The organism is Cryomorpha ignava (assembly GCF_010686655.1).
GTDB lineage: Bacteria > Bacteroidota > Bacteroidia > Flavobacteriales_D > Cryomorphaceae > Cryomorpha > Cryomorpha ignava.
Map to the genome: position 1 here is coordinate 1 of NZ_JAAGVY010000002.1, position 115,343 is coordinate 115,343.

93 protein-coding genes are annotated in these 115,343 nt (G+C 39.6%); 45 read left to right on the forward strand and 48 right to left on the reverse strand.

Features of this window, described 5'->3' with window-relative positions:
- Positions 1 to 335: 335 nt before the first annotated feature.
- Together G3O08_RS01325 and G3O08_RS01330 are read left to right on the forward strand one after the other, a co-directional pair.
- On the forward strand, positions 336 to 935 hold the full coding sequence (locus G3O08_RS01325) for a hypothetical protein (protein WP_163282871.1): 600 nt from the start codon (positions 336 to 338) through the stop codon (positions 933 to 935).
- Positions 936 to 1,311: 376 nt separating this feature from the next.
- Entirely contained in the window at positions 1,312 to 2,235 is a 924-nt protein-coding gene (locus G3O08_RS01330; protein ID WP_163282872.1) for a mechanosensitive ion channel family protein, read from the forward strand.
- A gap of 175 nt (positions 2,236 to 2,410) precedes the next feature.
- Here the strand turns inward: G3O08_RS01330 and G3O08_RS01335 are convergent, their stop codons facing one another.
- The 8 genes from G3O08_RS01335 to G3O08_RS01370 form a co-directional block, all read right to left on the reverse strand.
- Positions 2,411 to 3,547 carry a T9SS type A sorting domain-containing protein gene (locus G3O08_RS01335; RefSeq protein WP_163282873.1) on the reverse strand — a complete coding sequence of 379 codons (1,137 nt, stop codon included), beginning with the start codon at positions 3,545 to 3,547 and terminating at the stop codon, positions 2,411 to 2,413.
- 65 nt (positions 3,548 to 3,612) lie between these two features.
- Entirely contained in the window at positions 3,613 to 5,547 is a 1,935-nt protein-coding gene (locus G3O08_RS01340) for a S9 family peptidase (RefSeq protein ID WP_163282874.1), read from the reverse strand.
- 445 nt (positions 5,548 to 5,992) lie between these two features.
- The gene (locus G3O08_RS01345) at positions 5,993 to 6,379 is read right to left on the reverse strand and encodes a response regulator (protein ID WP_163282875.1); all 387 of its coding nucleotides are present in this window, start codon (positions 6,377 to 6,379) and stop codon (positions 5,993 to 5,995) included.
- An 8-nt stretch (positions 6,380 to 6,387) separates the two neighbouring features.
- Positions 6,388 to 7,401, reverse strand: a complete 1,014-nt coding sequence (locus G3O08_RS01350) for a response regulator (protein ID WP_163282876.1) — start codon at positions 7,399 to 7,401, stop codon at positions 6,388 to 6,390.
- A gap of 4 nt (positions 7,402 to 7,405) precedes the next feature.
- A complete protein-coding gene (locus G3O08_RS01355; protein ID WP_204336734.1) occupies positions 7,406 to 7,846 on the reverse strand; it encodes a response regulator in 441 nt (146 codons plus the stop codon).
- 1 nt (position 7,847) lies between these two features.
- Positions 7,848 to 12,740: a PAS domain S-box protein gene (locus G3O08_RS01360; protein WP_204336735.1), complete on the reverse strand. Its 4,893-nt coding sequence runs from the start codon at positions 12,738 to 12,740 to the stop codon at positions 7,848 to 7,850.
- A gap of 838 nt (positions 12,741 to 13,578) precedes the next feature.
- Positions 13,579 to 14,400: an SDR family oxidoreductase gene (locus tag G3O08_RS01365; RefSeq protein ID WP_163282878.1), complete on the reverse strand. Its 822-nt coding sequence runs from the start codon at positions 14,398 to 14,400 to the stop codon at positions 13,579 to 13,581.
- Positions 14,401 to 15,027: 627 nt separating this feature from the next.
- A complete protein-coding gene (locus G3O08_RS01370; RefSeq protein WP_163282879.1) occupies positions 15,028 to 15,246 on the reverse strand; it encodes a hypothetical protein in 219 nt (72 codons plus the stop codon).
- A 212-nt stretch (positions 15,247 to 15,458) separates the two neighbouring features.
- Here G3O08_RS01370 and G3O08_RS01375 point away from each other — a divergent pair, with 212 nt between their 5' ends.
- Entirely contained in the window at positions 15,459 to 15,962 is a 504-nt protein-coding gene (locus G3O08_RS01375) for a YkgJ family cysteine cluster protein (RefSeq protein ID WP_317163992.1), read from the forward strand.
- A gap of 207 nt (positions 15,963 to 16,169) precedes the next feature.
- Here the strand turns inward: G3O08_RS01375 and G3O08_RS01380 are convergent, their stop codons facing one another.
- On the reverse strand, positions 16,170 to 16,583 hold the full coding sequence (locus tag G3O08_RS01380; protein ID WP_163282880.1) for a hypothetical protein: 414 nt from the start codon (positions 16,581 to 16,583) through the stop codon (positions 16,170 to 16,172).
- A 574-nt stretch (positions 16,584 to 17,157) separates the two neighbouring features.
- Here G3O08_RS01380 and G3O08_RS01385 point away from each other — a divergent pair.
- The 4 genes from G3O08_RS01385 to G3O08_RS01400 all read left to right on the forward strand — a co-directional run bounded on the left by G3O08_RS01385 (position 17,158) and on the right by G3O08_RS01400 (position 24,915).
- On the forward strand, positions 17,158 to 19,059 hold the full coding sequence (locus G3O08_RS01385; protein WP_163282881.1) for a T9SS type A sorting domain-containing protein: 1,902 nt from the start codon (positions 17,158 to 17,160) through the stop codon (positions 19,057 to 19,059).
- A gap of 170 nt (positions 19,060 to 19,229) precedes the next feature.
- Entirely contained in the window at positions 19,230 to 20,951 is a 1,722-nt protein-coding gene (locus tag G3O08_RS01390) for a hypothetical protein (protein WP_163282882.1), read from the forward strand.
- Positions 20,952 to 21,370: 419 nt separating this feature from the next.
- Positions 21,371 to 24,178, forward strand: a complete 2,808-nt coding sequence (locus tag G3O08_RS01395; protein WP_163282883.1) for a sensor histidine kinase — start codon at positions 21,371 to 21,373, stop codon at positions 24,176 to 24,178.
- Positions 24,175 to 24,915, forward strand: coding sequence for a LytR/AlgR family response regulator transcription factor (locus G3O08_RS01400; RefSeq protein WP_163282884.1), 741 nt, complete (start codon positions 24,175 to 24,177; stop codon positions 24,913 to 24,915). The genes G3O08_RS01395 and G3O08_RS01400 overlap by 4 nt, the downstream gene beginning before the upstream one ends.
- Positions 24,916 to 25,355: 440 nt before the next feature.
- Here G3O08_RS01400 and G3O08_RS01405 read toward each other — a convergent pair whose 3' ends face one another.
- The 4 genes from G3O08_RS01405 to G3O08_RS20840 form a co-directional block, all read right to left on the reverse strand.
- Positions 25,356 to 26,303 carry a DUF4249 domain-containing protein gene (locus G3O08_RS01405; protein WP_163282885.1) on the reverse strand — a complete coding sequence of 316 codons (948 nt, stop codon included), beginning with the start codon at positions 26,301 to 26,303 and terminating at the stop codon, positions 25,356 to 25,358.
- A gap of 4 nt (positions 26,304 to 26,307) precedes the next feature.
- The gene (locus G3O08_RS01410) at positions 26,308 to 28,656 is read right to left on the reverse strand and encodes a TonB-dependent receptor (protein WP_163282886.1); all 2,349 of its coding nucleotides are present in this window, start codon (positions 28,654 to 28,656) and stop codon (positions 26,308 to 26,310) included.
- 307 nt (positions 28,657 to 28,963) lie between these two features.
- Positions 28,964 to 29,704 (reverse strand): LytR/AlgR family response regulator transcription factor, encoded by a 741-nt coding sequence (locus G3O08_RS01415; RefSeq protein ID WP_163282887.1) that lies wholly within the window; start codon positions 29,702 to 29,704, stop codon positions 28,964 to 28,966.
- Positions 29,694 to 31,643, reverse strand: coding sequence for a tetratricopeptide repeat-containing sensor histidine kinase (locus G3O08_RS20840; RefSeq protein WP_204336736.1), 1,950 nt, complete (start codon positions 31,641 to 31,643; stop codon positions 29,694 to 29,696). Before G3O08_RS20840 ends, G3O08_RS01415 begins: the two co-directional genes overlap by 11 nt.
- A gap of 319 nt (positions 31,644 to 31,962) precedes the next feature.
- Here G3O08_RS20840 and G3O08_RS01425 point away from each other — a divergent pair, with 319 nt between their 5' ends.
- From G3O08_RS01425 to G3O08_RS01455, 7 genes are all read left to right on the forward strand, one after another.
- A complete protein-coding gene (locus tag G3O08_RS01425; RefSeq protein WP_163282888.1) occupies positions 31,963 to 32,496 on the forward strand; it encodes a hypothetical protein in 534 nt (177 codons plus the stop codon).
- Between the two features lie 41 nt (positions 32,497 to 32,537).
- A complete protein-coding gene (locus tag G3O08_RS01430) occupies positions 32,538 to 33,476 on the forward strand; it encodes an NAD-dependent epimerase/dehydratase family protein (RefSeq protein WP_163282889.1) in 939 nt (312 codons plus the stop codon).
- A gap of 47 nt (positions 33,477 to 33,523) precedes the next feature.
- Positions 33,524 to 33,955 (forward strand): hypothetical protein, encoded by a 432-nt coding sequence (locus G3O08_RS01435; RefSeq protein ID WP_163282890.1) that lies wholly within the window; start codon positions 33,524 to 33,526, stop codon positions 33,953 to 33,955.
- A 326-nt stretch (positions 33,956 to 34,281) separates the two neighbouring features.
- Complete coding sequence (locus G3O08_RS01440; protein WP_163282891.1) at positions 34,282 to 34,419, forward strand: hypothetical protein; 138 nt, start codon at positions 34,282 to 34,284, stop codon at positions 34,417 to 34,419.
- The gene (locus tag G3O08_RS01445; protein WP_163282892.1) at positions 34,416 to 36,659 is read left to right on the forward strand and encodes a tetratricopeptide repeat protein; all 2,244 of its coding nucleotides are present in this window, start codon (positions 34,416 to 34,418) and stop codon (positions 36,657 to 36,659) included. Before G3O08_RS01440 ends, G3O08_RS01445 begins: the two co-directional genes overlap by 4 nt.
- Before the next feature lie 52 nt (positions 36,660 to 36,711).
- Complete coding sequence (locus G3O08_RS01450) at positions 36,712 to 40,371, forward strand: sensor histidine kinase (protein WP_163282893.1); 3,660 nt, start codon at positions 36,712 to 36,714, stop codon at positions 40,369 to 40,371.
- Positions 40,368 to 40,745, forward strand: coding sequence for a response regulator (locus tag G3O08_RS01455; protein ID WP_163282894.1), 378 nt, complete (start codon positions 40,368 to 40,370; stop codon positions 40,743 to 40,745). Before G3O08_RS01450 ends, G3O08_RS01455 begins: the two co-directional genes overlap by 4 nt.
- Before the next feature lie 117 nt (positions 40,746 to 40,862).
- On the opposite strand, the gene G3O08_RS01460 is transcribed toward G3O08_RS01455, so the two are convergent.
- Positions 40,863 to 41,378 carry a DUF6557 family protein gene (locus G3O08_RS01460; RefSeq protein WP_163282895.1) on the reverse strand — a complete coding sequence of 172 codons (516 nt, stop codon included), beginning with the start codon at positions 41,376 to 41,378 and terminating at the stop codon, positions 40,863 to 40,865.
- Between the two features lie 246 nt (positions 41,379 to 41,624).
- Between G3O08_RS01460 and G3O08_RS01465 the strand changes: the two genes are divergently transcribed.
- On the forward strand, positions 41,625 to 43,031 hold the full coding sequence (locus G3O08_RS01465) for a nicotinate phosphoribosyltransferase (RefSeq protein WP_163282896.1): 1,407 nt from the start codon (positions 41,625 to 41,627) through the stop codon (positions 43,029 to 43,031).
- Between the two features lie 256 nt (positions 43,032 to 43,287).
- On the opposite strand, the gene G3O08_RS01470 is transcribed toward G3O08_RS01465, so the two are convergent.
- From G3O08_RS01470 to G3O08_RS01500, 7 genes are all read right to left on the reverse strand, one after another.
- Positions 43,288 to 44,475: a THUMP domain-containing class I SAM-dependent RNA methyltransferase gene (locus G3O08_RS01470; RefSeq protein ID WP_163282897.1), complete on the reverse strand. Its 1,188-nt coding sequence runs from the start codon at positions 44,473 to 44,475 to the stop codon at positions 43,288 to 43,290.
- Positions 44,450 to 44,788: a translation initiation factor gene (locus G3O08_RS01475; protein WP_163282898.1), complete on the reverse strand. Its 339-nt coding sequence runs from the start codon at positions 44,786 to 44,788 to the stop codon at positions 44,450 to 44,452. Before G3O08_RS01475 ends, G3O08_RS01470 begins: the two co-directional genes overlap by 26 nt.
- 203 nt (positions 44,789 to 44,991) lie before the next feature.
- On the reverse strand, positions 44,992 to 45,516 hold the full coding sequence (locus tag G3O08_RS01480; protein WP_163282899.1) for a DinB family protein: 525 nt from the start codon (positions 45,514 to 45,516) through the stop codon (positions 44,992 to 44,994).
- A 1-nt stretch (position 45,517) separates the two neighbouring features.
- The gene (locus G3O08_RS01485) at positions 45,518 to 46,687 is read right to left on the reverse strand and encodes an Lnb N-terminal periplasmic domain-containing protein (RefSeq protein WP_163282900.1); all 1,170 of its coding nucleotides are present in this window, start codon (positions 46,685 to 46,687) and stop codon (positions 45,518 to 45,520) included.
- A 20-nt stretch (positions 46,688 to 46,707) separates the two neighbouring features.
- Positions 46,708 to 48,945 carry a patatin-like phospholipase family protein gene (locus G3O08_RS01490; RefSeq protein ID WP_163282901.1) on the reverse strand — a complete coding sequence of 746 codons (2,238 nt, stop codon included), beginning with the start codon at positions 48,943 to 48,945 and terminating at the stop codon, positions 46,708 to 46,710.
- 86 nt (positions 48,946 to 49,031) lie between these two features.
- Positions 49,032 to 50,726: a glutamate formimidoyltransferase gene (ftcD, locus tag G3O08_RS01495; RefSeq protein WP_163282902.1), complete on the reverse strand. Its 1,695-nt coding sequence runs from the start codon at positions 50,724 to 50,726 to the stop codon at positions 49,032 to 49,034.
- Between the two features lie 560 nt (positions 50,727 to 51,286).
- Positions 51,287 to 51,700: a hypothetical protein gene (locus G3O08_RS01500; RefSeq protein ID WP_163282903.1), complete on the reverse strand. Its 414-nt coding sequence runs from the start codon at positions 51,698 to 51,700 to the stop codon at positions 51,287 to 51,289.
- A gap of 500 nt (positions 51,701 to 52,200) precedes the next feature.
- Here G3O08_RS01500 and surE point away from each other — a divergent pair, with 500 nt between their 5' ends.
- From surE to G3O08_RS01525, 5 genes are all read left to right on the forward strand, one after another.
- Complete coding sequence (surE, locus tag G3O08_RS01505; protein ID WP_163282904.1) at positions 52,201 to 52,983, forward strand: 5'/3'-nucleotidase SurE; 783 nt, start codon at positions 52,201 to 52,203, stop codon at positions 52,981 to 52,983.
- Positions 52,973 to 53,278 (forward strand): hypothetical protein, encoded by a 306-nt coding sequence (locus G3O08_RS01510; RefSeq protein ID WP_163282905.1) that lies wholly within the window; start codon positions 52,973 to 52,975, stop codon positions 53,276 to 53,278. The genes surE and G3O08_RS01510 overlap by 11 nt, the downstream gene beginning before the upstream one ends.
- Entirely contained in the window at positions 53,279 to 54,409 is a 1,131-nt protein-coding gene (lpxB, locus tag G3O08_RS01515) for a lipid-A-disaccharide synthase (protein ID WP_163282906.1), read from the forward strand. It begins immediately after the preceding gene.
- A 28-nt stretch (positions 54,410 to 54,437) separates the two neighbouring features.
- The gene (locus G3O08_RS01520; RefSeq protein ID WP_163282907.1) at positions 54,438 to 55,610 is read left to right on the forward strand and encodes a SpoIID/LytB domain-containing protein; all 1,173 of its coding nucleotides are present in this window, start codon (positions 54,438 to 54,440) and stop codon (positions 55,608 to 55,610) included.
- Positions 55,611 to 56,086: 476 nt separating this feature from the next.
- Entirely contained in the window at positions 56,087 to 56,251 is a 165-nt protein-coding gene (locus tag G3O08_RS01525) for a type II toxin-antitoxin system PemK/MazF family toxin (RefSeq protein ID WP_163282908.1), read from the forward strand.
- A 134-nt stretch (positions 56,252 to 56,385) separates the two neighbouring features.
- On the opposite strand, the gene rplS is transcribed toward G3O08_RS01525, so the two are convergent.
- Both rplS and trmD read right to left on the reverse strand, forming a co-directional pair.
- On the reverse strand, positions 56,386 to 56,766 hold the full coding sequence (gene rplS, locus G3O08_RS01530) for a 50S ribosomal protein L19 (RefSeq protein ID WP_163282909.1): 381 nt from the start codon (positions 56,764 to 56,766) through the stop codon (positions 56,386 to 56,388).
- An 89-nt stretch (positions 56,767 to 56,855) separates the two neighbouring features.
- Entirely contained in the window at positions 56,856 to 57,551 is a 696-nt protein-coding gene (trmD, locus tag G3O08_RS01535) for a tRNA (guanosine(37)-N1)-methyltransferase TrmD (RefSeq protein ID WP_163282910.1), read from the reverse strand.
- 180 nt (positions 57,552 to 57,731) lie between these two features.
- Here trmD and G3O08_RS01540 point away from each other — a divergent pair, with 180 nt between their 5' ends.
- From G3O08_RS01540 to G3O08_RS01555, 4 genes are all read left to right on the forward strand, one after another.
- On the forward strand, positions 57,732 to 58,466 hold the full coding sequence (locus tag G3O08_RS01540) for a hypothetical protein (protein WP_163282911.1): 735 nt from the start codon (positions 57,732 to 57,734) through the stop codon (positions 58,464 to 58,466).
- Positions 58,467 to 58,527: 61 nt separating this feature from the next.
- On the forward strand, positions 58,528 to 60,660 hold the full coding sequence (locus tag G3O08_RS01545) for a WG repeat-containing protein (protein WP_163282912.1): 2,133 nt from the start codon (positions 58,528 to 58,530) through the stop codon (positions 60,658 to 60,660).
- A 60-nt stretch (positions 60,661 to 60,720) separates the two neighbouring features.
- The gene (locus G3O08_RS01550; RefSeq protein ID WP_163282913.1) at positions 60,721 to 62,172 is read left to right on the forward strand and encodes a pyridoxal phosphate-dependent decarboxylase family protein; all 1,452 of its coding nucleotides are present in this window, start codon (positions 60,721 to 60,723) and stop codon (positions 62,170 to 62,172) included.
- Positions 62,173 to 62,257: 85 nt separating this feature from the next.
- Positions 62,258 to 62,752 carry a Dps family protein gene (locus tag G3O08_RS01555; RefSeq protein WP_163282914.1) on the forward strand — a complete coding sequence of 165 codons (495 nt, stop codon included), beginning with the start codon at positions 62,258 to 62,260 and terminating at the stop codon, positions 62,750 to 62,752.
- A 1,391-nt stretch (positions 62,753 to 64,143) separates the two neighbouring features.
- Here the strand turns inward: G3O08_RS01555 and G3O08_RS01560 are convergent.
- A complete protein-coding gene (locus G3O08_RS01560) occupies positions 64,144 to 65,001 on the reverse strand; it encodes a Cbp1 family collagen-binding glycoprotein adhesin (protein WP_163282915.1) in 858 nt (285 codons plus the stop codon).
- A 223-nt stretch (positions 65,002 to 65,224) separates the two neighbouring features.
- On the opposite strand from G3O08_RS01560, the gene G3O08_RS01565 reads away from it, so the two are divergent.
- The 4 genes from G3O08_RS01565 to G3O08_RS01580 all read left to right on the forward strand — a co-directional run bounded on the left by G3O08_RS01565 (position 65,225) and on the right by G3O08_RS01580 (position 71,579).
- Positions 65,225 to 69,355, forward strand: coding sequence for a hybrid sensor histidine kinase/response regulator transcription factor (locus G3O08_RS01565; protein WP_163282916.1), 4,131 nt, complete (start codon positions 65,225 to 65,227; stop codon positions 69,353 to 69,355).
- Positions 69,356 to 69,533: 178 nt separating this feature from the next.
- Positions 69,534 to 70,022, forward strand: a complete 489-nt coding sequence (locus G3O08_RS01570) for an energy transducer TonB (protein ID WP_163282917.1) — start codon at positions 69,534 to 69,536, stop codon at positions 70,020 to 70,022.
- A gap of 96 nt (positions 70,023 to 70,118) precedes the next feature.
- A complete protein-coding gene (locus G3O08_RS01575) occupies positions 70,119 to 70,559 on the forward strand; it encodes a hypothetical protein (protein WP_163282918.1) in 441 nt (146 codons plus the stop codon).
- 192 nt (positions 70,560 to 70,751) lie between these two features.
- Complete coding sequence (locus G3O08_RS01580) at positions 70,752 to 71,579, forward strand: 5'-nucleotidase, lipoprotein e(P4) family (RefSeq protein WP_163282919.1); 828 nt, start codon at positions 70,752 to 70,754, stop codon at positions 71,577 to 71,579.
- Between the two features lie 93 nt (positions 71,580 to 71,672).
- Here the strand turns inward: G3O08_RS01580 and G3O08_RS01585 are convergent, their stop codons facing one another.
- The 4 genes from G3O08_RS01585 to G3O08_RS01600 form a co-directional block, all read right to left on the reverse strand.
- Positions 71,673 to 71,933 carry a hypothetical protein gene (locus G3O08_RS01585; protein ID WP_163282920.1) on the reverse strand — a complete coding sequence of 87 codons (261 nt, stop codon included), beginning with the start codon at positions 71,931 to 71,933 and terminating at the stop codon, positions 71,673 to 71,675.
- A 121-nt stretch (positions 71,934 to 72,054) separates the two neighbouring features.
- Complete coding sequence (locus G3O08_RS01590; protein WP_163282921.1) at positions 72,055 to 72,945, reverse strand: 3-hydroxyacyl-CoA dehydrogenase family protein; 891 nt, start codon at positions 72,943 to 72,945, stop codon at positions 72,055 to 72,057.
- Between the two features lie 96 nt (positions 72,946 to 73,041).
- On the reverse strand, positions 73,042 to 74,454 hold the full coding sequence (locus tag G3O08_RS01595) for a sugar transferase (RefSeq protein ID WP_163282922.1): 1,413 nt from the start codon (positions 74,452 to 74,454) through the stop codon (positions 73,042 to 73,044).
- 2 nt (positions 74,455 to 74,456) lie between these two features.
- Complete coding sequence (locus G3O08_RS01600; RefSeq protein ID WP_163282923.1) at positions 74,457 to 75,284, reverse strand: hypothetical protein; 828 nt, start codon at positions 75,282 to 75,284, stop codon at positions 74,457 to 74,459.
- A gap of 320 nt (positions 75,285 to 75,604) precedes the next feature.
- Here G3O08_RS01600 and G3O08_RS01605 point away from each other — a divergent pair, with 320 nt between their 5' ends.
- Positions 75,605 to 75,952 carry a hypothetical protein gene (locus G3O08_RS01605; protein WP_163282924.1) on the forward strand — a complete coding sequence of 116 codons (348 nt, stop codon included), beginning with the start codon at positions 75,605 to 75,607 and terminating at the stop codon, positions 75,950 to 75,952.
- Between the two features lie 31 nt (positions 75,953 to 75,983).
- Here G3O08_RS01605 and G3O08_RS01610 read toward each other — a convergent pair whose 3' ends face one another.
- Positions 75,984 to 76,964: a Gfo/Idh/MocA family protein gene (locus tag G3O08_RS01610; protein ID WP_163282925.1), complete on the reverse strand. Its 981-nt coding sequence runs from the start codon at positions 76,962 to 76,964 to the stop codon at positions 75,984 to 75,986.
- Between the two features lie 119 nt (positions 76,965 to 77,083).
- On the opposite strand from G3O08_RS01610, the gene G3O08_RS01615 reads away from it, so the two are divergent.
- The 4 genes from G3O08_RS01615 (at position 77,084) to G3O08_RS01630 (ending at position 81,409) form a co-directional block, all read left to right on the forward strand.
- The gene (locus G3O08_RS01615) at positions 77,084 to 77,731 is read left to right on the forward strand and encodes a protein-L-isoaspartate(D-aspartate) O-methyltransferase (RefSeq protein WP_163283102.1); all 648 of its coding nucleotides are present in this window, start codon (positions 77,084 to 77,086) and stop codon (positions 77,729 to 77,731) included.
- 131 nt (positions 77,732 to 77,862) lie between these two features.
- Positions 77,863 to 78,735: a hypothetical protein gene (locus G3O08_RS01620; RefSeq protein WP_163282926.1), complete on the forward strand. Its 873-nt coding sequence runs from the start codon at positions 77,863 to 77,865 to the stop codon at positions 78,733 to 78,735.
- 42 nt (positions 78,736 to 78,777) lie between these two features.
- The gene (locus tag G3O08_RS01625; protein WP_163282927.1) at positions 78,778 to 80,319 is read left to right on the forward strand and encodes an NAD(P)H-hydrate dehydratase; all 1,542 of its coding nucleotides are present in this window, start codon (positions 78,778 to 78,780) and stop codon (positions 80,317 to 80,319) included.
- Complete coding sequence (locus tag G3O08_RS01630) at positions 80,312 to 81,409, forward strand: glutaminyl-peptide cyclotransferase (RefSeq protein ID WP_163282928.1); 1,098 nt, start codon at positions 80,312 to 80,314, stop codon at positions 81,407 to 81,409. Before G3O08_RS01625 ends, G3O08_RS01630 begins: the two co-directional genes overlap by 8 nt.
- A 15-nt stretch (positions 81,410 to 81,424) precedes the next feature.
- Here the strand turns inward: G3O08_RS01630 and G3O08_RS01635 are convergent, their stop codons facing one another.
- From G3O08_RS01635 to G3O08_RS01675, 9 genes are all read right to left on the reverse strand, one after another.
- Positions 81,425 to 82,036 carry an L-threonylcarbamoyladenylate synthase gene (locus G3O08_RS01635; protein ID WP_163282929.1) on the reverse strand — a complete coding sequence of 204 codons (612 nt, stop codon included), beginning with the start codon at positions 82,034 to 82,036 and terminating at the stop codon, positions 81,425 to 81,427.
- A gap of 261 nt (positions 82,037 to 82,297) precedes the next feature.
- Entirely contained in the window at positions 82,298 to 82,963 is a 666-nt protein-coding gene (gene fsa / locus G3O08_RS01640; protein ID WP_163282930.1) for a fructose-6-phosphate aldolase, read from the reverse strand.
- Positions 82,964 to 83,067: 104 nt separating this feature from the next.
- Complete coding sequence (locus tag G3O08_RS01645) at positions 83,068 to 84,621, reverse strand: SulP family inorganic anion transporter (RefSeq protein ID WP_163282931.1); 1,554 nt, start codon at positions 84,619 to 84,621, stop codon at positions 83,068 to 83,070.
- Positions 84,622 to 84,733: 112 nt separating this feature from the next.
- Complete coding sequence (locus G3O08_RS01650; protein WP_163282932.1) at positions 84,734 to 85,084, reverse strand: hypothetical protein; 351 nt, start codon at positions 85,082 to 85,084, stop codon at positions 84,734 to 84,736.
- A 103-nt stretch (positions 85,085 to 85,187) separates the two neighbouring features.
- Positions 85,188 to 86,249 (reverse strand): PorP/SprF family type IX secretion system membrane protein, encoded by a 1,062-nt coding sequence (locus G3O08_RS01655; RefSeq protein WP_163282933.1) that lies wholly within the window; start codon positions 86,247 to 86,249, stop codon positions 85,188 to 85,190.
- Positions 86,249 to 89,881, reverse strand: coding sequence for a DUF7948 domain-containing protein (locus tag G3O08_RS01660; RefSeq protein ID WP_163282934.1), 3,633 nt, complete (start codon positions 89,879 to 89,881; stop codon positions 86,249 to 86,251). Before G3O08_RS01660 ends, G3O08_RS01655 begins: the two co-directional genes overlap by 1 nt.
- A 202-nt stretch (positions 89,882 to 90,083) precedes the next feature.
- Positions 90,084 to 90,602, reverse strand: coding sequence for a hypothetical protein (locus G3O08_RS01665; RefSeq protein ID WP_163282935.1), 519 nt, complete (start codon positions 90,600 to 90,602; stop codon positions 90,084 to 90,086).
- Between the two features lie 37 nt (positions 90,603 to 90,639).
- On the reverse strand, positions 90,640 to 91,725 hold the full coding sequence (locus tag G3O08_RS01670; RefSeq protein WP_204336737.1) for a bifunctional 3-deoxy-7-phosphoheptulonate synthase/chorismate mutase type II: 1,086 nt from the start codon (positions 91,723 to 91,725) through the stop codon (positions 90,640 to 90,642).
- Between the two features lie 45 nt (positions 91,726 to 91,770).
- Positions 91,771 to 92,535 carry an outer membrane beta-barrel protein gene (locus tag G3O08_RS01675; protein WP_163282936.1) on the reverse strand — a complete coding sequence of 255 codons (765 nt, stop codon included), beginning with the start codon at positions 92,533 to 92,535 and terminating at the stop codon, positions 91,771 to 91,773.
- 319 nt (positions 92,536 to 92,854) lie between these two features.
- Here G3O08_RS01675 and G3O08_RS01680 point away from each other — a divergent pair, with 319 nt between their 5' ends.
- Positions 92,855 to 93,367 carry a PH domain-containing protein gene (locus G3O08_RS01680; protein ID WP_163282937.1) on the forward strand — a complete coding sequence of 171 codons (513 nt, stop codon included), beginning with the start codon at positions 92,855 to 92,857 and terminating at the stop codon, positions 93,365 to 93,367.
- A complete protein-coding gene (locus G3O08_RS01685; RefSeq protein ID WP_163282938.1) occupies positions 93,360 to 94,904 on the forward strand; it encodes a PH domain-containing protein in 1,545 nt (514 codons plus the stop codon). Before G3O08_RS01680 ends, G3O08_RS01685 begins: the two co-directional genes overlap by 8 nt.
- A gap of 227 nt (positions 94,905 to 95,131) precedes the next feature.
- Here G3O08_RS01685 and G3O08_RS01690 read toward each other — a convergent pair whose 3' ends face one another.
- The 3 genes from G3O08_RS01690 to G3O08_RS01700 form a co-directional block, all read right to left on the reverse strand.
- A complete protein-coding gene (locus G3O08_RS01690) occupies positions 95,132 to 95,713 on the reverse strand; it encodes an alpha-ketoglutarate-dependent dioxygenase AlkB family protein (RefSeq protein WP_204336738.1) in 582 nt (193 codons plus the stop codon).
- A gap of 10 nt (positions 95,714 to 95,723) precedes the next feature.
- A complete protein-coding gene (locus tag G3O08_RS01695; RefSeq protein WP_163282939.1) occupies positions 95,724 to 96,005 on the reverse strand; it encodes a DUF3817 domain-containing protein in 282 nt (93 codons plus the stop codon).
- A 66-nt stretch (positions 96,006 to 96,071) separates the two neighbouring features.
- Complete coding sequence (locus tag G3O08_RS01700) at positions 96,072 to 96,557, reverse strand: hypothetical protein (protein ID WP_163282940.1); 486 nt, start codon at positions 96,555 to 96,557, stop codon at positions 96,072 to 96,074.
- Positions 96,558 to 96,696: 139 nt separating this feature from the next.
- Here G3O08_RS01700 and G3O08_RS01705 point away from each other — a divergent pair, with 139 nt between their 5' ends.
- The 4 genes from G3O08_RS01705 (at position 96,697) to G3O08_RS01720 (ending at position 101,390) form a co-directional block, all read left to right on the forward strand.
- Entirely contained in the window at positions 96,697 to 97,383 is a 687-nt protein-coding gene (locus G3O08_RS01705) for a MarC family protein (RefSeq protein ID WP_163282941.1), read from the forward strand.
- Between the two features lie 128 nt (positions 97,384 to 97,511).
- Positions 97,512 to 98,774 (forward strand): MFS transporter, encoded by a 1,263-nt coding sequence (locus G3O08_RS01710; RefSeq protein ID WP_163282942.1) that lies wholly within the window; start codon positions 97,512 to 97,514, stop codon positions 98,772 to 98,774.
- Positions 98,775 to 99,064: 290 nt separating this feature from the next.
- Entirely contained in the window at positions 99,065 to 99,499 is a 435-nt protein-coding gene (locus tag G3O08_RS01715; protein ID WP_163282943.1) for a hypothetical protein, read from the forward strand.
- On the forward strand, positions 99,492 to 101,390 hold the full coding sequence (locus tag G3O08_RS01720) for a T9SS type A sorting domain-containing protein (RefSeq protein WP_163282944.1): 1,899 nt from the start codon (positions 99,492 to 99,494) through the stop codon (positions 101,388 to 101,390). The genes G3O08_RS01715 and G3O08_RS01720 overlap by 8 nt, the downstream gene beginning before the upstream one ends.
- 81 nt (positions 101,391 to 101,471) lie before the next feature.
- Here G3O08_RS01720 and G3O08_RS01725 read toward each other — a convergent pair whose 3' ends face one another.
- Positions 101,472 to 102,203 (reverse strand): esterase family protein, encoded by a 732-nt coding sequence (locus G3O08_RS01725; protein WP_163282945.1) that lies wholly within the window; start codon positions 102,201 to 102,203, stop codon positions 101,472 to 101,474.
- A 263-nt stretch (positions 102,204 to 102,466) separates the two neighbouring features.
- Between G3O08_RS01725 and G3O08_RS01730 the strand changes: the two genes are divergently transcribed.
- Positions 102,467 to 102,826 carry a DUF1801 domain-containing protein gene (locus tag G3O08_RS01730; RefSeq protein WP_163282946.1) on the forward strand — a complete coding sequence of 120 codons (360 nt, stop codon included), beginning with the start codon at positions 102,467 to 102,469 and terminating at the stop codon, positions 102,824 to 102,826.
- A 2-nt stretch (positions 102,827 to 102,828) separates the two neighbouring features.
- Here the strand turns inward: G3O08_RS01730 and G3O08_RS01735 are convergent, their stop codons facing one another.
- Positions 102,829 to 103,992, reverse strand: coding sequence for a metallophosphoesterase (locus G3O08_RS01735; RefSeq protein ID WP_163282947.1), 1,164 nt, complete (start codon positions 103,990 to 103,992; stop codon positions 102,829 to 102,831).
- Positions 103,993 to 104,558: 566 nt separating this feature from the next.
- Between G3O08_RS01735 and G3O08_RS01740 the strand changes: the two genes are divergently transcribed.
- Entirely contained in the window at positions 104,559 to 105,413 is an 855-nt protein-coding gene (locus G3O08_RS01740; RefSeq protein ID WP_239540829.1) for a hypothetical protein, read from the forward strand.
- Between the two features lie 75 nt (positions 105,414 to 105,488).
- Here the strand turns inward: G3O08_RS01740 and G3O08_RS01745 are convergent, their stop codons facing one another.
- The 4 genes from G3O08_RS01745 to G3O08_RS01760 all read right to left on the reverse strand — a co-directional run bounded on the left by G3O08_RS01745 (position 105,489) and on the right by G3O08_RS01760 (position 109,948).
- Complete coding sequence (locus G3O08_RS01745) at positions 105,489 to 107,705, reverse strand: TonB-dependent receptor (RefSeq protein ID WP_163282948.1); 2,217 nt, start codon at positions 107,703 to 107,705, stop codon at positions 105,489 to 105,491.
- Positions 107,706 to 108,046: 341 nt separating this feature from the next.
- On the reverse strand, positions 108,047 to 108,463 hold the full coding sequence (locus G3O08_RS01750; RefSeq protein WP_163282949.1) for a hypothetical protein: 417 nt from the start codon (positions 108,461 to 108,463) through the stop codon (positions 108,047 to 108,049).
- A gap of 169 nt (positions 108,464 to 108,632) precedes the next feature.
- Positions 108,633 to 109,121 carry a YajQ family cyclic di-GMP-binding protein gene (locus G3O08_RS01755; RefSeq protein ID WP_163282950.1) on the reverse strand — a complete coding sequence of 163 codons (489 nt, stop codon included), beginning with the start codon at positions 109,119 to 109,121 and terminating at the stop codon, positions 108,633 to 108,635.
- Positions 109,122 to 109,273: 152 nt separating this feature from the next.
- The gene (locus tag G3O08_RS01760) at positions 109,274 to 109,948 is read right to left on the reverse strand and encodes a hypothetical protein (protein WP_163282951.1); all 675 of its coding nucleotides are present in this window, start codon (positions 109,946 to 109,948) and stop codon (positions 109,274 to 109,276) included.
- 290 nt (positions 109,949 to 110,238) lie between these two features.
- On the opposite strand from G3O08_RS01760, the gene G3O08_RS01765 reads away from it, so the two are divergent.
- From G3O08_RS01765 to G3O08_RS01780, 4 genes are all read left to right on the forward strand, one after another.
- Positions 110,239 to 112,248 carry a DUF3857 domain-containing protein gene (locus G3O08_RS01765; protein ID WP_163282952.1) on the forward strand — a complete coding sequence of 670 codons (2,010 nt, stop codon included), beginning with the start codon at positions 110,239 to 110,241 and terminating at the stop codon, positions 112,246 to 112,248.
- Complete coding sequence (locus G3O08_RS01770; protein WP_163282953.1) at positions 112,245 to 112,601, forward strand: hypothetical protein; 357 nt, start codon at positions 112,245 to 112,247, stop codon at positions 112,599 to 112,601. Before G3O08_RS01765 ends, G3O08_RS01770 begins: the two co-directional genes overlap by 4 nt.
- Positions 112,602 to 112,822: 221 nt before the next feature.
- Positions 112,823 to 113,281 (forward strand): transglutaminase domain-containing protein, encoded by a 459-nt coding sequence (locus G3O08_RS01775; RefSeq protein WP_163282954.1) that lies wholly within the window; start codon positions 112,823 to 112,825, stop codon positions 113,279 to 113,281.
- On the forward strand, positions 113,271 to 113,963 hold the full coding sequence (locus tag G3O08_RS01780) for a hypothetical protein (protein WP_163282955.1): 693 nt from the start codon (positions 113,271 to 113,273) through the stop codon (positions 113,961 to 113,963). The genes G3O08_RS01775 and G3O08_RS01780 overlap by 11 nt, the downstream gene beginning before the upstream one ends.
- A 442-nt stretch (positions 113,964 to 114,405) precedes the next feature.
- On the opposite strand, the gene G3O08_RS01785 is transcribed toward G3O08_RS01780, so the two are convergent.
- Positions 114,406 to 115,155, reverse strand: coding sequence for a sulfotransferase family 2 domain-containing protein (locus G3O08_RS01785; protein ID WP_163282956.1), 750 nt, complete (start codon positions 115,153 to 115,155; stop codon positions 114,406 to 114,408).
- Positions 115,156 to 115,343: the final 188 nt, after the last annotated feature.

A 115,343-nucleotide genomic window follows, 5' to 3' on the forward strand; every position in this document is an offset into this window, starting at 1 on the left:
CAGCATGTTTTGCCCAATATTCGCGAAGCGTACTTTTTGCAATTATCCTTTTCATTCACTCTATTGTTAAGCAAATATACGAAAAGTTCTCGAATAATGAACAATTGCGCTTTTTATAAAGGGTAACAATTCAATAAGCGCAACTAGTTAACTATATATCCCAAAATAAGGGAATAAGCGCAACTAGTAGTTGCGTTTATTTAAAAATAAGCGCAACTGTTGCACTTATATCCGCTTTGGACGTATGCTGTTTTAAACCCCTTTCGCACCCCAAGTTTAATCAAAAAACCCAAAAGATTATCACTTATCTCACCCAAAATCTGAAATGACAAATAGTGACCGATCCCAAAAGCCCCCCTCAAACCAACACAATTATTATATTTACCCCAGAGATTAAAAAGGCTGCCACACTGCGCGGCACCAGAGATGAAAATATGCCATTATATCAAACCTCCGTTTTAAAGAAATACCTGAAGCAGCAAGACGCTGCCGCCATTGCCAAAGGGTACAAAGCCTTTACCAAATACTTTCACGATCCTGCCATTCAGGAAAATATCCGCAAGAGCAAGGAAGAAGAATACCAGGGCATTTTTCTCACCGAACTATTGGCAAAGGTGCTGGGCTATACCATGAAGCCGCTTGACGGATACAACTTAGTAGCAGAATACAAAAACGAAAAGAACAGCCGAAAGGCTGATGGCGCGATTATAAAAGACGATCTGGCGCTGGCGGTTATTGAACTAAAAGGCACCAAAACCAAAGATTTAGACAAAGCCCAGCGGCAGGCTTTTGACTACAAGGCCAATCAAACGGGCTGTATTTATGTCATTACCTCAAACTTCCACAAGCTTAAATTCTACATCAATAAAGCGGTCGAGTTTGAAGAGTTTATTGAAACGCAATATGTTTTTAGAAAAAAAGAAGAAGAGAACTAAATGGTAAAGCCGCGAGCTTTTCAGGGCGCTGTGGAACTAGTGGGACATCTGGGACTAATGGGATAGTGTTTCACGATTCGCAAGCGCTCCACGCGTCGCAAGAGTCCCACCATTAGCATAGTTTTCAAGGGTTCAGTGGGACGCTTGAGACTGGTGTGACAGTGTACCGGTATTCGCAAGGGTGGTGAGAGTCTCACGAGAAAGAATGTTCTCAAGGAGCGAGTGCGACAACTGGCACTGATAGAAAGGTGTTCCACGAGTGGTAGCGTTGCTCACTACACCGTTTTAGAATGAGCTTTGCATACTTTCAGTCTAAAACCCGCCATTGATTAAATAGAAATACTATTTTCACAAGTCAAAGTAGAAACCGAATTTTATGGAAAGTAGGGAAAATACACGTTGGATAAGGATTTATGGTGTAATAACGGTATTGCTTATTGTTATTCATTTTTTGCTGGGCTTAAAGATTTTCGACCTTTGGGAGGAGTACATTCCTTTTATGAAAAAACTGAGCATAAGCTTGTTTTTAATTTCCTTAATCTTCCTGATAAGTAAGATTATTGCAAGGCTAATAACTACACAAAGTCACTTGCAGGGAGAGAGGTATAACCTACTGCGTATTATACGATTTCTTGCAACGGTATTGAGCCTTATTGTGGCAGCCGCTTTTTTATTCCAAAATTTGTATGCGGCAGCCGTCAGTTTCGGGTTAATTTCCCTTGTGATTGGTTTTGCTTTGCAGGCCCCAATTTCTTCATTCATAGCATGGGTTTACTTGATTTTTAGACGATCGTATTTAGTAGGCGATCGAATTCAAATTAAGTCTTTTAGAGGTGATGTGATAGAGATTAGTTATCTGGAAACTTCGATTTTGGAATGTAGTGGTGATTATCTTGGCAATGATAGATTGAGCGGCAGAATAATCCGGTTTCCCAATAGCTTGATAATGAGAGAGGAGGTCATTAATTACTCCGGTCCTCAAATTCCATTTATATGGAATGAAACACCGATTCAAGTTGCCTTTACCAGCGATCTGAAATTTGTGGAAGAGTGCTTATTGGCTGCAGCCGAAGGAGATTTTAAAGAACGCTACCAGCAGCTTGCATCCAGCGGGAATGAACAATGGAAACCGGCAGTATACTTTAGGGTAAACAGGTTTGCCTGGATGGAAGCGGTAATTTCTTACCCCGTGGAGCCCAATGATACCACCGACCGAAGAAACCGTATTTTGAGATATGCTTTGCCACTGCTGAATGCATCGCCCGATAAAGTTAAATTTCCGGAAGGTACGCTGCGTTGAAAAACAATTGTTTTAAATACAGATCTGCCTTGAATAATTCACTTAGCACTTTATTCCGTAAGAAAATTTAGTGCACCGATAGGGCAGAGGCTGGTTTCATAAATTCAGGATATCCCGTGCGTTTCCTCAAATAAGTGTGCTATTCCGGAAGCTACAATTAATGAAGAGATACTATTTAATCTGTCAATACCACTTGAATAGTTTTATCACCCAATTTCAATAAGTAGCTCGCTGAAGGGAGTTTAGACAAATCAATAACAACATTTTCAGAACCGATTGTTCCTTTTAAAACAAGCTTTCCATTCATTGAATAAATAAAGTATTCCTTGTAGTCACCGTTTGCTCTTTTGATGGTAATAAAATCTTTTGCTGGATTCGGAAAAATCGAAATTTGATTCTCTTTCGTCGAAACTTCATTTACGGAAGTGGCTGCACACCCAATTAGACCATTGATGTCATATTTTGAAACAAAATTCCAAATGACTGCGCTGGCATTAATATCCATATTCCCCCAGATACCCGGCCAAAAGTGGCCACCGCCAATTACTTTGTAGTGCGCGACCGATGTGCATTGATCACCATTATCGTAAAGGCTTAGCACTACTGTACTTCCGTCAGATGTATTGGTGTTAGGTAAATCAATGACTACAGGAGTTTCCGCAGTGTTGTTATAGTTAGACCAATAGGCGTTTACGTCAGCTAAAGATTTCGTATTTATCGGGCTGCCACCGTTATAACTTACGACATTATCCGCAGTGCCGTGAATGCTAAGCACCGGTGTCGGGTGAGTGGGATTGCACGATGTGTAAGTTTCTGTGCTCATACTTCCCGCCACAGCGCCTATGGCTGCGATGCGGTTACTCAATTGGCAAGCAAGCTCAAAACTGAAATAGCCGCCATTTGAATATCCACAACTATATACCCTGCTTAAATCAATGTTATAGTTGGCAGATAGTGTGTCGATCATCGCTTCGGTAAACCCAATATCATCTGCTGGGCTGCCCGCAGTCCAAGAGCCTACATTCCAGTGATTGCCGCCAGCGAAAGACGTGCCTTGCGGATATACGAGAATAAACCCCGCAGTATCGGCCACAGGACGCATATCTCCACCAAATTGCATTTGTTGAGAGGCAGTCATTGAAAATCCATGAAAGTTAAACAGCAATGGCACCGCAGAATTCCCGTCATAAATTTCTGGGATATAGATGATGTATTCTCGTGCTATACCATCATGTATCATGGTTTCATTCAGCGTTTGCTGCGCATTTAATAGCAGCGGAATAGAAAGCAGAAGGGTAAGAAGTCCTTTCATTTCAACGTTTATTTTTTTGGCAAGATACCTTTAAAGAACATTTATTTATGAATCTAAGCTAATTATTATTCAACTTCAACTTCAGCCTTAGCGTATTCCCCTTTATCAGAACTATTCTCATTTTTAAGATATTTATCTAAAAAGGTGAGTATTCGGCTGTACGCCTCTATTTGATTTTCTTTTTTCACAAAACCATGCCCTTCATCTTCAAATAAAACATACTCCACCGGAACATTGTTTTTCCGAACGCCTGCCACAATCTCATCTGATTCTACTTGCAGCACTCTTGGATCTTGAGAACCTTGCAAAACCATTAAAGGCTTGGTAACTTTATCAGTGTGAAATAAAGGTGAGATTTGTTTTAAACGAACTGAATCTGCTGAATATGGATCGCCTAATTCTAAGTATAACGACGCTCTGAAAGATTCCCAATAAGGCGGAATGCTTTTCAGTGTGCGCATCCAATTGGTAACACCAAACAAGTTAACTCCTACTTTAAATTCTTCAGGAGTATAGGTCAAAGCTGCCATGGTCATGTAGCCACCATACGAGCCACCAATGATTCCAATTTTGGATCCATCAATTTCCGGTTGGTCGGCCAACCAGTTTTTACCCTCTACACAATCTTGTAAATCTTTTTCTCCATGGTTTTTATCGTCCATTTTAAAAAAAGTCTTGCCGTAGCCGCTACTACCGCGGTTATTAACAGCTAAAACAGCATACCCATGATTTACCATATACTGCAGCAAAGAATTGAAATTTTGACGTGTTTGTCCTCCGGGGCCACCGTGAACCCAAACCAGTGCCGGAACTTGATATTCTTTTGATGCTTGATGAGGCAAATAATAAATAGCAGGAATTTCAGTGCCATCAAAGGATTTATAGCGAATTACTCTTGCGGTAACTAAATCATCAATATCGATAGAATCATTTAATACATTGGTCAATTTGTATTGTTCTTTAGTTTCCAAATTATAGGTGTATAAATCTGATGGCGCATTAGAGCCACCTACATACATCCGCATCCAATTTTCGTCATCGCTAAAAGCTACACTCGTAATGCTTTTATTGTCAAAATCGGGTAAGGCAATAGGCTTCATTGATGGTGCGTCCAATACCTCAATGGCATTTTTCCCATCGTCATTTACGTAAACAACCATGTATTTTCCATTGGAAGTAAAACCGCTTCCCACGATGTCCCAGGATTTTTCTACAACTTTTTTCTTTTCGTTTGTATTTAAATCATATGACATCAAATATTTAAATTCACCTCCATCATCTGTAGTGTAATAAAATGTAGAATCGTTTTCTGAAAAATCCTGCGCAGAATTTGAGCTTAGAGTGTCATTGATTTTCGTCATTTCTTTGGTTTTTACATTGTAAAGAAATAAGTCGTCGTCATTGGTATTCATTGTTTTTGATAGTGCAAAATAATTCTCATCATTAGAAATTGCACTAAAATTTAAACCATCATTATTTTGGTAAATCATTTCGGCGGTGTAATCGTCGATAGACAATTTATAAACATCAAAAAATTGAGGATCCCTTTTGTTTGATCCATAATACAAGGCTTTTTTATCTTTTGACCATCCGTAAAAACTTGCCTTAGCACCTTTATCAGGGGTAATGTCTTTAATTGTTCCATCTAATTCTCTTACGAATAGGTGATCAATTTCATCTCCATTTCCATCAGCACTCATTAACATTCTATTATCATTTGGAAAGTATGAAACGGCCATAATTGATGTGCTGTCAGATTTGGTAATCGCAGTCATTTCACCACCTTTTACAGGCACGGTATATACGTTTGTAATGCCAGATCGATTGCTCGAAATTAGCAAATTACTGTTGTCAGAAGAAAAGCTACCACCGCTTACATCTTCATTATCCATAAATTGGTCAATAGTATATTCTTTGGTTTCTTCTTGAGCAATCTTGGTTTCCTCTTTACAAGAAAATAGAAGGGTTGCCATTGCCAGGGCTATGATTTTAGATTTCATGGTGATTGGTTTTATTTCGCCCGAATTTATACCAATTTATTTTAACCTGTAAATTGTTACCAACTTTATTTCCCGAGAATTCAATACAACGGTTTTGCCTATTCCGATTTGTGAACAAGGTTGATCTCTGTTGAGATTACTTTTTTAAGTTACCCATAAGCTTTGTTCATCTATTCTTTTAATCATATTAGGGTATAGTAGGAAGGTGGGGCTAATGGACAGCTTAAATACTTCAAATAGTTATCGTGGTATAAGAAATTTTGTGGCTCTTTATTTAATTAGGTACTTTTCAGAAACATACAATCCAATGCTATCTTCGTTCCCTTTTTCCACGTGGATGAAATAATCTGAGAGAATTGCAAATTCCTTTAATCAATCTGTACAGAAAGTACGATAGATATGCATAGTGTGGCGCAGCAAATAATGTACTAAAATCAAAATTACTTCAATCAATGCCGATAATTATTTTCAGGTCTTCATTTGTTAAAGGTTTATGATAGAAACCCTTGACAAACGCATATTGGTCAGCTTTTACTTTGTCGCTTGTATCAATAGACGATGAAATCATATAAATCATAAGTTGATCAAGGTTATAAAAATTGTATTTCTCAATTGCGCCTAAAAACTCCCAGCCATTAACGATAGGCATGTTTATATCTAAAAGCACAATAATCTCATGCTTAGAATTTTTCAGATCTTCCAACTTGGCTAAACCTATTTCACCATTTTTACACTCATTAATTGGCAAAGAAGAATCTAGTTTACCTATGGTCTTTGAAACAATCAATCTGTAAATGGGGTCGTCATCTACAATAAATATTTCCTTTTTCATTTTTGAGTTTACTCTTGTTCAAAACGATTTGTTTCGTCAACGATTTTTTTTACAATATCATCCATTTCGTTGGTCGAGATTTTTAATTGCTCCAACCAAAACGAAATTTCATCAAAGCTATCCGGTTGCTCTTCGAGCATATTTATCATTCCCAATATCCTGGAAAGGGGTGCACGCACACCATGAGATTGCGTCCATGCAATGTTCCTCAACTTTTCATTTTGAATTTCTATTGTGCTAATGTGCTTCAAAGTTTCCGAAATGTCGTTTGATTGTACAATTATTCTATCACCTGAAATATTTTTGATTTTTCGGAAATATATATCCACTTTGATTTCTTTGCCATCACTTAAAAAATGGGTGAAGTGATTTTTAGTGAATTCTTCTTCTTCTTTTGAAATCAATGTTTGCATTATAATTTTTCTTTCCTCTTTAGGATGCAATTGTGTAAATGCCATCTTTAGAAAATCATCTAAAGTGATACCATATATTTTTTGTGCCGCAATGTTTGCATTCAATATTTCTAAAGATTCAGCATCTAAAAGCCACGTAGGTTGCGGATTAAAGTTGAATAGGTTTTCATAATTGTGTTTTTCCTCTTCAATTTGATGAATATAACTACTTCTGTTTAGTGCATAAATTATAGTTTTATGAAGAATAGCAGGATTTATTTCATCTTTTACCAGATAATCATAAATACCGCTTTTAAGACTACTTTTGGCCATCGATACATCTGAATATCCAGTTAGTATAATGATGGGCGCTTGAAAATTATGGGCTAAAATGCTATTTATTAATTCAAGACCATTCAAATCGGGCAAGTTCAAGTCCAATAATATTACTGAAATTTTTTCTTCAGCCTTACTCAAGTAATCAATTCCACTTGCATAATCGGAGCAGTGTTTAATAGAAATGAGTTTAAATTTTTCAATTAAATAATCTTCGATTAAAACGAAATCACCTTGATTATCTTCAATTATAAGCACAGACAATTTTTCTAAAAAGTCTTGTTTTCGACTCATGATATTATTTTGAAAATATTGTGAGTTCCAACCAGAATTCTTCAATTTTTAGTATAGCATTCAGAAATTCGCTAATGGCAATAGGTTTTATTACATAGCTGTTACAGTGGTTGCTATAGGCGTCATCTATGTCTTTTTGGCTGGATGATGTCGTAAGCATAATTACAGGAATTTTTTTTAGTCCTTTACTGGCTTTAATTTGCTGTAGAACTTCATGGCCATTGTATATGGGTAAGTTAATATCTAAGAGAATAAGATCAGGCTTTTTTACCTCGGTAAATGCGCCTCGCTTAAACAGAAAGTCAAGGGCTTCCTGGCCGTTTTTAACAACGCTGATTTCTGTTTTTACTTTGCATTCTTCAAAAGCTTCTAAAGTGAGCAAAATATCCCCTTCATTGTCCTCGACCAGGAGGATATGGGCGATATTTATTCTTTGGTTAGTCATATTATTTAATTTTAGGCAGTGTGAAATAAAATACAGAGCCATTATCTGGTGCAGAGTCTAGCCAAATTCGGCCTCCTAAAAACTCAACGTGTCTTTTGGCTATAGAAAGGCCTATCCCTGTGCCGGCATACTGATCCTTGTTGTGTAATCTTTGAAAGATAATAAATATTTTATCATAGAATTGAGGATCTATTCCGATTCCATTGTCTTTTACGGAAAATTCCCATTCCATTTCATTTTCTACAGCGTAAATCTCCACTATTGGCTGGATACCTTCTCGGGAGTACTTGAGTGCATTATCTATTAAACAATGAAGTATCTGAGTGATAGCTGCTTTATAGGTGTTCAGCGTTGGTAAATTGCTGGCTTTAATTGTAGCAGATTTTTCTGAAATGAGCTTTCTTCTTAATTGTTTAAATTCAGATAGCACCTCATTTATATCCACTTCTTCTCTTCCTTCTGTTGGTCTGGTTGCTCTGGAGTAATCCAAGAGATCAAGTATGATTTGCTTCATCCTTTTGGCACCATCTGTGGCAAAATGAATATACTGAACGGCCTTTTCGTCAAGTTGATCTTCATATTTTCGCTGCAATAGATCCATAAAGCTGGAAATCATTCTCAGAGGCTCCTGTAAGTCGTGTGAGGCAATAAAAGCAAATTGCTCCAATTCTTCATTAGAGCGTTCAAGTTCATTTGTATACTGTTGAAGCGACTCGTTAAGTTCATTTAATTCTAATTGCATTTGTTTTTGCTCAGAAATATCTGTCATCGCACCAACCACACGAATTGCCTTTCCATCCTCATTTCTGATAATTACTCCCCGATCTATCACATACAGGGTTTTTCCATGTTCATTAAACACCCTGTATTCTGATTCCCATCTTGTACATCCCTGGTCAGAAAGTGCTTTTTGAAGACTTTTCTGCGTGCTGGCAAGGTCTTCCGGATGAAATTTATCAATCCAGAAATCCTCTTCGGTAAATAATCTTGACGTTTTCTTTCCAAAAAATCGTTCAATGGCTTTGGAGCGGTAAAATCGGTGTTCGGCAATATCCCAATCCCAAATGGCATCATTTGTCGCTTCAGTTACTTTTTGGAATCGTTCGTTTGCCTGTAGCAAGTGGATATCTGCTTCTTTTCTCAAAGTGATATCTTTAAAATAAACGGATAGGCCTCCTACCGAAGGGTAGGCACTAACTTCATACCATTTTTCATCACTGTGAGACGGGTATTCAAAGGTTGTGGGCTTAAGATCTTGGGCAACTGAATTAAACTCTTCTTCTAGCTTAGTGCCAACAATACGTGGGAAAATCTCCCAAATATTTTTTCCGATAAGATTTTTCTCATTGCGTTGAAATATTCGCTCCGCTTCCTTATTGAAATAGGTGAATTTCCAATCTTTATCCACGGCATAAAAAGCATCGGAAATACTTCCCAAGATCTCTCTTATCCTAAGTGTAAGTGATTTTTGAAGATGAATATCCTGATAACTACCATAAATTTTGATACATGTATTATTTATTCTTTCGCTTTTACCAATGACCCGGCTCCATCGCTCGTGTCCTTTAGCTGTAAGCAGTAATATCTCTTCATCAAACTCAGTACCATCGGTGATTAAAAGATCAAGTGCTTTCTGAATGCGCTCTTTACTTTCCCCAATATGAAATTCTATGCCACCAGTTAACGTAGGATTGTAGCTATCGTCCACTTCCACTATTTCAAATAACATGGGAGACCAGTACATGCTATCTCCATTTTGGTTTATCAAGTCCATCTCCCAACTGCCTATTCGAGCCATTTTTGTTGTCTGCTGCAGCAATTCTTCGTTTTTGTCCTCTTTTGTAATGTCAAGTACAATTACGTTAAATACAATCCTGCCGTCTGCTAAAAAAATAGGGATTCCACCATTACCTAAGTGGGTTTTAAGTTCGCCGGTTGGCAGTACAACTTTAAATCGACTTGTCCACCTTGATTTTGTTTGGATTGATTTCAGTACACTGGCCTTAACTTCCTCATAATAGCCCCCCAACTTTATTTGATCCCATAATAAGTCTATATTCTCCATCACTTCACTGGCTGTATGACCCCATAGTTGTTCAACCAATCCCGAAATGTGCTGCATAGAATCAGTTCCGTCCGGATGAATAATATATTGGTACACTACCCCCGGTAGATTTTCGGCAAGAGAGATTAGTCTGTCTTCTGATTCTTTACGGTCGCTAATATCCTGAAAACTGCCATAAATCCGTGTACACACACCATCAACAAATTCAGCCTTCCCATTGCTACGCACCCACAGTTCCTTATTTTTAGAAGTGACCAATACCGCTTCAAAATCAAACGGCTCTTTATGGGCAATACATTTTTCGATTTTTAAGCGCACGAGTTCGCGAAAATCTTCTCTGTAAAAATGGATGGCAGTTTCCAAATTTGGAACATATGATTTTGGGTCTGTTTCGTGCAATTGATGAACCTCGTCTGACCAAAATACAGTTTGATTCACTAAATCCATCTCCCAACTTCCAATTTTTGCCAAACTACCAACCTGACGATTCAATTCCCGAAGTTTCTTTTCTTCTGTAATGTCCTTGGCAACTGCGTATATAATACCATGCTCCGGAGCTGAAGTGGCTGTCCAGCTCAACCATACTATTTTACCATCTTTAGCAACATACCGGTTTTCAAAACTTCCAAGATTCCCACCAGCATATAAGCTTGCTTGTATTTTACTGGTTCTTGACTTATCCTCCTCATATATAAATGATGTGATCGGCCTTGAGCGTATTTCTTCTAAGGAATACCCCAGCAATTCTAAGCCAGCCGGGTTCATGCGTTTTATATAGCCATCAAAACCTGCCATACAAATCATATCTGGCGTAAAATTAAAAATTTGGGCTAGTTCTATTTCTGTTTTCTTTCGACTCAGTTCACTACCAATCGTTGACTCTAATTTTTGAAATAGCTCTAAATGCAGAGCCAAGGCCGATTTGGTTTTTTCTGTTCCCACCAACAATACACCTATTACCTCTCCTTTATGTTTTAAAGGCACTCCCATCAGGGCTTGAATACCTGCCTTTTTTGCAGCCACTTTTCTTTTAAAGAGACGCCACTCTTTGTCATCATCCCCCCAAATTTCTGTCTTCTTGTTTTTCCAAACATTGCCAGGCATGGCCTCTCCTAAAACGAAGGAATCTAAGTTCTTGGCTGTATTATAAAAGACACTTCCAGCCTTGTCTTCAACATAATTTGTGACACGATTAATCGTTTTAGCATCAATAGCAGGCAGCCACATTTCAGCGAAATCAAAATGTCCAAATTTAGCAATATGTTCGCAAAGATTTGTTAGACATGCTTTTAAATCATTACTTTGATGGAAAGCGTCACTTATTTTATTTAGAAGCTCTTTTTCAAGTTCGTTGTTTTTTTGCTGTGTCACATCACGCTCTATGGCTATCCAATGGGTGTACCAGCCTTTTTCATTTGCCACGGGAATCACGGTGAAGTTGATCCAGAATTCCTCACCGGTTTTCTTGTAGTTGGTGGTGGTTATTTCATAAGGTTTCCACTGTCTGAGTGAACGGCCTAGTTTGGTAAGTTCTTCTTTGTTAGAATTGGGCCCCTGAAGAATCCGGGGTGATTTACCGATTACTTCTTCGGCTTCATAACCAGTCATTTTCGTGAAAGCCTCATTGACATATATGATTCTGGGACCTGGTTCGTCAAATGGTTCCGCTTCGGTAATTAAAACCGCATCCGTCGTGTTCGTTATAACACTCTCGAGGAGTTTGAGTTTATGTTCTTCTTCAATTTTATTAGTGATATCTCTCGAGTTGGCCACGATGCCATTTACCGCAGGGTTGTCCAGCATATTGGTTAACACTGTTTCCAGCCATCTCCATTCATTTTTATGGTTTTTAAAACGATAGGGATCTATCAGTACACGGTTTTCGGTGCTTACTTTTTCTAAATTCGCCAAGGTTCTTTCTAGATCATCGGGATGGATAAATTCAAATGCATTTCTTCCAACAAATTCAGCAGGTGAAATCCCAAGTATAGAAGTACTGGTATCGCTAACGTAGATATAATTTCCTACTCCGTCTAAAATTCCTATTAGGTCAGAACCTTCTTGAACCAAGGCTTTAAATCGTAGCTCGCTTTGCTGAATTTTTTCTTCCTGTTCAATAATTTCTTTGGCATCCCTTACTACACAATACATGAGTTTGGATGTGTTATCCCATTTTACTGACCATAAATTATAAGCAATACCGCCATTTTTTTTCTTGTAACGATTAACGAAAGATTTAACATCCAGACCACTAAGAATAGCAGCAGCTGTTTCGCTCGTTTTTGGCACATCGGCTTCCAAAATCAAATCCACATAAGGTGTACCAATTAATTCTTCGGGTAAATACCCCCAATGATCAATAGCGGCAGCACTTACATATACAAAATTTCCTTCTTCATTAATCGTACAAAAAACGTCCAGAGAATAATCGATCATTTGATCCGCTTCAGATCTATGCTTAACTATACGGGTAATGTCTCTGGATTGGCAAGCTACGGCAAAAATTTTGTGATCATCTCCCCTTAAAGGTTCAAACGTAACTTGACTATATTGAATTTCATTCGTTTTTTCATTGTAGAAATGCTCTTCTACTTCAAAATACTCTCCCTTAAACGCTCTCGAGTAATATGCTTTCCATGTTTCAATATCACGCTCACCAAAGGCATCGACAAAAGCAGATTCGTTCAGTTTCTTTTCAGAACCAGTCGCTTCTTTCATGAAGCTTAGGTATGTTTTATTTGCATAAACCAATTGAAAATCAAGGTTTACCATCCAGACAAGGTCTTTGCTTTGATCTAGAAATATATTTGACAATTGAGCCTGTTGCATGAATGAGAATTAATTTCTTGTAAAGTATGCTTAAACAAAACTAAACAATGAAAAAGGAATATGTAGGTTTGAAGGATCAAGGATCCAGCTAGGTAGAGGATTTAATCTAAAACGTTCATTGTTACTCCTGAAGGCTGTATTCATTTTTAATTTCATAATTATGGTGATTAATTATTCTTGTGCGCAGGCGCTCGTTTAAGAAATGTGTGTCCTTTGACCACTTCACTGCCAACCGAATAACTAATTTATTTAATATACTCAACTTTATTTTGGCTTCTCCGCCCCGCATTAGCACTCTACAATATGTGTGCCCAGCAAAGTCGGAACTGTATTGCAAAGTACATAAGTTCTTTACATTATCCAGAGGTTGAAGTGCGAAACATTAATGAATTCGATCAAAATAGATAAGTAAACGACTAACGTCCCTAATCCCTGTGTTGTAATTGTGGTTAGTAAGTCTTTAGATCAAACCGGAGGAATGGCCGCAATTCCTTCCACGATGTTTGCCGGGGGCAGCACTCAAGGGAGCGGGACTGCGAGGTAGCGAGAGTATCTCCCGCATGCCATATAGAGAGGAATTATCTCAAAGAGCAACAAGAATCGAAGGGAAGGGCATCCTCCTTGCAGTTCCGCAGGCTCACTGCATTGCCAGGGGAGACCTCATACCGCAAGGTCGCCGGGGGTAAGCAGAATTCATATTATTCCGCTACTGCGGGAGAAGGATCTGTAGGTAAAATAACATTTGCCAATTGAATAGCTTATCAGCCTTATTTTTTTCGAATAAATGAATGCTTTCACGATTCCATTCATTTATCAAAATTTAAATTTTTCCTGACTCCTACTTTTTGGAGGTATCGATTTTGTCGGTTTTAATTTTATACTGGCGACTTTGGTACTCTTGGCTCATTGCCTCAAATTTCTCGGGATGAACAGTTCGGAAATTATGTTCTGCCTGAGGAATTATTTCCACCATTTTATCAATCATCCCTTGTGGGTCAAATTGACTTTTTGCCATTGCTTTTGCTGCTTTTTCAATATCCTTTTTAGAAGTGTAATGCAAGTCTTTATCAAACCATTGTTTGTATGTATCGTACATCCTATCATTAAAGCCGGTGTCAAATGGTCCCGGATTGATTGTGGCTACCGTAACTCCTAAAGGTTTCAGCTCATCTCTCAAGCATTGCGCAATCGCTTCTAGTGCATGTTTAGAAGCATTATAAGGACCTAAAAAAGCACCTGTGGTGAGTCCGGCTACAGATGATAAAAAGATGACTTTACCCTTACCTTTTTTAACCATTTTTTTAATGAACGGTTGTGAGAATTCAAGTGTAGAAAATGTATTGGTTTCCATAACCTCTCTTATAAGGTCTACCGGCATTTCGGCTAATGGCCCCGTTTGACCTATTCCGGCATTATTGACTAAAATATCAATGTCGTACTTCCAGGCTTTTTCGCAGTCTATATAATCCAAAATGTCCAGTTTGATCAACTCGATATTTTTTTCATAGTCAGTATCCTTTACTTCTTCCATAAATCTGGACATTTGCTCCCAAGTATGAACTGCCGCGATAATCTTGTGGCCCGCTTTTGCTAGCCCAATTGCGGAGCCCTTTCCTAGACCAGAGCCAGCACCTGTAATTAGAATTGTTTGCTTTTTCATATGTTTTTATATTAAGGTACAGATTAATGTACATTTTTATCACTTGCTATTTTAATTTGGGATATGCTAACAAGGGAAAATTATTGGATTGACAAATGCATAATACTACGCCTGATAGAACAACATTTATCTGCTAAAGTTCAGTTCTTTATTTACTTAAATGAATTATTGTTTAGCAATTATTATTCTGGATGAATCAAAAGGTGCGTCAACGGATTTGTATTTCGCTGGTTGCAACTGGCGAAACGAACGGCTTGAAGCGACAAAATCATCATTTTTATTTGGGCTGTAATCATTTTGAGTAGCGTGAGTAGCGCAATTGGAAAAAACCCGCACGCAAACGGAAAAACCCGATCAAGTCTATGCTGGAATCCGCACACAGCAGGAGATGGGCAGTCGACCAACTAACCTGTAATGTTCCAGTTTCAAGAGAAGTACATGGATAGTCTATCTTCTGAAGTGATTTCTGGTGGAATGCATACAGGCAATAGAATCGAGCCAATTGGTGAAGCTGCTTCTCATATAAGTGGGTATACAAAGATGAAGAAAGGGTATTTCATAAATTTCAAGAAGCTTTTTAAATGTTATCTATTTGTATGAAAAGTATAGATCTAATTCGCCGGAATCCTATAGTTTATCATTATCTTCCTTCATCATTTTCTCAACAATGACTAATATTTTTTCAATGTTTTCGTTGCTGTCTTTAACATGCCAAGCTTTTAGCGTTTTACTCCATCGTGCTCCTGCTTCAGCGCGTATGGCATTAGAAAGCTTTTGATTATAAGGAAAATCAATCTTAATCCGCTCCGCACCTCGATGCATGACTCTACTCCAACTAATTTCCATATCAATCCGTGTTTAATGGTTAGAAGGTTCAATATACGGAATTAGCGATAATTAAAATCCGGCAACCCATCATAAATAGTTTACAAACTTTATGTGGCGGCTAAATAAAAAGCATCATTGTCTATATACAAAGAACAGCAATCTTTTTAGGCGATTTTATCTCATTCTAAATCTCTGCCCCTTACATTTGTAGAAGAACTTTAAATCACAACATGCCAAACCAGCCAGACGATCCTGCTCTTATTGCCCTTTTGAAACAAGGCGAAAGCCAAATGAAAGAGAATAAGAAACTGGCGGCGAAGCTCAAGGCTTCAAAGCCAAAAGATCTGGATAAGCAGGTGCATGAATTTCACGATGAAGTATTTGAAAAAATAGACTGCCTTACCTGTGCCAATTGCTGCAAAACCACAAGCCCCGGAATGCACGACCGCGATGTAGAGCGCCTGGCAAAACATCTAAAACTAAAGCCAGCACAAGTAATTGCCCAATACATGGAAATGGACAAAGATGGAGAATATGTGTTTCGTTCAGCTCCATGCCCATTTTTAGGAGCAGACAACTATTGCTCGGTTTACGAGAGCCGCCCACTTGCCTGCCGCGAATATCCACACACCAACCGCAAGCGATTCTATCAGGTGCTTGATCTTTCTGTTAAAAACACGGAAGTATGTCCGGCTGTGGTGGCGATTTTTGATAAGCTGCGAAACGCGGTTTAGTCGCGAGCTTTTAGTCTCGAGTCGCGCGTGCCCGCTAGACTATATTTAGTGGTTTGGATACATAGTAAAATTTCATTTATTATCAACGTTTTTTAGGCTTTAGGTAGATGCTATTTCAACCTATATCATGAAGCACTACTATTGCCTATTGCCTATTGCTCATTTTTCCACCAACTTCTAATTTGCCCATTGCCCATTGCAAATTGCCTATTGAGCCCTTCGGGCTAACCTCCACCCAATCCAAGCCATTGGAATATAAGCAAAAACCAAATCAACAGCTGTGGGCAGGGCAGGGGTGCCAAGCATATAAGCTGTGGTAATGCCACCAATTAAAAACCAAACGCCGATAATCATTGCAAGCACCATTTTACGGGTGGCTCCAAAGCGGGCGGCGATAAAAGCTCCTGTAAGTGTGCCGAGTGCATGCGCCAGAAATGGAAAAATATAATGCTTGGCTTCGTAGAGTTCAATCGCGCTTTTTATCGATTCCATATCATTCGAATCTGCCCCCAACGGTGGAGATATCAGGTTGGTCCCAAGCATCACAATTCCCATGTTTACTACACTTCCTATTATTATCCCGCCTATTACAGCCAGGATGTTTCTTAGTATTGGATTCATTTCTTAGGTTTTAGTTTCAGCCTGTGAATATGGGGAATTATTTTGAGTAATTAAGGATAGAGTTAGTGTTCAGATGGTTATGACTAACTTGAGTATTTTTCTAAACAGTGAGTACGGAGTGCAAGGAAATTATTGAAGATTGAGCGGTCATCGAGCGAAGTCGAGATGGTATTCAGTATTTCGAAAAGCGTTTTGAGTAGAGTGAATTTGGCGAATAAACTGGGTACATCCGAACAGGAAGGTATCCGAGTTTACCACTCTGTGGTGTAGCTACCTGGGGGGCACATGGAACATACTGACAATCAAAGGGAGTGCGTTAAGTTTCATGATCAGCATCCATAAATGAAATTGTCTCATCATCTTTGCAGCTTACAGCTTACAGCTTAAAGCTTGTAGCTTAAATCCTACAGCTATCATTTCCATTCATTGAATCAACCCGCCATTTAAATCTATCAAACTCACTATTTCAGCAAATGGGGGTTGGTGGCACAATTGGTTTATCCCAACTTCGTGGAAACAAATTTACCGAAAAGAGTGAATTTGATAATTATCTAACCAATTAATCTCCTTAATTATGAAAACAATTAAATTTACAATTTCAGCACTCTGTCTGTTTTTAGTGAGTCTGACTTACGGACAAATAGTTGATGACTGCTCAGACTTTAATAATGGCTTTAATGGATGGCAAAATATTGGCACGATTACCACTATTGCCAATTCTAACAGCCTTGATGGCTCCAGTTATCTCAGAATACAAGATCAGGGTGGTTATTCGTTAACCTATAATAGTATTAGTTATTCTCATAACTGGGATTCACTAGTAGGCCACTGCCTATGTTTTGATTATAAAGTTTATTCAGACGGTAACAGTGGTGTTATCAATGTGATACCTTCACTTGCCATCTATAATAACACTACTCCTATGAATTCAAATATAATTGTCGGTTTTCAGGCCTACACAACGGTAACTGAAAATGATGAATGGGTTCATGTTTGCGCGCCCATAGAATTTAGCGATGGAATCTCTCTCCCTAGTAATGCAGATGGATTTTGGACCTATCCGGGAGTTAGCGCACAAGATTGGGATGCATTACTTTTAAACGTGGGAGGTATTGCCATTGGTCCAGATATAGGTGGACCTGGTGCAGAAATAGTTGGCTTTGATAACATCTGTATTGAAGATTGTGGTGCCCTTATCGATTCGAATCCATTTGGTGCATATTGTTGCGGTACAGGCGATGACAATTTAGTTATTAACGGTAATTTTGAAGACGCTATTAACTTAGATTTCACTAGCGATTATACAAACGATCCATCCGTATATCCAGGTAATTTTTCTGTTGGCAATACTGCTCTTGCGCTTTCTGCTTTTAACACAAGTATCACAGATCATTCTAACTGTGCAAGTTCAACCCAGTATCCCTTAAATGATCAATTTTTATTGGTAAACGGCAGAACTCAACAACCAGGCATTTCTACTGCTGTTATCTGGGAACATGTTCTTACAGGCCTTGATACAAGCAGCACTTATAAATTTTGTGCAAATTTTGTAAGTATGCCTCAATGTACATTTGATATATCTCCTAAAGTAAGTTTTGAAGTAGATGGTGTTGCCATTGGTGGTGTGACAACCCTTTTAGCACCTTTGAACGCATGCGACTGGATTCTTATATCAGAAAATTTTAGTACTGGCCAAAACACCTCTGTTACCTTGCAAATTATTTTAGATCAAGCAGGAAACGGCGACGGCAACGATTTGGCCATTGATGATATTTCAGTTACAAAGCTAATTGATCCAGAACTTAGTATCACAGTGCAGCACCAAGGAAGCCCTGATCATATTATAGCATCTGTAAACACAATCGATGTACTTGACGATGGGCTACACTGCGCAGATACTTTGTACGAATGGCGAGTTGCTGAAGTGCTTAGTTACGCCCCGGGAAATATCGTTATTTTACCACCATGGACTATTGGAAACGCATCTGTTTGGGGTCTTACCACCACATTCCCGGGATATTCTTTTGACCCGGATAAAATGTACATGATTGTGTTGCATACAGACACATGCGGTTGTTACGACGAAGGATATACCTTCCAATTAACCTATAACTTCCGCCCAATGGCTCTGCAAATGACCCCAGAGCAAGAATTGTCAATAATCGAAAGCATTAGAAACGGCACGATCGGTCATGGCGAAACAGCAAATGCTATTCAAGAATTAAACGATGGCTCAGATGGTTTAATACTCTATCCAAACCCGGTAAAAAATAGTTTTACTATTTCTCTGAAAGACAATAGTTTGAAAAGCGTGGAAGTCTTATCGCTTACCGGCCAAACTCTTCTTTCAAAAAAATATTCAGACGCTAAGGCAGAAGAAATCTTAGACATTTCTCAGCTAGCATCTGGAATATATTTGGTGAAAGCATACGCAGCTGACAACACCCAATATATCACCAAAGTAGTGAAAGAATAAAGTTTTTCGATAACCAAAAAATTAGGCTCTTTAAAAAGTTTAAAGAGCCTAATTTTTAAAAGTGACTCGGAGCTTCATTCAAGATATAAAACTGAAAATAGCAGCGTTTTTCGAAATCAATTTTACAATATTAAAAATCTTAATCTAAGAATTAACCAAATCTCATTATCATGAAAACAATTAAATATATAATTATAGCAATCTTTGTGTTTTTGGTAAGCCTCTCTTTTGGACAAACCCCGATTTGCACAGATTTTAATAACGGTTCGTTAGATGGCTGGCAAAATTATAATACAACCTCTATCATTACCAGTGGTGGACCGAATGGATCTAATTTTCTGGAATTGCATGATCCCCAGGGGCCGGGTGGGTTTGATGACGCCTGGGGTTATAATAGCACGAGCTATCCCCAATATTGGTCTGAACAATTTATAGGACAATGTCTTTGCTTCGATTATAATGTATTGTTTGATAATCATTTTGCGTACACAGCACAAGTGCCCCTTAATATTATGATCTATGACGGCACAGATCCACAGTCATCTTCATTACGAGCTACTTTTATATCGAATATAATAACCACTGATTATGACGGCTGGGAACATGTTTGTGCTCCCATTGAGTTCAGTATTGGTGATTCACTTCCAGGTAATTCCGACGGGCACTGGACCGGTGTTTCGGCAGCTGACTGGAATACGCTGCTAAATAATGTGGGGGGGATTGCTTTTACAACGAATATATATTATCTCGATGTAAATTCATTGTACCCGATAGATCTTGGTGTTGATAATATATGTATTGTGGATTGCAGTATCGATGAAACACCTTCTGATAGTGCCGCATATTGTTGTCCCGGTGACAATTTTGTAACCAACGGCAATTTCGAAGATCTCCTTAATCCCGGCTTTACAAGTAGCTACGGAAACACCCCTCTCGCCCCAGGCAATTACACTATTGGTACATCTGCTACAGCACAAACTTATTTTAATACAACAGTTACAGATCATTCGTATTGTGAAAACTCAAGCTTGTTTTCGTTAAATCAGCACTTTATGTTGGTAAACGGCAGAACACAACAAGCTAACAATGCAGTAATTTGGGAACAAACTATTTCTGGTCTTGATACAAATAGTACCTATATGTTTTGTGCAAATTTTAAAAATATGAACCAATGTACATTTGATACCCTTTTGAGAGTTAATATGCAGGTAGCTTCAATTGGTTCTTCAGGATTTAGCGCTATATCAGCACCTAATACTCCATGCTCTTGGGTAGATAAACAGTTTCATTTTACAACGGGAAATAATACTTCCTATACCTTAAGAATTATTTTAGAACAAACAGTGAACGGAGATGGCAATGACTTGGCTATTGATGACATAGCAGTGATTAAATTGGCTGATCCGGAACTTAGTATTTCGGTTGAGCATCAAGGAAATCCGCACCAAATTGTTGCATCCATTAATACGATGAGTACTAGTCCTTCAGACGATGTGCTTCACGGTACAGATTGTGCGTATTATTGGTTTGTTGCTGAAGTGGGAAGCTATCCACCAGTAAGTTTAGTCAATAATACTTTTGCTTATGGAAATGGTTCCGGAAACACTTTTGGAGGCAACATAAGCACAATTCCCTGGAATCTTACAACTGATTTTAACCCGGATTATATATTCGCTCAAAATAAACTATACATCATTGGTATGTACACTCCGGTTTGCGAATGTTATGACGAAGGTTTTACCTTTCAATTAACCTTAAATAACCGCTCTGATGAAGATGAAGTAATGACTGAAGAGCTAAAGCAGCAGATAATTGATTGGATACTTAATGGTTATAACTCTAATGGTGTCTCTTTAGACCCTACCCAGCAATTAAATGATGGTTCAGAATAAACTGCTGAGTAGTTAATGTAAGAACAAAATTTTTCGATAACCGAAAATCGTACGCTAACCAAAAATAATTAGGCTCTTCAAATTTCTTGAAGAGCTTAATTATTTAAAGAAAAAGGGTTGTTTAAAATGAAAGTAAGAACCAATTTCCTTTATTCGATCATGATAATCTTAAAAATCTTATAAATCCTGTTCAAGACTGTTTTCTATTCATTGAATGAACTTAAAGATTCAGCGATTCAAAGTACTGATTTGATAAATGGAATTAGGAACTAATATCCGGATGGATTAAATTTCTATTCTGTTAAAATATTATTGACGAAATATAAGCACACCTTAAAGCTTGTCAAGAAATAGCCACACTAATTACGACTACTTTTTGTTTACATTTAGTTTCAAAATAAGCTAACAACCTTCCAAAAATGCGAACAAAAAAATTCCATATCATCCTTTTTTTGATGATATGGAATTTTTCGTTTGCACAAGAATATACGAATTTCAGTGTGACTGAAGGCCTGCCCAGTAATCACGTTTACCGTTTGGTGCAAGACAAGAAAGGGTTTATTTGGGTATTTACAGATAAAGGCTTGGCGCGTTTCAACGGCACCGAATTTAGAACCTTCACAACACGAGATGGTCTTCCAACGAACGATATTTGGGACTTGCGCATAGGGCCAGACAATAAAGTGTGGTACTTTTCTAAATCGCCCAGTCTGGGCTATATCCTTAACGATTCTGTGTATAATTTCCCGTCCTGCAAGCCCAACACGGCGTTCTACCCGAGTAGTACATTTCAAATGGGAAATACGTTCGTTTTTGGAAATACAGCAGAATCTATTGCTCTAATAGATGGATGTTGGCAAACCGTTAAAAATATTGGGGAAATAAAACTACCCTTAGAGAAAAACAAAATTCTATCTGAAAAAGAAAAACGGGATGTTCTCACATATCTTCAGAGTTCTGTCGATGAAATTTTTGATATCGATGAAGCTAATTGGGTTCTCAATACGCGATTTGTGAGCCACGATTCCCTATTGGTCATGATTTATAGCGATGGATATAATATCTACAACATAAACACTGGCAAAACCTATTCAGGAAATATGCCAATGAAATTGACTCCACAATACGCGTATTTTAACAGGGTAACATTTGCAAATGATGAAATCCAACTAACCGGTTTCGGCTTTTTAGCCCCACTGAAAAAAGACTACTCCATTTCCGAAGTGATTAAAATTCCGGGTAACCTACAAGCTCATTTTTCTTTTCGGGACAGAACGGGTAATATTTGGGCAGCCACGTTTGCAAATGGTATCTACATGCTGCCGCAGATAAAAAAGGACATTGTGTATCTTTTACAAGGTAGAAAGGTGAAGCTCTTTTGTACGAAAACAGAACCGGTTATTGCCAATGTATTGGATGATGGCTTTTATGAATACAACACAGACGCTAAGAACTTTGAGCAATTAGTATCTGAAAAAGGATTTATTTATAGCGCCAAATATATTCCCGAATTACAGACCAATTACCTTATTTCTGAATCACATATTTTTGTATTGAATCAAAATGGTAAAATAAAAAAGGTTTCAAATAAAACCTTAGCCATTAAAAATATATCGTTTTGTAATGGCTATTTATACGGAACTACTTCTCACGGCCTTTATAAAATAGATTCGGAAACCTTGGCAAAAGTTGATAGCTATGAACAATATGGCGTAATGGATTTGATCCTGTTTCAGAATAAACTCGTATTGGGAACTTCCAGTGGTCTTGCTTTCTTAGAAAATGAACGTATTCAAAATATTAATAGTACAGCTGAACTTTTCCAAAAACCAATTCTCAAATTGTATAAAACAGCAGACAATTTACTTTTGGTATGTACGGATGGTTTTGGGGCATATCTTACAGATTTTGAAAAAGCCTTACCCTTGCCAGGCTCTGAATATTTAAGTATTGAGACTGCCTTTATTGAACACAATGAAATATGGCTTACCAGTGAAGTGGGCGTGTTACATTATTCAAAAATCGGAGAAGAGTACCAATTGACCGAGAAACTGGATGAGAATAATGGCTTGCTTTCAAAACGGATTAATTCCATTGTGGCGCTTGAAAAAGAAATAATGCTGGGTACGGACAATGGCGTGGTCATCATTCCGAAAAATCAGAAAAAAACAGACCAAGTATTGGATGTTTATTTTACTGTGGCAAACTTTAATTCGCAATCGCTTTTAGGCAAAAAAAAGACCGTTCGCTATGCTTCAAATAACGATTTAACAATAGGTGTTTCAAGCATTGACTATTCGCAATCGGGTCAAGATGTCAGTTTTGAATATAAGCTTATGCCCGCTCAGACAGATTGGAGTAAAACCACTTCTAAAGACATACATTTTAGCGATTTACCTCCAAACGATTACCAGATATGGATTAAAAAAGGAACGATAGAAAAATCAATGCACTTTTCCATACTGCCGTTGTGGTGGCAACGCATAGAATCAAAAATAGCCTTAGGATTGTTGATGCTTCTATTCGTGGCAACAGTGATTTATAAATACCAAAAGTTTCAAATCAAGAAAAGATTTAGGGCACTAATTACCCAAAAGAAGCTAGCGGAGAATGAATTGTACGCACTTCGAGCTCAGATGAACCCCCACTTTGTATTCAACTCGCTTGCCGCCATTCAATACTACATCAATGAAAACGACTTTGCGACTTCTGAAAAATATTTGGTGAAATTTTCAAAATTGATACGCCAGTTTTTTGAACTTTCACGAGTAGAAGAAATCACCCTGGAAACTGAAATTGGACTCTTGCAAAATTATCTGGACATCGAAAAACTTCGCTTCAAAGAAAAGCTGGCGTATCACATTAAATTAGATCCATTTTTAAATATGCAAGAAACGAAGATCCCAAGCATGTTGCTCCAACCCATTGTAGAAAATGCTGTGAACCACGGAATTTTCAATAAAGGAAAAAGTGGGCACATAGATTTGAACTTTACGAATATTGCTAACAATGAATTCTTAGTCGAAATTGTGGATAATGGCGTGGGTTTCGCTAATTCAAAAAAGAAGCAGAGCGGAAGGATTAGTTCATCTACGGTCTTGCAAAATAGACTTGATATCCTAAACCGTTCCAAACAATGGGTAATTACCTTCTCCAATCGCGAAGCTTACCCAGATGAATTGGATGTTGGCAATATTTCAACCTTTAAAATAAAGAAAACACAATGAATGCTATTACGGCCATATTGATTGATGATGAATTTTCGACCCTGAAAGTACTTCAGCAAAAAGTGGAAAAGCTATTTCCAGAAATCTCCATTCTGGCTACTTTTCAGAAGCCCGAAGAAGCAATTGAGTTTATAAAGAAGAAAACACCACATATCCTTTTTTTGGATATACAAATGCCCCGCATCAATGGTTTTGAGTTGCTTGCAGCTTTGGACGGATTGAACTTTCAAGTCATTTTTGTTACGGCTTATAATGAATATGCTTTGGCGGCGCTTAAAAAGTCAGCAATTGGTTATGTACTAAAACCAGTAGATGATGAGCAACTTATAGATGCTGTTTCTAAGGCTATAACTGCCATTGAGCAATCGCATCAGTTTGAGAGTAACACTAAGCTCATTGAAATTCTTACTGATTCTATTTCAAACAAAAACAAAATAATTGTTCCCACAGCGAAGGGATTATCATTTATTTCGCAAGACGAAGTACTCCATTTAGAAGGCTATGAAGGATATACGAAGTTTCATCTGTCCAACAAAACCGAGCTGTTAAGCAGTTATAATCTCGGAAAATTTGAAGCGTTTTTGGGTAAGAATTTTTTCAAATGTCACAAATCGCATATAGTAAATCTTGAAAAAGTGCGCAGTTTTGAAAATGAAGGCTATCTGGTTTTGGAAACCGGCAACCGTGTGCCAATTTCAAAAGCTAACAAACAGGCGTTTTTGGAACTTTATAGGTGATCGTTTTCACATTATTATTCATAATAGCTTAGTTAGACAGGATTGTTTGTTGGATAAGAAAGTAGATATGGATTTCTATTTTGTCAGTACAGGATTTATAAGATGGATAAAATATATAGGATTGTTTGTTAATCTCTTGGCTGAGTCTGGATTTGTAAAACAAAAAGATAGCTGTGATGGATTTAACCTATACTTAAGGGTTTAATTCAACATTATTAAAACAAACGAAATTACAATGATTTTCAAAAAGTTAGTCAAGGACTAATCCCATCATTTATCTTGTCTATTCTTAATCTTGACCATCTCAAAAATCTTATAAATCCTGTTTAAGACAGTTTGAGAATTAATTGCTATTCTCTTTTACAGCTTAATGCCTGCACCTCATCCACCCAAACCTCTCTTGAAGCCTTAAGCTTGTGGCTTAAAGCTAATAGATGGCTCTAAAGCTCAACAACAGCCACCGAATACCCCGCCCAAATTCCAAACCCATTTTCAATATTAGAAAATACTTGAACAGGTTGCGCAAAAGGGTCGCCCTCGGTGTAAAAATATTTCTCTAAAGTGCGCGCATAGCTATAATAAGCTTCTGAACTTGATTTTAAGTGCAACTCCAAATTTCCGTTATCACCATAGTAATTGCTTTCAACCAAAATCCGAAAAGTCTGCGACTTACCGTTAAATAATGCATCGCTGTAAGAAAGGCCACTGCTATAATAAAGGGTTGCGTCAATCGCCAAGTCAGATTCGGAAAGCAAAATTTGATCTGAAGTGCTAAAATACATGCGGTCGCGAATTGGTTGGTCGTAATACACGGTATCATAAGTCATATTGCCGGTGTTGGGATCGTAAATAGTACTCACGTAATAATACTGTGTATTGTATACTTCCAAAACATAAAAATTATTGATTCCAGCCGGATCGTTTATCGTGAATTCTATTTGTAGTCTGGAGGAAGTGTAATCATATTCGGTTACTGATGTTGTTGCCGTATCCCAATGAACAATTGGCACCGCAACTGGAATATAATCTTGTGCCGAAACCGTTCCAAATGAGCCTGCATTGGCAACAACTGAATAGGAACTATTGGCGGAAGCCAAAACGCTGCCCGTATAAATGCCATTTTCTGTATGATGCAGTGAATCAATAATTTCTCCATTTTCTCCATATACCAATACCTGCCCGTATGCAATGGTATTAAGTGGGTTTTTATCAATATAACCGCTGCTGTTTGAAAGTTGTACAGAAAATATTGAATCGGTAGTGAAGGCACCGTTTAACACAAGACGAGGTGTGGCATCTTCACCTTCAAAATCTAAATACTTTTCGCACCCGGAAAGGAGTAGGAGCAAGAGAAAACCAATAAGCGTACATGCTGCAATCTGCTTCATAGCCTTAAAATTTAAAATTATAACTAAACGAAGGAATAATGGGGAAAATACTCAATTGGGTTAGGCGGGTGTTTCCAAACCGATCGCTTGAAAAGTAGAGGAAAAACGGATTTTGGCGGCTGTAGGCATTATAAAGTCCAAAACTCCAGGTGCGGCTTCCGTACTTGGTTTCCTTGTGCAGGTTTACACCGACATCAAGGCGGTGGTACGAAGGCATCCGGTAGTTGTTTCGAGATTCTATATAGCCCACATCGCCATAGTAATTTGTGTTGAATCCCTGCGCGGGAAGGTAGCGCTCTGTAGGCAGTGTTACCGCGTTTCCGGTGCCGTAAACCCATACCACGCCTATATCTACGCGATCATTAAACTTGTGGGTTACAGCTACCGAAAGGTCGTGGCGACGATCATAGCGATAAGGAAATTTCTCGCCATTGTTAAGGTTTTCAAACTGCCTGTCAGTCCACGAAAGTGTATAGCCTATCCACCCTGTAGTTTTGCCTGTCTTTTTTTCAAAAAGTATTTCGCCGCCATAACTCCAGCCTTCACCGGTTTCTACTTTTGTTTGCCAGTCGCTGGCATTTCCCAAAAAGGTGGCGCCATCTTTATATTCAAGCAGATTATTCATCTTTTTGTAATATCCCTCCAGACTTATTTCGTAACCTTTTTTAAGCGTTCGCGCCACACCTCCCGCTATTTGATGCGCTAATTGTGGTTTTATATCTGCTGTAGGCGGCACCCACAAATCTGTGGGTAGGCCTATGCCGGCATTGGTAAGAAGGTGCAGATATTGCGCCATGCTGGCATAAGATGCTTTTACAGCAGTATTTTCATTGAGAATATACCGTCCCGAAATGCGCGGCTGAAGCGAGAAGTACGTTTTGCTCTCAACGGCAAATCCCGAAAAGTGAAGCCCTCCATTGATTTTCAGTCTATCCGAAATTTTAAAATCATCTTCCGCGTAAAGGTAAAATTCATTGGCGTAAATTTTTGAAGATCCATACGTTGTATCTTCACGAGCGTATTGAGACTGCTCCTTGTACCGGTTTATTCCGGGATTAAAGCGATGGTAGGTGTAGTTGCCGCCAAATTTTATGTAGTGATCGGGATTTGGCAGGTAGTTGAAATCAACTTTTCCGCTCCAGTCCTGTATTCCAGAAAGGTATTCTATACGCGAATAGTTTTCAACTGGGTTACCATTTTCAATGTATTTAGAGCTCGATTCATTGAAAATATTAAAATCGTAATTGCTGTAGGTTACCGTAGTATTGCTAAACAGCTTGGGGTTAAAAATATAATTCCACCTCAGTGCACCAATTCCATTGCCCCATTGCAAGCGGGCTTCATAACGATCTTCTTGCAGATTGTTGCCGCTGCCGTAGTTGTAACTGTCTTTTGCAAAAAATCGGTCTTTGCCAAAATAGCCGCTTAAATACATCCTGCTGCGGTCAGAAAATTTATGATTGATTTTAGCATTTAAATCATAGAAATAATATCCGCCATCTACATCGCCCTGCGCGCGAATAATGGGGCGGGCAAGTGCATCAATATAGGTGCGCCTTCCCGAAATCATAAACGACGTTTTATCTTTTACAATGGGCCCTTCAAGGGTAAGCCGCGAGGCTACAAGCCCTATGCCGCCCTCGCCGTGTATCTCTTTAGTGTTTCCCTCCTTCATGCGTATATCTACTACAGAGCTTAACCGCCCGCCATACTCTGCGGGAAATCCGCCTTTTATAAGCTTTACCGAGTTAATGGCATCGGTATTAAAAATCGAGAAAAAGCCAAAAAGATGGTTGGCATTGTAAACCGGCACACCGTCAATCAATATCAGGTTTTGATCTGGACCTCCACCGCGCACATATATTCCAGAACTGCCTTCAGAGCCACTTTGCACCCCGGGCAGCAGCTGAATGGTCTTCATTACATCGCGTTCGCCCATGAGTACCGGTAGGTCGCGCACCTTATCGAGCGATACATCAATGGTGCTCATTTGGGTTTTCTCAATCAGGTCGTTGTCTTTTGTCGACGTAATTTCTACACCTTGCAATTCGGTGAGGCCGCTCATTTCCACATCAACACTCACATTTACCTTGAGAAAAAAAGACTGCATTTGATTTTGAAATCCCACATACGAGTAGCGCAGCCGCACTGAATCGGAGGGAAGGGTAAGGCTGTAAAATCCATAATTATTAGCAGTGGTTCCCTTTCCGGAAATGTAATCGTACACCGTTGCACCAATGAGCGCTTCGCCCGAAGCCTGGTCGGTAATGGTGCCCGATATCGTGTATGCCGGAGTTTGCGCTTCCGCGAATGTAGAGATTAGAAGGCAAAGAATAATGAGTGGTCGAATCATAGATGAGTGGTCAAATTCAGTCGGCAAATAAACGCTATTTCCAATTGGTTATTATATCTATTCATTTTATTTTTAAGTGCGCTTACATTTAGAGTATTTCTTGATATATTCTTATGATTTAACGATTTTGATAATACGATTCGAATAGAAAGACACCATAGAAACTCTGGCGATGAGCGCATACGAATGGATGGCACTGTGCTTCAAGAGTCCCACGAGTCCTTCAAGTGCCACGTTTAGTATAGTTCTTAAGATGCCATTGGGACAATTGAGACTAATGGGACTGTGTTTTACGAGTCCTAAAGTACTACACCGAATTAATCCGACGCAAAAACTCCTTCCGGTAAGTCTTGCTTAATCCCAGCAACTTTCCTCCTACTACAATGGTGCCCTCATCCAGTTCGTCTACGTGGTTTATGTTTACGATATGCGAGCGGTGTATACGCTGAAAACTTGACGATGGGAGCGACATCTCCAAGTTCTTCATTGGCATCGTAAGCAAATAATTACCATCTGTAGTTACAATGTTGCAATAATTGCGCTCGGCTTCTATATATAATATGGTTTCAAGCATAATTTTAACCTTTCTGTCTTTGTGCAGTACAAAAATTCGATCGGTAAGCGGTGTGCCATCAGGTTCATTTACCTCTATGGCATCTACCGTGTTTTCAGCCATTCTACTTATGGTCAGTTCTAGGGTTCGTTTTAAATCAATTTTTTTAAAAGGCTTTGTTAAAAAAGCGTACGGTTTGGTGTCTTTAGCACGTTGAAAGGTTTCCTCATCAGCATTTGCCGTAAGGAAAATAACCGGTATAGGATGCTCCTTAATTAAAAGCGCGGCAAGTTCTACTCCATCCATATCGCCCTTAAGCTGTATGTCAAGCAGCACAATATCAGGATCATTTAATTCCAAATGATTCAGCACTTCTTCCGATCTCGGAATAATTCCCGTTACTTCATATCCCATCTCAATAAGATACATCGATATTTTTGCAGCGATGATCATTTCATCTTCTACAACCAATATTTTAACCGGCTTATCCGCCATATTGTTTCTTTAAATTAAATTGGAAAAAAACTTTTGTTCCATTTACGATCTCTTCGCGCATAGAGCCACTTAGCTGGCGCGTGAGAAGCGATATAAGCTGGCTGCCAAAACCGGTTCCTTTGGTAATTTCACTTTTACCAATTCCATTGTCGGCAACTTCCATATACAAGCTTCCTTCCATGTCTTTTTCTAAATGAATGCGTACATGACCCTTGCGTCCATCGGGAAATCCGTATTTCAAGGTGTTGGTAAGTAGTTCATTTACAATAAGCCCCAGCGGTACGGCTGTGTCAATATCTACATCGAGCTGCTCCATTACGCACTCTACCGTTACGCGGTCATCGGCGCCAAACGAATCAAGGATGCTCTCGCTTAGATTTAAGAAATAATCTTTCATTTCTATAGCACCCAGATTTTTGCCCATGTAGAGCTTCTGATGCACAATGCCTATAGATTGCACTCGGTTTTGTCCTTCCTGCATAGCGTCTTTAATCCCTTTGTCGTCTATCTGTGCCGATTGGAGTTCAAGCAGACTCGATACTACTTCCAGATTGTTTTTAACCCGGTGATGAATCTCTTTAAGCAGAAGTTCATTTTCAGCATTTTTAACCTTCAGCAATATGTTGTTTTTGGTACGAATACGGTATAGCCGGTAGAGAAAAAATAAGAAACCTGCAAGCAAAAAGGCGACTCCGGCAGTAAGCCATTGCACTTTGTTGCGCTGATTTAATTGCAGCATTTGCGATTCAATTATTCCTTCATTTTTTTCGGTTTCGTATCTGGTACGTAATTCCGAAAGAGCCACGTCGCTTTTTTCCGAAAGGAGACTATCGTGCAATGCTCGTGCTCTTTTTTCGTAATCCCATGCCAATTCATAATTGCCGAGTTTGCCATAGATGGTAGCCGTATGGTTATAGTTTTCTACCAAATTAGATATATCTCCATCCTCTTCTTGCATCTTTATGGTTGCAAGCTGGTAGGGTAGTGCTTCCGCGAAATTTCCGATCAGCAGGTTTGTCTCTCCTAGATTTGCATTGGCAGCAGCCATAGCTCCCGGATAATTGGCTCTCTGCGCAAATTGCAAGCAAGAATCGTATTCAACCAGCGCTTCCTCATATCTGCCCAGTCGTTTATATGCGTTTCCAAGGCAATTTGAAATGTCGGCTAAATTCATCTCACCGAGATTTAAGCGTTTTCCTATTTCGAAGGCTTTCTTGTAATAAGTCAAAGATTCCTCATAATCAGACTTAAACATATAAGCGTCACCCAAAGTTCTATTGGCGTAAAATAATTCCTCATCCAGATTGTTGGCCTCGCAGACTTCCATTCCTTTTAGAGCATACTTTAATGCTTCACTTGCCTGTCTCTGCCCCATTAAATTTTCGGCTACTCTGCCATAAGCACTTGCAATTCCCGGCTTATCTCCAAGCTCTTCCATTATTTTAAGAGCAAATAAATCAGAAGTCATGGCTGCTTCTATGTCACCTTTGCGTTTGCTCACCCAACTTAATTTAAATGCCGTGGTGGCTTGCCCTCTTTTATTATCAATGGCCTTATAGCCTGCCATCGCCTTGTTAAAATAATGTGTAGCACTGTCGAGTTTAAGCAAGTTGGCATACATACGACCATGCATTTCGTAAAAAACGGGTTGGCGAATTTTGTCTTCAGATTTATCGGCAAGAGCAACACCCCGGCCTGTGTAGATTAATGCTTTATTGAGATCTGAACGAAAAGCGATACCGGCCATCTGCTCCAGAATATCGAGTTTTGGAGACGTAGCTGGAGCAGTAGAGTAAATATTTTCCAGGCTGTCTAAAGCGTCTGTTTGGGCGTGAACCTTCGGTGAGAAAAAAAAGCAAAGAACGAATAGTGGGGCTAAAAAAAGAATATTCTTATAGAAATGAGAACTACCTCGTTTCAGCGTTTTTTTTATCAACATGTGGTTCATGATCGAAGGTGATAAAGTCATTTCTTCCTGCCGTGTAAGATAGTAAAAATCAATAAAATATTAACTTTTTTTCAAAAGGCGAATCGCTTCCTTAAAGCACTGATATTAAATTGACTATACGGTAATATTGTGAATGCCCATTTTTATTCATCTCCATTCAACGCCCTTCGGACGACGAAAAACCATTTTCGGACAATGAAACCAATCCCACGGTCAAATGATACCGTTTGCCAATAGCGTTGCAAATACCTTTAGAAAAAAACTCGAAGAAAAAGCAAATTTTCAATAACGGTATTATAACCAAGTCAAAATGAAAACAACCGGAATTTTAACTATCGCCGCCGTAGCAATTCTTCTTATCGCATTCGTTACGAGCGGTTGCAAACAAGATATTATCGACAAAAGCAATCAAATGGATGCAGATTTAAAAATGTACGCAACAGCATGGGACGATTTAATGCATAAAAGCGAAATTGATCAAATGGAAGCGAATCATTTTACGAAAGATATTACTTTCATTGGCGACCCCGAAAATGTGGTGGGACTAGCGATTTTTGAAGTTTATTACAAAAATCATCTCACCGGATTTTCGGATATCAACATCACATTCGAAAATGTATTCGGTCAGGGAGATAATATTTCTATAGGCAAAATGGTAGATGTAGAAAGAGTAACGCTTGTAAAATTGAGAGACAGCGAAGTAGCACAGAAGCAGGACTCTATGGACAACAGTGTCTTTATGCAACCGAGTGGACTTACATCTAACCCTGATCGTGTTGCTATAATGGATTCTGCTTACCAGGTTTTTAATGTCGACGATATGACAGATGCTGCCCTTAAATAGTTTAGAATTCTAAAATAAAAATAACTAAAAACCTCGTGAAAATGAAGACAATAGGAATAATCGGTGGATCGGGATTTATTGGAAGCCATGTGACCAAAAAATTTCTGGAAGAAGGATACAAGGTAAAGGTATCTGCAACAGATTTGTCAAACACCGAAAAATACGGTCACCTTAAAAATTTACCAAATGCAGAGAACCTTGAAATTCTTTCACTAAAAGTTGAAAATTCCGAAGAGCTGAAGAATTTTATTGACGGTTGCACAATTCTGGTTCATGGTGGCACACCGTTTCAGCTCGATTTCAAAGATGCCAAAACCGAATTGTTCGACCCCACTATAGAAGGAACTAAAAACTTACTGAGAATAATAAATGAGACTATGGGAATAGAAAAAGTAGTTTTTGTAGCCTCCGTGGCAGCCTTTAATACCAATTTCCCTTTGCCTGCCGGTGGTATGGATGTTTACGAAAGCTTTGATGAAAATACACCTGCGTTTATAAGTAAAGAGAGCCATCCGTATGCACAAGCAAAGTATTTGGCCAATAAAACGGTAGAGGCATTTATAGAAGATCACAAAAACCTTCCATTTGAAATTACATCGGTTTCGCCGGTTTTGGTCATGGGAAATTCTTTGTCAAAACGGGAAGATTCGACATCTACAGCCCTCCAGTTTTTGATAAAAAACCATATTGCGCCTAATGATTTTATCCAGGGAATGTATGACAGCGATATGGCCCTGTCTATTGTAGATGTAGAAGATGTAGCCGATGCAATATATAAGGCTGCCAACACCAATGGCATTCACGGCAAGAACTATTTGCTGGTAAGCGAAACTTATCCAGTTTCGGATGTGCGGTCAATGCTCAATAAGCTGAAACCAAAAAACAATCCGCGTATCGTTTATCAAAACGAATTGGCCAAAACTGATCTAAAAGTTCGGTTTAAACCAGTAATGGAAACTTTGAATAATTACGCCACTTAAAATGAAATATAAACAATTCAATTATTAACTATTAAATCTCAAAAATCATGAAAACGATTAAATTAGTAACACTGGCTCTTTTAGCCACTTGTATGATCTCGTGGAACAATGCTACTGCACAAGATGGTAATTTCTACACCGTAACCACCTGGAAAATGGAAGTGCCCGAAGGCGGCAGTAGAGCCGAAATGAATGCACTGCTCGAAGAATTTGGTGAAAAGATAGTGAAGAAAAACACCAAGGTAATTAGCCAAAAGGTTATGCATCACGTTTCGGGTAGCGATTTGCGTGATGTCGTTGTAATTTCTGAATACGCCAGCTGGAATGATATAGATGCAGCGGGAACTATGCAAGATGAATTGGTTATGAAAGCATGGCCTGATGAGAAAGCCCGCGACGCGTGGATGGAGTCATTTATGAAATATGTGGTTACACATTCTGATGAAATTTATCAGGAGTATCCCAAGATGACCAAATAAAAAGTTTTTCTTTTAAAATAGTGTTAGGAAAAGGTGGGAGGCTCGGGTGGTGCCTTCTGCCTTTTTTTGTCATTCTCAATTATTTTTATCCATGTATCAGTGGCATTTATCCGCAGCAGACTAAGCCGCCTTTCGGCGCAGTAATAAAAATGCGTACACGGTATGTAATTTTAAATCTCAAAGTGGCCGCGAGATATTTTCCGGTAAGTAATCACGCTCTTTCGGGTTCTTATTTGATTCTTTCGTCCTTAAAATTATAAGATTATTGGGATTAAAAATTAGCTTTACTAACTGAACGAATAACCGCGAACCTGATTAATATGGGCATGACCACAAACCTACTGGCAATTGAATCATGTACATATCTAATTGGTGGTATTGCCGAGTTTGGAAAAGTATCGGTTTTTGTTCAGTTGAGCTTTAACAGTTTGCGTGCTACTCAAAATCATAAACAGCCAATATGAAAAAAATACTGAGTTTAATCTTTTGCTTCTCACTAATATTTGCCGTAAAGGCACAAAACCCAACTATAGACAGCCTAAAAAATGAACTTGCGAAAGCTCCTACCGAGAAGAAGCGGATTGATATTTCTAATGAATTGATTCAACCCACCGGCGAAATAAATTTAAACTCTGCCATAGTTCTCGGCAATAAAATGATTCTGGAATCGCGGAAGATAAAGTACAAATGGGGTGAGGCCAATGCTTTAACCAACACTTCTGGTGTATTGATGATGAAAGGAGATTTTGAACAAGTGAAGAAGAATCTCGATAAGGCCGAAGGCTTGTTTACAGCCTTAAATGACACAAGCAGCCTTTCGCTAATATACGGCTCAAAAGGCCAAATGTATGGAATGCAAAGCCAATACGATTCGGCCAATTGTTATTATTTTAAGGCGGTGGCTATTCAGGAGGCTGAAGGGACCTCGGCAAATTTGGGTCGAAATTATGGGAATATTGCCATTGGATTTTTGATGCAATCAAAATACCAGCAAGCACTTAAATATCAGCAAAAGGGACTCGAAATTGCGCAATCTTTGCACAATACCAGATCTGAAGCCTATATCATGCTCAATATGGGCATAACCTATCAGAGAATGTTAGATGCTAAACGCTCGGAAAAGGCACTTCTTGAGGCTGTAAGACTTGCCAAAGAAACTGGGTTGAAAAATGTGGAGGTTTATGCTTATTCCAATCTCGCATCGCTTTTTAGTACTCTAGAAAACTGGAATGAAACGTATAAATATGCACTTAAAGCAGCCGAAATGGGAAAGGCTACCGGCGATGTGTCCATTGAGGCGGCAAGCTACTCAAAAGCTGCCTTAGCTCTGGCCCACTTAAAGCGATATGACGAGGCAAAGGAACTGGTTGATCGCGGCATGGCTGATGCAGAAGCTTCAGGGCAGCCTTTGATTCTCGCCCAGCTTCACGAGGCTATGGGTAAAACTTTATTGCTTCAGGAAAAATATGAAGAAGCTATTCCGTATTATGAAAAAACACGCGATATATTCGCGCAAACAGATGAATATGACGAGAATATAGGTGCTATATATCAAAATCTCGCTAAGTGCTACGAAGAGACTGCACGTTTTGATGAGGCATTAACGAGTTTTAAAAAATACGCTGCCATTAATGATTCCATAAGGTCGAGAGAGAACGTTCAAAAAGGTACGGAGCAAATGATGACCTACGAATTTGAGAAAACGCAAGAAGCCCAGCGCGCAGACCAAAAACGCAAAGATGCTGTGGCCAAGGCACGTCAGTGGGTATTAGCAATCGTACTCGCGCTTTCGCTAATGCTGGTATTTGTAATTTATCGTGCGCTCCGGTCAAAGAAAAAAAGCAATGCAAAACTCCAGGCGCAAAAAGAAGAAGTTCAAAATGCGCTCTTAAAATTGAAAAGCACCCAATCGCAGCTAATACAAGCCGAAAAGATGGCCAGCCTTGGTGAGCTTACCGCCGGTATTGCACACGAAATTCAGAATCCGCTCAACTTCGTAAATAATTTTAGTGAGGTGAGTAAAGATTTGGTTAAAGAAATGAATGAGGAGATAGACAATGGGAATTATGATTATGCCAAAGAAATTGCTGCCGATCTGGTGTTGAGTCTTGATAAAATAAACCACCACGGCAAGCGGGCAGACGGCATTGTAAAGGGCATGTTGCAGCACAGCCGCGCCAGCAGCGATGTAAAGGAACCTACAAATATCAATACTCTGGCAGACGAATATTTTAGATTGGCGTACCACGGATTGCGTGCAAAGGATAAATCGTTTAATGCAACGCTCGAAACAAATTTTGACAAAACAATTGGAACAGTTGATATCGCTCGTCAAGATATCGGACGGGTGGTTTTAAACCTTATTACAAACGCTTTTTACGCCGTTGGCGCGAAAAAAATCCTTCTTGATCGGTCACTACCTTCAGAAGCTCATCCTTACCAACCCACAGTAATCGTAAGCACAAAAAAGCTTGCTGATGGGATAGAGATAAGAATACACGACAATGGAAACGGTATTCCGGATGGTGTTAAAGACAAAATTTTTCAACCATTTTTTACCACCAAACCTACAGGCGAGGGAACCGGATTGGGCTTGAGCTTAAGCTACGATATCGTGAAAAAGTATGGAGGAGAGCTCACAATGGAAACAAAAGAAGGCAAAGGAACGACTTTCATCATTTTCATGCCTGGTAATGGAGTTTAAATTGTTATACAATGCTAGATGAAGTAAATATTAGGATTTATAAGAATGCGATATGACTGAAAGGTTAAAAAATAGCGTGGTTCAAATTATTATCCCCTTATGGTTAGGGGTCTTCGCAATTTCGTGTGGCTCAAATGGTGACGACCAAACCGGCATTTTAGAACGTCAGGATACGCTAATTCCTTCACAAAAAATACCGGCTGGAAAGCCCGTTATTTACGATATTTCATTAGCGGAAGCACCACCCGAAATCATACAGCTATCTCAAAAACCCGCTCCGGTGGAGATTGATGCCGGCTTTTATGTGAATATGCAAAATTTCAATACCCGGCAGGGTCTGGCTTTGAGTAGCATCCTTTCAGCACATAAAGATCATTTTGGTAATTTGTGGTTTGGCACCGCGGGCAATGGGGTGAGCAGATACAGTGGAACGGGGTTTACTAATTTTTCGTCGGCTCACGGGCTCATTCACAATCTAATACAAACAATTGCCGAAGACGCTGAAGGTAATATGTGGTTTGGAACCTATGGCGGTGTAAGCAAGTATGATGGGGCTTCTTTTCACAACTTTACAGTAGATAATGGACTGATTGATAATGACGTAGTAAAAATATTTTCTGATTCTCAAGGAAGAGTATGGATGGGTACTGCGAAGGGGCTATGCCGATACAATCCCGAATACAAATCGCGTGGAGAAGCAGAGTTTATGTGTTATGAAGGAGAAAGCGAAGGATTAAATAAGGAGGTAAGAGATATAATTGAAGACCACGAAGGACAAATTTGGGTAGCTGGCGAAAATGGAGTGTGGAGACTGAATGGAGATAAGCTCAATGCAAAAAGTTCTTTTACAGATTTCACAGAAAAAATTGGAATAAAAAACTCCAACGCAACGGCTCTTGCAGTAGATAGCACGGGAGTAATTTGGGTGGGTTCAACCGATTCAATCTATAGATTCGAGCCTGCTTCTCCCGAAAAGAAATTTGAGCCTATTTCAATCCCTGAGTCGGGCAATCGATCTGTAAATTGCATCACCGTAGATTCAAGAGGAATGGTGTGGGTAGGAACAAAAGGAGGCGTGGCCAGATATAATCCGGAGAATGATAACTTCATAGTGCTTACCAAAGAACAAGGCCTTTCATTTAACAGAGTAAACAGCATTACCGAAGATGAGTCTGGCAGCCTTTGGTTTGGAACTTATGGAGGTGGTGTACACAGATACGACGGCGAGAGTGTGATCGAATACTCAGCTGAACAGGGTATGCCGGGCAATGCCGTTTATGCTACTTCGCGCGATGTCGATGGGGATATGTGGTTTGCACCGTCAGGGTCGGGAATCGTAAAGTTTATAGAAAGAGATAATTCGCCTTATCGCGGCACTTATATTTCTTATACCCGCAATCAGGGGCTCTTAAGCGACACGTATTATGCTGTTGCTAAAAATAGCAAAGGAGATATGTATTTTGGCTGCTATACCGGCATTACAAAGTTTGAAGACGATGAAATTATTAATTACACCGTAAAAAACGGATTGCCAAATTCCAATATTACAGCGCTTTATTGCGATAAGGCAGATAGGCTTTGGATAGGGTCTTTTGATGGTGGTGTGAGCATTTTTGACGGTGAGTCTTTTCAGAAACTCACTACAGAACAGGGTCTTATTCACAATACGGTATGGGCTATAACCGAAGATAGTGAAGGAATAATATGGATTGCAACCCGTGGTGGTCTTAGCAGATATGATGGCAACAGTTTTATGAATTTCACAAAGGATCAGGGAATGGCTGACACCAAACTATCTGATGTGATACAAGATGATAATGGGAATATTTTGATTGGTACCTGGGGTGGTGGAATGTCTATCATTAAAAAGGAACGGGTGATGGAATTGATGCGGGGAGATGGGGATTATGCAGAGCCGATTTTTACGAATTTCTCTACCACAGATGGGTTGGCAAACGATGTAGTGTACCAAATAGTGGAAGATGAGAGTGGGAATATTATTATTGGCACCAATGTGGGGTTTACCATTTTAAGAGGAGGAGTAAAGCTGGAAGATAATCAACTGGTTAAAGATGTGATTGAAAATTACAATGAAAACACAGATTATCCCATAAAAGACATTAGCAATAACAACAGCATTCATACAGGTGAGCCCGGAATTATCTGGGCCGGAACGGGCGATAAAGTTGTGCGCTTTGACTATAAAAATTTTCGCGGAAGCAAGAAGCCGCCCCAGGTAATTTTAGAACGTATAAAGCTAAATAATGAGCCGATTAGCTGGCGCAGTCTGGAATGGGCGAAAAAGAATAACTCAAAAATCCCATTCGTGAAAAGTGGTACACCGGCATACGTTACTGACGAGCTACTAACTTTTAATAAGAAAATAGCTACAAGTGCATTAAATACAATGATTGATAAATACAGCGATGTTCGTTTTGATAGCATTCAGCCATTTTATGCCATACCGGTAAATCTGAAATTGCCCTATTCTAACAATACTATTAATTTTGATTTTACTGAAGTAGAAACCACCAGACCAGGGTTGATACAGTATCAATATATGCTGGAAGGGTATGATAGCGATTGGGGCGCTATAACTGAAGCTGGAACTGCCACTTATGGAAATATGCACGAAGGTGAATATTTATTTATGGTTAAAGCCAGAAATCCTGCCGGTGTGTGGAGTCGTCCGCTTGAGTACAGATTTGAAATTATGCCGCCATGGTACCGCTCCTGGTATGCATATGCGCTGTATTTATTCTTGTTTTTATTGTTGCTGTACTTTATAGATTACATTCAGCGCAAGCGTGTTTTGTACATAGAACGCCAAAAAGGTATGCAAAGGGAACTCTTACATGCACGTGAAATTAAACAGGCTTTTACTGAGCTGAAAGCGACACAAGAGCAGCTTATACATTCAGAAAAAATGGCGTCTCTGGGGCAGCTTACTGCCGGTATTGCGCATGAAATCCAGAATCCGCTAAATTTTGTGACCAATTTTAGCGAAGTGAGCAACGAGATGCTCGAAGAGATGAAAGAAGAGATTGCCAACGGAAACTACGCCGATGTGGTAGATATTGTGGCGGATGTACAACAAAATATTGAAAAAATTAAATTCCATGGTCAGCGCGCCGATGCCATTGTGAAAGGTATGTTGCAACACAGCCGAACAAATTCCGGTTCAGCCGAGTTGGTAGATATCAATGCGCTAGTCGATGAGTTTTTTCACCTCGCTTATCACGGACTCAGAGCAAAAGATAAATCGTTCAATGCCAGGTTGGAATCTAATTTTGATGAAAATATGGGGAAAATTGAAAGTGTACCTCAAGACATTGGCCGGGTAGTTTTAAACTTAATTACCAATGCCTTTTATGCCTGCAATGAAAAACGGAAAATGCTACTCGCACAAAAACAGGAGGGAAATTTGCCTGCAGATTCGCCGCCTTTTGAACCGATGGTAAAAGTTGGAACTAAAAGATTGCGAAATACAGTAGAGATTATAGTAAGAGACAACGGCAATGGTATTCCAAAACAAATCAGAGAAAAAATATTTCAGCCGTTTTTTACCACCAAACCGTCTGGAGAAGGCACCGGCCTTGGGCTGTCGCTTAGTTACGACATTGTTAAGCTGCACAGGGGCGAACTGACGGTAGATACTGAAGAAGGAAAATTTACAGAGTTTAAAATAATATTACCAATTCATACATCATGAAAATACTTGTAGTTGATGACGAACGAGATGTACAATTTCTGTTCGAACAAAAGTTTAGAAAAGAAATACGTAGCGGATTTCACAATTTTATCTTTGCCTTTTCGGGCGAAGAGGCGCTCAAAGAATTGGAAGCCATGCCACGAGAGGAGCTATTGATTCTTTCTGATATCAATATGCCGGGAATGAGCGGGCTCGACTTACTTGAAAAAGTTAAAGATAAGTACCGTACACCACCACCTTGTGTAATGATGATTACTGCTTATAGCGATGAGCATAACCGCAAGGAGGCAAATAGACTGGGAGCTGATGATTTTTTGACAAAACCGGTAGACTTCGTGAGTCTGAAAGAAAAGCTGGAAACGCTCAATTTGTGAAAGATCCGAAATAAGATCATAAAAAAAGAAGCTGCCACAGATGCACAGCTAAAAGCACTGAGAAAATGGACTGTTATTTATTCTTTCTGAACGCGGAACCTATAATTTATATGATGGTCAATTGTTGTCCATATCGTCTAAAAGATCATCTAATGAAATAGAGTTTGCTTTTTTCTCATCGTCGGTCATCGCTTTATAATCATCCATTTCCTGCTCAAGTTTTTTAAGCTCTTCCTGAATATCTTCTTCTTCGTAACCTGCGAAGGTCATTTCAAAAAGGCAATGGGCGATAATCTCCAATTCAGAAAAATCGGCTAAAGTCTCATTCGTAATATCCATCCCGAGCCATTTGCGCCACGGTTCAAATTCTATTGCCTGCGGAAAGGTCTCTTCCTCGTCTTCGGGATTTTTGTACTTCCCCGATACACTCACATATTCGGCACCGTCAAAATCGTCTTTTTGATGTTCTACCTCAATCGATAAATTAGATTCTTCGGCAGCCATAAACTTCAGCTTTTCATAAACATCTTCATAAGACTCAAGGCTTTCTTTCTGATCGGGGTAAAGGTTTTCAAGAATAGCAGCTACACTTAGCCATGAATTCGATTGTATCAATTGTTTTAAATTCATCATTGATGGTATTAATGCCTTAACTTCATTGATGTATTTCTTCTGCACATCAGTTCTCTCAAAAATATGAAAATTATTGGCAAAAGAAGGGATAGCATTAGAATCATTTTAGCACCTGAATAATCTGCTCTTGGTTCGGTAGACGAATATTGAAGAATGAATATTTCACTTTCGTATTCATATAAAATGGTATTTTATGCTCGGGTTCTCTTCATTTATTTAACTTTAAAATTCAAAGCCAAATAGCAAATGAATTTTCAAATAACCGGTACTTATACAGATCTCTATCAATTGGCAATGGGCCAGGCTTATTACCGGGATGGCTCGCATAAAATGCCTGCTACCTTCGATTATTTTTTTCGTAAACTTCCTTTTCACAATGGATATGTTGTATTTGCCGGTCTTGCCGATGTGCTTGATATGCTTGAGTCTCTAAGGTTCACTTCAGAAGATATTGATTATTTGGGTAAACAAGGTTTTAATGCCGACTATCTGGAAATGCTTCGCAATTTTCGGTTTAGAGGTACAATTCACGCGCCACGCGAAGGAGATGTGATTTTTCCCGCAGCCCCCGTTCTTCGGGTTGAAGGCACTATGCTTGAAGTGCAATTGGTAGAAACCCTCATTTTGAATACTCTGAATTTTCAATCGCTTATCGCCACCAAGGCGGCTCGAATCCGCATGGTGGCAGGAGATAGTGTTTTAAGCGATTTCGGATTGAGACGCGCCCAGGGTTTTGGAGCCATAACTGCCTCGCGCGCTGCTGTAATTGGTGGATTTGATTCTACGAGCAATGTTTATGCTGCCGAAAAGTATGGTTTGAAAGCCGAGGGCACAATGGCGCATTCATTTATCCAGCTGTATGGTGATGAGCTTCAGGCGTTTCGAAAATTCGCGGAAGCGCGCCCCAAGAATTCAGTTTTTCTCGTCGATACCTACAATACGCTGCAAAGTGGCGTGCCTAATGCGATAAAAGTGGCTAAGGAAATGGAAGAGCGGGGCGAACGGCTTAAGGCAATCCGGCTTGATAGTGGAGACTTGTCTTTCCTGGCTCAACGGGCAAGAGCTATGCTCGATAAGGCCGGGCTGGAATACGTGAAAATTGCTGCCTCAAACCAGCTAGATGAATTCGTAGTGCGAAGTCTTCGCCAGCAAAATGCACCGATTGATATTTTTGGGGTTGGTACAAATCTTATTACCGGCCACCCCGACGGTGCACTTGATGGAGTTTACAAGCTTGTTGAAGCCGATGGAAAACCGCGAATAAAAGTCTCTGAAAATATTCAAAAAGTTACCCTTCCGGGAAATAAGCAGGTGCATAGGCTCTTGAATGAAGATGGATCCTTTTTTGGCGTTGATGCTCTTTCACTTTCCGCTGAGGGAGTTCCCACACATATCATAAATCCGCATGAAGCGCATAAAACCATGCAATGTGCCGGAATTAACTCCGAGCCATTACTGAAACTTGTAATGAAAAACGGGGAAGCCATAAACCGGATAGATTCCATAGCTGAAATTAAGAACTATGCATCACAAAGGCTCTCCATGCTGCCGCCTGAATATAAGCGATTTGAAAACCCGCATGTGTACAAAGTGGGAATATCTGAAGGTATAAAAGCGATGCGGGATGAATTGCTTAAAAAACATGCTTTCTGATACTTAAGTGATTTGTGAGACCTCAAAGGTTTTTCCAACCTTTGGGGTCTGAATTCAATCCAAATTTAGCATATCTATGACAATACAAAAGGCTGTAATAGCCTATTTTTCATGCGTGTCTGTTTTTAAAGTATTACTCATAAGTGTTTATTTTATGGTATTTGTGAGGACTTCGTCGTTCAAGAGATCATTTCGCTAAGTTGCATATTGTCAATTGCTTATTGCAAATTGCCCGTTGCCCGTTGCCTATTAAAATTTATTCCTTAACCCCGCTATACAACCTATACCCCGAAAATCGACAAGGAATTTTTCCATTCATCAAATGATGGGTATCAAAAGTGCGCAAACCAATTCGTTTCATTGCCTCTACATGGCCTGAAAGAATCCAGGCTTTGCGGCCGGCGTAGGCTTCTTTTAAACGGTCGCCAATATCGGAATACAGCTTTTCAATATCGTCAACCTTAATGCGCTCGTCGTAAGGCGGATTCATCACTAAAATCGCCGGTGGTTTTGGCGGTTCTTCTTTAAAGAAGTTTCCTATTTTAAAATCAATGGCGTCTTCAAGACCAGCGTCTTTTGCAGCTTGTCTTGCCAAATTAAGCGCGAAAAAGTCAGTATCCATCCCTATCACGTTAATCGTTTCTTCACGCAGTCGGTTTACAGTAGCTTCGCGAATAACGCCAAATAGCTCTTCGTCAAAGTCTTTCCAATGCATAAACGCAAAATTGTCGCGCATAAGCCCTGGAGCAATGCGGTGGGCTATCATAGCAGCTTCTATACAAAGCGTTCCGCTACCGCACATGGCGTCAATTAAATCTGTTTTGCCATCATAGCCGGCTATTAGGAGCATTCCTGCAGCCAGGCATTCATTAAGTGGAGCAAGGGCCTCGCGTTGGCGGTATCCCCGCTTGTTAAGCGGATCGCCCGAACTATCGAGAGAGATGGTTACATCATCATTCCAAATCTTTACGTGGATTACGATATCCGGCTCGCGGCTGTCAACGCTTGGTCGCTTATCATATTTATCGCGGAAAAAATCGGCTATTGCATCCTTACATTTTAAAGCAACATAGTGGCTATGCGTAAAAACAGGGCCGCTGGTAGTGGTGCGAATCAAAAAGGTTTTGTCAATATCAAAAAGCTCATCCCAGGCTATAGATTTTACCTGATTGTAAAGTACATCTTCATCTTCGGCTCTAAACCGCTTGATAGGTTTAAGCAAACGCAAGGCAGTGCGAAGACGCAGGTTGGCTTTGTAAACCAAATCTTGATCGGCGGTGAAAAATACGGCTCGCTTGCCTACGCGAACATCATTGCCACCTATTGAACGCAGCTCGGTTGCGAGCACTTCCTCAAGTCCTTGAAGGGTAGAAGCAACCATCGCAAAACGCGGCTCTTCTTTTTTGACTTTTTTTCGACTATCCGCCGGCTTTCTTTGCTCCATATCCTTTTTTTTGTAAAAATTCTACTATTTTATCGCGGTGATCGCCCTGGATAAGTATTTCTCCATCCTTTGCAGAGCCACCCACACCACATAAACTTTTTAAATCGCTCGCCAAAGATTTTAAATCGTCGTTAGAACCTACAAAACCTTGAACGAGACTTACCACTTTTCCTCCGCGCTGCTTTTTATCAATCCAAACTTTTATATTTTGTTGCGCAGCGGGCAGGGTTTCTTGCTCATCACCACTGTTGGTGCTATAAGCAAAATCTGGGTTTGTGCTGTAAACTACGTTTATTTTCTTCTTTTTAGCCATTTGGGTTCTTGGTTTTTGGTTCTTTGTTTTTAGACGTGTGATTTTTAGTCTTTAAGCGCTTGCCAAAGAGTACTAAAAATTTATTTGTTAAAAGTGGTCTAATATTTAAGTTATTTAATTTACATTTTTTTTAATCACCAATCACCAATCACCAATCACCAATCACCAATCACCAATCACCAATCACCAATCACCAATCACAATTAACTGCTCCTCTCAATAATCTGATCTTCATGTCGTTCCAAATGATCATTTAAAAACTCCAGGGTCTGCAAAATGGTAATTCTTCCGGCTCTTGGATGCTTAAAATAAGCTCTTCCAAGCATATCCTTATCAAACTTCTCGAGGAGTAAACCCATTTTCTTCCGGACTTCTAAGTATTCGCTTCTCACTTCAGTGAAATTTGGCTTTTCAGGCATTTCGCCGAGAATAGAAGGCGCTTTAAACTTTTTATTGTAGTTGCGCAAAGCTCTGCTAAGCATAAAAGAGCGGATTTTTGAGCTTATACCACCTTTAGCAACTTCCGCTTTTGGTGACTGAATCTTTTTTTCCAAATACATCAATGTTCCTTTCTCTGATTCTTTCAGGTGGTAAATTATCTGCGCTGCACTCCAGACACCTTTTGGGCTCTGGTGGAGTTTATCATTTGATAAATTTCCTGCGAAATCGAGCGTTCGCTCGAGCAAATTATTCAGTGAATCAAATTCCTTTTGAAGTTTTCCCAGCATATTAGTTTTTATGAATATGAAATTTTCGAATTTGCCAGGACCAGCTTCTGGCAGCGAGAGCGAGTATAACAGGAACAACCGCCGCATGAAAATCTTGCGGAATGGCTATCCAGAATATTAGGATTGCAAACATAATGATGGCGTGAACCTTAAAAAACCGGCTGTTTGGCTTTTTGCGTATGAGTAAAATAGCTCCCCAAATCCATGTCGGCAAGGCCCAGAGCATATTGAAATTCCACTTCGTAGCAGTATGGTCGGTAGCAAACCAGAGTAAGCCGATAAAGATGCCGAGAATTCCAATAGTCATGAAGAACACAATATCAAACCAGCGCAGGAATTTCGGATTGATAAAAAAGCTGGTCACCACAGAAAAGGCAAACAAGAGCCAGAAAATCCATAAAATCCCAGATGAATTTGTTTTCGTTAGGGCCTCATTTTCGGCCAATACCAAATTTGTTTGCGAAACCAGCGGCTCTCGCTGGCCGTTGTTGATCACTTCTGCCTGACCGATATGGCTCATCAAATAATCCGGAAGAAACATTTTCTCGCGCCAGCTCGCCACCTTATCAGTCGGAGCACCAAGTGCCAGGTCTATTCCAAAGTCACTCCACTTAAGGTCTGTGAGATATAAATCAATTAAATTTCTAAAGGTTTGGATACTGTCAGTAGGGTTTTCGGGGTAATGCAACTTATCTCCTAAAAGGTTTTCCAATACATCGCGAATGCGTGTGCTGCAGTTGTCGTAGAAAAAATCGTATTTATAATCACGATTTTCGGGCAAGGCATTGTTTTCCAGAAAAGCATAGAGCTCTTCTTTTTCTGAATCGGTCAAGTTCAGCAATTGCCGTTTTACCCATCGTCCTTCTATTTGATACGTGCGAATGAAACGTTCAAAGCTGGTAACATTTAGCATGTAATTTAGCTTTCCGCGCGCAAATTTTACATAGAAATTTGGGGTGTCAAAATCGAAAGTTCCATAATTGTAAACTCTGTCGAGGCCAGTTGTCCTATCGCTGATGTGCACGGCGCTGTGTCCGAAAGTAGAATATAAATCCTTGCCAGAACCGCAGGTAATCAGCGAAATTTCAGTATTTTCAGTAAGTTGCTGGCTATGAGCATAAATTACGCAGATAAATTGAATAAAAGCGACTAGAAAAAACCTTTTTGCCATTTGGCGAAATTAGGTAAAATCTATTCATCTAATAGCTCCAGCAACTGCTTTATCGATTCCTGATTCCAGGGCAGCTCAATAGAATTGGTTACGCGCAGCTTCTCAAGCTCTGTAAGATGCCAGCTCAAGGCAATGTGCTCGCCTGGATTATTTCTGATTTCCAGTGGAATATGGTACAGCGGTACATCCAAAAGATCATTGGTGATATCAAGGATTTGATCCATATTGTAATCCTGGTCATTAAAGTAATTTCCGTAGAATGATCCTATCGGATTTACCATCTTATCCAATATGGTGCTGTGTTCAATATTGGGCTCAACCAATTTTTCGGTATCGCGTATTTGCAGAATTATCAGGCCACTTGTGTTCTTTTCAATCCATTTTTTGAATACAGAAATGTATTTCGCAGAAACTTTCATTCCGAAATTATCGCGCAAGCCGGCATCCATTACCTCAATACTTGGCTCTGTGGGTAAACTTGGGTAGGGCAGGATGTAGGGAAAGGTAGAGTTCATGCGCAATGCACTGCTCATTAACAGATTCTTAGCGTCGTGATTGGCAAACATTCTGGCAAACTCAATATTTTCAAAAGAAAGATTAAGCTGTTTTCGCTCATCGGGATTTTCATAGCACAAGTACGAGAGAGGTTGAGACGAAATAAGCATTCTCCGGCCGTCATTAACTATCGACGGAGCGAGAATCATCATCGGTATGCGTGCATCTGCTACTGCTTCCGCGTAAGCGTTCACCGGTTTATCAAATACAAAATCGGTATTGATATTAAGCTGATCTTCAAAAGTCATTCCGCGGTCAAGCACATAACTGTACCCACCAATATCGCGCTTTCTGAATCGGATAAAAATATCATTGGTGGCAAAGGTAAAAAGCACTCTGTTTAGTATATCCTTCGAAATATTTTCCTGATATTTTTCGCTGTATAATCCGGGGTTTATTGTTTCCTTATTGAGGTATAAATCACGGAAGTATGCTGCGCCAATTGATCCTCCTGATGAGCCTGAAATAAGCCTGATGTTTTGAGTTATTTGTCCCTTCGAAACGCTGTCGCAATATTGCAATGCGCGAACCGTCCACAGCGATGAGCGCAGGCCGCCTCCACTCGTGTTCACGATTATCATTTTTGGCTTATAAGTGGGATCGCCTTTTAACTTGCGCTGCTTATCTAGCCATTTATTCAATATTTTTTCGTGCTGCTCTATATCCCGGCTTACACCAATAAGATTGCTGTTTAGGCTATCTAGGGTAGCGAGATTGTACGGAACAGGCTCTTGCTCATAATTCAGTCCATAAGCCGGATTTGCCATATTTATCCAATCAAGTTTGCCCGAGGCGAAATCGACCAAAAGAATGAGAGCTATCAAAACCGTAAGCGTCCATCCTTTTAGCCACGACATGGTAATCGAAATGATCATCAATACAACAGTGAAAACCAAGAAAGTGCTCGCAGCTGCGGGTATCACAAAGAAATTATTGAATTGAAATGCGCCGATTACAAAGAAGACTAAAATAACAAGCAGTTCAAAGAAGGAAGCATTCACATGGTTTTGGTAAAACACCTTTCGCAATGTTTCGCGATCGTAGTGATCTGAATTCCGCGCCAGGTTTACCTTAAAGGGATGCGATAAATACGTTTCTACTCTCCACTTGCTTCCGCGGTTAAAGCCAAACCGGCTCTTATTTCGCAGCCCTTTATTGTGTTTTTTTGAAAGCGCATCAAATTGCTCGGCGGTTTGCCCGGTGATCTTAAAAATATTTTTGTTGGTAGGAAAAAAATAGATCACCGCAAGAATAATAAACAAGGCATTTCCCAATACGAAAGCCAGCATATACTTAAATATTTCCCAATTGTTTTTGAGCTCGACCGTCTGCAGGAACTTGCTTGAGAAATAAATATAAGTCCCTATAAATAAAACAGGTATAATAAAGTTGTTAATGCAAAACTTGAAGAAAGGTCTGGCGAGCGTGCCCAGAAATGGAAACCGCTTGCTGTGGATTATATAGCTGTAAATATTAAAGGCCATAATAAAACCGCCCAAGGCAAACCCGAGGATAGCATAAGACCAGATTCCCACTACGCCGCGGTACTCGGGCGCCAGAAATAAATACGGGATTCCAAATTTATTGGCAAAAGCCTGGGTGGTAAAACCAAATAAGATAACCCAGAATAGCAAAAGGAAATGATTGCGCTTCAGATGGAGCCAAACAAGCTGAAAAGGAAAGAAATACAGAAGTCTGTCCATCCTTTGCCTATTTGTGAGTTTTGCTACCATTTTTAGGGAAATATCTTTGTGTCTTTACGAAAATGAACCCGAAACAGTTATCGTTTTCAAACGCCTAGTTTACTGCTTACCAAATCGGTAATTCGTTTTTCGCGTCTTTCTGCTTCGGCGTCTAATCGCGCTGCTTCCTTTAACGTCGAATTTACAAAATCGGTATCTTCAAAACCTTTTAGATTAATCCGTACATTCATTATGGCTCCTTTTATGGCGGTTCGTGCGCAAAGGGCGCCTACACCGCCATCGGTTATAGAATTTTGATTTCCGTCTTTCACCATGGCTTCAATCACGTCAAATGCCTTTTCGGTAATCTGCGCCACCTTTAGCGGTACGTTTGCAGCATGTCGGGTAGCGTATGCAATAGCTCTTTTTCTCGCTTCCACTTCTTCCGGCTTTTCTTTTGGCATCGCAATAGCATCCATTATCATTTTAAAGGCATTTGTATCTTCATCAACCGTTGCAAGAAGTTGATTTTTGATATTTTCACCTTTTTCTGCCCAATCCGAAAAGAATTCCCATCTCTCATCCCAGCCGCGTTTGTGCGCGCTGATGTTGGCAACCATCGTGCCCAGCGAAATGCCCAGCACGCCAACATAAGCTGAAACGCTTCCACCGCCCGGAGCTGTTGATTCTGATGCTGCCTCATTAGCAAAATCAGTTAAGTCCATGTCTATGAGTCGCTTTTGCGAATGGTCGCGAATAAGGTATTCAATGACCTTCTTTTCAGCCTCAAAAGGAGCCAAATCATCCAGACCCAGGCTTTTAACGGCAATCTTGATTTTTTCCTTTTCGGAAATACCGAGAGAGCGCTCTTGCTTTTTCAGGAAATAATCGGCCGCATCAATCAGGCATTTCAATGGAACAAGCCCCACAATTTCAGATCCGGTAACCCGAATTCCGCGTTCCTGTGCTTTTTTACAGGCTTCATCAAAGGCAATATGAACAGGGGTAATGCTGATGTTTGTTAAATTTAAGGAAAGCTGTGCAATTCCATATTCTTCTATATACCAACCTATTCCCTTAACTGCCTTAAGCGATCCTGGAACTCTTTTTGGTTCTCCGTCAGCGTCCATAGCAATTTTTCCCGTAAGGGGATTTCCTTCGCGAATAATCCGTCCTGCTTCGCGAATATCGAATGCTATTGCGTTTGCCCGACGAGCCGATGTGGTATTGAGATTTACATTGTAAGCTACCAAAAAGTCGCGAACGCTAATAGCGGTTGCACCGGTTTTCTTCACCGATGCGTTAAATTCTACAGGGCCAAAATCTGGTTTACCGGCTTCAGTGCTCAATTTCTCAAGCCCTTCGTATTCGCCCTGACGACAATACGCCAGGTTTTTACGCTTCGGCTGAAGTGCAGCCGTTTCATAAAAATATCCGGGAATATTCAGCTCTTTCCCAACGCGCTCTCCAAGACGGTGCGCATAGCTCACCAAATCTTTCATTTCAATTCCCGAAATTGGCACAAGCGGACATACATCCGTAGCGCCCATACGCGGGTGCTCACCAGTTTGCTTGCTCATGTCGATAAGTTCCGAAGCCTTTTTAATCAATCGAAAGGCTGCTTCAATAACTTGTTCAGGATGACCTACAAAAGTTATAACCGTGCGGTTTGTGCTCTTGCCCGGATCGATATCCAGTAATTTCACGCCTTCTACCGTTTCTACAACATTCGCAATAGCATTAATCTTAGCCATGTCGCGCCCTTCAGAAATATTTGGAACGCATTCTATTAGAGGATTCATGAGGGTTTTATTTCGGGGTTTTAATGGCGTCGAAGGTAGTGAAATCAATAGGCAATTTTGCAATAGGCAATAGGCAATTGCAATAGACAATTGCAATAGACAATTAGCAATAGACAATGAGCAATAGTCAACGGGGAAGATGAATGCTGCGGAACTGTAGATTGAGCTTTACAGATGTGGAGTTGTTAGTTGATTTGTTATCTATGGATAAATCCTTGTCGTGCGCCATCGCTCGCGTCCCGCGAGGGATGTCATGTCCGGCGTCCCGCCGGGTTTTTTGAGCGAGAACTCATGTTACTTCTAAAATCAATAATGGACTGTCAATTTTTTCTGCATAACAGGTTTTTGAATATTGATACTATCAAGATCAAAGATTTTAAATTGCTTACCGGAAATTTCTAAAAGGGGCGAGACGCCCAAAGGAAAAGTCCCTCGCGAGACGCGAGCGACGGCGATTAGGAGCTTTGTGGGAATTCAAACACAAACCGTATATTTTAGATATGCTCCTATAAGGAATTGGTGGTTAATATGTTACGTCGAGGCAAGAAAGGATGAAGCACCTACTTCTTCTTCAAGTACTCACCATAATCTTCCAGAAAATCGGCTTCCTTCTCTCCTTTGGTGCTTTTTATTTTTGTGTAAACGCCAATCAGCGCTATAGAAAATCCAATAAAAACCGACCAGGGATAATCTACATAGTAGTCATATGCCAAATACATTACACCAACAAAAACAATAGCGGCTACAATAGGTACCATAATCAGTTTGAACATGGAAATGGGTTTTGCCAAATTTCCAATCGCTTTCTCCTTCTGAATCCTTGGAATAGTATAGAAAATCGGCGTAGCAATGCTATTGAAGCAGTAGGCGCCCAAAATAAAAGCGGCAACCCCAATAGCAATCATTATAACGTATTCCATAAAGCCGAAAGTCTTTAGACCAAGCCGACAACCTTTTGGGAGTACGTAGGGCATGGCTGAGATTTAGAATTGCGAAGAAACGAAAATCAAGTAAGTTCTAACTTAACATTTTAAAAAAGCTTTTTGGATCACACATGCGATGTGATGTTATGGAATAAATCTTTTGTTGTGCGCAATCGCTCGCGTCTCGCGAGGGATGTCTTTTCCGGCGTCTCGCCAGGTTTTCTTGAGCGAGAATTACAAAAAGTTAAGTATATCAATAAGGAGCTGTTAACTTCTTAATTTCTAAGCATTTCTACAAATAAAGCTTCTAAGCGACTTCCGAAAGTTTCTAAAACGAGCAAGACACCCGAGGAAAGATCTAAAAAGGGCGAGACGCCTAAAGAAGCTTGGCAACGGCTACAAACAAGTTACTCTCAAGCTGTATCGGAACAGTTCACTTGCTGGTTGCCAATTTTCCCGTCAATCCGTAATTGCCAATTGCCTATTGCCTATTATTCCCTTCGGTCATGAGAACGCTGCACTAAGTTGCCAATTTGTTTACTTTTGCCACAATGGAAAAATCCAACGAACGCCCCCTAATCCTCGTTACAAACGACGATGGAATAACCGCAGGCGGAATAAGAAGCCTGATAGAAGTAGCCAAAGAATTTGGCGATGTCTGGGTGGTTGCGCCCGATAGTCCACAAAGTGCGATGGGGCACGCAATTACGGTGCACAATATTCTGCGCCTTCACGAGGTGAAAGATGTGGAAGGAGTAAATGAATTTAGTTGTACCGGTACGCCCGTTGACTGCGTGAAACTCGCAATTTATCGCGTTTTAAAACGTCGGCCTGATCTATTGCTTTCGGGAATTAATCACGGAGCCAATAATAGCATAAACGTCTTGTATTCAGGAACTATGTCGGCTGCTGTTGAAGGAGCTGTTGAAGGGATTCCATCTATCGGGTTTTCTCTTTTAGATCATAGTGCTGCTGCAGATTTTACCGCTTCTAAGAAAATTGCCAGAGCTGTAATTAAGAATGCGCTTGCTAATGGCATTCCAGAAGATACCTGCCTGAATGTCAATATTCCGAATGTTCCATACGAAGAAATTAAAGGAGTTCGGGTTTGCAGGCAGGCAAAAGCTTTTTGGGAAGATAGTTTTCAGCCGCGGAAAGACCCTGCCGGAAGAATCTATTACTGGATTACTGGCAATTTGGTAAACCATGATAGCGGTGAGGATACAGATGTTTGGGCACTGGAAAACAATTTTGTGTCTGTAGTTCCCGTTCAATACGATCTTACTGCACACCGCGCATTAAAAGAGCTTAATGATTGGAAATATGAAATCTAAACGATTTGATAAAACGGCTATTGGTTTTGTGATTGGGTTGATTCTGCCTGTTATAGGCTTTGTAATTTACGGAGTATATTGGTCGTGGAAGTTTTTTCGCACGTTTTCTTATTTTGTAAACGACGTTTTTCTCGGTACGCCTACGTTTCGTTCGTCTATTTTGTCATTGAGCCTGCTTATTAATCTCATTCCATTTTTTATTTTTCTAAAAACCGACCGCAACAAAAGTGCACGTGGCGTGCTCGCTGCAGTGTTTGTATATGTACCATTTGTGGTATATTTCAAATTTTTTTAAATGAAATACTACATCATTGTTGGCGAAGCTTCTGGAGATTTACATGGAAGTAATTTAATCAAACACATCTTCGAACGCGATGCCGAAGCGGATATTCGAGCCTGGGGAGGCGACCTGATGGAGGCCGAAGGAGCTGATGTAGTAAAGCATTACCGCGACCTGGCCTTTATGGGTTTTGTAGAAGTGGCGGCCAATTTGCGGACTATTCTCAAGAATTTTGACATCTGCAAAGCCGATATTTTAAAGTATCAACCAGATGTGCTCATCCTGATCGATTATCCCGGATTTAATTTGCGCATGGCAAAGTTTGCCCACCAGAATGGAATAAAAGTATTTTACTACATCTCACCTCAAATCTGGGCGTGGAAGCAAAGCCGGGTAAAACAAATCAAAGCTTATGTAGATGAGATGTACGTTATTCTACCATTCGAAAAAGACTTCTATGCCAAATTTGGAATGGACGTTACTTTTGTCGGCCACCCGCTTATCGATGCTGTAGAGCACTTTAAGAAAGACTTTTCATCACGCGAATCTTTCCTTTCGGAAAATGAGCTCGACGACCGACCGGTAATTGCTATTTTGCCCGGCAGCCGCAAGCAGGAGATTAGTAAAATGCTTCCGCTAATGTTGAATGTGTCAAAGGGTTTTCCCGAATATCAATTTGTGATAGCAGGTGCTCCCTCTCAAGATCCCGAGTATTACGAAACGTTTATTGCCGGTTCGGGAATGAAGATAATTTTTGGAAAAACCTATCAACTACTTACTTACAGCCATTCGGCAATGGTAACAAGTGGCACGGCGACTTTAGAAACGGCCATCTTTCGGGTTCCGCAGGTAGTTTGCTATCGCGGTGGAGCTTTGTCTGTTATCATTGCCCGTTTATTGGTTAAGATCAAGTATATCGCACTGGTTAATCTCATAATGGATAGAGAAGTGGTAAAAGAGTTGATTCAGAGCAATTTGAATAAGAAAACCTTGAGTCGCGAATTTGAAGCCATTTCCCAAAAGGGCAACCAACGCGACAAAATGCTGGCTGACTACCAGGAGCTTTATGAAAAACTGGGGGGTAAGGGCACTTCAGATCTTACTGCAAAACTCATGTTGAAAACTCTCGGTATTAAGAATGCCTGAATGGGCTAAGAGAATTAAATTCGCAGATATGCGCGGCAGTTTATTATTCGGCATTTTAATTCTTATGGTTTTTCGGCTGTCTGCCGAAGATTATGAACGCGTTTCTATCGGTATCCTATCTTTTGATAACCCTGAAGCAGTTCAGGTAATTACTGAATTTGGTGATTACAATCTCGAAGTGGCTGGGGTGGTTAAGCACACCTTAAAGGCCGGTGAGCGTATTTCTTTTGTGCGGTATGGAAAGCTGGTGCAGGTGAGCATCCCCGGCAAGGTGCTTGGGCAGTTTAAAGAACCGCGACTTACCACCCAAGACGCCGATGGTGTATTTCGAATTTACTTATTGCGTCCGCGAAAAAACGAACGGGTATACGATGATGATCTTTACGTTTCTGCCGCGGGCAATGAGCTTAAGCTCGTAAACAGGGTAGATTTGGAAAAGTATGTAGCCGGAGTTGTAGAAGCTGAAAGCGGAAAAGAGAAAACACTGGAATTTTATAAGGTTCAGGCTATTATCTCACGCACTTATGCCCTTAACAATTTGCGGAAATACTGGCGCGAAGGGTTTAATCTAAACGATCAGGTAAGCTCGCAGGTCTATCACGGCAAGTGTCGCTGGGAGCCGCAAATTTTGGTTGCAGTGCGTATTACAGAAGGTAAAGTTCTTGTAGATAGTGAGATGAAGCTCATTACGGCAGCTTTTCACAGCAATAGTGGGGGCGAAACCGTGGGCAGTGAAACCGTTTGGAGTGGCCCATTGCCTTATCTTACATCGCGTATCGATGAGTTTTCAATGCATGGAAAGCATACCACCTGGCAGCAAGCGGTAAGCAAAGAAAAATGGCTGGCATATCTGGCTGATAAATACCAATTGCCCATAGAAGATGCATCAGTTAAGGAGATGGCGCAGAATTATGATCAACCAACCCGCGATGTTTTCTATATCGATCCCATTTTTAAAATTCCACTTAAAGATATTCGCCAAGACTGGCAGCTAAAATCCACTTATTTCAATGTGCGTCCTTATACCAGTGATTCTTTGATGATAGACGGAAAAGGATTTGGGCACGGTGCCGGTTTAAGCCAGGAAGGCGCTATTCGCATGGGCGAGCTCGGCTTTTCATACGAAGATATTCTGCACTTTTATTATAATGAGGTGCACATTATTGATCTGCACGCTTTGGATTTTTTTAGGGTGGAGTAGGATCAATTTGTAATAAGCAACAGGCAATAGGCAATAGACAATATGCAATTTGCAAAAGCTAATTTTTATTTCCAAGGCATCGCAGCTCTATTTGTAGGAGTGTATTTACATTCTTAGTTCTGTTATTTGATTACTGATAAAGCTAATCTGTGCGGTCTACTTGAAATCATATTCTTTAATTTACATCTAGTTGCAAATAGGTTCGCTTTGTATAGTATCATGTTTTGGCATACTTTTAAGAAAAAATAGACCGACATGAAAAGTATCTCATTAAAGTTATAGGAGCCAATTCTGAAGGAAACGGAGAATTTGCTAGAACACTTAAAAACAAGCCGTAACAAAATATATTAATGAAGCTATTGCGTTTTACAATCGGCATCAATGGCGAAAGTTGGTTGAAGAGCAACTTACAAGAGAGTCAAACTTGGTTGCTAATGATTCTATTGAAGTGCCGAAGGAATTTGAATCCTTAGAGGATGAAAATTAAAAAGTATGAAATAGGGCTCGCCGATTTAAATCCAAAGTTCGGAATTGAAGCAGGGAAAAGAAGACCTGTTTTGATAGTTCAGAGTGATATTTTGAATAGAGTGCATCCGTCATGCGTAATCTTTCCTATTACGACCAATAAAAACAAGGAGTAAGTATTTTAAGAGTCAATTAATTATTTTATTCCTGCAATAGCCCAGAGCAATGACTTCGGCAATTGGATTAAAACCTCAAACAAAAAAAGCCATCTACAAGAGACGGCTTTTCAAAATTCAATAAACAAAGGAATTTAGCTTTTCGCTTTCTTCTCTTTTTTAGGTCCCACATATCGTCTTTCCTTGATACGTGCAGCCTTACCGGTAAGGTCTCTCAAGTAGAAAATACGTGCTCTACGTACTTTACCTGATTTGTTAACCTCAATCTTGTCGATAAAAGGCGATCCCAACGGAATGATTCTCTCGACACCAATGCCACTTGACATTTTGCGGATGGTGAAAGTTTCGGTGATTCCTTCTCCACGGCGCTGAATTACAACACCCTGAAATTGCTGGATACGCTCCTTATTTCCTTCGCGAATTTTATAATGTACGGTAATAGTATCTCCGGCTTTGAATTTTGGAAATTCCGGTGTACCGTTTAGTTTCTTGCTTATTTCTTGTAAAGTTTCCATGACGCTCCTGTATTAAATTCACTCAAATTTCGGGGTGCAATATTACGAAGATATTTTGAACAATTGCTACCTTATTCGCAATATATTTTTCAACCTTGATTTTCATTGAATTTCTCCCATAAATCGGGTCTTCGGTTACGTGTTCTTTCCATCGCTTTTTCCATTCTCCAGGTTTCTATGGCTTTTCCGTTTCCGGAAATAAGTACATCGGGCACTTTCATTCCGTCAAATTCGGCCGGACGCGTGTAAACAGGTGGCGCCAAAAGATCGTCTTGAAATGAATCTGTTAGCGCTGATGTTTCGTCGTTAAGCACACCAGGCACAAGGCGTATCACGGCATCGGCAAGCACGGCAGCAGCCAATTCGCCGCCGCTAAGCACATAGTCGCCAATAGAAATTTCAAGTGTTATATACTTTTCGCGTACCCGCTCATCCACGCCTTTATAATGTCCGCAAAGAATAATCAGGTTTTTGCGTATAGATAAGGTATTGGCCAATTGCTGATTTAGAGTTTTACCATCGGGAGTCATATAGATCACCTCGTCATAAGTCCTTTCAGATTGCAACTTGTCAATACATCGGGCTATGGGCTCAATATTCATCACCATTCCTGCACCACCACCAAAGGCGTAATCATCAATATTTCTGTGCTTATCTGTGCTGTAATCACGTAGGTCGTGCACATTTATTTCAACATGTCCCTTGGTTTGAGCCCGCTTCACAATGCTGTCGTTAAGCGGACTTTCCAAAAGCGATGGAAGAGCAGTAATAATATCTATTCGCATATTTTATGTGGTAAAGTTGTAGTCAAACGCCGAAAAAATTGGCTTTATTTGCTGTTCAATACAATTAGGTACTATATTTGGTAACACAAAGGTAAATCAATACAATTAAGAAGTGCCCGACGCGGAGATATTTCTCCGAAAACCGGAATCTGCTTAGCTGTTAAAAGCAAATTAAAACAGATGAAATTTAAAATTCAGATTGTAATCGCTGCAGCTTTCATTTTTGTTGCTGGCTTTGCCAAAGCACAAGAAGATGAGTTTGCAGATCTGCGCATCCTGTATATGGATCAAAAGTATGAGAAGCTTATCTCGAAAGCAGAAGGATACGTCGACAAGGATAAGACTCGTAAAAGCCCTGAACCTTATCTCTACTTATCAAAAGCTTATTTTGAAATGAGCCAGCTTGATGAGTACGCCGAAAAATATCCGCCAGACAAAGCTTTTCGCGATGCGCTGAAATGGGCTTCAAAATACCGACGAAAAGATAAAGAAGGAAATATATACGATGAGAATGATTTCTATTTTAATGAACTAAAAAAATCGGCTATTGAAGAAGCCGGAGGTTTGATGTCAGATGAGAAATACTCGCGCGCAAAACGTTACTACGACGGTATTACAGATTTTGACCCCAATGATGCAGGTGCATGGCTTATGCTCGGTTATTGCCAAATGCAAATGCGCTCTATGCAAGAGGCTAAGCTTACCTATCAGGAAGCAGGCAAAGCGCTACATACAGCTGATATGGAGAAACTAAACTCAACAGAGCGCAAACTTTTGCTTGATGGTGTGATTAATTATTCAGATTACCTGATACAGGAAGGAATGAAAGACTCGGCGCGTACAACCCTCGATCTTGCCCGTCCCGCTCTGGAAGGTGATAGTGAGTTTGAAATGTATTTGAAGAAGGTGAATTAATTTAACACCTCATAGACAATTAAAAAGGAGCCATTAGGCTCCTTTCTTTACATTTGCACCAATGAAATACGCCATCCGCACAGTCGCTTTTTTCTTTACTATACTGGTCTTTGGAGCTTTTGTTTCGGCTCCCTTATCAGGAAAATTGAAAAGAGGCTTCGCAGCACTAAAGGAATATAATTATTTCGAAGCCAAAAAGCAGTTCTATAAAGCTTTGAAAAGAGATTCAGTTGCTGCGGGTTATGGTCTTAGCGTGATTTACGGGCGCGATGATAATCCGTTTTATCAGATAGACTCTGCATTTAAATTTATTACGCTCGCTGCCACTAAATACCCCGAACTTGAAGCCAAGACTAAAGCAGATTATACTGAATTGGGTATTGACTCAATGGCAATTTCCAGGCAAGTAAATCATGTTGACTCATTGTTTTATAACGCCGCTTCCGCGAAAAACACACTCTCTGCCTGGCAGTATTTCGTAGATTTTCACAAGTCGCAGCCGTATTACGATGATGCAATAGAAAAACGAAATGAAATAGCTTTCCATCTGGCAGCAGATACAAATACCTCTGCCGCTTACCGAAATTATGTTGATCAGTATCCAGATGCTGATCAGATTTTTGAAGCCGGTAAGAGATACAATCGTTTGCTTTATGAAGAGCAAACAAAAGAAGGGAGGGTTCTTGATTTTCAACGATTTATCGAAGAAAATCCCGAAAGCCCCTATGTGTCTGATGCGGAATACCGCGTTTACGAAAAAGCAACAGCTCCCGGAACACTTGAGGTTTACAGACAGTTTATTGCAGAAAATCCAACCAATGAAAATGTAAACCGTGCGTGGAGAAATATCTATGCCCTGGAAGTAGGTGAACTGTCGGCGCGCAGTATTGCTGCGTTTAGCATGAGGTATCCCGATTATCCATTTAGTGACGAACTCAAAACTGATTTTCAATTGGCCACAACCCGCTTTTATCCCATTCAGGAAAATGGGTTGTGGGGATTTATTGACGATAAAGGAGAGGTGCGCATTGAGCCTGCTTACGAATGGGTTGAGCCATTTAGCGAAAGCCTTGCGTCAGTGGGAAAAAACGAAAAAGTAGCTTTTATAAATAAAGCAGGCCAGCTGATTACTAAATTTGACTTCGAAGATGCCTATGCTTTTAGATCTGGCTATTCTGTAGTGGTAAAAAACGACCTTTATGGAGTAATCAATCGCCTGGGTAAATGGATTGCGGAACCCGTTTATCAAGATGTTGGAGAATTTTCGGAAGGATTTTTCTACGCTGAAAATGAAGCTGGTTACGGATATTTAGATGAGAATGGAAATAAGGTAATAGACTTCTATTTTGAAAATGCCACCGATTTTAAAAATGGTCTCGCAATTGTTCAAAAAGACGGAAAGTACGGCATCATTAATACCCACGGAGAACTGATTAGCGATTTTGAATACGATTGGATAGAACCTTTCAGAACCGACAGAAATCCCTCGCGCTTTAAGAAAGGAGACTTATTCGGATTAGTAGATCAGGTAGGTGCAGTGGTTGTTGATTCTGAATATACCCATATCGGAGATTTTTCAGAAGGCCTTGCTCTTGCGGCAAATAATAAAACCTATGGATTTATTAATACAAAAGGCGATACCATTATTGATTTCAAATACACTTTCTCGCCTGCGGTTCTCAAATTTTCAACGTTTCAAAATGGGTATGTTCGCATTTATCAAAAAGATAAAGTAGGTGTAATAGACACGGCTGATACGAAAATATTCCCTGCTATCTTTGAAAATATAGGCGAATTTAGTGGCAAGCTCATTCCGGTGGTCAAGAAAGACAAGTGGGGCTATGCCGATTTAAATGTCAATCTCGCTATTCCCTATAAGTTTGATGAAGTTGGGAATTTTCACGATAGCGTGGCCGTTGTTTCCAAAAATGGACTTTTTGGCTTGATAGACACTTTGGGCAGAACAAAAGTTGATTTTAAATACAAGTCTATTGTGTTGATAGACTCGCTCATGCTGGTTTCTGATACTGCTTATGGGTTAATAGATATGAATGAAAATATACTTGTTCCTTTTATATACTCTAATGCCGAAGTAATTGATAAATACATTATTCGCTTTGAGAATGGTGAGAATCAGGGGGGCGATTATTACGATTTATCACAGCGCAAATTCTTATGGCGCAGAAAGTCGTAACAGAAAAAGAAAGAATCGTACTTTTGCGATTCAATTCAGAAAGGTAAGTACCCATTGAAAATGAAGAATAATACCACTGACAAGGCCGTCTTGGCCAAAGTTTTTGACTTGATGAACGATTGGATTTTAGAAAGTCAAAATCCTGATACGCCGGTTATTGATTACCACAAACCGGAAGAATTGCAAAAAATACTCAAGTTGAATATCTCTCCTGAAGGAGCTAATATTGATGAAATCTTGGTTGAGATTCAGAAGTATTTGAAATACGCGGTAAAAACAGGCCATCCGGCTTATCTCAATCAGCTTTTTGGAGGTTTTAATTTCCCGGCATTTCTAGGCGAACTGGTTACCGCCCTCACCAATACATCAATGTACACTTATGAGGTAGCTCCTGTGGCTACGCTGATGGAGAAGGCTTTGATGGAAAAAATGATCGGGTATACCGGGTGGAAATCGGGAACGGGGTCGTTGCTTACCGGCGGTAGCAATACCAACATGGTTGCGATGCTGCTAGCGCGAAATGTAAAGTTTGATGGCTCAAAAATGAATGGAATTCCGAGTGGTGTGAGACCTGCCGTCCTTGTTTCAGAGCGAAGTCATTTTTCGATGCTCAAAGGTGCTAATACGATAGGAATTGGACAAAATGCTGTAATAAAAGTACCTGTTGATGAGAATGGACGGATGCGTGGTACCGCCGTTCAAAATGCTTTTAATAAGGCCGTAGCAGATGGCTACACACCATTTATTTTGTGTACCACGGCAGGAACCACCGAAACTGGTTCATTTGATGCTATAAATGAAGTCTCTGATTTTGCACAGACCAATAACCTTTGGCACCATGTAGATGGTTCGTGGGGCGGAAGTTCTATTATCAGCAAAAAATATCAGCATCTCTTTTTGGGATTGGAAAAGGCAGACTCATTCTCCTGGAATCCTCATAAGCTTATGAATATTCCGCTTATCTGCTCTGCGCTTCTGGTAAAGGGCAACAATGTGATGCGCGAAGAAATTCAATCGTACGATTCAGATTATATCTATCACAGCAATGACAATTCAGATTATGATTTAGGTCCGGCTTCGCTGCAATGCGGCAGAAGGGTAGACTCTTTGAAGCTCTGGTTGGCCTGGAAATTTTATGGCGACGAAGGTTATGCGAAACGCATAGAACATTTATACGATCTTGCAGGCTATTGTACCACTTACGTGGAAAATCATGATGATCTTGAATTGCTTTTCCCTACTCAATCGCTCAACGTTAACTTTAGATTTCGCACTCCTGAAGGAATTGATGTCGATGCCTTTAATGAGGCGCTTCGCTATAAATTAATCGAAACTGGAGATGCGATGGTTAATTATTGCATACTCCCCAAAGGATTGTCTATAAGATTGGTATTGCTCAATCCGGATTTAACCCAGGAAGATTTAGACCGATTTTATAATCGTTTCCTCAATGCCGCTTATCTTTTGCTAAAACAATGGCAGAAACCCGTTGTTAAGGTAAATAGTTTATAACAATAATCTCTCCGTTTATAGGCAATACCGATAGGTTGAAGTCAATGTTGTCGGTATCTTTGAGGTAAATTAAAACAATGTAACTATGGCAACTGAATCAAAAGAAAAAACGTATAGCAAATTGGGTTTTAACAGAGAAGAAGCGAGCGAACTCGCTGAAAGTCTAAACCTTTTACTTTGTAACTATTCTGTAGTTTATCAAAAAATAAGAAACTTTCACTGGAATGTAGTGGGAGGTGACTTTTTTGATGTCCATGAAAAATTGGAAGAAGAATACCTATCAGCGGCAGAAAATATTGACACTGTGGCAGAGCGTGTAAGAGTATTGGGCTTTAAGCCAATCAGCACGCTGGCTGAATATCTTGAAAAAGCAGAAGTGGAAGAAGTTACCGGCGATTTAAGTTCGGATAAAATGATGGAAGAGGTAATTCAGGATTATGAAGTGCTCTTGTCGTTTATGGTTGATGTTGCCGATTTGGCAGTTGAAAATGGTGACTTGGGAACAGAAACAATAATGCGCTCAATGATCATCAGAACCGAAGGAAAACACTGGATGTTCTCTGCATTCGTCAAAAAATAAGCACAGAAAATTATTAGAGAAAGCTCCGTAAGGAGCTTTTTTTTTAGTGTTATAATAAGTGTTTTATCTCGTTTTACTTGCTGGTAATGCCGTTATTACTGGCTTGCGGAAGTTATTAACAATTTTAAGGATTGCGTTGTCAATAAATCGCAAATCGACATAGCGATTGGCACGAAACTTGCCTTACCTTGTACAATAAGCATCTTATTTCATTCAGAACTGGTTATTCTGATTGGTTAAATGATTGGTTAAAGAGAAAATCCGCCTAACGTGGCGGGTTTTTTTATGGGTGTTTGTAATATTAATAGATGCTATGAAACTTGACTCTATGCGTATTTTAACAGAAAGTCAAAAAGAATGCTAATGATATAACTTTATTATTTATGTTGCGTTCATATAGTAGTAAGCATCTTATTTCATTTCAGAACTGGTTATTCTGAAAATGGTTAAAATGATTGGTTAAATCAGAAAACCCGCCTAACGTGGCGGGTTTTTTGTTTTTAAACACTCAAAGCCGGCATTTCAAATTTGTATTGAAGCTATACTATCCTAACACATTTATTCGTGAACTATAAATTACCCTGAATGGTTTGAAAAAAAATGGGGTGGGTGTAACCTTTTAAAATAACCCACGTACTATTCCCTGTAAGCATCTTATTTCATAACGGAGCTGGTTACTTCGGAATGGTATTGAATTTAATTGTTTTGAAAAAATCCTGCCCAATGTGGTAGGATTTTTTTGTTAGTGCGATTTATTGCCGGTCGTTTACTGAAAAAATTCAATTTTTTTCTATCTAGCGTAACCTTTTAAAATAACCCACGTAATATCCCCTGTAAGCATCTTATTTCATAACGGAGCTGGTTACTTCGGAATGGTATTGAATTTAATTGTTTTGAAAAAATCCTGCCCAATGTGGCAGGATTTTTTTGTTAGAGTGTTTTCTTGCCGATCGTTTATTGAAAAAAATCAATTTTTTTCTATCTAGCGTAACCTTTTAAAATAACCCACGTAATATCCCCTGTAAGCATCTTATTTCATAACGGAGCTGGTTACTTCGGAATGGTATTGAATTTAATTGTTTTGAAAAAATCCTGTCCATGTGGCAGGATTTTTTTTTGCTTCCGTTTTTATTTTTGCTACTTACCTAATACATTATGGCATTCCTTAATAATAAGTAACAGTTCAAGAATAAAAGACTGTTATTTGATTACTTATGAGTGAAACAAAATAAACTGTAACCTTTTAAACGAAAAGCACGTATCTCAAGACAAGCATCTTATTTCATTCTCTTCAGGATTGGTTATTCTGAATTGGTTAATTGATTGGTTAAAACAGAAAACCCGCCTAACGTGGCGGGTTTTTTGCTTTTAAAAAAGGATGTTTCAAAAGGTTATTTAGTTTCAATAACCAAATACTTTGATGTAGACCAAAACTCAATTGGTTTTGTGATTTTCAATACTTTTTCATTTTCACCTTCCAGGGTATAGCTACCTTCGGGATGCACAGTAACAAGTTTTACGTCTTCTGCATTTAAAGCCAGGCTGGTAAATTTTGTGATATCAACCTTGGCAAAAAAGTCTTTATTGAAATTATCTTTAAGTTGCTTGGTTCCTCCAAGACCTATAACTGTGCCGTCTTTTTCAAGTACGCCGTTGTCTTTTAGGTCTTTAAAAGTTCCCATAGCATAATATGCTGTATTTAATTCATTAGATTGCATAGCAATCATGTCGCTTTGAATTTCAGTTCTGAATTCGGCAGAATCAAGCATCTCATTTAATATTTCTATTGTAAAGTTAGCAGCGGTTAGATTTTCCTTTAAATAAGAAATTTCTTCCTCTTTGCTATCAATATCAGAGCTTAGCTGGTCAATCATTTTCTTAAATCCGGCAGTTTGTGTGCCGTATTTGCTTACCCGCGACTTTAAATTGTCAATCGTAGATTTATTCTCTTGAAGCAAGTTGTTAATTGCTTGAATATCTCTGGTTATTTCGTCGCGAGACTCTGGGCTTTCTTCTAATTCACTGTTCAGAGATATTTCTTTTTCACGTTCACTAATTAAGCCCAGGTTGCGCTGAATGGTGGTAAAGCTTTCTTCAAACAATTTTAGAGTTGAATCTTTAGCTGTAACTTCTTGAGAAAGTGCTTTGTTTTCTTCTCGAAGTTTTGCAAGTTCCTGTTCAGTTTCTTCATTCGTACAAGATGCAAGACTGGCACCAATAAAAACAATTAAGAGCATTTTTTTTATCATAACGTATAGCTTTATAAGGATCAAAGATAAATTTTCAGTCGGGATATGATTTCTATTTGATGAAAATATTTTCAGAAACAAAAAAACAAAAAATATTCTTCTTAATTTTAAACCACGATAACCAAATATCCTGTGCCGGCTACTTACAGATTTATTGAATCAAAAGATTTTACATTTATAATGACATTTGCATCCAGATAATTAGCGAAACCACAGAGATATTTTGAAAAGACCAATTCCGTTTTTAGTATTGTTTGAGTGTTTAATTCACTGCTTTTTTATTTCAGATTTATTTGCCCAGTCATCGCTTACAGCAAATGCTGAACAATATGTGCAAGAAGAATGGACTGTTGAAAATGGGCTTTCTGTAGGGCATATAAATCAAATTTATCAAACACCCGATGGTTATATTTGGCTCGCTACATTTAACGGGCTTATCCGTTTTGATGGATTGCGGTTTACCCTATTCGATGTAAGCAATACCCCTGAACTACCCTCTAATAGAATCGTGCTCTTGCAACCAGGTCAGGGCAATAGTTTCTGGTTGTTTACAGAACAACGCGATATTTTACATGTTGAAAACAATCGCTATCTGCAGCATGGTCCGTTTCTAAGTATTGAGCATCAGAGAGTTATTCTCGATGGCGACTCGCTTAGCTGGGTTACTTCGCGAAGTGGTTTGAAAAAATTAGTGAATGATTCCTTAGTACCCTGCACGTTTGCGCAACTGAATAGCAAGGACGTTTTATCTGTTTTTCGTGCCAAAAACGGTGAGTTAATAGTGACCACAAAGACGGGAGCAATTTATAAGACCAGATTTCCGTATAGCGAGTTGATCAAAATAGCCGAATTTTCAGAGTCCAATAGTACAGAGAATGTGATGGAAGACCGTGAGGGCTCAATTTATCTTTATAATAATTATGTGCGTAAAATTTCTGACGATAGTACGCTTATATTCAATCAAACCAATACCACTTCTGAAAATTGGAGCGGCGTATCGCCCTTGTATTACAATTTAATGGAAGATAATAATGGGGTGAAATGGACTATTACTGAAACCGGGTTTTTCCGTCTGACTCAATCCGGCTTTAAGCTAATTCAAAAATACAACCATGTTTCTCCCGAAAGCAGTGAAAGGCAAGGTGCGGGTATGTGTAAATGTTCTGATGGAACAGTGTGGGCAGTAGTAAATAAAAATGTCTATAAAAATGGTGTTGAGCAGTTTGAGCTAAATCAAAACGGTGCCACAATTTTCTGTGATAGCGAAATGAGCATTTGGATAACAAACAGAATTAATGGCGTGCAGCGATTTAGCGAATCCTTATTAAAGTCTTATAAATCAAAAGAATCTGAAAATAATTTTTATGGAATTTTTCAGGATTATTCGGGCAAAATCTGGTTTGGAGAATGGATTCAATCTTTATACTCATTAGGTAAAAGTGAGCAGGTTATTGAGGAGCCTGTGGCACCGGATGTGGGAGTTACAGCAGCGTTTGCAGAAGATCAAAAGCATAACTTATATATTGGTCCGTACCACATTGAAGACTATGATTGCAGAGGTTGTTCTAATGCCAAGAGGTTGCCCGGACTCCCAAATGAAGTTTTCGCTATTCACCCACTAAGTGATTCAGCCATTTATTTTGGAACACTTCAAGGTCTTTATTTTTACGATGGTGAAGTGGGAAAACAGATTAGTGATGGAGATGAAATTCCAGATTTCGCTGTACGTTATATTTTAGAAACTAGTAACTCCAATTTGTGGCTTGCTACAAACGGCAGTGGTGTTCGAAATTTTAATTATGCAACTCGCAAAAACAAGTATTATAATACCAAAAATGGTTTGTCTAGTGACAATGTGCGCGCATTAATGGAAGATGCTGATGGCTATATTTGGGCGGCAACAGAAGATGTTGGATTGAACAGAATAAATCCGAAAACCGATGAGATTGTTTGGATTCAAAAAAAAGATGGACTTTACGAGGATGGATTGCACAGTTTATTGCTCGACGATTATAATCGGTTATGGATGTCAACCAATCAAGGGATTTTTTGGATTGATTTTGCCGAACTATCCGCTTTCGCAAATGGAAACGAAGGAAAGCTTCGTTCTACGGTATATACAGAGCGCGACGGAATGCCTAACCGTGAGGCAAATGGAGGGTTTCAGAATAGTGCCATGAAATCTGAAGATGGAAAGCTTTGGTTTTCAACACAGAAAGGAGTCGTTTGTGTAGATCCTTCCAAGATAAATCGCAATTTGCCGTTGCCACCGGTTGTTATCGAAAGAATTAGCTCAAATGATAGCACACTATATCTTCTCGAAGATGAGCTCATTCTTTCAAAAGACCAGCAGAATTTAATTATCGGTTTTACGACACCCTCTTTTTTGGCACCCAACCGCATACGGTTTAAGTACAGACTGGCAGGATTTGATACTGACTGGGTAGAAAGTGGTTCGCGCCGGGAAGCAATATTTACCAATCTCCCTGCTGGAAATTATAAATTCGAAGTGGCATCATCATACGAGGGAGATTTTGACAATGCTTCGATCACATCGTTTAATATAGTGAAGGAGCCTAAATTAAGTGAAAGGTGGTGGCCATGGGTTTTAGCTGTTATTGTGGGGCTTCTTATAATATACGCTATCCTAAAATGGCGGCTTCATCAATTGCATCGCCAGCAATTACACCTTGAAAAAGAAGTCGCTTCTCGCACCCGCGATTTGGAAGCTGAAAAACGAATTACCGAAGCACAAAAAGAGAAATTATTACTCCTCGATCGGGAAAAAAGCAGATTCTTTGCAAATGTGTCACACGAGTTTAGAACGCCCTTAACACTGATTATTTCGCCTCTTCGCGATCTGCAAAATTCGGCTTCCGCCAATAACCTTACTCAATACGCAAAAAATCAAATTGATACGGGGTTAAAGAATGCAACCCGCCTTATGCGGCTCGTAGAGCAATTGCTCGATATTGCACGTCTTGAAGCAAAAAAGCTACAGTTGGATTTTCAAATACTAGAGATTAATGAATACATCCGTGATTTGGGAGAATCATTTATTGGATTGGCTGAGGTAAAGCATATTAAATTGAAAATTTCAATCGAAGACGATCGCTTGTTTATGCGCTATGATCCAGATCAATTGGATAAAATCGTTGTTAACTTATTATCTAACGCTTTTAAATTTACACCAGCCGATGGTGAGATTCATCTCGATTTAAGGTCTGACAATCAATTGGTGTTTATTTCTGTAGCCGACACGGGTAGGGGGTTAGCACCTGAGAATTTACCGCATCTATTTGATCGTTTCTTTCAAGTTGAAAAATCTGAGTTGCAGCCAGGATCGGGTATTGGGCTATCTATTGCCAAAGAACTCACGCAACTTCATGATGGTAAAATTGAAGTGAGTAGTGAAATGGGAATTGGCAGCACCTTCACACTAAGCTTTCCCCTGGTAAGGCGAGAAAAAAATGACCCGCCGGTTAGGGAAGCTGCTCACCGTGATTTCGCCCCGCATGAAGCAATGATCGAATTTGAAGCAGATGAACCAAGAATTAAAACCGAAGACTTAAATGGTGATTCGGCTCCTAAAAAAACGATACTAATCGTTGATGACAATTTAGATATAAGGAATTATGTAGCAGATAATTTCAAAGCTGATTATGATATCGTGCAGGCAGAATCGGGATCAGAAGCGCTGAATAAAATAACAAATCACCTTCCCGATCTGATTATTTCTGATGTAATGATGCCAGACGGAGATGGTCTGGAATTGCTCGAGGCGATAAGAGCTGAGCCTGAATTTGCATATTTGCCGGTTATTTTGCTTACTGCCAAAGCTGAAGTAAGTGATAAGTTGGAAGGCTTGAAAATTGGCGCAGATGACTACTTAACCAAGCCATTTGATATCATGGAGTTAAAATTACGGGTTAGTAACATCTTGCTTTCGCGGATGCGGCTTCAAAAATATTTTTTAAATACAAGTTCTTCTGAACCAATTAAAATCCAATCCTTATCAGTAAATGTGCCATCTCAAGATACCGAATTTATTAGTCAATTGGGTGAAACTATTCACCAGAATTTCACAGATGAGGCGTTCTCGGTTGAAAAACTAGCGAGCTTAATGGGGCAGAGCCGTAGTAATCTTTACAGAAAGGTTATAGCACTTACAGATGAATCGCCAAGCGAAACTTTAAAACGCGTTCGGCTGGAACATGCAGCACAACTCTTAAAACAAAATGCGGGGAGCATTAGCGAAATAGCTTATGCAAGCGGTTTTAATAGCATCTCTCATTTCTCAAAAAGCTTCAAAATTGCATATAATGTTTCGCCAACAGTATATTCGCAAGAATAAAAACTAGTATTCACTCAACTTTTTGCCTCTGATAATCAATTAGATGTGTTGCTTGCAACATAATGCCAAAGCTTTGCAACATATGGCAAATGCTGTTTTGGTGTCTAGCCATACATTTGGGTCAACAACTAAAGTTAAAATCTGACTTTGGTTTTAAAATAACCAACAATAACTCGACATGAAAACGAAAATTTCAATTATTGCAGCTCTTTTAACTATATACGTGAGCACAGGCTTTTCACAAGTTGATGCCAATTTTAATTTCGATCAATACGTGGAAAATGATCTTTTAACAGCAATGAACTTAGATTTTGGGGACGCACCTAATGCTCATTCTGATTCGGATAACGCCACAGCGAAAATTACAACTTATCCCGAGTGGGCAGGTAACGGTGAATACACTGACGTGAATCAATATGTTTATTTAAATCTGGAGTTTCCCGAAGAAGCAAGAATAACCGGACGAACCGGTATAGTAAAAGTTCAATTTGATATTTATCAAAATGGTTCTATTGGAAATATAGACTTTATAGAATCGCCAGATGCGGCTTTTAATAAAGAAGTGATGAGATTACTAGCCGTTATGCCCAATTGGAAACCTGCGTTAAGCGGTAAAAATCCGGTTAAATCCCGTTATCAGCTCAATATTAATTTCTCGCTCCGTTAATTGTTAAAGACCTTTTCGTAGAGGGGTGGAGTAGCAGAATGATTTGTAAAAAATTCGTTCTGCTACCCGCTTATTCTCTTAATTCTTTCATTTGTTATGGCAAATGAAAAAACGGATAGAATAGCGTGCGATTATGTGCGCAGCGAATTGGAGTTTCTCTCCACCATGAAAGTCAATGAACCGGTTATAGCTATCATTTCAGAGCATATTACGCGACTAAATGACGCAGTAAATTGGTTAAACCAAAAATTAGGAAAAAAAGTTATTGTTGCAGGAGCTTCTTTGAGTAACCACTTTCCTGAATTTTTGAAGAAATTAGCACCGGACATTTTGATAGGTGATTCTTTAAAAGCCTTATTGAGTATGATGGGGGAGAAGCCACTTGGCTTAATCAGAAATGGCGGCTACATTTATTTCGTGGAAAGCTCCAGGGGGCACGAAATAAGAGAATGGCTTCGAATTGATAATCGGGGACAGCATCTGGTGGATGTGTGGATAAAGCTAAACCAGAATCAGGCACCTCTGCATTTTCAATAAGGAGAGATGGTTTTGAACTGACTAATTATCCGCTTTTCTGTTTTTTTTAGTAATTCTCCACGTCATTTACTCCTATCTCTTTGTGAAACTACCATTCCCATTTGATTAGGTTTAGAATTTTGACAATCTTCGCTGTTTATAATTTACTAAACACTTTTACCACGAAAGTCTTTATCTGAATCTGCAATTATTATGAAACGAAATCTACTCATTATAGTCTCTCTTGGCCTTCTGTTCCCAGCTTGCGACTCACCTTTCAGAACACAAAAGACGGCGGTGCCTCAACAGTCTTTGCAAATCCCAACACAGGAGCATTCAATACAGGCGGTAAACTGGCAACAGCAAGCCGCGGAGTACCGAGCACTGTGCTTGCAGGCTTATAATTTTGCCAGACTGAGGCTGGATGCTATGCTCGACACAACAAAGATGGATGTAAAGAAGCTGGCTATAGTTACTGATCTTGATGAAACGGCAGTAGATAATAGTCCTTTCAATGCTAAGATGATTGAACTTGATGAAGCTTATCAAAAATCGCGCTGGATAGAATGGGGAAATGAGGTTTCAGCAAAAGCTGTTCCCGGAGCAGTTGAATTTTTGAAGTATGCGGCATCACAAGGTGTTGAAATATTTTATATTTCAAACAGATATCCCGAGCAGCTCCAAGTAACCATTGAAAATTTAGATAAACTTGATTTCCCTTTTAGTGATGAAGCTCATGTAATGCTTAGAAATCAATCGAGCGGAAAACTGGAGAGACGCGAAAAGGTTGAAGAGACACATACCATTATTATGCTACTGGGAGATAATCTGGCAGACTTTACTGACTTGTTTGAAAAGCAGAATTCTGGCCGACGACATGCGCTCGTAGATAGCCTCGCAGCCGAATTTGGATCTCGCTTCATTGTTTTGCCCAATGTAATGTACGGCGATTGGCAAACAAATGGTATTTATGAAGGACGTTATGACTGGACCGAATCGCAAAGAGACTCAATACGACACAAAAAATTGATTTCTTATTAGTCTAATTCCTGAGAACAGTCGAAATCAGGTTCTGAAAATAAAAAAAGCCATCTGGAGTGCAGACGGCTTGATTTTTTTTTGGATTGACAACCCTTATTTAGTTGCTGCCCATTTTTTTACTTCTGCTCTAAACCACTCATCAGCTGCATCAGTCCATTTGTAGTTTTTGCGAATGTAAGACACAGAATCTTTTTCAATGTCGGTATAAGAATCACCATCTTTTACAGCTTTAATAAGTTTTTCAGCATCAGCCATAGAAATACGTCCATCGCCTGAACCTGATGTCATCTTTTCTGCATGATCAAGGAGTTCTCCATCATATTTTTTACCTTCAATTGTTTTGTAATAGCCCATAATAGTGTTGTTTTTAAGATGAATAAATTTGATCAGCCCAAAAGATAATAGAATTCCTTGGAAATATCAACCCATTGAGCCTCTTTCTATTAACATTTGAAAGTTTTAACTTAAAATTCGCCTATTTTTTAAAATTATCGGAGATTACCAATTCTTTTGATCCCGGCGTATGGGTGTAAAACCCTTCACCGCCTTTTGCACCGAGCTTGCCGGCCATTACCATATTTACCAAAAGGGGAGAAGGAGCATATTTATCGAGGCCAAAGCCATCGTGCAATACGCGCATAATGCTGAGGCATACATCTAGACCAATAAAGTCGGCCAATTGCAGTGGCCCCATAGGATGTGCCATTCCCAATTTCATTACGGTATCTATTTCTTCTACACCGGCTACTCCTTCGTGAAGGGTATGAATCGCTTCATTGATCATTGGCATAAGTATTCGGTTTGCGACAAAACCAGGATAATCATTTACTTCGGTAGGTACTTTACCAAGTTTTTGAGATAAATCCATTATCACTTCCGTAACAGAATTGCTCGTAGCATATCCTCTTATCACTTCTACCAGTTTCATAACGGGTACAGGATTCATAAAGTGCATTCCGATTACTTTGTCGGGTCTGCCGGTAGCAGCAGCCATTTTTGTTATGGAAATAGACGAAGTGTTTGTCGCTAAAATACATCCCTCTGGAGCAAATTCATCCATTTGCTTAAACAGTTGGAGTTTTAAATCAATATTTTCGGTGGCAGCCTCAACTACCAATTCCGCCTGCGCCAATCCCGATTTCATAGCGGTACTTGTTTTTAAGCGGCCAAGGGAATCATTTTTATCCTTTTCCGTTATTTTTTCTTTCGCTATCATTCTGTCCATATTCTTACCTATGGTCGCAACGGCTTGTTTGAGTGCATCTTCAGAAATATCGATAAGGTTTACATGGTATCCGTTTTGAATAAAAACGTGAGCTATGCCGTTACCCATGGTTCCGGCACCTATTACTGCAATTTTTTTCATCTAGTTATTGAATTTAAATTTTTGCTCCATCAGGCCTTCTGAGCCTTTGAATATTACTTTGAGCGCACAAAGATAATGAGCTGTGCAGTAAAGTCGTTATTTTCCGCTGCCTTTTAGAATAATAATAATGGTGTAGGCCAAAATTTTAATATCAATAGCAAGCGACATGTTTTCGATGTAAAGGACGTCGTATTTCAAGCGGGCTACCATTTGCTCTACATTCTCGGCATAGCCGTATTTTACCTGTCCCCAGCTGGTTATGCCTGGTTTTACTTTCTGTAAATGCCGGTAATGGGGAGCTACTTTTACTATTTGATCAATATAATACTGTCGCTCGGGTCTGGGCCCCACAAGGCTCATATCACCTTTGAGGACATTAAAAAACTGTGGAATTTCATCCATCCGTGTTTTTCGCATAAACCTCCCTATAGGCGTAATTCGTGGGTCATGCTTGCTACTTAACTGAGGGCCTTTACGCTCGGAATTCAGGTACATTGACCTGAACTTGTAAATATAAAATGGCCTGTTGTGCTGACCTATACGTTCCTGCTTAAAGAAAATAGGCCCGGGAGAAGAGAGCTTTACGAGGATAGTGAGTATAATATAAACAGGCACTAAAATGAATATGGCAAATATAGATCCAAAAAAATCTATAAGTCTTTTCAGAAAAAACTGCCAGGAAGGCATTATTTCTGTATTGATTTCAATAAGTGGCGCACCAAAAATGCTACTCATTTTTACCGATCCGGAAAGAATATCGTAAATATCAGGTATAATCTTGATTTTCACTTTCATAGATTCTAAATTAGACACAATGCTTCCCAGATTATTATGCTCTGACGATTCTATGGCAATTACAACTTCTTCAACTTGTTTTTCTTCAATAACGCGGTTTATTTCTCCGAATTTCCCCAGCCAGGGCAGCTCTTCTTGTAGCAAATGGTCTTTGCCATTCACACTTACATAGCCTACAAATTTAAATCCCGGTGATGGCATCATGTTTTCCATTTCGCGATACACGTTCAGCGCTTCTTCATTTCCACCTATTATAATTGTATTAAACCCGATCTTTCTTTTGTGAATACGCTTTACAGATTGTGTTGTCAGGATTATTCTAAGTGTAAAGGATAGCGTGAAATGGAGTAGGAAGAGTACCATCAGCGACTTGTAGTAATACACATAACTTGCAATTTCGTCGTCGAGCAAAACAAGAAAGAAGAGAATAATAACTCCTGTAATGGAAGAGAGTAAAACCTGCCCCAGTTCGCGTAAGCGGTGTCGGCGATATATATTTCTGTACATTCCAAAAAGGGCGTACAGTGCCAACCAAAAAAGTGGAATGAGCATCAGGCCGTAATAGAATCGCTCGTCAAACTGGAAGGGGATATCGTAACCGAATTTTAAGGGTTCGATAAACTTTTTTCGAAAAATATAAAATAATACCCAGGCCACAGCCGCACTCATTAAGTCGGCTATAATATATTTTGATACCTGTGTTTTCTGATTCATCACTACGGATAAATAAACTTGAGATTATCAATATACAATTCCGCACCACTTGACCCTGCCGGTAATTCTGATTCGAGATAAATTTCGAAATTTGTTGTAGAAACTTCCCGGGCTATCTCATCTGTTAAATCGACGTACACTTTAGTAAACTCCTCCTGTGGTAGAAGTCCCAAAGCAAAAACTTTTTTTGGGAAAGGGTCTAGGGTTAATATGCCGATTTCCAGTGGGATAGTGCCCTTAAAGTCTATTTCAAGATAAATGCTGCTCCCCTTGGGTAGATTGTTAAGACCCCACGAAGAGCTCACTTCAAAAAGATTGCTATCGGGAGTCAGCAATACGTGAAGAACATCAATGTCATTTATAAATGCACTGTTTCTTGTCGACGGACTAAGTGTGGATCCTTGTAATTCGAAATCTTCGATTTCAAAATTCAGACCTTCACTGTAATATTGGAAAGTAATTGAAGTGTCTGCCGAAATGGGAATACGCGCATCGGGGATAAGTGTAATGCTGCGTCGATTGAGGTCGTAAAAGGGATAAATGCGTCGGTCTGAACTAAGCCCATTGTTTTTTATTCCCGCTCCAACAGCTATCTCCACGTCGCCCGATTGCATGATAGGCACAGTGGCAGGCAATTCAAACGTGCCAACAAAGGTATTGTCGGCAAAAACAGTTACATCTACAATATTATTGGTGTTTGCGCCCTGTTCTGCATTGGTCTGAAGATCAGCAGCACTAATAAGTATAAAGCTTGGAATGTCTTCTTCTTTGTCAAAAATATTGCAACTCGTTAGGATACCAATACAAACAATCAGGTAAATTCTCTTCATAAGCAGTTATGGAATAAAGGGCGCAAATTTATTGAAATTGTGCTAGAAAGAGTCATAAAAACATCCATACATGGTTATCTTAACTCTGATAACGCCAATTAACGAATGTTAATTGCACAGATAGCTGTTTTTTTAGCTTCATAGTGGGATGCCTTAATTGACCGTGCTTCTATTACAGATAAATGAGAGCTGCATTATTTGGAATAATATTAAATTAACTTTCAGAACATAAATAGGTTACGTGGTGGATTCGTTTCTTTAACACAGAGAAAGGAAGCGTTTTTCTTTCATTACCAAATCAATTTAAAAATTTAAAAATTATGTTTTTATGTTTTGTTGAAGGCCATAAAGATGGCGTTGTAATAAAGAATATTGAAGTCGATTGGTGGAATGCCAGTAAACTCGAGTCAAAGTACCACTTTAATGAGGTGGTATTTGCCGGAGAGCTTGATTATCATTTAACCGTTTCGGCTGTAGAGCTTAAGGAAATTCTTGAGGACAATATTCACGTTTACAAATACGATAAACTTACCGATGGCATTCGAATATTAATGACAAAACGGGCAAGAATCACAGATCAAATAGAAGATCTTATAGCCCATTCAGAGGAGTACGATGAACTAAAAATCATATTGTTTTATTGGCAGAGTTCGGGTGGAGCATTTTGAAAGCTCACAAATAAAATTACCAGAAGCGCCGTTAGTATTCGTTCCCCTTTTTCAGTTTATCTACAATTTTATAGGCTATATCAAGTGCCTTATATCCGTCTTCGATGGTTACGGGCGGAGGGGTGCCGGTATTTATCGCTTTCGCGAATGCCGTCAATTCATCTTTTATGGCATTGTTTTCTTCTATTTTGGGCTTTTCAAAGAAGATTTCTTTTACGCCTTTTCCTTCACCTAAATCTATACTCATAGAAAACGGATCAATCTCGCCTTCTACATCACGCATTTTTACGATTTCAGACTCTCGCTTCAAAAAGTCAACGGATATATAAGCATTCCGCTGAAAGAAACGCGATTTACGCATGTTTTTTAGTGAAAACCGGCTGGCAGTGAGATTGGCTACACAACCATTGTCAAACTCCAGGCGGGCACTTGCAATATCGGGCTCATCGCTTACAATGGCTACCCCGCTTGCGCTTATTCGCTTTATATTAGACTTTACCACGCTCAATACAATGTCTAAATCGTGAATCATTAAATCCAGAACTACAGAAACATCGGTGCCACGCGGATTGAACTGGGCGAGGCGGTGAGTTTCTATAAACATGGGGTTATCAAAATGGTCGCGGGCTGCCACAAATGCAGGGTTAAAGCGCTCTACATGACCTACCTGTACCTGCACATTAGCCTCTTGCGATAAGGAAATCAGCGATTTGGCCTCTTCAATTGTGTTCGTAATAGGTTTCTCAATAAAAATATGTTTTGATTTTTTCAAAGCCTTAGCTGCACATTCGTAATGTCCCAAAGTTGGTGTTACAATGTCAACCACATCTACAGCATCTATTAATGCATCCATAGATGGAAATTGCTTTACACCAAGCTTTTCAGCTGCATCGGCGGCAACCTTTGGGTCAGGGTCAAAAAATCCTACCAGCTCGTAATCAGCTATTTGCTTTAAAAGTTTAATATGGATTTTTCCGAGATGGCCGGCACCTAATACACCAATTTTCAACATTACTTATACATTTTCAGCAAAGGTAAGCCATGCGATTTCGAAGTTTTAAAGAGATTCTCATTTTTATTAACAAGATAGAAGAAGATTGGCTAAATTTATACTTTTACCGCCCGATGAACATGATTGATACCTTTAAACACCAAGGCTTGCGCCGAAATTTGATTGCTACGCTCAAAACCAAAGGAATAGAGAATCAAGCAGTGCTGGATGCCATTATGAAAGTACCGCGTCATTTCTTTATGGATTCTGCATTTCTCAATTTTGCTTATGAAGATAAGGCATTTCCGATAGGTGCAGATCAAACGATTTCACAACCATACACCGTAGCTTTTCAAACTGACTTGCTGGATGTAAGAGCGGGTATGAAAATTCTGGAAATAGGCACAGGAAGTGGTTATCAAACCGCTGTACTTACAAATTTGGGATGTAAAGTTTTTTCTGTAGAAAGGCAGAAAACCTTACACAAAAAGGCAGTTCAGATGCTAAGCAAGTTAAATAGTACAGCTAAGTTATTTTATGGCGACGGCTACAAAGGGCTTCCTTCATTTGCTCCGTTCGACAGGGTATTAATAACCTGTGGAGCACCTTATATACCTGAAGATTTAATTGATCAGCTCAAACCCGGTGGAATTCTAGTCATTCCTATTGGCGACGGCGATGATCAGATTATGACGCGAATTGTGAAAAAAGCCGATGGAGGACTGGAGAAAACTACCCATGGCGTTTTTAGATTTGTGCCCATGCTTCAAAATAGACAGACCTCTTGAAAATGAGATTTTTTAAGAGCTTTACTAGCTAACTGATCTCAAGAGATTAGGTAAGTTCTAAGTTTTATCAGTTTTTAGATACTATTTATTCCAATATTCAGTTTATCATTGCAGAACCAACTCATATAAAGATGAAAAAATATTTGTTTACACCGCTATTGCTATGCGCCGTAGTTAGTGTTTTTGCACAACCCGTATCCAAAAAAGGAGAACCTTACCTTCCCGCTGAAGGAGATTGGTCAATCGCCATAGATGCTGCTCCATTTCTAGATTATTTCGGAAACTTCTTTAGCGACACCGAAAATAAATCTCCCTCTGCTCAATTCGCAAATAATAATTTTGCCATCATGGCTAAAAAGTTTAAAACTGATGATTTTTCTTATCGTGCATCCTTAAGGCTCAACCTTTTAAGCGAGAGCTATCGCTCCTTTAGTCCTGAGTTTAGCACAGAGCCCACCAATACCACCGTAGAAGACAAATATACTCGTACGTTTACCAATGTTTACGGTTCGTTGGGAATAGAAAAGCGTAAAGGAAATACCCGTATTCAGGGGTTTTATGGCTTAGAAGGAATGCTCGGATTTGGCACAGAGGCGCATAAATTTGAATATGGAAATAAAATTAATCAGGAGAATACCAACCCGGATCGATCAGAATTTACTATTGATTTTCAAGATAATCCAGAAGTTGTAACGAATATTACTGAGTCAGGCGGGTTTATTACAGACTACAAGCTCGGCACAACTTTCAGTGTTGGTGCAAGAGCATTTATTGGTGCAGAAGTATTTGTTTTTCCAAAGTGGTCTATTGGATTTGAATATGGTTTTAGCGCTGCTTTTTTCTATACAGGAAATGGTAGCATAACTTCAGAGCAATGGACTATCCCAATAGGCGGAAATTCTGAACAATACGTTACTACTATCACCGACCAAGGTGGTTCATCGGCTTTTAAAATAGACAATGATAATTCCGGAGGAGCGATATTCATGTCGTTTTATTTCTAACTTTCTGCTCTCAATTCTTATTTCCCTTTAAAAAACAGGCGTTTGAAAATTTTAAGTGCAGAAAAAATTCGCGAAGCCGATGCTTATACCATTAAGCATGAGCCAATAAAATCTATTGACCTGATGGAGCGAGCCGCCGGTTTATGCTTCGACTGGTTGTATGCGGCTGCGCCAAAGTTATTTCCAGATTCTATTTCGGAAGAAAAAGACTGGGTGTTTTATATTGTTTGTGGCACTGGCAACAACGGTGGCGATGGATTGGTGTTAGCCAGGCTGCTGCAGCGAAACGGGTATAATACAGAAGTTGCAGTTGTCCACGTTTCTGACAAGCCATCAAAAGATTTTACAGCCAGTCTTGATAAACTCGGAAAAGGGAAAAAGTCTGTGATTGAGATTAAGAAAACGGCTGATATTCCTGATTTTCCGGATAATGCGATCATCATCGATGCGATTTTTGGCACCGGTCTAAATCGGCCTTCAGAAGGGATAGGCAGAGAAGTGATTGAAAAAATCAATCAATCAAAATCTACCAAAGTAAGCATTGACATGCCCAGCGGATTATTTGATTGCGACAACGCGAAAAATGACCCTAAAGGCATTGTTCGTTCCAATCATATTCTCACATTTCAGCTTCCTAAACTCTCTTTTTTCCTTTCGGAGAATGAGGCAATGGTGGGAGCGGTGCACATTCTTGATATAGGGTTGCACCCCGATTTTCTCAAAAATATTGATGCTACATTTCATTATTTAACAGGAAGTGAAGCCGCTGAAATGCGTAAAGTCAGAGGTACCTATTCGCATAAGGGCACTTATGGTCATGCGTTGATTATAGCTGGTGCGGAAGGCAAATGGGGGGCGGCGGTCTTGGCATCAAAAGCATGTTTGAGATCTGGTGCTGGGCTGGTCACCACGCATATTGGCACACAAGGTGCTGATATATTGCACAATGCCATGCCAGAATTGATGATACAACACGATAAGGCGGGTACTCACTTTTCCAATTTGCCTGATTTATCAGATTATGATGCCATTGGCGTAGGCCCCGGAATCGGAAAATCGGATGATACGGTGCGTGCATTAAAATTGCTCATTCAGGAAGCAAAAGTTCCGTTGGTGCTAGATGCAGATGCGCTCAATATTCTGGCAGATAATCTCACCTGGATGGCTTTTTTGCCAAAAGGCAGCATTCTCACTCCTCATCCGGGTGAATTTTCCCGACTTGCCGGTTCAAAGCTTTCACATTTTGAATCGATAGAAAAGCAAAGAGAAATAAGTCAGAAAAATGGAATTTATATTCTTTTGAAAGGTGCAAATAGCAGTCTTAGCTTTCCCGATGGACGTGTGCTAATTAACAGCACCGGAAACCCCGGAATGGCGTCCGGTGGGATGGGCGATACGCTTACGGGAATTATAACCGGCCTGCTTGCTGCTCAATATAAACCGCTTGAAGCTGCGGCTCTTGCCATGTTTGTGCACGGCAGAGCGGGCGATCTGGCACTGAAAAATCAAAGTGTTGAAAGTCTCGTGGCCTCAGATTTAATCGACAATCTTGGAAAAGCATTTGAATCATTAAGTCATGATTAGTAAAACACTAAACATATTATTTATTGTTGCACTTCTGTGTTCATGCAACAATGATTCTCCAACTAGGGTAATAGACAGACCATCTCTTCTCAAATCATCGCCGGCGATAAAAGTTGAGATTGAAAATAGGGGATCTGTAAATTATGGCGACACCATTTATATGAAAGTGTATCCCGTAAAGGATGAGATAACACTTGCAAAAGTAGTTGTAGAGCTAATTGGTACCAACAGAATTCTTGCTGAATCGACAGATGGAAATATAAAAATTGCTACAATTAATTCTGGTGGTGGTAATCTTAGATTTAAGATTGAAGCCGAATTTTCTTCAGGAGAAAAAAGCAACCGATACAAGGATATAACTGTAGTGTCTCCTGAAAAGGCAAATAACTGGGGCTTTGAAGTAGTAGAAAGATACCCGCATAATGCACATGCTTACACGCAGGGTTTGCTGGTGCATGATGGTTTTCTGTATGAAGGCACAGGACAGTATGGTACGTCTAAAATAATGAAGACAGAACTCACCACCGGAAAGGTTTTAAAAGAGGAGAGCCTTAGTTCTGATTATTTTGGGGAGGGAATTACCATCTTCGACAATAAAATATACCAATTGACTTATAAGGCTGGCAAGGCATTCGTTTATGATTTAAGCAGCTTTGAAACAACCGGTGAGTTTAGATATTCTTTTAAAACTGCTGAAGGGTGGGGGCTTACGAACAACGATTCTCTATTGATAGCATCAGATGGTAGCGAATTGCTCTATTTTATCAATCCCGAAGATTTTCGGATTGTATCAACACTTCAGATTTTTGATGAAAATGGATCAGTAGAAAATATCAACGAGCTGGAATACCGCAATGGTATTATTTATGCCAATATATATACTACAGCACGAATTGTGGCAATAGATGCCAAAACTGGCCGGGTGATGGACAATTATAATGCACGTGGAATTATGCTTCAATCTGAAGCTACGGCAGATATGGATGTACTAAACGGTATTGCCTTTAATCCGCTGAACGGCAACTTCTTAATTACCGGAAAAAACTGGAGCAAACTTTATGAGGTTCGGCCTATTCCGGCAAATAGTTAATTAGAATTTTCTGGATTAATAAACCAAATCGCCAATTCCCTGACGCACAAGTTCTGGTTCGCCCGATGTATAATCAATAATCGTCGAGGCTTCATTATTTCCATAACCACCATTGATTACGATATCTACGAGTTTCTCGTATTTTTCATGAATTAATTCAGGATCAGTGGTGTATTCAAGCACTTCGTCGTCATCGTGTACCGATGTGGCGATTAGCGGATTACCAAGCATTTGCACCAGCTGTCTGGCTATATTATTATCGGGTATCCGAATACCTACTTCTTTCTTGTTCGATTTAAAAATCTTGGGCAAAGCACTGCTTCCATTTAAAATAAAAGTAAAGGGCCCGGGAAGATTTTTCTTCATCATTTTATATTCCGGTGTATTTACACGGGCATATTCTGCAATGTGACTCAGGTCATAGCAAATAATCGAGAAATTAGCCTTTTCGGGTTTCAATCCTTTAATATGAGCAACCCGCGCCACCGCTTTTACATTATTCACATCGCAACCTATACTGTAAACAGTATCGGTAGGGTAAATAATTACGCCGCCACTTCGCAACACGTCAACTACTTGCAGCATGCGTTTCTCATCGGGATTTTCGGGGTGGATATTCAATAACATAGCTTCCTCAATTTTGCGTAAAGTTACGGAAAAGATAAATTTATTGAGATCATGGCACAGGGATGAGTTTATAAATGAAACTCTCTACACTTATTAAGTTTTAATTTAAATTTCATGGTAAGAGGGGCAACCTACCGCTTTGCCTTTCGAAAGACTTTGAGATTGAAACCATTGCAAATTTTTGTTTTAATTATGTCAGATTAGCCCTAAAAAAAAGCCGCTTCAAAGTAGCGGCTTTTATAATAACATGAGTAAATGTTCCTATTTCGCAGAAGCAGCAGCCTTTTTATGGTCGGCCAAAAATTTCTCTAAACCGATATCCGTAAGCGGGTGGTTAAGCAAACCCATAATGGCACTAAGCGGCCCGGTCATAACATCAGCACCCACTTCGGCACATTGAATAATATGCATGGTGTGGCGAATAGAAGCGGCAAGGATTTCAGTTTCGTAACCGTAGTTATCGTAAATTAAGCGTATCTGAGCAATGAGTTCAATTCCGTTTGTAGAAATATCATCTAAACGACCAATAAACGGAGATACATAAGTTGCACCGGCTTTGGCAGCAAGCAATGCCTGACCGGCTGAAAATACCAGCGTGCAATTGGTTTTAATTCCTTTATCGGTAAAATAGCGAAGGGCCTTTATGCCATCTTTTATCATAGGAACTTTTACCACGATATTTTTGTGCAGCTTGGCAAGTTTCTCGCCTTCTTTGATTATTCCTTTATAATCTGTCGAGATAACCTCGGCACTTACTGGGCCATCTACAATTTTGCAAATGTCAAGGTAGTGCTGTATCACATTTTTGTCGCCTGTAATACCTTCTTTTGCCATAAGCGAAGGATTTGTGGTTACACCATCGAGCACACCAAAATCGCCGGCTTCGCGAATTTGGTCAAGATTTGCAGTATCAATAAAGAATTTCATGGGTCTGTTTTTATTTGCCGCAAAGGTATAAATTTCAAATGTGCTTGCCCATTGTGCAAAAAACAAAATTTGAAAGTTTTACAATTGTTTCGTCTTGACTGGAATTATAATCTCGGAATATGCTTCAACTCTGCCTTAATATTTTTTTCGTGAGCTGTGAATTTAAAGTCGTGGATCAACTCGAGCACATCGTGGTCTATAAGGCTGGCCTTTGAGCCATCGAGTATCACATGACTATTATCTGGAATGTGCTCTAAAGTGTTTCGCAAATTGGCTTTATTTAAAAAGGATACATGCTCACTTAGTTCTATAAGAATTTCGGGAGAGCTGCCTGCACGATTTGTACTGTCATAATACTTGTAAGGTACTTGGTAGTTGGCTCTAAGAATATAGAAAACGCCGACTGCCATACCCACCAAAATTCCGATAAGTAAATCGGTAAATAAAATAGCAATAACAGTGACGATAAACGGGATAAATTGCTTTCTACCAACTTTAAATTGAGCCTTGTAAAGAGCTGGATTTGTAAGCTTATAGCCTACCATGATAAGAATTGCGGCAAGGGCAGCAAGTGGAATAAGATTCATAATAGTAGGCAATAATGCAACCGCAATCAACAACCAAAAGCCATGCAAAATTGCTGATAATTTGGTTTTTGCACCTGAAGCGAGGTTGGTACTACTACGCACAATAACAGCTGTAATTGGCAAGCCACCTATGGCTCCACTTAATAAGTTACCCAAACCCTGCGCCTTTAGTTCAGCGTTTTGAGGAGTGCGGCGTTTTTCTGGATCTATTCGATCAATTGCCTCAGTGCTAAGCAAGGTTTCCAAACTAGCCACTATTGCAATTGTGATGGCGGTAATATACAGTGTAGGATTTCCTATTGCATCAAAAGAGGGAAGGGCCATTGTTGATGTAAAAGATTCAAAATCAGAGAAAACCGGCAGACTCACCAAATGCGAGGCGTCAATCGCGATCTCGGGAGCAAACTGAATAAACAAATAATTGACAAAAACGGCTAGAAAAACAACCACTACCCCTCCAGGTAATTGTTTTAACGCTTTAATGTTTTGAATAGATTTTTTGCTCCAGAGTATTAATATTCCCATGCTAAGAAAACCTATGATAAGACTACCCATTTGTACGTGTGTAAACGCATCGAAAAGCGCGGAAAACGTATTGCTCCCTCCTTGCTGAAAGAATTCCATTTCACCAAAAGCATCGCTATCAAAACCCACCAAGTGAGGTATCTGCTTTAAGATTAGAATGAGGCCTATGGCAGCGAGCATTCCTTTAATTACGGAACTCGGAAAATACATACCAATTACTCCTGCCTTGGCGTAACCAAGAATAATCTGTAAAACGCCGGCTATCATAACCGCAAGCAAAAATGATTCGAAAGACCCCAGGTCTTCAATGGCATTTAATACTATAACTACTAGGCCTGCCGCGGGACCACTTACGCTCAGATGCGATTTGCTCGCCGTACCTATTACGATTCCACCTATTATACCAGCAATAATTCCAGATAAAAGAGGCACTCCAGAAGCTAGCGCAATACCCAGACAAAGCGGCAATGCAACGAGAAATACTACGATACTCGACATGAAGTCGGTTCGAAAATGAGAAAAAAGGTTAGTGAATGATTTGTTCATGATATCGATATGCGTTGAATGACCTGCATTCAAAATAATTTTAAATAAATGGAAAGTATAGTCTAAAAATTAATTTAGAAACGAGGAAATTGTGCACCTTAATGCACCGATATTATGAAATTCGGGGAGGAGGAGTTTGAACGTCGTCTTTTGGTCTGGATTTAACCAGATTATCAGACGAAGCGAAGCTCTGAGCCTTAATTGTTTCGGCCGAAAGTTCGCATTTTAAGACCCCATTGAGGAAAAGTTTTGATGAATGCGTGTCACATTCTTTGCTTGATTGATGACGTTCGTTTTGCTCTTCAGAACTGAGCATAATGAATTGAGTTGCATTTTTTTCCTGAAGAACGGTAAGTGAAACAAAGAAAATTGGCGCCAACAAAAGAAAAGTCACAATAACCAAATTGGTTATTTGACGCACCTTAACGATCTTTTGTTCACGTACTTTTTTACTTGATTTCACTTTGCAAAAATAAGCATTTTTACTTTGCGATAACAACATGAAAGTTTAAATGTTCTTTTGCAAGTCTAGAAAGGTTTAATTAGAAAGTTCCAATTTTAACTAATCACCTCTTTTTTCTTTCATTCATGCGCCAGCGAAGGCCTAATTCGTATCCGCCGCGACCTGAATTATACTCTTTGAGATTGCCCATACTGAAGTCGTAAGCCAGAAACAGGGAGTATTTAGACCAATCCATACCTGCATTTACTGTGAGTGCATTTGAGTTTCTCATGAAAATTCCTGCTTGAATTGACATGGGTTCGGTATCTCCAATAAAGCTATTGCCGGCTATTACGAGGTATTTTACGCTGAATCCGTATAAGGTGGCTGTGCTGCCGTTTTGTTGCTGGAAGTAAAATTGTGGCAGCGCTGCGATTTTTTCACCGAATGGCAATTGCAAAGCTGCAAAAAGGCTATATCGCGGCTTGAGTTCGGTAGAAAGATATTGCGACTCGCTGAGATTAATTCGGCCAAGATGATAGGCGGCAGCCCCCAGCGATATTTTGCGATCTAGATTCCAGCCGCGTTTTTTAGATTTTATTGATGCGTGATAGACTATTCCTGCGCCAAGATCGAGATTTGACTCCGCGTCGCCAGAAAAGGATTCGCCACTGCTAATGCCGGGATCGTATTGCACACCATTAAACTGGCTGGCCCATTTCCCATCTGCCGCACTTAAGCTGCGCTGGTCATAGCCAATATTTAATCCGCCACCAAGGGTGCTGGTTGAGGTGAGCTGGACATGATAGGCTGTAGAACCATTTACCGCGAAAACCTTTTGTCCGTCTGGGCCCGACTTGTCGGTTAAAAAGTTTAAACCTGCGCCCAAATGGCCTTTGCCAGACTTACCCGTAGCATCACCCATTATTATCATGTCAAACGAACCGCTCATTGTGGTAAAAGGCGTGCCTACAGATTTCCATTGGGAGCGATAACTTAGTTGTGCTCGGTATAAATCAAACTCGCCGGCACTGGCAGGATTGATATAAAGAGGCACTTGATTTGGAAGCGAAAACTGAACATCTTGACAATGAGAAACCGAGGAGAAGAAGGGCAAAACGAGCATCATTCCCAAAATGAATTTGGGAATGACTCCTTTCCTTTTTTTGTTTCTCTTCGTGTACATTACCTTTGGATAGTAACATTGCCCGTTTCATTAACTGATTGACCTTCTTCCAATTCGGCTTCGAAAGTATAAACATATGAACCGCTGGCCGGAGTGCCATCAATAGTTCCATCCCAACAATTTTCTGTATTTGAACTTTTGAAAATCAACTTTCCATATCGGTCGTAAATTTTGAAATTAAAGCTGACCATTCTCACGCCCATCACGCAAAGCTGATCGTTCAATCCATCGCTATTTGGTGAAAACATGGTTGGAATAAAGCTATTTGGCTCCGGCAGTTCACGTTCCACAAAAAGGCTATCAGTTGAGGTGCAGCCATGTACACTTGTAACCAATACCTCATACCAAATAGATGCTGATGGATTGACAACGGGATTTGCACAATCTGCACAGCTTAGACCCTCGGGAGGAGTCCAGTTATACGAGGGGTTTTCAAGTTCAGGATTGGTGTAAACCGCTATTTCTTCAGAATCGAAAAAACCCAGTAGAATTGAATCAGGATCAATCACCGCGGTAAACAGTCCCAGATTGGGAATAGTGAATTGGGTGCTGTCTCCGCATCCATTAGCGTCGGCAAAAATTACAGTATAACTACCGGCATAAAGATCGTCAACAATAAAACCAGATTCTTCACCCGGGCTCCATTCAACAGTGTAAGGAACAAAACCTCCGTAGAGAAGAAGTTGGCCCCCACCATTTGGATTGTCGCAATATGCCGGGGTAATCACGAGACTATCAACGATTTGATCGGGCTCTGTGAGTGTGGTGTTTGCGGAAGCAGAACAACCTGCGCTGTTTGTAACAATGGCAGAATAAGCTCCTGCGGTTAAGCTATCGACTGCATTTTGAGTAGATCCGAATAGAGGCCATTCATAAGTGAGGCTCAAGGTATCGTTTGATGTTATCGTTATACTACCATCGGCCGATTGGTAACAAGTAGGATCGATAGATGAGACGCTAAATTGTGGTCCGGGATATAGCCAAACGTCTACGGTAGTGGTATCGCTACAACCAAATTGCGTATTTGCGATAAGCGTGTATTCGCCAGCCTGACTCGCCTGAACGGTGTCAATAACCGGATTTTGATCTTCATTTATTAAAGTATCTGAAGCAAACCAATTGTAGTAATAGCCACCATCACCGAAGAGCTCGAGTGTGCTTCCCGGACAGATGGAATCATTCGCGGAAGCGATAGCAGTATTGGGGTAATCAACATGGACAATCACTCCTGAACATCTTGATTCATCATCAACACTCTCTGCACGAACGAAATATGCGGTGGTGGTGTCGGGTGCAACCCAAATTTCAGTTCCTTCACCTATAAATTTATCTATAACTCCACATGAATCAACATACCATACCCATTGAGCACCCTGACCTAATGCGCCCCCACTTAGAGAAAGCAAAATGCTATCGCCGATGCATACTCCAATGGGATTGTAGCCATCATCATCATCATCATCATCATTGCCGCCGCCGCCACCACCGCCACCGCTACTGCCTATACAATCATCGCAAGGAGGTGTGGATTTGTATTGAGTGAATCGAGCTATAAATCCAAGCGTGTCGAGTCCGGGATTTACTAGCATATGAGCAGTTTGTTCGGGACCATTCTGGCTAATACCGATTACAGACGTGGTAAGCCCCGTAATATATACCGAGGTATAGCCAAAAACTGCTATTGCGCGACCCAGGTCGTAGTCCTCTCCGCCGTAATACTCTCCCCATATTCTTTCACCCGACTGACTGAATTTAGCCACAAATACATCTTGAGATACAAAGGGGCTGGGAATATAAGTTGTATCGGACGTCATGGCAGAGTCGCTTGTGGTGGTTCCCACTATATAAATTTGCCCGTCGTAATCACGACTTATTCCGTTTGCTACGTCGGTTCCTTCTCCACCCACATAGCTAAACCATTCCAACATTCCATCAGTTGCCATACGGGCAATAAAGGCATCTCCACTCCCGGCGTATTCCTGCTGAAAGGATGTGGTATCTGAGTATGTGATTAAGGAATCTGTACTTCCCGAGAAATAGAAATCGCCACTTACAGATGTTACGCCGGTTAATTTATCATTTCCGGGTCCTCCAAAATAGGTTGCCCAGGCTATGCTTCCTGCACTATCGAGTTTCAAAGCAAATCCATCTGTTTCTCCGTCCAGATTATACTGAAAACCAGATCCCCAGGCTATGTTTTGAGAAGAGTGGGTATAGCCGGCAACGATTACACTTGACAGAGAATCGAGCGCCACAGAAGTAGCAAAATCATCGCTTTCGCCGCCGTAGTAGCTTGTATAAGTCAGTATGCCATTAATATTGTACTTGGCTATAAAAACATCTGTTCCGCCCTGATAATTGACGAGAGTAGAAACGGAATCGTTTTGGAGAAATCCCCCTGCGTTTGTATTTCCAACTACTATTACATTTCCAAATCCATCTGCCTTGCAGGCAACGGCTTCTTCTTCGCCTGTAGAACCAATAAAGCTGTCCCAAACAAAACTTCCAAAACGGTCGAAATGAGCCACAAAACCATCGGTACCGCCACCGTTTTCGGTTTGCTGGACGCCATCGCTGCCTATCGAATCTGTAGATGTAGAGCTTCCAACCACATATAGTCTGTCGTAAGAATCTACATCAATTCCCAGACCTTTATCGTCGCCTGATCCTCCATAGTAGGTGGCCCAATGGCGCAAACCATGCTGGTTCATTTTTACAATGAAGGCATCGCTAGTTCCGCCTGAATAAACCGTTTGGTACAACCCTTCGGAAGCCATATTATGAAGAGATGATGTGGTTCCTGTTACGAACACATTTCCTAATGAGTCGGTGGCGATGGCATTACCCACATCGTATAGAGAATCGCCGTAGTAAGTGCCCCACTCTAAAATGGCCAGTGGGTCAATGATTAGCTGACCTTCGGAACTATCATGAAAGGTGTTTTTTGTTTCAAAACCAATAATGACGTAATCCGTGCTTTTTTCGATAATTTGGTAATCTACTTTTATTTCCCGTCCAGATTTACTCATCCAACTAGCGGGAATGTGTTCCTTTATCTGGCGTCCCGAAAGATCGAAAATTAGATTTCCATCACAAATTTCAAAACTGTCAAATCCTGCGTACTTGAGCTTAATCTGGCCGGTTTGGTTGGGATCATTTACTATAAAGTCATACTTCAATTGCCCTTTTTCTGTAATCGAAACAACAAAGTCAATATTTTCATAAACATCGGTATACGTAACCCCTTCAAAGCTCCGCACACCCGATATATTCTTTTTTGAAGTACTGCTGTAGAAGTTTTCTAGAGCTGAAAAAGGTTTGTTTCCATTTAAGGCTGTATGAGAATTCATGCCCATGATATCCATATCAAGTCGGTGAAAGGCAATCTCCGATCCTTGTTTTTGATAGGTATCATAACTAATTCCATTATTTCTAAGCTGCACATTTAGCCCATTACCTGCTGCCCAGATATAATTTACATTGGTATTGACCACATTATTCTGGTCGATTATCTGCCCACAATTTTCTACAAAACCATTGGTCTTTGATTTTTCTTCAACCGCTTTGTTTATTGAAGCATGAGTATATAAAGTTGAAAAGCAGAGAATTAAGAAGGGGTAAAATGTTTTCATATCCATATTTTATAAAATGCCTGGAGTACTGACCCAAAGGCACTTCTTGGTTAATGGACGTAATATAAGGAATATCTCTACTCTTAACGAATGTTAATAAGATAATTTGGTGTGATTTTTATCAAGTCAAAGAAGACCATAACAGGATGTAGAGTAGATAAATCGCGTATTAAGACAAGGGCCGAAAAGCAGGAGAGTGGCATCAAAAGTTTTTGCTAACTCGCAATGAGCGAATTATGCGCTTAAAATCAGCATTGTATTTTGATTCATCCGAACAGGCTAATTCAACTTGAATTTGAAAGTATTGCCCCAGTCTTTCGAAGCAATACAGCTCACCACATTTACGTATTGAATCTTCTGTGTAAGCGTATTTTGACCACAAGGCAATCGTACCATCTATGGTATCGCTGCCTGAACTGTCGAATTCAAAATTCTCGAGTGTATTCCGTAATTTACCATTGAGAATTCCGTCTTTAAATACTGAAAGTTCGCCGTAGTAACCCTGAAAATAGGTTAGTTGGATAGTTGATTCTTCAATACCTTTTTCACTTTCCGGATAAATGTAGTGGTAGAGATCGTCATCTTGATTTGCGTAGCCTTCCGGCAAATAATAGGAAAAACTAATATCGGGATCTTCAATTGTAACATTTATTTGGCCGCCGGCAGTAATCGAAATCAAAGTGGCCAAAGGGAATAATGCAATCAGACTTTTCAAGTTCATGGTGTTGCTATTGCAATTATGAAGCCCAATATACAACTCAATCTTTTCTTTTTAAAATACTGTGCTGACGGTTAATAGATTCTTGATGAATTGTTTCGAGCATCTTTGATATAAATTCTGTGCTCAATCCCAATTCTGTGGCTTTTGTCATACAACGATCTAAAATTTCGCTCCACCGCTTGGTTTGTAAAATGCTCATGTTGTTACGTTTTTTATACGCTCCAATGTCGTCCACAATCTGCATTCTACTGTTTATAAGAGCAATTATTTCATCGTCAATTTCGTCTATTTGCAAACGCAAATTATCCAGCGATTCGTTAAAAGCTGCATCATCTATTTCTGCAGGGCGGTATATCAGGCGCTCTTTTAATTTGGCGAATACCTCTGGTGTAACTTGCTGTTCGGCGTCGCTCCAAGCCTTATCAGGATTGGGATGAACTTCCATCATAATCCCATCGTAATTTAAATCAAGAGCTTTTTGAGACACTTCTTCCAGCAAAACACGGTTACCGCTTATGTGGCTGCTATCGCAAATAATGGTGAGATCGGGAAATTCGCGTTTTAGCTCTATCGCAATTTGCCAGCGCGGCTGATTGCGGTATTTGTTTATTTCGAAACTGCTAAAGCCGCGGTGAATGGCGCCAATATGTTCTATTCCGCTTTTGGCAACCCGCTCTATGGCGCCTACCCATAATTTCAAGTCGGGATTTATTGGGTTTTTAATTAAAACCTTTACTTCACTTCCTTGAAGTGCATCAGCAATTTCCTGAACAGCAAAAGGACTTACTGTAGTTCGCGCACCTATCCATACTACGTCTATACCATGCTTTAAGCAGGCTTCTACATGAGCCGTATTTGCCACTTCGGTGCACACTTTTAAACCCGTTTCGGTTTGCACTTTGTTTAACCATTCCAAACCTTGAGTACCTATTCCTTCAAAACTGTTTGGGCGTGTTCTCGGTTTCCAGATTCCCGCTCTGAACAGGTCAATATTGGCGGAAGCCAAACTTCGTGCAGTACTCAAAACCTGCTCTTCGGTTTCGGCGCTGCATGGCCCAGCAATCCAAAACGCACGCTTGTTTTTTTCTTTAAAAAAGGGTTTGAACTGTTGCGCTACTGCCAAGTCACTGTGTTTTGTGTCAATATTATTGTACAATATTTATCTTTTTTAATACCAGCCTGCTGTGGTGGTTTTATATTCATCCTTGGGAAGCTCAATATCATAAGATTTTGAATCTTTAAACGGGTAAATAGTAAGTGAAAAGTAAAACACATGAACGTCCAGGTTGGCATATGGTTTAGTGGTTTTGCCATCTTTAATGATCTTATAGTCTTCATTGAAGAAATTCTGTAAATAGTATTTAAACTTGAGCGAAATACCATTTGGAAACTGAACCCCCGCGTACACAGATCGAGTGAACCGATCTGTTCTATCGCTAAACCATCCGGTTATTTTATCATTCTTATCACCGTTTTCAAATGTCTTTTCTTTGTATTGAAATGGCATTTCAATTTCAAAACCTGCAAAGAGAAAAAATGGATTTTTCTGATTTAAATCACCTATTTTTATGCCGATTGGAAGACCCAGATTGTAAGTTCTGAATTTCTTTTTCAAATCATTTTCCTCATTCGGAAATTTGGCGATAAAGCCCACGTTTCTGAAACCCAATCCTATATCAATTCCCACATGCTTGCTAATGTCGTGGTTGATTCTTCCCATATAATTAAACACAGGCGACCAACGCATAATATTATCAATATTCATAGAGTCGCTCTGAATGTTGGCAAATGAGAAAATCATTTCGGTTTCATTCGAAAAATACCATTTACCAACTCTATAATCAGGATCCTTTTCTTTTTCTTGCGCCGTGGTAGTAAAGGCGAGCAGTAAAAGACCGATGACCAGTGCAGGTTTAAATTTTGGAATCATCATGATTTATAAAAGGGATTAAATTATTTTGTTCAGATAAAAAATGGAAAAGTACAAAATGAGGATGATTAATAAAATAATCCACACGTGGCGGTAGTGCACACCTACTTTTTTAAAATCTTTGCGATAAGCAGCTGTAATTATTGCAATAAATACTACAACAAAAACGCCTGCGAAAATCCAATGACCTGTTCCAATATTGCCCATAACCAACTTTAGCGGGTAAAATTACAATTTCAAAATGCGATTATGGTCAGTAATGCCTGAAAAAATCTATAATCATTCTATTTTAAATTAACTTGGCATCCATTAAATTTGATTTATGACAGAAACCTGGCAAAATTCGGAAATACAACTTGCAGATTTACCTGCTGTAGAGGATGGCACTTTCCAGCATCATCCCTTACGATACAGGAAGTACAGAAATTTAGGAGCTACACTTTTCTGGATTATTCCGGTACTTGTTTATTGCAGTTTTGTGATTTTTCAGTTTGGAATTTGGGCATATATAGTGGGCGCTTTCCTCGCTATATTTATGCTGTTCTCTTTTTTTGGAATTAATATTGGCTACAGACGGCGCTCATACGCTTTGCGCGAAAAAGACCTAACGTATAAAAAAGGCTGGCTTTTTTATGCTACCACTACGGTTCCCTTTAACCGCATTCAGCATACAGAAGTTTCGCAGGGGCCGCTTGAGCGGAGATTTAAGTTGTGCACCTTGAATATCTATACCGCAGGGGGTAGCACTTCAGACCTTTCTATTCCGGGGCTTAATGAAGATGAGGCCCAGCAATTGCGCGATTTTATTGCTAAAAAAGCAGCTCTTTATGCCTGATCAAGAAATGGAATTTGACTTGCTAACTCCCCAAAGGCAAAGTTTGCTTGGCGTGGTAGTTTATCTTCTGCGAAATTTCAGAGCCATGCTCACCATTCTTATCACTTTTGTGGCTATTGCGGCCTCAAAACCCGCGTTTTGGCTTATTGCAGGTATAGCCATAATTCCAATTGCCATTATCCTCGCCGTACTGGCGTATTATCAGTACCGCAATTTTACGTTTCACGTAAGTGATAATGAGCTGATTATACACAAAGGGGTTTTCTTTAAGGAAAGAACGGTGATAGGTGTTGACCGCATACAATCCATTCAGGTTACCGAAAATTTGGTGCAACGTGTTTTGGGTTTGGTAGCACTTAAAGTAGATACAGCGGGTTCTAAAGGCAATGAACTTGAAATACCTGCTCTTGAAGTTAAACACGCCAACGCCCTAAAAGAATTGCTTTATACGCGAAAGAAGGCGCTAGCCCAAAATGCAAATTTATCGGCCGATGGAGTGCTTTCAGATGAATTGGAACCAGGATCTACAAAAACACATGAAATTGCAGATGAAGACGAGACTGAAAAAAAACTCGTCCATCTAAGTCTTTGGGATTTAATTGTGGTTGGGCTCACCGAAAATCATTTGCGAACCGGCTTTATAGCTATAGCTTTTGTATTTGGTACGCTTAGCCAGTACAAAGATGTTTACGAATCGTATTTGGAAGAATCAGTAGATGAATATGCGCTGCAGGCGGCAAATGCAGGTTTGATGTTTGTGCTGATAATGGTTGTGGTTTTTGTTGTTCTGTCTCTGGTAATTAGTATCGTGCGGACTTTTTTACGTTTTTATGATCTCAAGGCAGTTTTAAAGCTTCAGGCAGTTGAAATTAGAACCGGCTTACTAAAGCGCGAGACTTTCAGAGTTCCTATTCGGAAAATACAATTTGTACAGTGGGAGAGTAACCCCTTGCGACGCGCAGTTGGATTTGAATCGGCGAAGATCAAACCGTCGAATAGTGTAGGCGAAACTGCCCAAAAACAAAGTATTGAAATACCAGCTCTGAAAAAGGAGCAAACAGAAATGCTGGCGCAGGGAATTTTTCCCGGATTTCATCAACCTGAGTCAGTTCTAAAAGGAGATAAATGGGCTTATTCTCGAATTGCCGCAATGATGAGCACTATTCTTATTTTACCGCTTGTTGCGGCATTGTTTATCAGTCTGGGGTATTATGCGCTCGTGTTTTTGGCGTTCATTCCTTTTGTTGGTGCCCTTGGTTACTACTTCGGAAAAACGGTGCGCATCTTTTACGATCGCGATTATATTTTGATAAAGAAAGGCTGGTTTTTTATGGAGCGAATTGTACTTCCTTCTTATAAGCTTCAAAGTATTGCGCTTAAGCAAAATGTATTTTTAAAACGCCGAAATCTATGCCATTTGCAATTCTACACTGCTGCCGGAGCGCGGTCGGTGAGGTATTTAAATATAGATGAAGCCCAAGCCATTTACAATTATTTGATTTTTTGTGTAGAGAGCAGTCCTGAGCCGTGGATGTAAGTTAATTACGAATTACGAACTTAGCGACCTCATGACCGTAGGGAATAATTACGAATGGGGTTGTTAACTCATTTTATTTAAGTGATTTTCCAACACGGTGCATCACAGGCTCTCGCGTCTCTTATGTGACTGGAGCACAAAGAGCTATATTTCTAAGAACGCACTGAGCCCAGCGGTATCACAGAGATAGTAGTGACGACAGGTGGTTTCTAGATTCGTTCAGGGATTTAGTTTTCTTTTATCACTCTAAAAGTAAGATTGATTCTCGGCTCTTTAACTTTTGCCGTTTTGGGCAGACTATGAAGCCAATGTTCCTGTGTAGGGGGGTGCATCATAAGCAGGCTACCATGTTCGAGCAAAATATCAATTCGCTCTTTGGTATCTCTGTTTTTGAAATAGAATTTTCGCAGGGCTCCAAAACTTACTGAGGCAATTGGCATTTCAGGATTTAGCACTTTTTCATTGTCGCTGTGCCAGCCCATTCCTTCACTTCCATCGGCGTATAAATTGAGCAGGCATGAGTTGAAAATAACCCCTGTTTCGCGTGTTAGCTTTTGGCCAATATCAAGCAGAGTTTTAGAAAATGGGAGCGCCACTTTCGTGGAATTTGAGTATGTGTACTGATATGGTTTTGATCCGTACCAGGCAGTTTTGCGTTTGGTAATGTGGCGTTTTCCGAAAAGAATCACTTCATCATGCTGCCATTCAATTTCTTCATGCAGCCGATGAAAATATTCATCGGCAATTTGCCGGTCAAAGAATGCTGGAAGTTTGAAAGCTTTTCCCTGATAGGGTAATAGATTTTTCAAAAAGAAAATTTCATCTATTGTAAAGCACGCGTTTTTCCATAAGAATGGGGCCAAATGGAATAAAGGCACTAATAAACAAAAGGAACATTCTGATAAATTTCCATTTGTATTGATAACCAAGAATGGCTATGGCGCCGGCGTATAGCATAAAAAGTACCCCATGTGCCCAACCCACATACTTTACTGCCAAAGGAAAATCCATAAAATACTTCATGGGCATGGCAATTAATAATAAAACGAGAAAGGAAAGTACTTCGAGGCGACCAATAAAAATAAACTGACTTAGCTTCATAAATCTGTAAATAGCGTGATATTGCTCAAATGTAATAAAATTATTTTGTTGTAAAAAACCTTTAGCTCAGTGTTCGCCGTCGCTATTTTCGGCGGGAACAACAAAACCATCTCGGGTTTCGGTGTGGCGTATTTCGCCGCCAGTAGAGGCTACGTTGCCCAAATAAACCATACTGCCTGTTGCAGCAATTAAAGTAATAATTGTAAATAATCTTGCAGGTGCTTTTTTGGCGTGTGTAAAATAAAAAGCAAGTATCGCGAGAAGTGAAACTCCCAAACTGACCCATCTGGCCGATTCTGCCATCTCTTCGTGCTCATGAATAATATCATGTATGCCTTCATCGGGCACCACGTTTTCTATAATATCTTCTGCATTTTCGCCAGTTAATACGGTGGGAATTGTAAAAAGCCCGGCAGCAATTAAAAGCACCAGTCCGGTTTTGCGCACCATACCGCTTTTTACAAGCATTCCGCCTATTAAAATCAGCAAACCAAAAAGGGTTGCCGCAATCGGTAAGTGATTAATTGCCAAATGTATTTCTGCAGCGTTCATAGGTGTAAGCGTTTCTGAAATCGAAAGTACGATAATTGAGACAATCTCAAGATTTTAGATAACATTTCTTTAAACTATTTTTATGTGTTTTCATTTGGCAATCGGTTACCTTTGCACCAAATTTAGGAAACCCTATTCAATGCCAGAAACGCTTCAAACATTTACTAATCTTGTTTTTCTTAGTCTCATTGCCCTTTTTCCAGTTGTAAATCCCATTGGGGCATCCTTTATTGTATCACCATATTTTTCGGGGTTGACTAAAATGGACAGAAGAAATGCTGTAAAGAAAGTTGCCATTTATGTATTGATCTTTTGTTCAATAACACTTTTTGTTGGTCATTACATCCTTACACTTTTCGGTATAACTGTTCCGGTAGTTCAATTGGCTGGTGGAATAATGATCTGTAAATTTGGATGGGAGATGCTCGGAGCAAAACCCACGGAAGGTGAAATACAGCATACCGAAGAAACCGATGGGATGACCAAGATGTCTGATCTGCGCAATAAGTTATTTTATCCCATTGCTTTTCCGATGACAGTAGGAGCTGGAACTATTTCGGTTATTTTTACCTTAAGTGCACATACCGAATCAGTACAGTTTCACGGTCATCTTATGAATTTAAGCGCCATTTTCGTAGCTATTTTGGTTATGAGTCTTTCGGTATTTCTGTTTTATACCAATGCCAGCCGTGTGGTTAAATTTATTGGTACCCGAAATGAGCAGATCGTTAATCGGGTAATGGCCTTTTTAATTTTTTGCGTTGGTTTGCAAATTGCTGTTGGCGGCGTGTTTAATCTGCTTAGAAGTATGGGGGTGGAGATTTAACCTTTGTAGCCTCGTCGATTTATCGCGAGGCATTTCATATTCAATTTATCGCGAGCATTTATTGGTCGATTACAAATCATAACCTCCCTATCGAACAAATTCCATCCAAATAGCTTATTAAAGCCTGTATGGAGAGTAAAAAGGCTGAACGAACGGTTGAAACGAGAAAAATTTTTGGAACGAACAGAAGCGTAGTTGCCTTGGGAGTTGCCCGCATGGCAGATTCTGTCGGGAATTCTTTTCTGATTGTAGTTTTGCCTCTTTATATTGCCAGCCAGAGCGTTACAGGCGACACGTTCGGGCTATCAACCTCCTTAATTACCGGAATTGTGTTGAGTCTTTTTGGAGTGGTGAGCAGTATTACTCAGCCATTTGTCGGAAGGCTATCTGATAAAACGGGAAAAAGAAAACTCTTCGTAATTATTGGTTTGGTGTTATTTTTCTTTGCCAATGCCGCTTTTACCTTCGCCGATACTTACGTTAGTTTATTGGTGGTAAGAGCTGTACAAGGTGTTGGTGCCGCGCTGACCATTACATCGAGTGTTGCGCTTGTAAGTGAAGTAAGCACAAATAGCAATCGCGGAAACAATATGGGCGTTTTCAATACCCTTCGCTTAATTGGTTTTGGTGTAGGTCCGTTGTTGAGTGGAGTCTTAATTGAGGCGGGGCCGTATAACCTTCCGATATTTGGCGAAACGAGTGGATTTAATGCTGCTTTTTACATTGCTTCGGCGTCGGCATTGCTCAGTATTATATTGGTAATGTGGCTGGTCAAAGATTCGTCAGAGAGCAAGCCTTCTCAAAAACCATTGAAGATAAGAGTTTTATCAAAAGAAAAAGGAAAAGTGCTCGATCCTATTTTTGCGCTGGCTTTGGCAACGCTTATTATGAGTATCGGATTTTCTCTTCTCGCTCCCATTGAAACTGAAACCAATGAGCGACTCTCTCAAGGTCCGTTTTTATTTTCAGTAGAATTTACCGCTATGGTTGCAGCCCTTGCGCTGGTGCAGCCACTTGTGGGTCGGTTGAGTGATAAATACGGACGGAAGATTTTTATTATAAGCGGTATGATTTGCCTAATTCCATTCACCCTCGCGCAGGGATTTGCCACAGAACCCTGGCATATGATTACGGCGCGCGCTTTGCAGGGAGTTAGTGCATCGATGGTTTTTGCTCCGGCGCTCGCGCTGGCTGGTGATCTGGCAGAAAAAGGCCAGGCCGGTTCGCAACTCTCACTTCTTACCATGGCTTTTGGAATCGGAATCTCGATAGGCGCACTGCTGGCGGGATATGCTGTTGGCTTTGGATATCTTACGCCTTTTGCTGTAGGCGCATGTATGGCGGCGGTAGGAGTGGTGGTAGTTTCAACGCAGATTGCAAAAAAGATATGAGCTATACTCACCCCACCATAAATACAAAGAATTTAGTCTAAACAGTTCGTAAGATTTCTGTTCTAATTTTTATATGAGCTCATAATTATTTGAGGCAAAATGGTATTTTAAAGTTCTTAAAATCTTGATATGAATTATGTTCTTCATTATATTTGCTATATTTGAGATGTTACTAAACAAAAATCTTGCAATCATGTATCTCAAAAAGAAACTGTTTATCTCCTTCCTTCCTTCCTTCCTTCCTTCCTTCCTTCCTTCCTTCTTTTAAGCTATTAGTCATATTGTTAGTGATGATTTTATCTACCTCGGTAAAAGCTCAAGGCAACGGAATCTTATTTGTTAATAAAACCTGTAGTCCTGTTGATGTAATAGCATTATGCGGTATATGTGAAGTAAATCCTACTTTCACATCTTCTGTAGTTGTTACATTACCACCTTACAGTGTTGAACTTTTCGAAAATGGTGTTTCATCGTTCTCAACATGTAGCGGTGAATTTGCATATTTTCGATTTTCCTATCCACTGTCACCGCAAGGTCATGATATATGCTTTGCTTCTAGCGTGACAGATTGTGTAGCAGATCTACCTTGTACAAATTTGTTTCCTGATGTTGTTGTTGTTCCTCAAAGTGAAGCAAATTGCTTTCAAAACGACATTAAGGTTGTAACGGTATATCAACCAAGGTCTTTAGCAGGAAGCGAATGTCAAGTTGTCGCTTATGAATAAGATTGTTCTCATAAACAGCGGAATTGCATTCTTGATTGGAATAACCTGCACGGCCCAAACCGATGTAAATTATTTGTACCACAAACAGTACTCCAATATAAATCAATGGGTTGGTGGAGGAGTATTAAATTTAGAGCAGGATTTGAAAACGGGACTTTTTTTTTCCGAAATCTCCAATGGAGTCCAAAATCCGGCCACCTTTGACTTTTCGCTGTCATCTGAGCCGGATCTCTATGAAATTTCACCCGCGTTTGAAAATTTTGATAGCCGATTTACGCTATTTCGCACCCATTCAGAATCTCTAGAAACATTGAAAGAAATGTTGGTATTTTCAAAGTCTGGCTTCAATTATAATCCTGGAGCCGATTTCTCTACCGAATATTTTTTATTCACATTTCTTCTGCAATCCGGCAGTCATTTAATCAATTCATGGGGCTTAGATATAGAAAATACGAGCGAAGATCTTCAAAAAGACTTGGTTATCTTATACGATGATAATAATAATGAAATCTTCAAGAGAGAACTAAATTTTCAGAACGCTGCAGGCTTTGCTAGTTCCAGAGGAGATGGCTTTCTTAGAATGGAAAATAAGCTAAGCAACGAAATCCACATTCGTGATTTTCGCTTTGAGGAAAATGTCCAGATGGTTGTTTCTGGCGATACAACATTGATCTATTACCCCAGTAAAACACTATATCAGGAGGTGAGTAACCATGATACTATACTTTACAGTGGAATAATGGAATATACGGGGGTTTTTAAAAGTCGTGATTTGCATGTTGACGGTAATGTTGCCTTCCGTGTTTTTGAACTTTCAGGAGTAGTCGATTTAGATGTCACGGATCAAGAAAATTTTTACACAAGTGATTCCGGTAGTACCGATTTGATTTTAGTGAAATATACGGTTGATGGGCACGTTGATTACGTGAAAAAATTATCTGATTTTCAATCTGAAAATCCTACGGATGGAAATTACTACCCGGTAATATTTGTTGATGATGATAAAGTGTCTATTAGATTCAGGTTAAGTGTGTCATCTGATAGCACAGTAGATATGGCTGTTTACGCTGAAAATATAATGGTAGATAGTGGTATTATAGACGGGACAAGCTTTTCTCAGACAGCCAGATCACCGTTATATTTTACCTGCATTGAGAAGGCAAGCGGAGATTTTTTAGGAATAACAAAGAGTAATTTTATTACAGAGAATGAAGTGTTTGCATCAACCAATGGCTCACCTACTAAGCGATTGACTAGTACAGGTCAGATTTTACTGAAAGTTCATTCTACGTACCCCTTCACAGACTATGAATTGATTGTAGAATCAATTTATCCCGATACTTTTATATATGATTTAGAAGACGAAAGCGCAGGTCAGTACAGCAGGTTTGTAGAAATACCAGTAATACCTGATCAAAATGCAACACCAATTTCTACAGTTTTACCTTACGAGGGATTTCCGAATAACAATGTAATCTTTAATAATCTTCTTAGAATTGATAATGACGTCATTTTACTATCCGGAGCACTTTATAGTTCAGTGAATCTGACGGTTGGAGACACGATTATTTCACTACAAACTACTCCAGACCCTTCTTTTGGAGTTGACGGAATTTTACTTGCTGTTTCCGAAATATTGGTTTCTACCAATGAAATAGAAAAACCGAAATATTCAATTTTCCCCAATCCTACGAGTGAGCGGTTAAGAATAGATTTGCCTTATAATGGGTTTTTGAATTACGAAATACTCTCTGTGACGGGCAAGCAAATTCTAAAAGGTACAATTTCTGAATCACTGCCTATTAATGTAAGGGGACTTCAGCCTGCCGTTTATTTACTTGTAATTTCGGATGCAACCAATACCCAGACGGTAAAATTTGTAAAAGAGTAGTTGGTGCTTATGGAAGAGCCCTCAGCGAAATAAAGAATGCCGGAATAGACCGGCATTCAAATAGATTATTGTTCAAAGAGTTTAAAACTTCGTTTCAAGTACGTAAGGCAACATTTTTCTCCATGTAGGCCAGTCATGCTTAATGTCATGACCCCAAACATCCAGGTCGTTGTTAATGCCTTTTTGATTTAGCAATGCTGATAGCGCACGCGAAGAATCGGGAGCTTCGTAATCGCCCGAGCCGGTAATAAGGTGAATGTGGTTGCTACTGCGAATTCGATCAAGCGTGTTTTTGTCCGATAGGTTTTGCAAATAATGCATTGGACTGTTAAAGTACACATCCTCATCCCAATAGCCTTTTGTATAATCTGTTAAATCGTAGGCACCGCTCATGGCAATGCAGCCATTAATAAGCCACGGATTTTTGAAGAAAAGATTGGCAGAGTGAAGTGCCCCGAAAGAAGCTCCACTAATAATGATAGGTGTTTCCTGACTTGTTTTATTCTTGATAAATGGAATAACTTCTGAATAAACGTATTGGTTAAACTGGTTGTGGCGAATAGCTTTGTGCTTGGGATTCATCCGGTTGTTCAGCCAACTTTCATTGTTGATACTATTTATGCTAAAGACTTTAATTTTTCCGGCTTCAATAAGCGGTTTAATGGCATCGATAAGCTGAAAGCGCTCATATTCAAGGTAATCGGCAGCAGCCGTAGGAAGCAATAGAAGTGAAAAACCGAAGTGGCCATAACACACAATTTCCATATTCTTGTTTAAGGCATTGCTGTGCCACTGATGAACTTCTCTATGCATCTTATCAATATTTATCGACTGGTTTTGAGCCGTAGTTTTATCAAGGTGCAAATTAACAGAAACTAAGGGGATAATTAGCCAGAATTTTATGGGCGTAGAAAAATTCTTATTTATTTTGATCTCAAACGTAAAAATAAAAAAGGTCGGCTCTTGCAAATTAGAAGTTCAAATTCTAATTTGAAAAATAACGCGATTGTAATGTGTTAAATGCCTTTCCTAACAATGGTTGTAAAGTCAACCTTATATTTGCCCAAATTCAACTATTGAAAGAACTCGATAATTTTTACCTCAATCAGCAAGAGCCATTAAGGAGTTGTTATTTAGCCTTACGGCAAATAATTCTTGATTGTGATGCCCATATCACTCCCGAGTGGAAATTCAGACTGCCATTTTTTTATTACAAAGGCAAAATGCTTTGTTATCTCTGGAAAGATAAAAATACAAACGAACCATATATTGGTTTTATGGATGGAATGAAAATGGTACATCCAGCGCTTGAGCAGGGCGATAGATCCCGGGTGAGGATTTTTAGGATCAATCCCGATAAGGACATTGATAAAAAGGAGATTTCGGATTTAATTAAATCGGCGATATCTGTAAATCCGAATTATTTGAAAAAATGAGATTACTTTAATTTCTTAGAGTAGATCAAGTTACCTTCTGTCATTGCTGAATCAGGCAGAAAATATTCAAGTAAATGGGCACCATTCTGGTATAGTTCAATTCTTGCAAAACCTTTCTCGGAAGTACCAAATGCCAAATCATCGTTATGCTTCAAGTAGCCCGATTTACTCCCCGAACCACTCACAACGTAATGAGCTGTGCCATGCTGCTGATATTGAAGGCCGTGCTCATGGCCTGCGGTGTAAATTATGTTTTCGTAGCTGTTGAATCTTTGAGTTAATTCATTTACCAAAGCCGTGTATTTTTTATGAGGAATATCCTGATGGTTTCCCAGCTCACTTCGGTAAAGCGGATATAGGCTACCGATTATGGGCAGTGGAATGTAGAGGTAATCTCTAATATTGGTCAGCGGAAAAATATGATCTTTCCAGGTGAAATAGCCACCGTGATTGCCATTAGTGTATAAGGGGTGGTGGCCAACGATAATCACTTGATTGTTTTTATTTTTCAATAAAAGGCTATCTATTTGAGCCAAGAACTGAGTATTTGTGGAAACTGTGCAATTATCTGATTCGCCTTGTGGTTTGTCGTGTTTGTGGAGCCACCACTGGGTATCGATGGCAATCATAACCAGATTTTTATTCAATTCAATTTCTACCGGATCACCGCATCCATTGTCTGGAAGAAAAGTGTTGCCTCGGTTGAGGTATTCTTCAATATACTTTTCTTCGCGTTGTACATATTCATCGCCTGCTTTTTTGCCTTCATGCCAATCGTGATTTCCAGGCACAAATATGATTCGCCCTTGGAAATCCTTTAAAATGTCTAATTGCGCATTAATTCTTTGCTCATCTTCTTCCCGGGATAGATGATCTTCAGGGTGAAGACCCGCTTCGTAAATATTATCGCCCAGAAATACAACCGATGTACTTTCGGAGTTTGACGCTTCAAGTTTTGTTTTTAGCAGTGCCAGTGATGGTTCCAGCGGATCTGTAGAAGGTTTTCCGGCATCGCCAATAAAATAGATAGTTTGCACAGGCGAAGTTGCTGGCTCAGTCGATTGTTGCCAATTTTTCTGATCAGCGCGATAATACGTTTGAGAAGATTGGCAGGCGGCCAAACCCAATATCAGACTATAAAGTATGAATATTTTGCAATTTTTCATGTATACAATAAAGCTGTTTTTATATCAGAAGTCGCAGCAGTCCATTATTGTTTATTTGAGAAGGAGATCAAGGCAAAGTGAAATATGAATTAAAAAAAGCCACCCGTTGCCGGTTGACTTTTCATCAAACTAAATTAACCAACTAAAAATCTTTTACGAAATTAAGTGCGGGTTTTTTTGAGTGAGCATGGGTTTCATTCCCACTTGTCATCTCTTCAACTTCTGTATTCAATTCTTCTCGATGAGTAGTCACGAGTTTTACTTCAGCTATTTTACTCCAACCAAGTTACATATTTTGGTTGCTACCGCCTATGCATTTTTCACGTCCTGCTTTTTTATTCTAGGTGATAAAATCGAAATAAATCTCATATTCGTCAGTCCAAAATAGACCGCTTTCAATCAGGTGATTATACATTTATCATCTGGTCTTTATACTTTTTAGTTCTGCAAATAAAGAACTAAAAAAAACCAAATTTATTTCTGAATCACCGCTTTGCTTGATGATGATATTAAAACTAAATTTGCCGAACTATTTCGTGTCAAATTCAAATGTTTTCGTGTCATTAATGAAGTGTTTTATAGGATTAATTCTTACCCTCACCCTAAGTTCTCTCTTTGGGCAAACTGGCGCGGCCAGATTGAACACAAACACGTATCAAAAAGGAGATATCTATTTTTATTGGGGCTGGAACCGCGGGTTTTATACCAATTCTGACATTCATTTTAAAGGGGAGCACTACGACTTTCAACTGGATAATGTGGTGGCTAAAGACAGGCAGACTCCATTTGAGGTTAACCCATACCTAAATCCCAGAAACCTTACCATTCCTCAAACTAATTTTAGAATAGGGTATTTTATCAATGACCATTACAATGTTTCTTTTGGTTTTGACCATATGAAATATGTTGTCCAAACAAACCAAACCGTTAAAATAACCGGGGAGATAGATGATACCGGAATGATTTACGATGGTAGATATGAGAATGACGACATTGTGATCTCTCCTGATTTTTTGCAATTTGAACATACCGATGGTTTAAATTACATCAACTTATCATTTCGCAGAGTCGATAAAATTCTTGCTTTTAATAAAGTGAAGCTTCACGTTACCGGAGGTGTTGATGTTGGTGTGCTGGTTCCACGAACAGATGCTGAATTGTTGAATTTTGGAGAGAATGACAAGTATCACCTTTCGGGATTTGGCGGAAGTTTGGTAGCCGGGTTAAATCTTACTTTTTTCGATCACTTTTTTGTCCAATCAGAACTTAAAGGCGGTTATATCAATATGCCTGATATGCGCACTACAAGTTCAAAAATGGACAAGGCATCGCAAAGCTTTTTCTTTGACCAGTACAATATAGTGTTCGGCTGGGTATTTCACATTGAGCGTCCTACGCCCGTCCCAGTAATGTCAAATTAAGCGTTTTCATTTTTGAAACGAAAAAACCCTCACAAGAAAAATCTTGCAAGGGTTCTAATCATGAAAAAAACGTCTTTAGAATCTATAGGTTACCACCGCAGTTGCCATAAAGGGCGTGCCGGGGGTAAAGGTAATTTCTTCTACAGGTGCTGCCTCACCGGCTAATCTTGTTTCGGTGGCAAATTGGGTTTCATTCCATTCTACATCTAAAAGATTCTGGATTTTTAATCCCAATTCAATGCTTTTCCACTGATATCCCATATTGAAATCCACAACTGTATATCCGATGGCCACGATAGAATTATCTTCATTTGCCGGTCTGTCATCAATATGCCTAACACGTAGAGCTGCGTAAAGTCCATTTTCAAACATCGCGCTTAGCCCGCCCATTACTGTAAAGTCGGGAGCAAGTGGTATGTAATTGGCTCCTTCCGGATCATCAACCGAACGGGCAAACGTATAATTCACGTCCACATCTGCGTAAAGCCATTTAAGCGGTTGATAACGCACGCTCAAATCTACTCCCCGGCGTTCGGTTTTCCCTCCCGGTTCTACTATGCCGGCATCGCCCACATACACAAATTCCTGATCGAGATAAAGTGTCCATAAAGCGGCATTTACGATTAGTTTAGGTGCTGGTTTCCATATTGCGCCAAGATCTGCGCCATAAGCTGCCGGCAAAATGTCTTTACCGTTTTGAGCTACAACCACTCTTGTGTCATTTGAGTGAAAACCTTTACCGGTGTTGAGATAAAGTTGCAAATTACTTGAATAGTTGTACTGGAAATTGAGTTTGGGACTTACGATAGATTTGTTTTCAGTTTGTGTGCGGTATGTCGGCAGGAGCTTGTCATAATAATCAAATTCGAAATAGTCGAAACGCAATCCGGGATTAACTTTCCATTTACCGAAAGTAAAATCGAGATTGGCGTAAGCATTGGTATTTGTTTGGTTGATATTTCCAAGCTTTAAAGAATCAAGGGTTGTAATCCGATTAACGGTATGAGATAGTTCGCTATCAATGGTTTGGTCATTTCTAAGACCTCCACCCAATTGAAACAGTAATCTATTTTCTCCAAGGTCAAAATAACGGTTGTATTCTGCAGTTCCGCCAAAAAGTTGTCGCGCCTCCTTTTGTTTTATCTGATCGCCATTAATCGAATCTTCCAAAAAGAAGGTGAAGTTTGAGTACAGTTCAAAATCGTATTCGGAATAGTAAGCCATTGTTTTCACAAAACTGTTTTCATCAATATTCTTTGTATATTCCATTTGTAGGTTCATTCGGCTGGTTGCTCCACCTTCGGTATCGTCTATGGCTCCAAATCTGGATATTATTCCTTGATCTATAGCGCGTTGTGGTATTTGGCCAGATGCATCCCACGAACTTTTAAAGTAAGTTGCGGTAAATCCGATGCGATCATTATTTTCTAATTGACCGGCATATCTCCCCATAAGATTAATGCGTTTAAAATTCTGCGGACTTTCAAAAGGACCATCTGTACTTATATATTCAGTTGAAATCCAGGCAGAATGATCCTTTTGATCCAAGACGTTGTACATTCCGAGAATGCGTTGGGTATCAAATTGTCCCAATTCAAATCTCACCAGATTATTATTAAGCCTGTCTTTTAGCTTAAAATCTACAAAGCCTGCCGTGTTAAAATCGCCTCGTTCAGCGAAGTAAGGGCCTTTTCCAAAATTAATTGACTCAATAGCTTCGGGTGTTACCCAATGCATGTCGGCATAGCCCTGGCCATGCGCGTGAGACACCATATTTACCGGCATTCCATTTACGGAAAGTGCAATGTCGGTACCATGATCAATGTCAAATCCGCGAAGAAATATTTGTTCGGCCTTTCCGCCACCTGCATGTTGTCCAATAACAAGACCGGGAACAGTGCGGAGCAATTCCTGAGAATTATTTACCGGATTAGTCATGAGGTTAACATCGGCGAAAATGTGAAGCGCGTCAATATCAGGTGCTATAACAACTTCGTTTAAAGAAATAAATCGTTGTGTAAGTGCAAAGGTTAAGTCAGTATCCAGATTTTTGATAACTCGGGTTACTGTTTCGTAGCCCAAAGCGTTTACCCGTAGGGTATCGCCGGTTGCTAGCTTTTCAATCGTAAAATTTCCATTTCTATCTGTGTGGTAATGTGCGCCTTTATAGTTTTGAAGCACAAAGGCTCCTTCAATTCCGCGGCTGTTTCGGTCTAAGACCTGACCTTTTGATTGTGCGAAAGAGATTTGGCTGAACAGCATCAGCGTAAATATTGAGTAGAGTAGTTTCATGTGTAGAGTGATGAGCATCTCGCTAAAAAATATAGCATGTCTAGATATAGGTTTTCGCCAGAAAGAGGGTTTCTTAAGGCTTGAAACGATGTTATGGATAGAAAAATGAGAGAGAATTTTGCCGGCAGCAAGCTTCAGGAAAATATTCCCAAAGCGTACTGTTAGCATTTTTTTTGGGTTAAAATAGAATCTACCTACATCACTATACCAAAGATAATTAGCAGTTTATACTGTTTGCGCAGAATACGCGATGTAGAACAGATTTATTTTAGAAACCCTGTAAGTTGGGCTGGAGTGCAAAAGGTGAATATCAATGAAGAAATTCGCAAATTGCCTATTGCTCATTGCCTATTGCCTCTAGGTGGGGGAGTCGATATTTCTGAAAACCTTACAATCAGAGTTTGAAAAATCGAAAAAAGTTCAGGTTTTGAATCTATTTGCCGAAAGGAGTCAAGATTCAAAACATCTGAAATGAGATGTATATCGAGAGATAAATTGATTTTTTTAGGTGCTTCCGGCCTATTCGTTTCTGAATCAAAAGCTGCACTTATGAAGCTTATTAAAACGTGCTCGTGGGTTGCAGTCGCAATACCCGGAACAGTGTAATTTCCAATATCGGTATGTTGGTGCGAATATCTGCTGTGCTGGTGATTTTCTTCAGAAATACTTGTGAGAGCATGAGAAAATCTGTGACTTGTATTGGTAATAAAATCGCCGAAAGGAAAAAGGGCGTATACGCATAAAATGCAGACGCTCATCAACTTGATGAAACTGCTTTTTAAATTCTGATATGCGCTATTTTGATGCATGTAGAGGAGATACGCACACCGAGGAGATTCAGATTTTAAAATAAGAAATTTTTATTCTTAAGTCATCACTCACAACACTACTCGCGACTCGGGGCTAGAGACTCGTGACTATCTCAAACTACTTCATATTAATATACTGAAGTGCCAGTCCAAAATCTCCCTGGCGACAAACCGCCATTGTTTCTTGCAAGTTGTCAATAGATTTTGATGTTGCACGCACTTTATCATCCATTATCTGGACTTCTACTTTTATTTTGGCATCTTTAATTGCCTTCACAATCTTTTTTGCGGTCTCTCTGTCAATCCCTTGCCTCACAGGAATTTCTTTTTTAACCACTTTTCCGGAAGTGTAAAACTCTTTAGAAAGATCAAGACTTTGCGGGTCGATCCTTGCCTTTACAAACCTACCGATCAACACCTTTTCCATTTGGTCTATTCTGAAATCGTTTTCTGTAGTGAGATTAATGACAAGGTTTTTCTTGTCTAAATTTACTTCACTTCCAGTTCCTTTAAAGTCAAAACGAGTTTCAATTTCCTTTTTAGCAGCGTTTATCGCATTATCGACGGTTTGAAGATCTACTTCAGAAACAATATCAAATGATGGCATGGCTTATATTATTCTTGTGTGCTACAAATTTCTAATTTCCAGCTGAATTTAACTCGAAACATGCCAATTTTTTAAAGAAATTGCGAAAGTCGAACAAAAGTTAAGCTGGAAGTCCTGGCTGTTGGCTATAAAACAGGTTTTCTCATCCATTATCAATTTATTACCAGTTCCTCTGAATCGTCAGAATATCTACAGCTGCTTAAAACAACCCCAAACATTCCATTCCCGTCATTTTCGGGATATTTCAATTTTAGCCAGCCAAGAACTGGAGTAGAATCTGTTTCCTTTCGGAATGCAAGATATACAAAATCAAACGCCATAATTTTGTAGCTGGCAGCGTTTGTATAATTCGATCCGAGTGAACCGAAACTTCTATAGTAATAAAGAAGGCAAGGTGAATTGTTAAACATTGATGAGCCCGGAATGGTACTTCCTAAGATAACTGGTTCTGGAACTGGAACTGTATAAGTAGTATAAACAGTATCCGTTAATGAAGGATTCCAGCTCCATCGCGTATAACTTGTAGAATCTATCGCCATTTCAAAATCGTTTTTTGGGGTAAGCCTAATGTAGAAAACTGAACCATAAGATGGTGACCATTGAATGCCGACCTCTATTAACAGATCAAAAACTGAGTCCTTATCAATGTCTAAATCATAGCTGTAAAAACCGGAAGAAACAGACATAAACCCTCCGACCAATGTATCATGCAAATCTGTTAGGTTTTCTTCAGCCACTTTTGCTGTGGGCTTATCATCATCTTTATTACAGCCGTTTGTGGCGAAAATAAGGAGGCTAAGTGCTAAAATGGTAACTACGTTTTTCATGCCTTCTAAATTCAAGTGAAGTTTTTTAATACTGCTTTTCCCGGTTCACACAAATAGCAATTCGAAACGCAAAAAAGAGCCATTTTCAAATCGATTTACTCTAGAAGCGAACTTGTAGAAGAGAACAATCAATGTAAATATAACTATTATTAAGACAAAATTAGTCCAGTTTCCCCTAAATACCTTCAATTTTGGCTCGGAGATTTGGTGAAATGCCAATAACCAAAAATCTGTATTTCTGAAAGTCATACTAATTTCTTATAATTGTAATTCATTTGAGTCGATGACAAATGCCTGATGCTTTAAAGAATCACCACAGTTTATTCCGTTTCGGAGTTTATATTGCCCTGATTTCCTATTTAGGCTTGCTGCCGGTTGGCTTGCGGGCACAAGAACAGACTTTTGTGCCTTATGATGTGAAAAAGGTAGAGCCGGAAGATTTTTCGATAGAAAGTGATTTAATTGATAATGACACTGAAGCAATATATTTGTTTGATCTCGGTGACTCTAATTTAGATATCAGTACCGAAACCGTGCTTGAATTTAAACGGTTGTTTCGAATAAAAATCCTTTCTGAAAACGGCTTAGATCTGGCAAATCAAATTATTCAGTTATACATTGGCAGAAAAGATGAGGAAAAAATTGGTAAGGTGAAAGGGGGAGTCTATAATCTGGTAAATGGAAAAGTTGATTTTGAAAAGCTTAAAAATAGCGATTGGTCATTAGAACCATACGATGAAAATCACAAAGTTACTCGTGTCGCTTTTAGAAATGTAAAGGTGGGCAGTATTATTGAGCTGGAATATTCCATTTTTAGCCCGTTTATATTTAACATGCCCGACTGGGAATTTCAGTATGATGATATTCCAGTGCTTTACAGCGAATATTATATCCGGCATCCCGAAAATATAGGTTACAAAATTCTAAAAATGGGTTACCATCCTCTACAATCCAGATTGATTACAACAGAGACAAGGGTTAATTCACCTCAAGGCATAATCACCAATTCTACCGTAAAAAAGGTTTATGCCTATGCCTGTGAAAATGTGCCCGCCATGCGCGATGAGCCTTTGATGGACTCGCCAGAAAATTATCGAACGAAAATTATCACCGAACTGCACTATATAGATTATATTTCTGAAACAGATTATTTTTATAAAGATTGGGAAGCGTCCATTACCGATTTTATTGAAGCAGGCGAGCATGAGATGTTCATGACGCCTAGCGATAAGGATAATTATCTTTCGTTAGATACTATAAATTGCACAACCCTGCTGGATAGCATAAATGTGATTTACACCAAAATTTTAGAGGGGTTTTCAGATTCGGAAGAGCCCAATGCGCTGATAATTAGAAAAAAACCGCAGGATATTATTGACTCTAAAAAAGCGACTCCAAATGAAATGAATATGCTGCTCGTTTCTACACTGAGGGCGAATGGTATTGAGGCCTATCCGGTGCTCGTAACCAAGCGCTCGCAGCAGAGAGTCCTGAAAGAATTTCCACTTATTTCGCAGTTTTCCTTATCCATTACTGCAGTGAATACGGAAGATGGCTATATGCTTCTTGATGCCACACTTTCTAACCTGGCTATAGGCGAAATATCAGAGAAATACTACAATGGCGATGGCCTCGTGGTAAATAAAGAAAAGGTAGAGTGGATTCCTATTGTGAGTAATGAACCTACCAGCGAATCATGTTCAATTGAGTTTGGCTCTTTTGAAGAAAATAAACTTAAGGGAGTGATGCGACTAAAGCTATCTGGAATTTACCGCAGTAGAATTAAGAATGTGCTGCGATACAGCAGCTCTTCAGAGCTGACTAAATTTTTGGACATAAATGAAAACGCCACGATTACATTTAATGAACAAGAAAGTGATTTGCATTCGAGTCCGCTGGATTTGCGGTTTAATATCATGCTCAAGCTTGAAAAATTTGGAAGTTCCTATCTTTTGCCATCAATCATATATAAGAGTATGGCTAACAATATACTAAAAGAAAAAGACAGAAACTATCCCGTAAATTTCCCAGATGCATGGAGTGAAACGTATACCTGTTTGGTGCACCTTGATAGCGAAAAGTATGCAGTAAACATTCCTGAAAACGCAAACTTCGTACTTCCCGACGATGGCGGGAATTTTTCATATCTGGGTAGCTATAATTTAGGTAATCTGTTAATTAGGAATAAAGTTGATTTGCACAAAAACACTTTTTTAGCTTCTGAATATCCGTTTTTGCGCCAATTTTATGATCTTATTTCTACAAGTCATTCCTCATTTATAGAAATTACTGAAAAATGAGGTGGTTATTCATTGTTATATCTTTAGGGATATCAATTTCGACTGCAAATGCTGAAGATATTTCAGCAGTTGTAAGTGAGTCAAGAGCAATTCTTACTATTAAAGATGTAGATCGCGTTGAATTTGAAATGTTCAAAAGAATAAAAATTCTTTCCGAAAAAGGAAGTTATCATTCCCGGGTGGATTTCTACGAAAAGAATTTTAGAAACGCCGCGATTTACAATGTTACTGTAAAGGATGAGTATGGGAAAGTTGTGCTCGCTACGACCAAAAGGATTTTAAGAAAACGGCGGTTATTGAATACACTAATTCTTACGATGATATTTATAGATTTTACCTCGATTGTGGATTAAAGACTTATCCATATTCCATTGAGGTTCATAGCAAAATTCTAAGCAACACCTTTTTTGAAGGAGATTATGAGTTAAGTGAAGATGAGGGAACATTACTACAGAAATCTTCTTTTGAAGTATTTTATCCGGAAGATTATAAGTTGAGTTATTATCTCAATAGGCCAGATTTGGTTTTGGTTAACTCAACTGGACAAGGAAAAAATAAGGTTCTAAAATTTGATTTGAAAGAAAGCTTCACCAGTAGCGCAGAGCCCTATATGCCTGAAAGCGACAGGCCGATAGTTTATATTGTTCCCGAAATTTTTGAATACGGAAATATTATAGGTTCGTTTAGTTCCTGGCAAGACTATGGAGTTTGGATGAATCAGCTGTGGGAGGGGCGTAGTGTGCTATCAAAGTCATCTGTAGACGCTATCAATAAGCTTATTGTGGATAATCTTGATAGAGAAGATTTAGCAAAAGCCATTTACAAATATACCCAGCAAAATATGCGCTATGTGTCTATCAGCCTGGGGCTTGGTGGTCTTCAAACGATGTCGGCAAAGGAAACTGCAAAAATGGGTTATGGCGATTGCAAGGCGCTCAGTAATTTCACCGCTGCCGCCATGAATCATGCAGGAATCGAGGCATACCCGGCTCTAATCTATGGCGGTTCACGCTCGTTAAAAGTTGACCCCTGATAAACCCAGGTTTAGTTTTAATCACGTCATTCTTTGCCTTCCGGCAAATAGTGATACTACCTGGCTTGAGTGCACCGATAATACTGGACTTTTTGGTTATATGTCAGATTTTACAGATGATCGATATGCCCTAATTTTAAAGCCAACCGGCGGTGAGCTGGCTAGAACTCCCTCTTTTTCGGCTTCCGCCAATGAAACCGTTCGGAAAGCAAGTGTCACCCTTGGCGACAATGGCTCTGCAGGAATTGAAATTAGCTGCACATACAGAAATTTGGCTATGAGCAATACAAATTTTTACCAAAGGGAGCTTACAGGCAAGAAACCTATTTATGCTGTTAAGCGCGAAGTCAATCTGCCTTCATTTGACCTGGAGTCATATACATCTGAGCTATACAAAAATCAAGAACCTACACTTGATATTAATTGCTCGCTTACAGCTCGAAACGTGGGTAGAAAAGTGGGTGATAAACTCTTGGTAAAGCCATTTTTAATACAAACTTCTATCCCCTCACTCGAATCTGATTCGGTGCGGGTACATCCCGTATTTTTCAAACATGGCTACACTTATTTAGATTCTATTTCTATTATGCTGCCCGCCGGCATGTCAATTCTTGAGCCTTTGGCTGAACTAGACGAAACAAACCAATTTGGTCAACTTTCTCTATATAGAGTCTGTCAATAGAGTTAGGTGGCTGGATCATAAAGTTCAATAGCAAGGCGCACGTAGGATTGAAAATCAAGGAGTTGACATTTGTCAATGACTGTTTTCAAGACAAGTGCAACGTAGATAGTGGACTGTATGGACAGACACTATATAGTTCATGGGATGAGCTGGAAAGAAAAATAGTTATTGTTCGCGCCATTCGCTTAAATAGTGGAGAGTATCAACCAGAACAGTATGCTGATCTCACTTCATTTCTTGATCAAGTAAGGGCTACAGAAGATATCTTTTTCATTTTCCATTAAACTGATTATCGTGATTGGTTGTGGCAGAGAAACCCACTTATGAAGTTTTTTAGAAAGAGTCTATTAAATCATCATCAGTCAACTTAGGAGCTGGAGCGTGGCATGAAGCACTTTGAGACGCTATGTCATAGGAACTCGAATCGGTCGCGAATATGAAGTTAAACACCGTTTTTTCTTAACCTTTCAAATAAGAGCAAGTCGGCTTTAAAGCGCCTTTTGAATTTCTGACTCTGAAGAAGTTTAGCTTTCAACTCATCAGAAATAGCTGATTTATTGATGTTAAGTTGCAGAGATTCATTTTCGTCTGATGCGTTTTTTGTAGAAGCTCTGCTCATATATTCTTTTAAAGTAATTGCTTCCAAAGATTCTAACCCATTTTTTACCGCATCGGATAAATAAAATGATTGTGACCGGAAATGTCGATCAGAATATAAGTCGGCTGTGGAACAGACTTTAGTAAGAAAATCGTCAAATTCCATATTGGTCGTGTATTTATAAGCCCAATCTAATCCCGAAGGGAATCTATACATTTTGTTCTTACCACTTACCACATCTTGATAGCACGAGAATAACCGGGATAGAGGATCGCGCATAACGAACACCATTTTCTTGTCCTTCGTCCATTTTTCGAATGATCGCTGTGTTGGAAAATATAAACGCTCAATTGCGTTGTCACTTACTTTTGCTGGGTTTACCTGATGAATTCCGGGAAAAGTATTTTCGTAATCAGGGTTGTACTTTCTAATAAGCATGACCTTTATAGATGTGCATCCCGATTTTGAAATAATGGGGTAAAAGGTATTTTCTTGCGGCAAATAGTAAACCTCTATCGGGTCAATGAGCCTAACTCCGGCATAACCTGCAGCACCTTTTAAAAGACTTTTAATTTGGTTTATTAAATCACCCATTGATTTTAATTCTGCCAAAGTTAAAAATAGAAACGCCCATCTCAAATTAATCTTACCGGCACTGCCTACAATCTTTATTTCTTATTCGAATTTAGCGAATACCTGATACTTGCAATTTGAAGGCAGGAATCCACTAGAATTAAAACAATTGCATTGAAAAGTCCGTATAAATATTTTAATGAAGATAA

Excerpts from the sequence above, each read along its gene's own strand:
- G3O08_RS01330 (WP_163282872.1), top strand. The coding sequence starts at position 1,312 with ATGGAAAGTAGGGAAAATACACGTTGGATAAGGATTTATGGTGTAATA.
- G3O08_RS01335 (WP_163282873.1), bottom strand. The coding sequence starts at position 3,547 with ATGAAAGGACTTCTTACCCTTCTGCTTTCTATTCCGCTGCTATTAAAT.
- G3O08_RS01340 (WP_163282874.1), bottom strand. The coding sequence starts at position 5,547 with ATGAAATCTAAAATCATAGCCCTGGCAATGGCAACCCTTCTATTTTCT.
- G3O08_RS01345 (WP_163282875.1), bottom strand. The coding sequence starts at position 6,379 with ATGAAAAAGGAAATATTTATTGTAGATGACGACCCCATTTACAGATTG.
- G3O08_RS01350 (WP_163282876.1), bottom strand. The coding sequence starts at position 7,401 with ATGAGTCGAAAACAAGACTTTTTAGAAAAATTGTCTGTGCTTATAATT.
- G3O08_RS01355 (WP_204336734.1), bottom strand. The coding sequence starts at position 7,846 with ATGACTAACCAAAGAATAAATATCGCCCATATCCTCCTGGTCGAGGAC.
- G3O08_RS01360 (WP_204336735.1), bottom strand. The coding sequence starts at position 12,740 with ATGCAACAGGCTCAATTGTCAAATATATTTCTAGATCAAAGCAAAGAC.
- G3O08_RS01365 (WP_163282878.1), bottom strand. The coding sequence starts at position 14,400 with ATGAAAAAGCAAACAATTCTAATTACAGGTGCTGGCTCTGGTCTAGGA.
- G3O08_RS01370 (WP_163282879.1), bottom strand. The coding sequence starts at position 15,246 with ATGGAAATTAGTTGGAGTAGAGTCATGCATCGAGGTGCGGAGCGGATT.
- G3O08_RS01375 (WP_317163992.1), top strand. The coding sequence starts at position 15,459 with ATGCCAAACCAGCCAGACGATCCTGCTCTTATTGCCCTTTTGAAACAA.
- G3O08_RS01380 (WP_163282880.1), bottom strand. The coding sequence starts at position 16,583 with ATGAATCCAATACTAAGAAACATCCTGGCTGTAATAGGCGGGATAATA.
- G3O08_RS01385 (WP_163282881.1), top strand. The coding sequence starts at position 17,158 with ATGAAAACAATTAAATTTACAATTTCAGCACTCTGTCTGTTTTTAGTG.
- G3O08_RS01390 (WP_163282882.1), top strand. The coding sequence starts at position 19,230 with ATGAAAACAATTAAATATATAATTATAGCAATCTTTGTGTTTTTGGTA.
- G3O08_RS01395 (WP_163282883.1), top strand. The coding sequence starts at position 21,371 with ATGCGAACAAAAAAATTCCATATCATCCTTTTTTTGATGATATGGAAT.
- G3O08_RS01400 (WP_163282884.1), top strand. The coding sequence starts at position 24,175 with ATGAATGCTATTACGGCCATATTGATTGATGATGAATTTTCGACCCTG.
- G3O08_RS01405 (WP_163282885.1), bottom strand. The coding sequence starts at position 26,303 with ATGAAGCAGATTGCAGCATGTACGCTTATTGGTTTTCTCTTGCTCCTA.
- G3O08_RS01410 (WP_163282886.1), bottom strand. The coding sequence starts at position 28,656 with ATGATTCGACCACTCATTATTCTTTGCCTTCTAATCTCTACATTCGCG.
- G3O08_RS01415 (WP_163282887.1), bottom strand. The coding sequence starts at position 29,704 with ATGGCGGATAAGCCGGTTAAAATATTGGTTGTAGAAGATGAAATGATC.
- G3O08_RS20840 (WP_204336736.1), bottom strand. The coding sequence starts at position 31,643 with ATGTTGATAAAAAAAACGCTGAAACGAGGTAGTTCTCATTTCTATAAG.
- G3O08_RS01425 (WP_163282888.1), top strand. The coding sequence starts at position 31,963 with ATGAAAACAACCGGAATTTTAACTATCGCCGCCGTAGCAATTCTTCTT.
- G3O08_RS01430 (WP_163282889.1), top strand. The coding sequence starts at position 32,538 with ATGAAGACAATAGGAATAATCGGTGGATCGGGATTTATTGGAAGCCAT.
- G3O08_RS01435 (WP_163282890.1), top strand. The coding sequence starts at position 33,524 with ATGAAAACGATTAAATTAGTAACACTGGCTCTTTTAGCCACTTGTATG.
- G3O08_RS01440 (WP_163282891.1), top strand. The coding sequence starts at position 34,282 with ATGACCACAAACCTACTGGCAATTGAATCATGTACATATCTAATTGGT.
- G3O08_RS01445 (WP_163282892.1), top strand. The coding sequence starts at position 34,416 with ATGAAAAAAATACTGAGTTTAATCTTTTGCTTCTCACTAATATTTGCC.
- G3O08_RS01450 (WP_163282893.1), top strand. The coding sequence starts at position 36,712 with ATGACTGAAAGGTTAAAAAATAGCGTGGTTCAAATTATTATCCCCTTA.
- G3O08_RS01455 (WP_163282894.1), top strand. The coding sequence starts at position 40,368 with ATGAAAATACTTGTAGTTGATGACGAACGAGATGTACAATTTCTGTTC.
- G3O08_RS01460 (WP_163282895.1), bottom strand. The coding sequence starts at position 41,378 with ATGATGAATTTAAAACAATTGATACAATCGAATTCATGGCTAAGTGTA.
- G3O08_RS01465 (WP_163282896.1), top strand. The coding sequence starts at position 41,625 with ATGAATTTTCAAATAACCGGTACTTATACAGATCTCTATCAATTGGCA.
- G3O08_RS01470 (WP_163282897.1), bottom strand. The coding sequence starts at position 44,475 with ATGGAGCAAAGAAAGCCGGCGGATAGTCGAAAAAAAGTCAAAAAAGAA.
- G3O08_RS01475 (WP_163282898.1), bottom strand. The coding sequence starts at position 44,788 with ATGGCTAAAAAGAAGAAAATAAACGTAGTTTACAGCACAAACCCAGAT.
- G3O08_RS01480 (WP_163282899.1), bottom strand. The coding sequence starts at position 45,516 with ATGCTGGGAAAACTTCAAAAGGAATTTGATTCACTGAATAATTTGCTC.
- G3O08_RS01485 (WP_163282900.1), bottom strand. The coding sequence starts at position 46,687 with ATGGCAAAAAGGTTTTTTCTAGTCGCTTTTATTCAATTTATCTGCGTA.
- G3O08_RS01490 (WP_163282901.1), bottom strand. The coding sequence starts at position 48,945 with ATGGACAGACTTCTGTATTTCTTTCCTTTTCAGCTTGTTTGGCTCCAT.
- ftcD (WP_163282902.1), bottom strand. The coding sequence starts at position 50,726 with ATGAATCCTCTAATAGAATGCGTTCCAAATATTTCTGAAGGGCGCGAC.
- G3O08_RS01500 (WP_163282903.1), bottom strand. The coding sequence starts at position 51,700 with ATGCCCTACGTACTCCCAAAAGGTTGTCGGCTTGGTCTAAAGACTTTC.
- surE (WP_163282904.1), top strand. The coding sequence starts at position 52,201 with ATGGAAAAATCCAACGAACGCCCCCTAATCCTCGTTACAAACGACGAT.
- G3O08_RS01510 (WP_163282905.1), top strand. The coding sequence starts at position 52,973 with ATGAAATCTAAACGATTTGATAAAACGGCTATTGGTTTTGTGATTGGG.
- lpxB (WP_163282906.1), top strand. The coding sequence starts at position 53,279 with ATGAAATACTACATCATTGTTGGCGAAGCTTCTGGAGATTTACATGGA.
- G3O08_RS01520 (WP_163282907.1), top strand. The coding sequence starts at position 54,438 with ATGCGCGGCAGTTTATTATTCGGCATTTTAATTCTTATGGTTTTTCGG.
- G3O08_RS01525 (WP_163282908.1), top strand. The coding sequence starts at position 56,087 with ATGAAAATTAAAAAGTATGAAATAGGGCTCGCCGATTTAAATCCAAAG.
- rplS (WP_163282909.1), bottom strand. The coding sequence starts at position 56,766 with ATGGAAACTTTACAAGAAATAAGCAAGAAACTAAACGGTACACCGGAA.
- trmD (WP_163282910.1), bottom strand. The coding sequence starts at position 57,551 with ATGCGAATAGATATTATTACTGCTCTTCCATCGCTTTTGGAAAGTCCG.
- G3O08_RS01540 (WP_163282911.1), top strand. The coding sequence starts at position 57,732 with ATGAAATTTAAAATTCAGATTGTAATCGCTGCAGCTTTCATTTTTGTT.
- G3O08_RS01545 (WP_163282912.1), top strand. The coding sequence starts at position 58,528 with ATGAAATACGCCATCCGCACAGTCGCTTTTTTCTTTACTATACTGGTC.
- G3O08_RS01550 (WP_163282913.1), top strand. The coding sequence starts at position 60,721 with ATGAAGAATAATACCACTGACAAGGCCGTCTTGGCCAAAGTTTTTGAC.
- G3O08_RS01555 (WP_163282914.1), top strand. The coding sequence starts at position 62,258 with ATGGCAACTGAATCAAAAGAAAAAACGTATAGCAAATTGGGTTTTAAC.
- G3O08_RS01560 (WP_163282915.1), bottom strand. The coding sequence starts at position 65,001 with ATGATAAAAAAAATGCTCTTAATTGTTTTTATTGGTGCCAGTCTTGCA.
- G3O08_RS01570 (WP_163282917.1), top strand. The coding sequence starts at position 69,534 with ATGAAAACGAAAATTTCAATTATTGCAGCTCTTTTAACTATATACGTG.
- G3O08_RS01575 (WP_163282918.1), top strand. The coding sequence starts at position 70,119 with ATGGCAAATGAAAAAACGGATAGAATAGCGTGCGATTATGTGCGCAGC.
- G3O08_RS01580 (WP_163282919.1), top strand. The coding sequence starts at position 70,752 with ATGAAACGAAATCTACTCATTATAGTCTCTCTTGGCCTTCTGTTCCCA.
- G3O08_RS01585 (WP_163282920.1), bottom strand. The coding sequence starts at position 71,933 with ATGGGCTATTACAAAACAATTGAAGGTAAAAAATATGATGGAGAACTC.
- G3O08_RS01590 (WP_163282921.1), bottom strand. The coding sequence starts at position 72,945 with ATGAAAAAAATTGCAGTAATAGGTGCCGGAACCATGGGTAACGGCATA.
- G3O08_RS01595 (WP_163282922.1), bottom strand. The coding sequence starts at position 74,454 with ATGAATCAGAAAACACAGGTATCAAAATATATTATAGCCGACTTAATG.
- G3O08_RS01600 (WP_163282923.1), bottom strand. The coding sequence starts at position 75,284 with ATGAAGAGAATTTACCTGATTGTTTGTATTGGTATCCTAACGAGTTGC.
- G3O08_RS01605 (WP_163282924.1), top strand. The coding sequence starts at position 75,605 with ATGTTTTTATGTTTTGTTGAAGGCCATAAAGATGGCGTTGTAATAAAG.
- G3O08_RS01610 (WP_163282925.1), bottom strand. The coding sequence starts at position 76,964 with ATGTTGAAAATTGGTGTATTAGGTGCCGGCCATCTCGGAAAAATCCAT.
- G3O08_RS01615 (WP_163283102.1), top strand. The coding sequence starts at position 77,084 with ATGATTGATACCTTTAAACACCAAGGCTTGCGCCGAAATTTGATTGCT.
- G3O08_RS01620 (WP_163282926.1), top strand. The coding sequence starts at position 77,863 with ATGAAAAAATATTTGTTTACACCGCTATTGCTATGCGCCGTAGTTAGT.
- G3O08_RS01630 (WP_163282928.1), top strand. The coding sequence starts at position 80,312 with ATGATTAGTAAAACACTAAACATATTATTTATTGTTGCACTTCTGTGT.
- G3O08_RS01635 (WP_163282929.1), bottom strand. The coding sequence starts at position 82,036 with ATGTTATTGAATATCCACCCCGAAAATCCCGATGAGAAACGCATGCTG.
- fsa (WP_163282930.1), bottom strand. The coding sequence starts at position 82,963 with ATGAAATTCTTTATTGATACTGCAAATCTTGACCAAATTCGCGAAGCC.
- G3O08_RS01645 (WP_163282931.1), bottom strand. The coding sequence starts at position 84,621 with ATGAACAAATCATTCACTAACCTTTTTTCTCATTTTCGAACCGACTTC.
- G3O08_RS01655 (WP_163282933.1), bottom strand. The coding sequence starts at position 86,249 with ATGTACACGAAGAGAAACAAAAAAAGGAAAGGAGTCATTCCCAAATTC.
- G3O08_RS01660 (WP_163282934.1), bottom strand. The coding sequence starts at position 89,881 with ATGAAAACATTTTACCCCTTCTTAATTCTCTGCTTTTCAACTTTATAT.
- G3O08_RS01665 (WP_163282935.1), bottom strand. The coding sequence starts at position 90,602 with ATGAACTTGAAAAGTCTGATTGCATTATTCCCTTTGGCCACTTTGATT.
- G3O08_RS01675 (WP_163282936.1), bottom strand. The coding sequence starts at position 92,535 with ATGATGATTCCAAAATTTAAACCTGCACTGGTCATCGGTCTTTTACTG.
- G3O08_RS01680 (WP_163282937.1), top strand. The coding sequence starts at position 92,855 with ATGACAGAAACCTGGCAAAATTCGGAAATACAACTTGCAGATTTACCT.
- G3O08_RS01685 (WP_163282938.1), top strand. The coding sequence starts at position 93,360 with ATGCCTGATCAAGAAATGGAATTTGACTTGCTAACTCCCCAAAGGCAA.
- G3O08_RS01695 (WP_163282939.1), bottom strand. The coding sequence starts at position 96,005 with ATGAAGCTAAGTCAGTTTATTTTTATTGGTCGCCTCGAAGTACTTTCC.
- G3O08_RS01700 (WP_163282940.1), bottom strand. The coding sequence starts at position 96,557 with ATGAACGCTGCAGAAATACATTTGGCAATTAATCACTTACCGATTGCG.
- G3O08_RS01705 (WP_163282941.1), top strand. The coding sequence starts at position 96,697 with ATGCCAGAAACGCTTCAAACATTTACTAATCTTGTTTTTCTTAGTCTC.
- G3O08_RS01710 (WP_163282942.1), top strand. The coding sequence starts at position 97,512 with ATGGAGAGTAAAAAGGCTGAACGAACGGTTGAAACGAGAAAAATTTTT.
- G3O08_RS01715 (WP_163282943.1), top strand. The coding sequence starts at position 99,065 with ATGATTTTATCTACCTCGGTAAAAGCTCAAGGCAACGGAATCTTATTT.
- G3O08_RS01720 (WP_163282944.1), top strand. The coding sequence starts at position 99,492 with ATGAATAAGATTGTTCTCATAAACAGCGGAATTGCATTCTTGATTGGA.
- G3O08_RS01725 (WP_163282945.1), bottom strand. The coding sequence starts at position 102,203 with ATGCATAGAGAAGTTCATCAGTGGCACAGCAATGCCTTAAACAAGAAT.
- G3O08_RS01735 (WP_163282947.1), bottom strand. The coding sequence starts at position 103,992 with ATGAAAAATTGCAAAATATTCATACTTTATAGTCTGATATTGGGTTTG.
- G3O08_RS01740 (WP_239540829.1), top strand. The coding sequence starts at position 104,559 with ATGAAGTGTTTTATAGGATTAATTCTTACCCTCACCCTAAGTTCTCTC.
- G3O08_RS01745 (WP_163282948.1), bottom strand. The coding sequence starts at position 107,705 with ATGAAACTACTCTACTCAATATTTACGCTGATGCTGTTCAGCCAAATC.
- G3O08_RS01750 (WP_163282949.1), bottom strand. The coding sequence starts at position 108,463 with ATGAGCGTCTGCATTTTATGCGTATACGCCCTTTTTCCTTTCGGCGAT.
- G3O08_RS01755 (WP_163282950.1), bottom strand. The coding sequence starts at position 109,121 with ATGCCATCATTTGATATTGTTTCTGAAGTAGATCTTCAAACCGTCGAT.
- G3O08_RS01760 (WP_163282951.1), bottom strand. The coding sequence starts at position 109,948 with ATGAAAAACGTAGTTACCATTTTAGCACTTAGCCTCCTTATTTTCGCC.
- G3O08_RS01765 (WP_163282952.1), top strand. The coding sequence starts at position 110,239 with ATGCCTGATGCTTTAAAGAATCACCACAGTTTATTCCGTTTCGGAGTT.
- G3O08_RS01770 (WP_163282953.1), top strand. The coding sequence starts at position 112,245 with ATGAGGTGGTTATTCATTGTTATATCTTTAGGGATATCAATTTCGACT.
- G3O08_RS01785 (WP_163282956.1), bottom strand. The coding sequence starts at position 115,155 with ATGGGTGATTTAATAAACCAAATTAAAAGTCTTTTAAAAGGTGCTGCA.